We start from the raw sequence: 108,426 nt of genomic DNA on the forward strand, positions 1-108,426 counted from the left end.
GATGGAGCTGGTCGACGGCGTCTCTCTGCGGGCGCTGCTCGACTCCGAGGGCCCGACGGGTCCCGAGGCGGCGCTGGCCGTGCTCAAGGGCGCGTTGAAGGGCCTGGCCGCGGCACACGCGATCGGCGTCGTGCATCGAGACTTCAAGCCCGAGAACGTGATGGTGCAGGGCGACGGCAGCAGCAAGCTCGTCGACTTCGGCATCGCCGTACGGCAGGGCGAGGGCGCGAACTCGGCGGGCACGCCCGCCTACATGGCCCCCGAGCAGTGGTCGGGCGGCCCCGCCACGCCCGCGAGCGACGTCTACGCGGCGACGATCGTGTTCTTCGAGTGCCTGACCGGCATGCGGCCCTTCCGCGCGGCCACGGTGGCCGCGCTCGCCAGGCAGCACCACGCGACGCCTCCGCCGATCGACGAGGTGCCCGACCCCTTGCAGGCGCTCATCGAGCGCGGCCTGTCCAAGCACCCCATCGAGCGCCCGCCCTCGGCCGAGGCCTTCCTCGACGAGCTGGAGGTCGTGGCGGCCAGGGCCTACGGTCCCGACTGGGAGGAGCGGGGCAGGCGCCGCCTGGCCAGGCTCGCCGGGCTGCTGCTCGTGCTGTTCCCCGGCACGCGGGAGGAGGCGCTCGACGCCAGCACGACGCTCGCCGAGACGGAGTTCGCCGAGCCACAGGGGATCGTCGCCAAGCTGGGCGTGAAGATGCTGGTGGGGATCGGGCTCGTCGTGGTGATCGGCACGGTCGCCACCGTGATGCTCACCTCGGGCGAGGACGACCCCGCGCTGAGGGCACAGACCTCCCCCGCCACGCCCACGATGTCGCTGATCGAGGCCCCTTCGCCGTCGGAGTCCCCGTCGGCGGAGCCCTCCGCGGAGGCGCCGTCCTCCGCCGAGCCGTCCGCTGAGGAGACGGTGGCCCCCGTCTCGACCTCGACGCCGACGCCTTCGCCGACGGTCGCCGCGGCGAAGAAGACCGCGACGCCCACGCCGTCCAAGAAGCCGGTGCGCAGGTCGACCCCGCCGCCTCCGCCACCCACGAAGACCAGGTCGGCGACCCCCACACCGACGCCGGACATGACGTTGCGCGGCAAGTCGGACAACGATCCCGCGCCGCCCTCGCAGACGGCCACCACCTCCGCTCCGCCATCGCCGCCGTCGACCCCGAGGGAGACACCGCGGGAGACGCCCCGGGAGACACCGCGGGAGACGCCGAGCACCTCGGAGCCGCCACCCGGCGTCGAGCCGCCCAGGATCACCCAGACGCCCACGCAGAGTCCGGCGGAGACGGCGCCCGCCGCGTTGCTCGCGCTGGGACTGGTGACGTCCGGCGCGGTTCCCGTCACACTTGCGGTGAAGCGCCGTGTCGCAGGACGGCACAGGAGGCAGGGATAGCGCGGGCGAGTCACCGGGGGAACTGATGAGCATGATCGCCGGCTTCTCGCTCACCGACAGGGCCAGGGTCACCGAGCTCGGCACATGGGTGGAGGCGACAGGGCCCGACGGCCGTCGGGGCGGGGCCCTGCGGTTCGACTCCAGGGCCGTGGCCGTGCCCGGCGCCAGCGAGCGCCTGGTCCAGGCCGTCCTCGCCGACCGCAGGCTCACCGACGGCGGGGTGAGCGGGCTCGTTCCCATCGCCGACCTGGTGACGGCGGGGCCCGAGGTGTGGCTGCTGGTCGGCCACTCGATCTCGCCCGTCCTTTCCGACCTGCTCACCGCGCCCGCGATGGACCCGGCCAGCGCCGCGGCCGTCCTCGTCGAGACCGCGCAGACCCTGGTCGCGCTCCACGCGGCGGGGCTGGCCCACGGCTCGCTCCATCCCGGCACGGTGCTGATCGCCGACGACGGGGCGGCGCTCCTGGCCGAGCGCGGGCTCGCCGACGCCGTACGAGGCCTGCCGCCCGCGCCCGAAAGGGACGTGACGGCGTGGGCGGCACTGGCCAGAGGCCTCGCCGCGACCTGGGCCTCGACCTCGCCCAGTGCGGCCGATCTGCTGGAAAGGGTCGCGGCCACCGCCACCACCCACGGGCTCGCTCCGGCCAGAGACGCTCTGCTCGCCGGAAGGGACGCCCTGCCCGGCGGGCTGATCAGCCGCGACGTCCTGGCCGGGACCGCCCGGCGCTGGGCGACCCCTTCGACGCCCGGCATGTCCCCCGTGAGGGACGAGGGTGAGATCGTCACCATGCTGCGGGTGCCGGGGCCGACCCACGAGTCGGCCCGCTTCGGGCCCGGCGTCGCCGCCCCCGGCACGCACGGCTCCCCCGGCGCGCACGGCTTCCCCGGCGCGCAGGGTTCCTCCAGCACACACGCTTCCCCCGGCGCACACGGCTCCTCCAGCACGCACGGCTCCTACGGCACCCACGGGGAGACCACGGCGGAGAAGATCTGGCGCGAGGGCAACAAGCCGGCCGTCCTGTCCTCGCACGGCACGCGCGCGAAGAAGGCCGCCAGGGCGCGGCGCCGCAGGACCGTGGTGTCGTCGGCGGTGTTCGCGCTCATCGTCGCGGGCGCAGTCCTGGCGTGGTTCTCCGTGCGCTCCCCCGCCGACCTGGTCGTGCAGTCGGTCACGGTCAGCGCGCCCAAGACGCTGGGCTGCCGCAAGACCGCCACCATCACGGGGAACCTGGTCACCAACGGCTCGGGCGGCAGCGTCACGTTCCAGTGGCTGCGGAGCGACCAGAAGGAGCCGATCGAGCAGACGGAGACCATCCCGTCGGGCAAGACGACGCACAGCGTGCAGCTGCGGTGGACGGTCAAGGGCGAGGCGACGGCCAAGCTGACCGCGCGGCTGCGGATCCTGTCCCCTGTGCCGGAGGGGCAGAAGGTCGAGGACAAGGCGACATTCACCTACAAGTGCTGATCTACCCATGGTCAAGCGGTTGTCATTAGTCTGGCGGCCATGACCACGCAGACCCCCGCAGGCTGGTACCCCGACCCCTACGGCTCCCCGCAACTGCGGTGGTGGGACGGGAACCAGTGGACCGACGCGACACACCCGACCGAGTCCCAGGGGTACGGCAGTGGCCCCGCCCAGCCCTCCACGCAGGGTGGCGCGGGTCCTGTGGGTTCCGCCGGTCCTGTCGTGGGGAGCACGCCGTATCACGGGGAGCAGCCGCAGCAGGCGGCCGGGGGCGCACAGCCGGACACGGGGCCAGGACAGGCGTATCAAGCACCGGGCACAGGGCCTGGACAGGCGTACCAGGCGCCGGGCATGGATTCCGGCTCCCAGGCCCCGCCGCCGGGGTCGGGGCCCGCGCAGCCGTACCAGGGCTCATGGGAGTCGCCGAACTCGGGACCGTCGGGAGCGGCCCAGGGTTCGGGTCCGTGGGGGCCGCCTCAGGGGGCGGGCACGGGGCCCTCCGCCCAGCCGTTCCACGCGCCCGGGACGGGTCCGGGCGCTCAGCCGTACCAGACGCCGGGAGCCGGCCCCGGCGCTCAGCCGTACCACGCCCCTGAGCCGGGCGCCGGGCCTCAGTTCCAGGCGCCTGGCGGCGGTCCCGGGCCGCAGTATCAGGCGCCGGGTTCGGGCCCTGCGCCGCAGTACCAGGCGCCGACGCAGCAGTACGGGCAGCAGCCGTGGGGCGGCGGGACGATGCAGTTGCCCGCGCCCGACTTCGGGCCGCCGCCGAAGTCGGGCGGCGCGATGCCGTGGATCCTCGGCGGCGTCGGCGCGGTGCTGGTGCTCGCGCTGATCGCGGGCGCGGCCTTCATCTTCGTCAACAGGGGCGGCGAGACGACGACCACCATGCCGACCCCCGCTCCCACCACGGAGACCGACCCGCTGCCGACCCCGAGCGAGTCGCCGACCCCGTCCTCCAGCGACTCCCCCACCGACCCGCCCACGCAGGGGACCGGCGCCGAGTTGCCCGCGCCGGCCGACGGCCGCATCACCGATCCCAAGACGGGGCTGTCCTTCGCCGCGCCCGGCGACCCGTGGAGCGTGCCCAGGTCCGCCGAGATCAACAACCCCGACCCGAACGCCCAGCAGTGGTCGGCGGGGGTGAGCGCGGTGTCGCAGGAGAAGTACGACGGCGAGAGCGACTGGACGGGCAGCATCTACTCGGGCGAGCTCAACGAGAGCTATCCCTACGAGGGAGTCGACAACCTGCGCGCCGCCACGGGCACGGTCTTCATCGACTTCGCCCGCTTCTATCCGGTCAAGCACGAGCGGAAGATCCTCCAGGACAAGGCGATCACCGTCGACGGTCACAAGGGCTGGCTCCTGGAGTACGAGATGGACTTCACCGCCGAGTCCGAGAAGAAGAGCTACCAGTGGAAGAAGGAGCGGGCGGCCATCGCCGTCATCGACAGGGGCGAGGGGAAGCGTCCCGCGCTGCTCTACCTCTCGGTTCCCGACAATCTGGATACCGGTCTCGTCACTCAGACCCTGAACTCTCTCAAGCTCTCCTGACCTGGGCACTACGCTGGAGTCAATAGCAAGCGGGCGGGTAGCTCCGAGCCGCTGGGGCGAGGAGATTGATCGTATGAGTGAGTTGCTGGTGTGGATCGACTGTGAGATGACCGGGCTGGACCTGGGGCGCGACGCGCTCATCGAGGTCGCGTGCGTCGTCACCGACAGCGAGCTTCGGCAGTTGGACGAAGGCGTCGATGTGGTCATCAAGCCGCCGTCCGAGGCACTGGAGCAGATGTCGGAAGTGGTCCGCGAAATGCACACCGCTTCCGGCCTGCTGCCCGAGTTGGCCGAGGGCGTCACGCTCGCGGAGGCCGAGTCGCTCGTGCTCGACTACATCCGCGGCCACATCCCCGAGCCGAAGAAGGCGCCGCTGTGCGGCAACTCCATCGGCACTGACCGCACGTTCATCTCCCGTGACATGCCGGCTGTGGACGCTTTCCTGCACTACCGGATGATCGACGTGTCGTCGATCAAGGAGTTGGTCCGGCGCTGGTACCCCCGCGTCTACTTCGCCGCGCCCGAGAAGCAGGGCGGACACCGGGCGCTGGCGGACATCACGGAGAGCATCCGCGAACTGCGCTACTACCGGGCGGCCGTGTTCGTCGGCCAGCCGGGACCCGACTCCGCGACCGCCAGGACGCTCGCGGAAGGCGTGTCCCTGGGCTGAGTGGCGCAAAGGGTCCCGAAGACCGCTACACTTTTCCATGTGCTGCCACGGCGGCGCGACATGGTGGGTGTAGCTCAGTTGGCAGAGCGCCAGGTTGTGGTCCTGGATGTCGGGGGTTCAAGTCCCCTCACTCACCCCAAGTGAAATGTCAGGTCAGCAGGCCCGATCACTCCGGTGGTCGGGCCTTCTGCGTGATCGGGTGTCCGGATGGGAAAGAAGCCGCGACACGAGCTCCTGGTTCCGGTTCCGGATGGTGCCGGAGGTCCTCATCGCCCCTCCGAGGGCTCGCACCAGACGCGGGGTATCACGTGGAGCGCTCGCCCCGTACGTCGGTGACGAGGCGGTACGTGACGCCCGGGTGGTCGGCTCCACCCGGCGGTGACGAACCCGCCGGAGTGGGGTCCGTGGTGCCGGTGAGACGGCCATGCCCGACCCCGGGTCACCGCTCCACGGACCGGCATGCCGAACGACGACACCGGCTCCTCAGCCCGCCGCCCTCTTCACGAGCTCGCCGATCCGTGCCTCGTCCTCGGCGGTCAGCGTCGTCAGGGCGAAGGCGGTCGGCCACATGGTGCCGTCGTCGAGGAGCGCCAGGTCGTTGAAGCCGAGCGTCGAGTACCTCGTCTTGAACTTCTGCGCGGGCTGGAAGAAACAGACGATCTTGCCGTCCCTGGCATAGGCCGGCATTCCGTACCACAGCTTCGGCGACAGCGACGGCGCGTGGGTCCTGATGATGGCGTGGAGCCGCTCGCCGGTGGCGCGGTCCGACTCCGACATCTCGGCGAGCTTCGCGAGCACCTCGCTCTCCCCGTCCGGCTTGGCCGAGCGCGAGCCGCGGCGGGCGGTCGCCTTCAGCTCCTGGGAGCGCTCCTTCATCGCGGCCCGCTCCTCAGCGGTGAACCCGTCGTACTTCTTGTCGGCCTCGGCGGTGGTGTTGGCGGGCTGCTTGGCGTCGCTCATGGCGGGCTTCCTTCCGTGGGGGGTGATCCTCATGTTGCGGATCGTCCCTCGTTCGTCGGTGCGTTCTGACATGAGCCATAGGACCATCGACGCGTCAAGGCCCGCACCGTCCGTGGGACACCGTGGGACACCGGGAACACGGCCTAGCTGCGGAAACGAGAGTCCGTTCCATGGTCGCCGGCTGGGACGGCGCCGACGATGGCCTGGTACGCCTCACGCGCGCGCTCCTCGTCACGCGGCCGCCCGAGCCTGCGCGCCAGTTCGATGGTGCGCTCATGCAACGCCAGCGCCTCGTCGTGACGGCCCGCCGCGCGGCACGTCTCGGCGTACGTGGGCAGGAAGTCGATCTCCAGCTGTGCCTCGGCCAGCGGTTCCAGCAGCTCGAAGGCGCGTCGATGGTGCTCGAGTGCCTCGTCGAGTGAACCCATGACGCGCAGCGCGACACCGAGATAGTTGTGGCACCACGCCTTGTTGTGCTGCACCTCGGTGAGCCGCAACGCCTCATGCAGCGCTTGCAGCGACTCCGCCGGGTCGTCCGGCGCCAGTGCGACACCGAGCGTGACCAGCCCGGTCATCCGGGCGGGCCCTTCGGCCAGGGCGAGTGACGCGCGGGCGAGCTCGGCGGCTTCGCCGCGCCGTCCGAGGTGGAGGGTCACCCATCCGTCGAAGGCCAGCGCCTGGGACTGCCCGGAGCGATGCCCGGTCTTCTCGAACAGCGTGCGCGCCAGCCGGAACTGTGCCTGTGCCGCTTCGAGGTCGCCGAGATCCCGGCGGACGAAGCCGGTGCGCAACGCCAGCGCGCCTGCCAGCTCGTCATCGTCCGAACCGGACTGTCCGGCCAGTTCGTAGGCGGCGAGCGCCTCGGCGAGACGTCCGGCGGCGGCGCGGGCGAAACCGAGATCCACGAGCAGTGAGGCACGCTGCCGGCTACGCCCGAGACGTTCCGCGGCGGCCGCGGCCGCTTCGAGCAGGCGTACCTGATCGTCGGTTCCGCGATGCCGGAGGAACCAGACGCGCATGGCCTGCGGCAGCTCAGCCACCACCTCGTCCGCGCCGAGCCGAGCAGCGGTGTCGAAACAGGCGACCAGGTTGGCGTACTCGGTGTCGAACCAGGCCATGGCCTTCGCCGGATCGCCCGGCACGGTCTCCTTGCGTTGCGGCAGGGGCAGCGTCCGATCGTAGGCGGTCGCCTGCTCCAGATAGTGGCTCAGGACACGGCGCACGGCGGCATCCGCCTGCGGCTCCTCATCGGCGGCGATGTCGGCCGCGTACCGCCGGATCAGGTCGTGCAGCCGGTACCGCCCTGGCGAGGGCTCCTGGACCAGATGCGCGTCCACCAGCTCTTCCAGTACCGCGTTGACGCGGTCCGGCGTCATGTCGGCAAGCGCGCCCGCCACCGGGGCGTCGAAGTCGGCGCCGGGCAGCACGCCCAGCAACCGGAACATGCGGCGCTGGACCGCGTCGAGCTGCTGTAGCGACATGCCGAACACGGAGTCGAAGCGGCCGGCGTTGTCGCGCAGCCGCTCGGCCAGCACCGCCGCCGTCCAGCCTGGACGGTGCCGTAGCCTCGCGCCCGCCATCCGCAGCGCCAGCGGAAGGCCACCGCACTGCCGCAGCACCTGGGCGACCGCCTCCTCTTCGGTCAGGTCCACCCCTGCCGCCCGCCCGAACAGCGACGCCGCGTCCGCAGGGGGGAGCGCCTCCAGGGACACCGGCGGCACCCCGTCCAGGCTCACCAGCCGATTGCGGCTGGTGAGCAGCACGGCGGACTTACCCGCGCCGGGAAGCAGCGGACGCACGTGCTCGGCGTCGACCGCGTTGTCGAGCACGACGAGCGCCCGGCGCCGGGACAGTTCCGACCGCCAGAGCGCCGCGCGTTCGACCGTCTCGGCCGGAGGGTGCGCGACGCCCAGGGCGCCCAGTAGCCGGCCGAGTGCGGCCGACGGCTCCAACGGTTCCTGGCCCGGGGTGAAGCCGTGCAGGTCGAGATAGAGCCCACCGTCGGGAAAGGACGGCGCGAGCCGGTGCGCCACGTGCACGGCGAGGCTGGTCTTCCCGACGCCCGCCATGCCGTCGATCGCGACCGCGCCCGCGGTACGCAGCAGTTCCTCGACCAGCGCCGCGTCCGTCTCGCGCCCGGTGAAGTCGGCTAGGTCGGCCGGGAGGTCGTTCCGGCGTGGGCTGGGTGCCGCTCCGGCCTTGGACGCCTCAACCCACACCGCGCGCAGCGGACGGGGATCGCGGGCCACGACCCGGCACAGCGCCACGACGGCTTCCCATGGCGGCACCAGTTGTCCGGTCAGATACCGGGACAGTGAGGAGCTGCTGAGGCCCGCCTGGCGGGCGAGGGCGCGCACGCTGAGCCCGCTCAACTCCTTGATCCGGGTGAGCTGGGCGTTCAGGTGCTCAGGTCCGCTCGACACCCGATCACGGTACCCGTCCCAGCCCGCGGTCACGGAACAGACTTTCGTTTCCGCAGCTTGGCCGCGTCCCGGGTGTCCCACGCTGTCCCACGGACGGCGCGGGCCCCGACGCGCCGGTGGTCAGATGACTCCCGTCAGAGCACGACGACGAAGGAGAAAGCGATGCCGACCGAACGCATGCCGAACCCTGCGACCCTGATCCCCGAGGCGATGCAGGCGCTGATGGGCGTCAACAAGGCCATCCTGGGCGCCGGAGTGGACGCGAAGCTGCTGGCGCTGAGCCACCTGCGAGCCAGCCAGATCAACGGCTGCAGCCCCTGCGTGGCCGGGGGCGCCCAGCAACTCCGCCACCACGGCGCCACCGACGAGCAGGCCCACGCCGTCGTCGCATGGCGTGAGACGCCATGGTTCAGCGATGAGGAACGCGCCGTGCTGGCCCTGACCGAGGCCATCACCCGGCTCGCCGACCGGCCCGACCCGGTGCCCGACCAGGTATGGGACATGGCCGCCAAATACTTCGACCAGAAGGAGCTCGCCGTGCTGGTCCTCAACATCGCCATCACCAACGCCTTCAACCGCCTCAACGCGCCGACCCGCCAGCAGGCGGGCGGCACATGGTGAGCGCGTCGCGCGAGGGACGGGTAGTGCCCTGCGTTCCGTCAGCCGGACGCCCCTTGTGGCCATCAGCCACCGTGAGGCCATGACTCGCCGACCCGGGGTTCACGTCACCCCAGGCGAGAAGGCCGGTCCTCAGGGGCCGGCCTTCTGCTTTTCTCCCGTGACTTTGGCCCCAAATCAGGACAATGCGAGTTATGCTCGCTGTCAACCGCTTACGCCGGAAGCACGGGGGCCAATCGGCGATCTGACCGACTTCGCTGTCCCGGAGGCCGGATGAGAGTCGACGACGTCGCACGCTTAAGCAAGCGTGAGGCTGAGGTGATGGACCTGATCGCGACCGGTCAGTCCAACGGCGAGATCGCGCAACGACTGTTTCTCAGTGAGAAGACGGTCAAGAACCACGTCAACCGGATCTACGCCAAACTCGGCGCGGACAACCGGGTCACCGCCATCGGCCTGTGGCTCAATCGCGACACCTAGCAGCCTTCCCTGAGCGCGCGTGCCTCCGAGACAGGGCCCGCCGACCTGGGCGAGCGCCCGGTGGTTCGAGGTGGACATGGGTCACCGAGCCGGCCCGCACCGTGGGTACCTCCGCACGTCCTGACGCCTTCAGGTCACCCCGGCTTCCTGCGGGCTCCTTTCCGATCCCCGACGGGGACAAATACAGGTGCGCCGCGACCGGCGGCTCTGTGACACTGCGCCCCATGCATCGTGACCTGATCTCCAGACTGGCTCATGCCGACCACCCCATCGCGGCGCCGCTCGACGACGACTCGGTCCGGCGGCTGCTGGATCGCGCCCTTTCACGCGGTGACGAACGCGTGCTCGACCTCGGGTGCGGGGGCGGGGAATGGCTTCTGCGCGCTCTGACGGCGTGTCCGGACGTACGGGCGGAGGGGGTGGACACCTCGGAGGTCGCTCTCGCGCACGCCCGCAAGGCGGCCGGCGCCCTCGGCGTCCAGGATCGTCTCGTCCTGCATCACCGGGCGGCCGCGGACTTCGCCGCCTCGCACGCGTTCGACCTGGTACTCAGTGTCGGAGCCGCGCACGCCTTCGGCGGGTTGCTCCCCACGTTGGCGGCGGCGCGCGAGCACCTGGCTCCGGGCGGGCGGGTGCTGGTCGGCGACGGGCTCTGGCTGCGCGAGCCGTCTCGGGAGGCCGTCGAGATGCTCGGCGACTTCGCCGATCTGCCGACCACCGTGGATCGGGTCGTCGCCGACGGGTGGACTCCTGTCTACGGGCACGTCAGCTCCCGCGAGGAGCTGGACGGCTACGAATGGGCATGGACGGGGACGCTGGCCTCCTGGGCTCTGGACAACCAGGGGGATCCGGACAGCGCCGAGGCGCTCGCGGTGGCCACGGCGCACCGCTCCGAATGGCTGCGCGTCTATCGGGACACGTGGGGGTTCGTCACCTTGATCCTGCGCCCTACGGCCGGCTGAGCTGAGAGCCGGCGGTCGTGGCGGGCCCTGCGGGCCGATCCACCGGCGGGTTCAGCCGGGCCTGGTGACGGGGTCGATCGGGGGGAAAGCTGGTCACAGAGGTCGGGAGAGGGCGCGGGAGATGGCCGTGAGGCCGTGGTCGAGATCCTCGTCGGGGATGTTCAGCGCGGGCCTGAGCCGTACCGAACGCTCCCCGCAGGGCAGGACCACGACGCCCTCCTCCTCCCGCAGACGCGTGATGAGCGCGCTGCGGCGGGGGGCGTCGGGCAGGTCGAAGGCGCACATGAAACCCCGGCCCCGCACGTTCGACACCAGCGCGGGCTGCTCGGCCTGGAGCTTGCCGAGCCCCTCGACGAGGCGGACGCCGGCCTCGGCGGTGCGCGCGATGAGACCGTCGCGCTCGATGATCTCGAGCATGGCGCGGGAGCGGACCATGTCGACGAGCCCGCCGCCCCACGTGGAGTTGATGCGCCCGCTGACGTTGAACACGTTGTCCGGGACGAGGTCGACGCGCCTGCCCGCCATGATGCCTCCGACCTGCACCTTCTTGGCGAAGGCGACGATGTCGGGGGCGAGGCCGAGCTGCTGGTACGCCCAGGGGGTCCCGGTGGTCCCGCCCCCGGTCTGCACCTCGTCGAGGATGAACAGGGCGTCGTGCTCGTGGCACAGGGCCTGCATGGCCTGAAGGAACTCGGGGCGCATGTGGTTGTCGCCGCCCTCGCCCTGGATGGGTTCGGCGATGAAGCAGGCGATGTCGTGGGGGTGGCGCTCGAAGGCGGCGGCCGCCTGGGCCAGGGCCTTGACCTCGAGGGCTTCGACGTCCTCCATGTGGGTCGCGGGGACGTCGATGCGCGGCCAGTCGAAGACGGGGAAGCGGTCGGTCTTGAGCGGCTCGGTGTTGGTGAGGGAGAGGGTGTAGCCGGAACGGCCGTGGAAGGCCTTGGTGAGGTGCATGACCCGGGTGCCGAGCTCGCGGGGGCGCCCCTCGGCCTCGTTGCGGCGGCTCTTCCAGTCGAAGGCCGTCTTGAGCGCGTTCTCGACGGCGAGCGCGCCGCCCTCGACGAAGAACAGGCGGGGCAGGTCGGGGTCGCCGAGGACGCGGGTGAAGGTGTCGACGAAGTCGGCCAGGTGCTCGCTGTACATGTCGGGGTTGGCCGGCTTGTTGAGCGCGATCCTGCCGAGCAGTTCCCTGTCGAGCGGCGGGTTCACGCCGAGGGGGGCGGAGGCGAAGAAGGTGTAGAAGTCCAGGTACCGGCGGCCGGTGCGGGCGTCGACGAGCCAGGAGCCCTGGCTTCTGTCGAGATCCAGCACCAGCCGGTAGCCGTCGACGAGTAGGTGGCGGGCGAGCCGGTCATGGACGTCCATGTCCCCTCCTCTGTGAGCTGGATCACGACATACGTTCCCCATATTTGGGCGTCCATGTAAAGACTTTTCGCGAAAGAGGCTTGATCGCACAAGGTTCTACACACCTCGCCACCGAGAGGAGCCAGCGGCGCGGGCGGGCTCACGCGAGGTTCTTCACCTTGATCGACAGCATGATGATCGCGATTCCGTAGACGATCGCGAAGGTGCCGATCAGCCACGTCAGCGCGAGCGCTCCCGACGCGGGCCAGATCAGCAGCAGCACTCCGAAGATCACCGACAGCAGCCCACCGATGATCAGCATCCACTCGTTGTCGATGGCCTTCCGCAACCGGATGCCCGCGATGATCTCCGCGACCCCCGTGAAGATCGCCCAGAACGCGATGACGTAGAGCAGGGCGAGCGTCGTGATCCCCGGCCAGACGAAGGTCACGATGCCGGCCAGGATGCCGAGGATGCCGGAGATGATGAGCCAGGCCCTGGATTCGACGTTGTGCCGGAAGGCGGAGACCAGCGTGAAGATGCCGTTGACGAGCGCGTAGGCGCCAAAGAAGATCACCAGCACGAAGACCGTGATGGCCGGCCAGATGATCGCCAGGATGCCGAAGATCACGGCGCAGATACCCCGGATGAGGATGAGCCACCAGGTGCTTGCCAATTGCTCCATACCTGGTCTGATATCCCAAAGTTTGGCGAATACAGACCAGGTATGGGTCAAATATCAGCGATCCGGACACCGACCGTGCCAGTACGACCCCGGCGTAGCAGGCTGCCGAGCAGCACCAGCCTGCCCTGCAGGCCGTACTTGGCCTTCAGCAGCCGCCTGACGCGCTCGGTCTCCTCCGCGGAGAGGACCTCGGCGCGAGCCTTCACCTCTTCGCCGCGAATCCTGCCGCGCACGTCGCAGGGCGCGACGGTGACGGACGGGTTGGCGCGCATGCGCTTGACCTTGCCGGAGTCGGCCACGGTCCAGATCACGACGGCGTCGCCGTCCTGCGCCACCCAGACCGGTGTGGGCACGGGGGTGCCGTTCCTGCGATAGGTCGTCACGCAGACGTACTGCTCATGGCCGAGATTCACGCCTGAGAGTAGACCACGATCGACACCGCGATGTACTGCACGAGGTAGGCGGCGACGGTGAAGGCGTGGAAGACCTCGTGGAAGCCGAACCAGCGCGGCGAAGGGTCGGGTCTGCGCAGGCCGTACACGATGGCGCCGGCGCTGTAGAGGACGCCGCCGACGGCCACGAGGACGACCGCGGCCGCGCCCGCGCCCTGCAGGAGCTGCGGCATCACGAAGATCGCGGTCCAGCCGAGCGCCAGGTAGAGGACGGTGTAGAGCCAGCGGGGCGCCGACATCCACAGCACGCGGAACAGCACGCCCGCCAGCGCGCCGCCCCACGTGATGGCGAGCACGAGGACCCTGGGCAGCCCGTCGAGGGCGAGGAGGGCGAACGGGGTGTAGGTGCCCGCGATGATCAGATAGATGTTCGCGTGGTCGAACCTGCGCAGGACCTCGGCCAGACGGGGGCCGAGCGTGCTGCGGTGATAGGTGGCGGAGATGCCGAACAGGAGGCCGGAGGTGATCGCGTAGATGGCGGAGGCCAGCCTGGCCTGGACGGTGGGCCCCAGAGCGACCAGGACGAATCCGGCGACCAGGGCCACGGGGAGGGCTCCGGTGTGCAGCCAGCCGCGGAGCCGCGGCTTGGGGAACGTGGCGACACTCGTCATGAAACCTACGGTAGCGTAGGTTAGAGCGCGCCGAGGAAGCGGGCGGCTATGGGAATCGCCACTTTCGCGCCCGATCCGCCGTTCTTGACGAACACGCAGAAGGCAAGATCGCCCTGGTATCCGACGAACCAGGCGTGCGGCCTGCCCGCGGGCACCTCGGCCGTGCCCGTCTTGCCCGCCACGTCGGCCCCGAGGCCCGCGTCCTTGGCGGTGCCCTCGCTGACGACCTGGCGCATCATCGTCCGCAGGTCCTGGACGACCCGCTGGTCCAGCGTGACCTCGGCGGGCGGCGCGCCGTCGAGCTTCCTCGCCGCCTTCGCGGTGACGAGCCTCGGCGAGCGCCAGATGCCGCTGTCGACGGCGGCGGCGAGCGCCGCCATGCACAGCGGCGAGGCCTCGACCGTTCCCTGCCCGATGGAGTTCAGCGCCAGCGTGCTCCGGTCGGCCTCCGGCGTGAGCCTGCCGCACTGCCCGCCCACGCCGGTGGGCAGCTTTCTGCCGTCGAAGCCCCATTCCGTGGCGACCCGTTCCAGCCGCGCGGCGCCCAGACTGGTGAGCGCCTGCTGGACGAAAGTGGTGTTGCAGGAGACCGCGAACGCTCCCGCCAGCGTGGTGGCGGTCTGGTCGCCGGAGTTGGCGATGCCCGCGTAGCTCGGCGGGCAGGCGACCGCGCTGGAGGCCGTCATCCCCGCCTCCAGCAGACTCGCGGCGGTCACCACCTTGAACGTCGAGCCCGGCGGGAACAGCCGCTCGAAGGCGCCCGCCTCACCCAGCCGGTCGGCCACGGCCAGGACCTCTCCCGTGCTGGCCTTGACCGCGACGATCGCGGCGGCCTCGTCGACCCCGTCCAGCGCCCTGGCCGCGGCCGCCTGCACCGGGCGCGACAGCGTGACGTGCACCTGCCTGGCGGGCGGCGGCTGGAAGACGACCAGCGTCCTTCCCTCCGCGCCCGGAGCGGTCGCTCTGATCGCCCAGCCGGTGTTGGTCTCGCCGATCCGTTCCTTGAGCCGGTCGAGGTACGGCTCGGCGGCACTGTCGTGCGGGAAGGCCGCCCCCGACCTGGTGACCAGCTCCACGCCCGACACCTCGGTCTCCTCCAGCGACAGCGTGCCTCCGTTCCGCAGCGCCGGATGCAGGGTCTCGGGACCCCAGAGCACCTTCCACGCGCCGTCCTTCACGGCGAGCCGTAACGTCCCCGCGAACGCCCACGGCCCCATGCCGGTCAGCTGCCTGGTGCCGCTGAACGGCAGCTCCGCCGTCTCCTCCCCGGTGACCTTGAGGCTGCCCGGCTTGAGCGTGAGCGCCGAGACCCTGAACTGGTCGGCGAAGGCGAGGTGCCTGTCGGTGAAGTCGGCGGGCGGGTCGGCCACGAGCTGTTCCATGGAGGTGACGTCACTGCGCTGCCAGGCTGCCAGATAGGCGCCGGCCGTCGCCATGGCGCTGCCGTGCACACCCGAGGAGGCCACGAACGCGAAGGCGCCTGCGCCCGCCACCACGCCGAGCGCGACAAGCAGCCCAATCAGCCTTCGCCTACGCATACGGTTCTCCCAGGAACAAGTTCCACCTCGATATACCAGATAGGGAGCCGAACGTGACACGTGGACCGCGGGAGCCGATGCCCGGCCGCTATCCGGTGACCTTCGGCGAAGTCGAGCTGCTAAGGGATCTGGACCGGCCGAGCGGATGGATGCTGTCCAAGGATGGCGTACCGCAGTCGTATGTGGATCTAGAAGATCCGACATATCTGGATTTTGAGTATGTGCGGCTCATGGCGGACGTCATCGACGTCCTGCCCGAGGGCGAGCTGAACTGCGTCCACGTCGGCGGCGGGGCCTGCACAGTGCCCCGCTACGTCAGCGCCACCCGTTCCGGCTCCAGGCACATCGTCGTCGAGCCCGACGCGGCACTGGTCGAGCTCGTGCGCTCGCAGCTCGACCTCCGCTCAGTGCCCAGGCTGAAGGTGCGTGTCCAGGGCGGGCGCGAGGCGACGGCCGCCATCTGGGACGGCTCCACCGACCTGTTCGTCCTCGACGCCTTCTCGGGCGCGACGATGCCCGTCGAGCTGGCGACGGCCGAGTACATGGCCGACGTCGCCCGCGTCCTGCGCGCCTCGGGGACCCTGCTGATCAACATGGCCGACGGCAAGGGCCTGGCGTTCGCCAGGCGGGTGGTGGCGACCGTGCGCGGCTCCTTCAAGCACGTGGCACTGCTGGCCGAGCCCGGCATCATGCGCGGCCGCAGGTTCGGCAACCTGATCATCGCCGCCTCCCCCAGCGAGCTGCCGGTCGATCTGCTCACCAGGCGCGCGGCGGGCGGCCTCACCCAGGCCCGCTGCGTGTACGGCGAGGCGCTGACGAATTTCGTCGCCGGCGCCTCCCCCATCCACGACGGGGACGCCGTTCTCGCCCCAGCCCCTCCCCCTGCGGTCTTCGGCATGGAATAGTTGAATTCTAAACTTGGTTGGAGCATCCGAGACTCGCAGGAAGGAGCCCGACATGCCCGCCGTAACCGTAGAGAACCAGCTCACTCTGCCGCGCCTGCCACAGCCGGACGTCACCGTGCCCGAGCGCAAGGTCCTGACGGTCGCCACCGCGCCCAGCGGTTTCGAGGGTGAGGGATTCCCCGTCCGCAAGGCCCTGGCGACGATCAAGCCCGCCTACCTCGACCCGTTCGTGATGATGGACCAGATGGGCGAGGTCGAGTACGCCGCCGGCGAGCCCAAGGGCACGCCGTGGCACCCGCACCGCGGGTTCGAGACCGTCACCTACATGATCGACGGCGTCATGGACCACACCGACTCCCACGGCGGCGGTGGCACCATCACCGACGGCGACACCCAGTGGATGACGGCGGGCAGCGGCATCCTGCACAAGGAGGCCCCGCCCGAGTGGCTCGTCCAGAAGGGCGGCCTGTTCCACGGCATCCAGCTGTGGGTGAACCTGCCCGGCAAGGACAAGATGATGACCCCGAAGTACCAGGACATCGGGCGCACCAACGTCGTCCTGCTCAGCAGCCACGACGGCGGCGCGCTGGTCCGCGTCATCGCGGGCGACGTGGCCGGAAACCTGGGCCCCGGCAGCACGCACACGCCGATCACGCTGCTGCACGCGACCGTCAGCCCCGGCGCGCAGCTCACGCTGCCGTGGCGCAGGGACTTCAACGCCCTCGCGTACGTCCTGTCGGGACGCGGCACGGTCGGCGGCGACCGGCAGCCGATCACGAGCGGGCAGCTGGCGGTGTTCGACGGCTTCGGCGACAAGCCGGGCCTGACGACCGACGGGGAGTGGCTGCGGATCGCGGCGCGCCCGAAGGACACGCTGGAGGTCATCGTGCTGGGCGGCCGGCCGATCGGCGAGCCCGTGGCGCACTACGGCCCGTTCGTGATGAACACCCGCGCCGAGCTGGTGCAGGCTTTCGAGGACTACCAGTCCGGCAAGTTCGGCAGCATCCCAGCCGGCCACTGACCGTCCCGCCACCGACCGTCGGATCGCAGGCGGTCCCGCCACCGACCGCCACGCGGCCCCGCCTCCCAGGAGTCCCGCCACCGGCCGCCGCACGCGGCCCCACCTCCCGGGCTCCCGAGGGTCCCGCCACCGGCCGTCGCGCGGCCCCGCCTCCCAGGGGTCCCGCCACCGACCGTCGCGCGTGGCCCCACCTCCCGGGCTTCCGGGGTCCCGCCACCGGCCGTCGCGGGGCCCCGCTTCCCGGGGTCTCGTACGGCAAGCACGGCCCCGCGCCACCCGAGGCGCGGGGCCGGCGTCTGTCCAGGGACACGCCTCCCCGAGCGCACGTGGCCCGGCCCGGCAACGGACCGCGTGTGGGTGAGGTCGCACCGGCCCAAACTTCGGCGAGCCGGGCATGGCCGAGGCCCGACAAGGGACCGCGCGTGGCCGAGGCCCGGCAAGGGACCGCGCGTGGGTGAGGCCCGACAAGGGACCGCGCGTGGGTGAGGTCGCACCGGCCCGAGCCCTCGGCGGCCCTGCAGGGCCAGGGTGGGTGAAGGACCGCCATGACGTGACGGCGGGGACCGGAGTCCCGCTGGAGCAGCGTGATGGACGGGCCTCAACCGTCGTCCTGCGGTGGCCTCGACCCCGCCGTGCCGTACCGGAGGATCGGTTGAGCTCAGGCCGAGGACGCGCGCCGGGCCGAAGGGTCGTTCGAGCTCAGGCGGAGGAGGCGCGCCGGGCCGGAGGATCGTTCAAGCTCAGGCGGAGCACGCGCGCCGGACCGGAGGATCGTTTGAGCTCAGGCCGAGGACGCGCCCTACCGCAGGATCGTCTGTGCAGGCAGGAGACGCGCGCCGGGGTTACTTGAGCGTCAGGCAGGCGACGCGCGCCCCCGCTGTGCCGTCGGTGGCGGTGGCGGAGGCGTGGATGACCAGGGAGTGCGGCACCCGGTCGGGAGTCAGCGCCCAGGGGTTACGCGCGGCCGAGGTGGCCGCTCCCGAGCGGTCGGTCGTGATGTCGAGCCACACCTCGTTGGTCGCGCTCGGGCTGGCGTGGGCGTGCTGGAAGTGCGGGCCCGAATCGTCCGGCTTGAGGCCGCACGGCTTGGTGTGCAGGTGCACGCCGTACTTCCGGTCGGGCAGCAGCCCCTCGGCGACGAAGGACGTGCGGGTCTGGCCGTCGGCGGACTCGACGGTGACGCTGGCCTGCGCGCCGGACGGCGCCAGCTTGGCGTCGTAGACGATGGCCGAGGTGTCCTTGGTGCTGAACTCGCCGCCGCCGGAGATGCGCACCCCCTCGTGCGGTGTCGGCACGAGGGCGGTGGTGGGGGCGGCGCACGCCCCGAGGGGCAGCAGGGCGAGCATGAGTGTCGGCAGGCGCATGACGAACTCTCCAGACGAGCAGGCGGGTGCCCACTCTACTGAGTAGTCAGGCGTTCACGCCCCGTGTTCGCGGGCGATGTCGTCGATGATGGCGGCCAATGTATGGTCAAGCTCGGTGAGGCGGCCCGCGTCGTGCGTGGTCAGCGCGAGATGCAGGGTCCTCCAGCGGATGTCGATGTCGGGATGGTGGTTGAGCTCCTCGGCCTTGACCGCGATCGCGTCGACGATGCGGATGGCCGTGGGGAAGTCCGGCGCGCTGATGCTGCGCCGGAGCACCTCTCCCTCTTGCTTCCAGTCGGTCATACGGCCACGTTACTTCAGCGCGCCCGCTCCGAGCCCTGACTGGATCTGGCGCTGGAAGACGATGTAGATGACGAGCACCGGGATGATCGCCAGGTTCAGCGCCGCGAACAGGGCGGGCCAGTCCGCCTCGTATCCCGCGATGGTCGAGATGTCGGCGATGCCCTGGGTGATGACCCACTTCTCCTTGTCGCCGGGTACCAGCGCGAGCGGCAGCAGGTACTGGTTCCACTGGCCGAGCACGTTGAAGATCGTGATGCTGATGATGCCCGGCCTGGCCATCGGCAGCATGACCTGGAAGAACGTCCTGGTGTGCGAGGCTCCGTCGATCTTCGCCGCCTCTGCGACGGCCTCGGGGAGCGTGCGGAAGAAGGCCGCGAGGAAGAAGACGGTGAAGGGCAGCGAGTAGGCGATGTAGACGATGACCAGGCCGATGTGCGAGTCGAGCAGGCCGAACTGCTTGACGATGAAGAACAGCGGGCCGATGGCCAGGAAGACCGGGAAGGCCATGCCCGCCACGAACAGCAGGTAGATCAGGCGCTGCCCGGGGAACTTGTAGCGGGCGAGCACGTAGGCGGCCATGGAGCCGAACAGCATGGTGCCCGCCGTACCGAAGAACACCACGATCACAGTGTTGATCATGTAGGTGCCGACGTGGGCCTTGTCCCACGCGCGCGCCCAGTTGTCCCAGCGCAGCGCGCCCGGCAGCTGGAGCGCGTCACCGAAGATCTCGGTGTTGTTCTTGAAGGCCGCCAGGAACGTCCACAGCAGCGGCAGGATGATCAGTAGGGCCCAGATGACGAGCGCGAGATGCGAGAGACCGCTGAAGACGTTGGGCGTGCGCTTGTTCCGCATGTCAGAGCTCGATCTTCTCGCGCCTGGAGACGCGCAGGGTCAGCACCGCGAAGGTGATGGTCAGGAAGAACAGGGCGACCCCCATGGCGGAGGCGTATCCGACCTTGTTGTAGGAGAAGGCCGTCTTGTAGATCTCGACGGGGAGCACGGTGGTGGCGCCGTCGGGACCGCCCGCGTCCACTGACAGCACCTGGACGAGCGCGAAGCAGTCGAAGGCCGCGATGCCCAGGTAGACCCAGCCGACCTGGATGGTGTCGCGCAGCAGCGGCAGCGTGATGGAGAAGAACAGCCGGAAGCGTCCCGCGCCGTCGAGCGCGGCGGCCTCGAAGTAGTCCTTCGGGATGGCGGCCATACCGGCGGAGAACAGCACCACGTAGAAGCCGACCGCCTGCCAGATCATCACGGCCAGCAGTGACCAGAGAGCCAGGTTCGGCTCCGTCAGCCAGCCGACCGGGTCGAAGCCCATCTTGATGAGCGCGCCGTTGATGACGCCGCTCTCGTCCGGCCGGTAGATCGCCTTCCACAGCACGCCGACGACGGCGACGGCGAGCACCTGGGGGGCGAAGAAGACCACCTTGTAGAAGGTCGACCCCCAGACGCCCTTCATGCCCGCCCCGCGCGAACCGCCGCCCAGATTGAGCAGGAAGGCGAAGAACAGCGCGAAGGCGATGGTCACGAGCGGCAGCACGAGCAGGATCACCGCGTGGTTGCGGATCGCCTGCCAGAAGACCTCGGCCTCGAAGAGCCTGCCGAAGTTCTCCAGGCCGATGTAGGCCGGATTCCTCTGGTACCCGTTCCAGTTGGTCAGCGACAGCTGGAACGCCTGGATGTAGGGACTGATCACGAAAACCAGGTAGAGGGTCAGAGGGACGATGAGGAACCCGGCGATGAACCCGTACTTGCGCAGCCGCTCTGTATTCATCGTCGCTCACCCTCCTCATTCGCTCCGCGGGCCCGCTCGTCCCTCACGGACCCACTCCGCTCACTGCGTCGGGTTCGCTCTGTGCTCATCGCCGCTAGACGTTCCTCGTCTGCTTCGCGATCGAGGAGTCGGCCTTGATGTCGTCGGCCTTCTTCTGGACCCTGTTCAGGTACTCGTCGACGGTCAGACGGCCGGCCATCAGCGTGTTCTGCTGCTGCCAGGCGAAGTCGAACAGTTCCTTGTACCAGCCCTCGAAGCGCGCGTCGGTGATGATGTCCTGGCCCGCGGCGTCCTGCGCCTTGGCGGCGCTGACCAGGCCCGGGGTCAGGTCGAGGCCCTCGGCCGCGCCGTTGACCACGGTGAGGTTCTTGGTCTTCTCGGTGAAGCCCTTCGCGCCCTCCTTGGAGAGCATGATGCGGAAGTACTCCAGGCCGCCCTGCGGGTTCTTGCCCTTGGCCGCGACGACGAAGTTCTCGCCCACGCCGACCTGGATCGCCCCGTAGGGCATCTTGTCGGCGGCGGTCACGCTGGGGACAGGCGCGATGGCGTACTCGAAGTCCTTGGGCTTGTCCTTGACCATCTCGTTCTCGAGCCAGGAGCCGCAGGGGTAGAACAGCACCTTGTGCTGCAGGTGCTTGACCTGCGTCTGGGTGTGGTCGAGGCCGAGGTAGGCCTTGTCGCCGTAGGCGGTCTGGATCTCCAGCCACGCGGTGACGGACGCCTTGACCGCCTCGGACTTCCACGCGTTGTCGACGAGGTTGTCGATGTCGATGATGACCTGGTTGCCGCCGATCTTCGCGGCGGTGTAGAGCATGTTCCAGAGCTGGTAGTACGGGCCCTTCTGGCCCGGGTAGGCGAACAGGACGATGCCTTCCTTCTTCGCCGTCTCGCCGAGCGCCTTGAACTCCTCCCACGTCTCGGGGAGCGTCCACCCCTTGGCGGCGAAGAGCTTGGCGTCGTACCAGAGCGCGCGGTGCGACACCGTGTAGTTCAGGACCAGGTCCTGGCCGTTGAGCTTGGCGTTCTCGATGGCCGCGGGGGTGATGGTGTCGCGGACCTTCTTGCTGGGGTCGTCGACGGAGGGGGCGTCCCACAGCGGGGTCAGGTCGGCGAGGTGACCCTCGGCGGCGAGCGCGGCCAGGTCGAGCGCCTCGGGGCCTGAGTTGTTGACCACGTCGGGCACGTCGCCGCTGAGGAAGCGGGGGCGCAGTTGGGTGCCGATGTTCTGGGTGCCGACGTGCTTGATCTGGACGCCCGCGTGCGCCTTGGAGTACAGCGGCTCATGGACGTCCTTGGCGTAGGCGTCGCTGTATCCGCCGCTGAAGATGACCACTTCGAGAGGCTTCTTGGCGTCCACGCCGAGCGGGTTGGCTGCGGAGACCAGGTTGGAGGCGGCCGCGCTCGCGCCGGCCGACGCGGCGGGCTCGGCCCCGCCGCCGGTCGCGCACGCGGTGAGGAGGCCCGCGCCGGGGCCTGCGGCGATGGCGGTGAGGCCGATCCGGCGCAGCAGCTGGCGCCTGGTGATCTCTCCCGGGTGGGTCATGGGGTCTCCCGATTGGATCAATTAGGAAAGTTTCCTAAACTTTTGCCTGAAGGTACGGACGGCCGACGACCTGGGTCAAGACTTCGAGACGCAGCTGTGACCTTGAGAGGCCACACCGTGATTTCGGGGCGAAGGTCGGACCCATGTCGAGCGTACGCGGACCGCGCGTAGCGGCGACGAGGCTGACAGCATCGTCGACAACGGCATGGACGGCAAGGGTGTCACAGACGATCTTCAAAGGAGCGGGACGCCGCGCGCCGCCCGACGCCGTCAGGGCCGCCGTCAACGGGCGCGCCCGGTCCTGGGCCCCGCGTATCCCGGCAGGCGCCGCCGGAGCCCGCCGAACGGCGTGACCAGGCGAACGAGAACGCCCGCCGAACGGCATTGCCCGGACGAGAGAAACCACCCGGAGGCGGCTGAAACGCACCCTCGATTGGACGTGGACACCGGACACACCCTGGAGGCCTCCACCGCGATCACCGAACAACCCCGGAGATCTCCACTGCTAACCCCGAACGCCCGGGAGACCGGGAGACCGGGAGACCGGACACCCCGGGAGACCTCCACCGCGAACCCCGAACATCCAGGAGACCGGGAGACCGGACACCCCGGGGAACCTCCACCGCGAACCCCGAACATCCAGGAGACCGGGAGACCGGACACCCCGGGGAACCTCCACCGCGAACCCCGAACATCCAGGAGACCGGGAACACCGGACACTCCGGCAGATCTCCGCTGCAAACGCCGGACGCCCCCGGGTCTTCACCGGGGGCGTCCGGGACGGGGCGCCGGGGTCGCCGCGGGCGTCGACGCTGCGGGGGTCCTACGCCCCGAAGTGCGCGCGGGTTTCGGCGAAGGCCTGGTCGGTGCCCTCCAGGGCGCGGGCGACGTCGGCCTCGGAGTGGGCCGCCGACATGAACCAGTTGTGCCAGGGATGGATGTAGACGCCGTTGCGCAGGCAGGCGTCACTCCAGTGCAGGGCCACGGACAGGTCGGCGTCGCCCTCGAAGCTCAGCCAGGGGATGGTCACGGGCCCGGTCTGGTTGACGGTGAAGCCGTGGGCCTTGGCCTGGGCGTACAGGCCTTCGCGGAGCTGGGTTCCCGACCTGAACATGGTCGCGATGCCGTCGGTGTCGCGCAGCGTCTCGATGGTGGCCTTGGCCGCGGCCATCGCGACCGCCGAGAACCAGAACGAGCCGGTGGAGTAGAGCGACTGGGCGGGCCCGCGCAGCGCGTCCGTGCCGGTGACCGCCGCGATGGGGTAGCCGTTGGCCATGGCCTTCGACCAGGCGGTCAGGTCCGGGCGCACGCCGTACTCCTCCCACGACCCGCGCAGGTCGATGCGGAAGCCCGCGCGCACGTCGTCGATGACCAGGGCCGCGCCGAGCCGGTCGGCGAGGGCGCGGGCGCCACGTGCGAAGGCGGGCTCGACGAGCTCCTGGTCCTCGAAGGAGTCGTGCTTGAAGGGCGTGACGATGATCGCGGCCACGTCGCCCTCGACGGTGGCGGCCGCCGCCTCGAGCGACTCCAGCGAGTTGTAGGCGAACTCGACGAGATCGGCGCGCTCGTTGGGGGTCGTGCCCGCCGGCGAGGGCGTGCACCACGGGTCGGCGCCGTGGTAGGCGCCGTGCGCCATCAGCACCTTGGTACGGCCGGTCGCCGCCCGCGCCACCATGAGCGCCTGGGTGGTGGCGTCGGTGCCGTTCTTGGAGAACATCGCCCAGTCGGCGCTGGGGATGGTGTCGACGAGCAGCTCGGCCAGCTCGACCATGATCGGGCCCGGCCCGTTGAGGCAGTCGCCGAGGGCGAGCTGCCGCGCGGCGGCCTCCTCGACGACGGGGTGCCGGTGGCCGAGCACGACGGGGCCCCACGAGCACATGAAGTCGATGTACTCGCGGCCGTCCACGTCCCACTGCCTGCACCCCTCACCGCGGGCGAAGAACTGCGGGTAGCCGGGGGCGAAGATGGCCGCGTTGAGGTGACCGTACATGCCGCCGGGGATGACCTGCTGCGCGCGCTTCCTCAGCTCGGCGTCCTTCACGACAGTCCTTTCAGGGTCGATTCCAGGTCGATGAGTCCCGCGTCGGAGCCGAGACCGGTGGCGACGCGGGCGGCGGCGGCCGTGCCCCATCGGGCGGCGGTGACGGGGTCGTGCCCGTGCAGCAGGCCGGTGAGGAAGCCCGCGCAGTAGGCGTCGCCGCACCCCGTGGTGTCGCTGACCTCCACTTCCAGGGCCGGCACCCGGGTCGCGCCCTCGGCGGTGACGACCAGGCTGCCCTCGCCGCCGAGCGTCACGAGCACGCCCGTGGCTCCGTCCGATAGCAGCTCCGAGGCGGCCGCCTCCACGCTGTCCGCGCCCGTCATGGCGAGGGCCTGGGAGGCGTTGGGGAGGACGTGGTCCACGTGCGGGACGAAGGCCCGCGCCATGCCCAGCAGGTCGGGCATCTCCGACAGCAGGTCCATGGTGACGACCGTGCCCTGTGCCCGCAGCTCGTCGAGGAGCGCGAAGAAGGCGGGGTCGCCGAGGCCGAAGGTGACGTCCATGCCACCCAGGTGGACGGCCCTCGCGCGGCGCAGCACGTCGACGTCGAGGTCGGCGAGGGTGACGCTCAGGTTCGCCCCTGGCACGTGGAAGCTGGGCCTGCCGCCGTCAGGCCTGATCGGCAGGATGGAGGCGGCGGTCTGCTCCCCCGTACGGCGGGCGAGCCCCGACACGTCGACGCCGTGCCTCGACATGATCATGACGAGGAAGTCGCCCAGCTCGTCGTCGCCGATCGCGCCCATGGACGTGACCTGGTTGCCCAGCTTGACCAGGTCGACGGCGGTGCCCGCGGCGGCCCCCGCGGCCGTGAGACGGATCTGGTCGACCAGCACGGTGTCCTGGCCCGCAGGGATGGTCTCGACCGGCCGGGTGAGGACGTCCACGATGTGCACGCCTACGGTCACAACGCTCATGGCCGGTAGTAGACAGACGTCCGAATAAAAAGTCAATATGCTGGACGCATGCCGAAGATCGTTGACCACGAGGAGCGTCGCCGCGAGGTGCTGTCGGCCGCGAGCACCGTCATCGTGCGCGACGGCATCGACGCCGCGACCAGCCGCGCCATCGCCAAGGAGGCCGGCCTGTCCAACGGAGTGCTCGGCCACTACTTCACCGACAAGGACGAGATCCTGCTGTCGGCGCTGCGCCACTCGCACCAGCGCATCCGCGCCCGCATCACCCGGCGGGTCGAGGGCCTGACGGGCCTGGCGGCACTGCGCGAGGTGCTGCTCGACAACCTGCCGCTCGACGCCGAACGCGACCAGGAGACCCGGCTCGAGATCAGCTTCTGGAGCCGCAGCCTGGCGGTGGAGAGGCTGGCCGCGGTGCAGCGGGCCGAGGCGGCCGAGCTGCGCGCCGCCGTACGGCAGCTGCTGGAGCAGGCACGGACGGCGGGCGAGATCCGCACGGACGACGACCTCGGCGTGGTCGCCGAGCGGCTGCTCGCCCTGGTCGACGGCCTGAGCCTGAGATCGTTGCTCTACCCCGACCAGCTGGGCAGGGCCGAGCTGGAGCGCATCCTGATCACCACTCTGGAGGCACTGTGACCGCCGTCGACCTGCTCAGACAGCAGATCTGCGACTACGGCAGGCGCGCCGTCGAGCTGGGCCTGGTGCTCGGCACCTCGGGCAACCTGAGCGCCCGCCACGGCGATCTGGTGGTGGTCACCCCCGCCGGCGTCGCGCTCGACCGGCTGACCCCCGAGCTGTGCCCGATCGTGGACGTCGAGGGGTATCTGGTGGAGGGCGAGACGCAGCCGTCCTCCGAGACGCCCATGCATCTGGCGATCTACGCCTCGACCGCCGCGCATGCCGTCGTGCACACGCACTCGACGTTCGGCACGGTGGTCGCCACCACGATGACCGAGCTGCCGCCCGTCCACTACAACGCGCTGCTGCTGGGCGGCGTGGTGAAGGTCGCCGAGTACGCCACCTACGGCACGCCCGAGCTGGCCGCCAACATCAGGTCCGCGATGGAGGGCAAGCAGGCTGCGCTGATGGCCAACCACGGAGGGGTGACCATCGGCGCGACGATGGCCCAGGCGTTCGACGCGGCCAGGCTGCTGGAGTGGCTGTGCGAGGTCTACGTGCGCGGGCTGTCCGTGGGCAAGCCCGTGGTGCTGACCGATGAGCAGCTCGCCGCGGTGGTCGAGCGGTCGCTCAACCCGCCGGTCTTCCCGCGCAGGAACGCGTGAACCCGGTGGCGGTCACGGGCCCACCGCGACCGCCACCCCAGCCCCAGCCGCGGCGCCGCCAGCCGGGCGGTGCCGTCGGCTTCGTCGTCGCCGGCCGGCGCCGTCAGCCGAGCGCGGCCTTCTCGGCCAGGCCCAGCGGCAGGCTGCCCGAGCCCGCGACCCTGTCGTGGAACTCCTTCAGCGACCCGGTGAACGAGCCCCTGATCCTGTCGATCTCCAGCGCGCCCGTCAGGTAGGACGGCGCCTGGGTCGGCCATGCGCAGTAGCGGTTGACCTCGCCCTTGGCCGTCTCGGGCGAGAGCGAGGAGTTGGCCAGCATGTAAGCCTCGGCGTCCGCGATCGACATGTCCTCGCAGTGCAGCGCGGTGTCGACGACCATGCGGGCGGCGCGGAAGATGCGCGCGTCGAGGAAGCCGAGTTCGGTGGCGGGGGTGTCGAAGTACCCCTGCTCGTTGATCATCTTCTCGACGTAGAGGCCCCAGCCCTCGTTGAAGTACGGCGTGCTGAACACCTTGCGGATGGTCCTGGGGTTGCCCGCCTTGTGCGCCAGGTGCCAGTGGTGCCCAGGGTAGGCCTCGTGCACGGCGATCGCCGGCATCTGGAAGCGGCTGTTGGTGCGCAGGCGCTGCCGTACCTGCTCGTCGGTGAACCCGTCGGGGGTGTAGGGCACGAAGAAGTAGCCGCGCCGCGAGCTGGTCAGCGGCGGCGGCGCGATGTAGTGCGCGACGGACAGGATGGGCCTGTTGTACTCCGCCGACGGCAGCACCAGGCACTCCTCGCCCTCGGGGAAGGTGACGAGGTCGCGCTCGCGGACGAACTCCCTGGCACGCTGGGTCTGCGCCTCGTACTCCTCGCGCATGGCCTCCAGCGTCGGTGGGTGGTCCTCGGCCAGGGTCGCCAGCGCCGCACGCCAGTCGTCGGAGCCGTCGAACCTGCGCGCCAGCTCCCTCATCTGGCCGTCGAGCAGCGCGACCTGCTGCCTGCCCCGCTCGTGCAGCCCGGCGGCGCCGTACCCGAGCAGTTCCTTCTCCGTCAGCAGCGTGGAGTAGAGCTTCTCGCCCATGCGCCAGCTGCCGCCTGCCGTGAAGTTCTCCAGGAAGGTGACGAAGCCGTCGAAGGCGTCGGCGGCGGGCTCGGCCGCCGACGCGAACCTGGCGCGGGCCGACTCGTCGGCGATCATCGCGGGGATGGTGCGGGTGATCAGCCCCCTCGCGGTGCGGGCCTGGCCGAGCGCGCGCTGCACCTGCAGGTCGGCCGCCAGGTCGGGGTCGAGGTTGGTACGGCAGGCCGCCAGCACGCCCGGCACCTCGCCGAGCTGCGCGACCGCCGCCTCGACCAGCTCGTGCTCGGGCTTGAGCGCCCGCTGGAACGGCACGAACAGCGAGGAGAAGATCCCGCCGAGGTAGGCCGTGGGGTCTCTGCGCCACCACGGCCACGTGGCCAGCGCCAGCTCGCCGCGCAGGTGGGAGACGGCCAGGTCGCGGTCGATCTCGTCGTCGAGCGTGGGGGTCTCCCACGTCTCGAGTCGTTCCAGCCATGCGACCTGCTCGCGCTCGTAGGCGAGCAGGCCCTCCGCGGTGTAGTCGCCGAGCGTCCTGTCGTGGCCGTCGGCGCCGAGAAGGGTGGCGGAGATAGGGTTGCGTGAGAAGTACCAGGTCAGAAACTCATCCACGTCCGCACCATATCCTGGTCAAATGCCGCTACAGATCACCGGCGCCCTCGGCGACCCCGACCTCATCAGGCTCCCGTGGGAGCTCCCTCTCGAAGAGTGGCCGGCCCGTCACCTGGTGGACCTGCCACGCGGTATCTCGCGTCACGTCGTGCGCTTCGCCAGGCTCGGCGGGAAGGTGTACGCGATCAAGGAGATCAGCGAGCGGTACGCCAAGCGGGAGTACAAGCTGCTGTGGGATCTGGCCAGGCTCGACGCGCCTTCCGTGGAGCCCGTGGCGTACGTGACGGGAAGGGAGGAGGGGCTCGACTCGGCGCTCATCACCAGGCACCTGCAGTTCTCGCTCCCCTACCGCGCCGTCATGTCGGGGACGCTGCGCCCCGACACGCTCACCCGTCTGCTGGACGCGCTGGCCGTCCTTCTGGTGCGGCTGCACCTGAACGGCTTCTACTGGGGCGACTGCTCGCTGTCGAACACGCTGTTCCGCAGGGACGCCGGTGCCTTCGCCGCCTACCTGGTCGACGCGGAGACGGGCGAGATGCACCCGATGATCAGCGATGGTCAGCGGCTGCAGGACATCGAGGTCGCCTACACCAACCTGTTCGGCGAGATGCTCGACCTGGAGGCCGGAGGGCTGCTGCATCCCTCGATCGACCCGTACGACACCGCCGAGCAGATCACGGCGCGCTATCACCGGCTCTGGGAGGAGATCACCCAGGACGAGATCATCGAGGAGGTCGACTGGCACAAGGTGGAGAACCGCATCCGCCGCCTCAACCTGCTCGGCTTCGACGTGGCCGAGATGATGGTGCGCCGCAAGGTCGGCACCGGGCGGCTGATCGTGCGGCCCAAGGTCGTGGACGCGGGGCACCACCAGCGCAGGCTGCTGCGCCTGACCGGCCTCGACACCGAGGAGAACCAGGCGCGACGGCTGCTGAACGACCTCGACGGCTTCCGCGTGGCCAAAGGCCTGCGGCACGAGGACGAGGCGATCGTGGCGCACCGGTGGCTGGCCGAGGTCTTCCAGCCGACGATAGAGGCCATCCCGGACGCGCTGCGGCGCAAGCTGGAGCCCGCGCAGCTCTTCCACGAGGTGCTCGACCACCGCTGGTTCCTGTCGGAGAAGGCCGGGAGCGATGTGGGGCTCCCGGCCGCCGTCCGTTCCTATGTCGACACCGTCCTGGTGCACAAGCCCGACGAGAAGGCGCTGCTGCCCGACGATCCTCAGTAGCCGACGGTGAACCTGCGCCGCACGTGCTCGGCCTTCTCCACTTCGTCGGCGATGGCGACGGCGTAGTCCTCGGCGCTGATGGAGCTGTTGCCCTGCTCGTCGGTGAGCAGTTGGTCGCCGCCGACGCGGAAGGAGCCGGTCCGCTCGCCCGGCTCGATCACCGCGGCGGGGGCGACGTAGGTCCAGTCGAGGTCGGCGACCTCCCGGTAGAGCGCGAGAGCCGCCCGCTGGGAGAGCGACTCCTTCTTGTAGATCTCCGGGAAGTCGGGGGTGTCGACGAGGTCGAGGCCGGGCGCCACCTCGAGGCCGCCCGCGCCGCCGACGGTGATCAGCCGCCTGACGCCCGCCTCGCGGACGCCGTCGATCAGGGCCCTGGTGGCGGCGAGGAAGGGCGCCTCGGGCTCCGAGCCGTCGCGTGGCGGCGCGATCGCGGAGATCACCACGTCATACCCCTTGGCGAGTTCTCCGGTCTGTGTGACGTCGCCCTTGACCGGGCCCGACCTGCTCACGCCGGTGACCTCGTGACCGCGATCGCCCAGCTCAGCGGCGATGCGCTGACCGATCATGCCGGTCGCGCCGAAAAGTAGGATCTTCATGCCCTCAATAGTATCCATTTGATACTGGTTACTTCATCGTGCTATAGGTACCTCATGGATACTGGCGATGCCTTCGACGCGAACTGCCCGACCCGGCTGGTTCTCGACCGCATCGGCGACAAATGGTCGGTGCTCGTGCTGTTGAGCCTCGCCAAGGGCTCGATGCGTTTCACGGAGTTGCGCGACCGCATCGGCGGCGTGACCCCGAAGGTGCTGACCCAGACGCTGCGCGCCATGGAGTACGACGGACTGCTGACCAGGAAGGTCTACGCCGAGGTGCCGCCCAAGGTGGAGTACACGCTCACCGATCTGGGCCACTCGCTGCACCAGCCGGTCGCCGCGGTCGCCCGGTGGGCGGAGAGCAACATCGGCAGGATTCTCAGCAGCAGGGAGGCCGCCGACCACGCACGGTGATCTCTCCTACCCGGGGCAGCTTTTCTCCGCCCGGGATGAAGATATCCATCACCGGTCTCTTCCGGTCCGGCTCGAGCCTTCATAGCCTGGCTCGGTGCGTCCGCTGGAGAGCCTCCTCGCCGGGCTGGCGGGAGTGTGCTCGTCCGGCGCCCTGCGCGTGGGCAGGGCGGGCGTGGTCTACCTGCTCGAGGGCAAGGTGACCTACATGGAGAGCGCCGAGACGCCTGGCATCGAGGAGCTGCTCACCGGCGGCGGCCGGGTGACCCCCGCCGACCTGGACAGGGCCGTGGCGCGCCGCGAGGGCGGTGAGCCGCTGTTCGGCGAGGGCCTGCTGACGCGCGAGGAGCTGGCCGAGCATCTGCGCAGGGTCGTGCTCGACGCCGCGCTCGTGCTGTTCGGGATCGACAACACCAGGCCCAAGTTCCAGCCGAGCGAGCGCCACTGGCTGGGCCCGCACTGGCACTTCGAGGTCGACGAGCTCATCGCCGAGTGCGGGCGCAGGAGCACGGAGCTGGACGACGTCTGGCCCTCGGACGAGCTCGACGCCGCGCCCGTGGTGCCCGTCCCCCGCCTGCCGGGCGAGCGCGTCACGCTCACCGACCGCCAGTGGGAGGTCCTGGTCCACGCCGACGGCAGCGCGACGCCGCTCCAGCTCGCCAGGCGGCTGGACACGACGGCGTACACCGTGCTGCTCGCCGTACGGGAGCTGGCGGCGGCCGACCTGCTGGTGAAGCCCCGTCGCGAGCGAGGGCTGCCCAAGCGCGTCGCCAAGCCCCCCGGCACCGAGGTGCGGCACGAGCCGGCCGACCTCAGTCTGCTGCGGCGACTGAAGAGCGCTCTTGAAGATCTGTGACGGCGTCCATGATCTGCTCCCACAGCGGGCGGGGCAGATCGTGGCCCATGCCGGGGAAGGTCATCAGCCGCGCGCCGGGGATCGCGGCGGCCGTGGCCCTGCCGCCGGAGACCTGCACCAGCACGTCGGCCTCGCCGTGGACCACCAGGGCGGGCATCCGCAGGCGGCCCAACCCCTCGGTACGGTCGCCCGAGGCCAGGATGGCGGCCAGCTGCCTGGTGGTCCCCGCGGGATCGTAGTCGCGGTCGTAGGCCAGGCCCGCGAGCTTCGCGATCCGCTCGCGGTCGAGCTCGTAACCGGGTGAGCCGATCACGGTCCAGACCTCCAGGGCCCGCTCGATCGCGGCCTGCCGGTCGGGAGCGGGAGCGGAGAACAGCGCGGCCGTCGCCTCGGGGGTGGGCGGCCCCGCGTCGGGGCTGGGGGTCGACATGATGGAGGTGAGCGTGAGCACCCTGCCGGGATGCGCGATGGCGAGCGCCTGAGCGATCATGCCGCCCATCGAGACGCCCAGCACGTGGGCCGCGGGCCAGCCGAGGGCGTCCATCAGGCCGGCCGCGTCGTCGGCCATGTCGCTCAGCAGGTAGGGCGCCGCCGCGCCCGGGGTGAGGTCGGGCACGCCCTCCTCGGAGAAATGGGTGGAGAGCCCCACGTCGCGGTTGTCGTACCTGACGACGTGGTGGCCCCTCCCGGCGAGCAGTTCGCAGAACTCGTCGTCCCAGTGGACCAGCTGGGATCCGAGTCCCATGATCAGCAGGAGGGGCCTGTCACGGGGGGTGCCGAAGGTGTCGTAGGCGATCTCGATACCGTTGGCATGCGCCTTGAGCGTCATGCGAAACAGAATCCCATTCTGTTTCGCGTGGCGGCAAGGGCCTAGCGGGAGACGACCTTGCGCAGGTGGCCGCGGCCCAGGTAGCCGACGCCACCGACGATCGCCAGACCGCCGATGAGGGCGAGAGCGGTACCGGTGTGGCCGTTCTCGTCCGTGGTCTCGGTACGGGCGGCGGTGGTGGTGGCGGCGCCCGTGTCGAACGAGGCGGGCTGGACGGACGCGCCGCCCTGCGCCTCTTCCTCGGCCTTCACCGCGGCGATCCGCTTGGCCTCGGCCTTCTTGGCCTCCTCGGCCTTCTTCGCCTTGGCGAGGGCGAGGAGGTCGACCGGCGGCTTGGCCGGGTTCCTGTCCTTACGGCTCCACGCACCGGTGGAGAAGGCGACGGGGTGGTTCTTCTTGCCCACGCCGTTGCCCCACTTGGTGATGACGTACTGGATCTTGATGTGCCCCTCGCCGCCGATGCCGTCCACGCCCAGCGTGTCGGAGTTGAACCTGCCGCCGGTGAGCTCGGCGAAGGTCTTGGCGTCGAGGTCGAGCATGATGCCGTTGTTCGAGGGGTTGCCGGGACCGCGGTCGCCGACGAAGAAGGGGGCCTTCTTGCCCTTGTAGACGACGTAGCCCTCGGTCATGAGGGGCCAGCTCGGGCTGGCGATCAGACCCTTGCGCATCGGAATGCCACTGGCGGGCAGGCCGGTGTCACCGGCGCGGCCGGAGGCGTCGTCCCAGTAGTAGGAGGCGGTGGTGGACCCCTGGAGGAGGGTCCGCTGCTGGGTGACCTGGCTGATGTCGGGCCCGGAGGGCTCGGCGAGAGCGGCGGCGGCACCGGTGCCTACGGCGAGGGCGGTGGTGACGAGCAGGGCGGAAACGCGCATGCCAAAGCGGCGGGTCATGAAAGTCCTTTGTGCGAGGGAATGGGCAATCCGCGCTCGAATGAAGATCAGGCAAAGGCGTAGCCGGGCATGGGCCTAACAGTCGCTACGCAAAGGAGAGCGCGAAGAAGCGGGGGAAAGCGCCGCTCAGTTTGGGGGGTGGTAGTACACGAGTGTGGTCCTCTCCATCTCGCCTACCGGGTTAGCTGACGGGTTCGGGCGTGGAGATGCCCTACCGGCACTGGGCCGGATTCACCCCAAAGAGATGGGTCCCCGGTTCCCGCGTTCGCGGGATTCGGCGCCGACCAGCCTGCTCTTCCTTGTGAAGGGCACGTCACCGGTCGGTAACGCAATGGACTCTAGGCGCAAACCACCCCAAAGGCAAAAGCAAAGCCATGAATCGGAAAGAAGATCTACCTTTTATCGTCACGAATCGACAGGCCCAGAAGACACGAAAACCCCTGCGAAACAACGGGTTTCACGGGGTCCGGCATGGTAAATCGATCAGAAGTCAAAAATCATGGAAGAGTCATGGTCGAACGCCGGATTCGGCACGGCGCGAGGGGCGCGGCCCAGGCCGTACGGCACGCCCCGTGTCCGCCGCGCCGCGGACACGGGGCGCGGTCCGTCAGACCTCGAGCTTCTCCTCGATCGAGCGCAGCTGGTGCCGCGCCATCGCCAGGTTCGCCCTGCCGCGGTCCAGCGCGAGGTAAAGGAACAGTCCCTTGCCGCCCCTGCCGGTCATCGGCCTGATGATGTGGTACTGGCCGGTCAGCGTGATGAGAATGTCCTCGATGGTGTCCTTGAGGCCGAGGGAGTCCATCGTGCGCATCTTGGCCTTGACGACCTCGGTGTTGCCCGCGGCGGCCACCTGCAGGTCCAGGTCCTTGGAGCCGCCCAGGGCGCCCAGGGCCATGCCGCTGCCGTAGTCGACCACGACGGCGCCGAGAGCGCCGTCGATCGCCATCATCTCCTTGAGGGAGACGTCCATGCTCGCCATGCATTCCTCCGTGTGGATGTGAGTCACTTTCGCGATGCGATGGCGGCAACACTCGCCGCCGTCTTGCGACCCTCCAGCCGCAGCAGCCCCAGGTTGGTGCCAGGGTCGGCCAGGACTGTGAGGACGATCGTGGGGCCGGCCGCGTAGAAGGCGGCGAAGCCCGCGGTGCCCGAGATGAGGGTTTCCTCCAGGGCGCCCTTGCCTGCCAGGATGGCCATGCGCTTGCTGAGCGCGAGGAGGGCCGCCGAGAGCGCCGCCGTCTGCTCGACGTTGCCGCCCGTCAGGTCGCTGGCGATGGTCAGCCCGTCCACGCTGCAGGCGATGCTCCCGCTGACGTCGGGAGTGCGTTCACGCAGGAGCACCATCTCTCTCAGCACCTCGTCCCGCAGCTCCACCGGTGGCCTCCTTCTGAGTGAGGGGAACCTCACGACAGCTCCTCCAGCGCCTTCTTCAGCCGGATCAGCAGGTTGATGTCGGTCGGGTCCGCGGTCACCACGGGCCCGAGTGGCAGGGCAGGAGCGTCGGGGTCGGGCCGCGGCCGCGACTCCTCGTCCCGGCCGAGCCGCCTGGGCAGCGGCGGCGGCATGCCCTCCGAACGTGCGAGCAGCCCCGCCGCGGCAAGGCGGCGTACGGCCAGCAGCGTCGCGTAACCGGGTCTGCCGAGCTTCATCGCCAGTTCCAGTGGGGTGGCCGCGCGGTCGGCGTGGACGAGGATCTCCCACTGCAGGTCGTTCAGCACGACGCGATGGCCGGGCAGCCGCCTGACCGGCGCCACGGGCGCTGTGTCCACGTCGGCCGACGGCCAGATCCCCGTCAACTGAGCCCTCCTCCGCCCGCACTCGCGGACGATCTCCTCGACCTCGAAGTACCAGTGGGAGCCCAGCCAGTGCCGCTCCCCCGGCCGGAACTTGGGCCTGGTCCCGGTGACGGGCAACAGGAAGTAGGCCGCGTCGAGCACCGCGCCGAGCACGCAGTGCTGCAGCTCGCCCTTGGTGACCATGCCGTCCTCGACCAGGCGCGCGCCGCCGCCCTCTCGCTGGGCCCTGCGCAGCGCGGGAGCCGAGACCCTGCCGCTGGCGATCAGCACGTCCTCGGCCCTCGGTGTGTCCGCGCACTCCATGTAGGTGACCCGTCCGGCGTCCATGAAGATCGTGCCCGCCCGCCCCACCCGCAGGGCGCCCGTCGAGCGTTGCCTCGCCAGCCCGGCGAGCAGCGTGTCCAGTACCGGCATGTCACTTGGTCAACTGTCCTGAGATGGCCTGCAGTCGGTAGCGGGCAAGGGCGAGGTTGGCTCGCTCCTTGTCCAGCCGCACGTAGAGGACCAGCGGCCCCTCGAACGGCGACACCAGGTGGCGCACCAGGTGGTGGCCCTTGTCAGTGGTGACGAGCATCTCGTCGACGCGGATCGTTCCATCCGGGGAGCTCTGGGCGAGCCCGTCCGTCGTGTGGCGCAGCGCCTCGCTCAGCGCCGCCGCCGACCGTTCGACGTCGAGGCCCTCGCTTCCGCTCGCGGCCACCGCCATGCCGCTGATGTGGTCGACCACCATCGCGTCGAGGGCGCCGGGTATGGCCATGACCTCGGCCAGGCAGTCATCGAGTCCCAGCACGAACCCTCCCTCACCATCGCGCTGACCGGGACAGCGTAGGAGGAGCACGTGCCGCCCCGAAAAAGGGCGAGATCACGGTTATGGATATTTATAGCCAGAGGAGCGAAAAAGCCCATCCGAGTGGCAAGGCTATTCCGCCACGCGGCAATTGAGAATGTTTCTCATATTTATCGCCGAACCACATCACCGCAGCTCAACTCGATGGTGAATCGTTTCAGGCAACACAAAGAGAGGGAGGGTACGGCATGCGCCGTACCCTCCCTGGAACCTGAGGCGTCAGCCGCCGCTCTTACGACGGAAGGTCCGCTTGCTCGAGGCGGGACCGTGGGCGCCGTGAATCTTCGAGGGATCCTTTCCCTTGCCGCCCGCAACCGAGTCTGCGTGCGCGTTGTTCTTGCGCTCCAGCGCCTCGCGGAACTTCCGCTTCAGCTCATCCTCGGGAGCCTCGATGGGCTCGGGTTCCGCCGGTGTTTCAGCCATCAGGACCTCCTGGTCTTGGGGACACTGACAGCTTCGCACGAGCTCACGGGCCACGCGAAACCGGTCTAGGCTTTACCCATGACCCCCCTGCCCGACCGCGACCCGCGGGAGATGCGCGCCGCCGACCTCGACCGCGAGCGCACCGCCGAGATCCTCCGAGCCGCCGCGGGAGACGGACGGCTGGGCATGGAGGAGTTCCATGAGCGGCTCGACCAGGTCTACTCCGCCAAGACCTACGCGGAGCTCGACCTCCTCACGCACGACCTGCCCACCCCTGCCCACACCCCCCTGCCCGTGTCGTCACCCTCGACGACCTCGGGGGCGGACAGCGGCGTCGCGATCGCCGTCATGGGCGGGTTCAAGCGGACCGGCATCTGGCGGGCGCCGCGCGTGCTGACCACCGTCGCCTTCTGGGGCGGCGGCAAGATCGACCTGCGTGAGGCGACGCTGAACGGCGGGGAGATCACGATCAGGGCGTTCGCCGTGATGGGCGGGGTCGACATCATCGTGCCCGAGGACGCCGACGTCGACGTGACCGGCATCGGGGTCATGGGCGGCTTCGACCACGCCGCCGGCGGCGCTGGGGCGCCAGGTGCACCGCGGATCAGGATCACCGGGTTCTCGTTCTGGGGCGGCGTCGACGTGAAGCGCAAGCGCCGCAAGCGCGAGTAGCCGCCCGCTTGCCGTCGTCCTGGCGGCCGTCCCGCCGCCCGCTTGCCGTCGTCCCGCCGGTCGGCTCGTCGTCAGGTGCCGGGCCACGGTCGAGGCGGCCCTTGTGCCGGGCCGGGTCATTTCGCCTGGCATTTCCCCGGAAACAGCGAAAGCCCAGACCGGAGAACCGATCTGGGCTTTCGATTTGTGCGCCGCCAGGGACTCGAACCCCGGACCCGCTGATTAAGAGTCAGCTGCTCTAACCAACTGAGCTAGCGGCGCCCGCGGGAAGAAATATACCCGGCTTCGCGACGCAGGTCGAATCAGCGGGAATCAGGCCGTCTCACCCCCGTGGACGAGCTTGGCGAAGACCACCGTGTTGTCGACGTAGTGCCTGGTGGTGAGGTTGAACGCGCCCGCGCAGGTGATCAGCCGCAGGGCGGGATACCCGGGGTCGCCGTACACCTTGTCAGCGGGGAAGTCGTCCTTCGGATAGGTGGAGACCTTGGTGACGACGAACCGCAATCTCTCTCCGTCCTTGCGGGTAACGAAGATCCGCTGACCGGGGCGGAGCTCACTGATCTTGTAGAAGACGGCAGGGCCCGTGGTGCTGTCGTAATGACCGAGCAGGACGGCCGCGCCCTGCGCGCCCGGTCTGGGACCGCCCTCGAACCAGCCGACCTTCCCCGGCGCACTGAGGGGCGGGGCGGCGATCCTGTCCTCGTCCCTGCCTACCCGGACGACGCTCGCGCCGAGGTCCAGACTGGGGATCCGGATGGTGGCGGGCGGGACTCCGACGGACACGGCCTTGCCCTTTCCCTCGGTCTCCGCGCGAGTGGGCTTGACGCTCGCGAGGCCGGCAGGCTTGGCGGCCCTGTCCTGGTTGACGCCATCGATCGTGGACCACTCGTCCCGTCCGGCCTTCGGAGTGTCTGCGCGATCGACCCGCCAAAGTCCACCCCATCCGGTCTTGGGAGTGTCGGTGCGGTCGGTCCTGGGAAGCTCGTCCCGGCCGGCCTTGGGAGTGTCGAAGGAAACGGGCCGGGGAACCTCGGTGCGAGCAGGCCTGACGGGCTTGTCCGTCTTCGCGCGCACCGGCTCCGTCTTCGCGCGCACCGGCTTGGGCGCCTCGGCCCGTTCGATACCGGCGTGCGCGGATGGCGGCGCCAGGGCCAGGGTCGTGAAGGAGGCCGCCACGCACAGGGCGTGGCGGCCGATGATGTGTCCCCTCATCACTTGCGGACGGTCGCCTTGGCCATGGCGCCACCGCCGGTGTGCGGGCCGCGCCAGCCGCCCGCGCCCCAGGCCCAGTTACCCGGCCAGGCACCGCGCCAGCCGTTGCAGCCGCCGTGACCACCGCAGCCGCCGTGACCACCGTGGTGGCCGCTGAAGCGGCTCCAGGTGTTGCTGCAAAGAGGCCCGTGGCAGTCGCCGAAGTCATGGAAGCGGTCCTTGAAGTCGTCGCCCGTGAGGACGACGCGGGCGGTCGGGGTCTGCGCCGAAGCGGGGGTCGCCGTGGAGGCGAGGCCGAAGCCAGCGACCAGGATCAGGCCGGTGGCGGCAACTGCGATACGCATCGCTTTTTCCTCTCTGAGTGACTATGAAGTCATTGCGAGAAATCCCCGCTTCGCACGTCCGCCGAACCGGCACAATCCGCTTCTTGCCATGACCATTACTGCATTCAGGCAGAACCCCCGTTTATCATCATTTCTCCAAATGCCACAGAACAACGTAATTCGGACCTATTGCTCACTCTGCTAGAATAAAGTTCGGCCACGCCAGACAGGAGCATCGATGTTCAACTCGCCCGCCGACGTGAGCGAGCGGCTCGCCGCCGTTGACTACCTCTCCGACGACTCCATCGCCACCTCGGTGTTCCTGGCCGCCGCCCTCGGCAAGCCACTACTGGCCGAGGGACCGGCAGGAGTGGGCAAGACCCAGTTGGCCAAGGCCGTCGCGCAGGCGAGCGGGGCCGACCTGATCAGGCTGCAGTGCTACGAGGGACTCGACGAGGCCAGGGCGCTGTACGAGTGGAACTACAAGAAGCAGCTCCTGCGCATCCAGGCGACGAGTTCGGACGACGACATCTTCTCCGAGGAGTTCCTGCTGGAGCGTCCCCTGCTCAAGGCGATCAGGAGCGCGGGTCCCACCGTGCTGCTGATCGACGAGACCGACAAGGCCGACGTCGAGGTCGAGGGCCTGCTGCTGGAGCTGCTGTCGGACTTCCAGGTGACGATCCCCGAGCTGGGCACGATCGAGGCCACGCTGCGGCCCTTCGTCGTCCTCACCTCCAACGCCACGCGCGAGCTGTCGGAGGCGCTCAAGCGCCGCTGCCTCTACCTCCACATCGAGTACCCGACACCGGAACGCGAGCGCGACATCGTGCTGGCGCAGGTGCCGACCCTGCCCGTCGACCTGGCCGAGCAGCTCGCCAGGACGGTGGCCACGCTGCGGGAGCTCGAGCTGAAGAAGGCCCCCTCGGTCGCCGAGACCGTCGACTGGGCGCGCACGCTGCTGGCGCTCGGCCGCGAGGAGCTCGACGGGGAGACGGTCTCCGGCACGCTCGGCGTCGTGCTCAAGCACGCCTCCGACCAGGCGCGCGCCCGCAAGGAGCTGGGCTTGTGAGCCTGGTGGACCGGCATGTCGGCTTCGTGCACGCCCTGCGCGAGGCGGGCCTGCCGGTGTCCCTGGCCGAAGGCCTCGACGCGGCCAGAGCGCTACGGGTGATCGACCTGGCCGAGCGCGAGTCGCTGCGCGCCGCCTACGCCGCGACACTGGTCAAGAAGCCCGCCTACCGGCCCGGCTTCGACGTGCTGTTCGACCTGTGGTTCCCGTCCTCCACCACGGGCCTGGAGGCCGGACCGAGCGGGCCGCCGCGGGACGGCGGGCACGACGAGCACGCGGATCCCCGTGAGCGCCTGGCCGAGCTGCTGCGCGACTCGACGGACGCCGAGATGAGGGCGTTCGCCCGCGCGATGGTCGAGCGGTTCGGCCGCCAGCCCGCCGCTGAGGGCAGGCAGAACTGGTTCTCCTACAGCGTCATGCGGGCGCTGTCCCCCGACACGCTCATGGCGCGGCTGCTGCAGGGCGTGACGAGGGGCGGTCTGGAGGAGAAGACGGCCAGGCAGCGCGTCAACGCCAACATCAAACGCTTCGAGGACGCCGTCGCCACCGACGTCAGACGCAGGATCGCCGAGGACTCGGGCATCGAGCGCATCGCCCGCTCGGCCGTACGGCCTCCGGTGGATCAGCTGGACTTCCTGCGGATCACCAGGGCGGACCTCGTCAGGCTGCGCAGAGAGGTGTATCCGCTGGCGCGCAGGCTGGCCACGCGGCTCGCGATCAGGCACAAGCACGGCAGGAGGGGGCGGCTCGACTTCCGCAGGACGGTGCGGGCGTCGCTGTCCACGGGCGGCGTGCCGATGGAGCCGAGGTTCAGACCGCCGCGCCCGCACAAGCCCGAATTGGTCGTCCTGTGCGACACGAGCGATTCGGTCTCCTCGTTCGCCCATTTCACGTTGCTGCTCACCTATGCGCTCAGGGAGCAGTTCACCAAGGTGCGGGCTTTCGGGTTCGTCGACACGGTGGACGAGATCACCCGGTTCTTCGCGCCCGGTGGTGATGTGGGTGAGGCGCTGGCCAAACTTGCAACAGAAGCGAATATGTCGCGATTTGGGCGGACGAATTATGGGCGGGCTTTCGAGGAGTTCGCGGAGAAGGACGCCGTCGGGCCCAGGACGAGCCTGCTGATCCTCGGCGACGCCCGCTCCAATTACCAGCCGCCCGCGCTCGACACGCTGAAGCGGCTGGCGAAGGGCGCCCGGCACGCGTACTGGCTCAATCCCGAGCCGCGACAGCAGTGGGACAGTGGCGACTCCCTCGCCACCGCCTACGGCTCGATCGTGCCGATGCGCGAGTGCCGCAACATCTCCCAGCTGGCGGAGTTCATCGAGCGACTGGCCTAGCCAGCTCACGCGCCGCCGTACGGGCGAGGAGCTCGATCTGCTCCTCGCTCAGCACCACCCTGTCGGCCCTCTTGATGACCTTGGCGGCCAGGGAGGGTTTGAGCAGCGTCACGCCCTCGCCGCTCACGATGCCGCCTCGCGGCAGCCTGCCGCAGTGCACGGCCAGCACCGGCTGGATGGACAGCGCGATCCCGGTCTCCCTGCCGAGCAGCTCGGCGAAGGCGTCGGCGGTGGCGACCAGCGGCTTGGCGACGTGGGAGCCGAACTTCTCGCCGAAGAACAGCCGCCCGCCGTAGGCCGCGATGTCGGTGTCGGGCGACCACGACTCGTTGTCGACGATCCAGACGCCGCCGGGGCCGATGACCAGATGGTCGATGGAGGCCTGACCGCGGATGGCCCTGCCCTGCAGGATGCGGTAGCCGGAGCTGTTGAGACCGCGCCTGAGCTTGCGCTGGGTGATCACCTCGCCGCGGCGGCGGCCGCGCCAGACGGAGGTGGCGTTGAAGTTGTACCAGACGATGCCCCAGTCGAGGGCCGCCACGAGAGCGGCGCTCAGGAGTCCCACGACGGGTATCCACGGGAGGTCGAAGCGGAAGGCCAGCGCCAGCCCCGCGACGAGCCCCACGCCCGCTTTGACGGCCCTGGACCGCTGACGGTTCTTCGCGTCCTCGCGGAAGAACTTCTCGTACCACCACTGCGGGGACGAGCCTGTGAACTTCTCGTCCTGCTGCACGTAGATCGAGCCACCGGGCACGGCAAACTCCCCGAGTTCAGAAGGTTGACCATGGATCTGCCACGCCGAAGATCCCTCGCTGGTCATCAGATACCCAAGGCAAGCCTAACTTAGCCGTGAGGAGCCCCTTCCGGACGCTCGACCGACCAGTCGGTATGCTAATGACCATGGCACAGGATGAACCGGTCAGACAGCGACTGTTGTCCGAGGCGACGCGGCTGTTCGCCGATCGCGGCTTCGAGAGCACGTCGGTGCAGGAGATCGTGGTCGCTGCCGGGGTCACCAAGGGGGCGATGTACCACTACTTCGACTCCAAGGACGATCTGCTCCACGAGATCTATGGTCGCGTGCTCCGGATGCAGATGGAACGGCTGACGAAGATCGCCGACGGCCCCGGCACCGTGTCCGAGCGCCTGCACGCGGCGGCGGCCGACGTCGTGGAGACCACCACCGACAACCTCGACGACTCCAAGATCTTCTTCAGGTCGATGCATCTGCTCGCCCCCGAGACGCAGAAGACCGTCAGGGCCGAGCGCCGGCGCTACCACGAAAGGTTCCGCGACCTGGTGGACGAGGGCCAGCGGGAGGGCGTGTTCCGCTCGGACGTGCCCGCCGAGATCGTCGTCGACTACTTCTTCGGCTCGGTCCACCACCTCGGCTCCTGGTACCACGCCGAGGGCGCGCTGTCGGGCGCCCAGGTCGGCGCGCACTTCGCCGATCTGCTGCTCACGTCGCTGCGGCCGTAGGGGTGCGGGCGACGGCCCTGGTGACCATCCGGCCGATCAGGGCCAGCAGCTTGCGCGGCCTGCGCGGCATCAGGTGGGCCATCGCGAAGTTGCTCGCGCCCGGCACCACGTAGCCGCGGTCGCGGTCGAGGCCGCGCAGGGCCGCCGCGACCACCAACTCGGGCGTGACCATGCGGCCGCCGAGCGCCGCGTCCCTGGTTCCCAGCACGTCGAAGAACGCCGTCTCGACCGGCCCCGGTGTCACGGCCAGCACCTTGACCCCCGTGCCGCGCAACTCGCTCCACAGGGCGAGGCTGAAGTTGAGGACGAAGGCCTTCGACGCGCCATAGGTGGCGAAGTAGGGCGCGATGTTGAAGCCCGCCGTGGAGCCGACGTTGACGACCGCCCCTTCACCCCGCGCCAGCATGCCGGGCACCAGCGCGTGGGTGAGGCCGACCAGCGCGACCACGTTGACCATGAGCTCGTCGCGCTCGCGTTCGGGTGACTGGTCCTGGAAGCGGCCTGCCGTACCGAATCCCGCGTTGTTGACCAGCAGGTCGATCCTGCGGCCTCCGAGCCGCTCGGCGACCGCGGCGGCGGCGCCGGGGGCGGACAGGTCCTGGCCGATCACCTCGACGGCGACGCCGTGCGTGGCGCTCAGCTCGGCGGCCAGCGCCTGCATCCGATCCACGGAGCGGGCGACGAGAACGAGGTCGTGGCCACGGGCGGCGAGCTGACGAGCGAACTCGGCGCCGATCCCAGATGAGGCGCCGGTGACGAGAGAAGTCCTGTTCATGAGAGTAAATGTAGCAGTTCTATAGCTAACTGCAACGACCTGTCTCAGTTAAGTGCTGTACCGTCGACGCATGACGGTCAGGCGGTTGCGTGCGGACGCCGAGCGGAGCGTCCGCGCGATCATGGAGGCCGCCGAGCGGCTGCTCAGCGAGAACCCCTCGGCCACGATGGAGCAGATCGCCGAGGCGGCCGGCGTCGCACGGGCCACGGTCCACCGGCGCTTCGCCAGCCGCGAGGCGCTCGTCGAGGCGATGGAGCTGGCGGCGTGGCGGGAGCTCGACGCGATCGTCAACGCGGCGCGCCCGCTGACCGCTCCCCCGCTGGTCGCCCTCCACCAGGCGACGGCGGCGATCCTGCAGGTCAAGCCCGGATGGCGGTTCACCCTCGCCAGTCCTGTGCCGATGGGCGCCGAGGCCAGGCAGGTGCAGGAGAGCGTGATGGCCACATGCGAGGCGGTCTTCGCCAGGGCGAAGGAGGCGGGGCTGGTGCGGGCCGAGGTGGACGTCGCCTGGGTACGGCAGGCCTACCTGGCGCTGCTGTCCGAGACCGCGCACACCGCGCCCGCCGACGCCGACCCCGACGCGCTGGCGGCACGCCTCCTCGACACCCTCATGTACGGCGTCGCCGCCCGCTGAGCGCCCGCGTCAGCTTGCCGAGCGGGCCGGCGCTCCACTCCCGGTGGACGGCGTGCACCACGTCAGGCAGGGCCGGGCAGGTCGGCGAGCGGAGCCAGCGCGTCCCGGTGATCGCCGGGCGTGCCGAGGGCGAGTTCGGTGGCCTTGGCGCGCTTGAGGTACAGGTGAAGGGGATGCTCCCAGGTCATCCCGATCCCGCCGTGCAGCTGCACCGCCTCCTCGGCCGCGTGCACCGCCACGCCCGCGTTCCACGCCTGCGCGACCGCGGCCGACATCGGAGCGTCGTCGGTGGCCCCGCGGGCGGCGGCCCGTGCCCTGACGACGTCCAGCCACAGGTCGGCGAGCCTGTGCTTGATCGCCTGGAAGGAGCCGACGGGCCTGGCGAACTGGTAGCGCTCCTTGACGTAGGCGAGCGTCGTCTCCAGGCACCACTCGGCCACGCCGAGCTGCTCGGAGGCCAGCAGCCCCGCCCCGAACCGCAGCGTCTCGGCCAGGTCGAACGCGCCCAGCGGCTCGGCGGCCGCGCCGTCGAGGGTGACGTGCGCGATCGGCCTGGTCAGGTCGAGCGAGGGCACGACCTCGACGCGGGCGTCGGCCGCGCGGACGGCGTGCAGGACGCCGTCGACCGGCACCAGCAGCACGTCGGCCACATCGGCGCCCGCGACCCCACGGACCTGCCCGGTCAGCGTCCCGTCCGTGAGCGTGACCGCCACCCCCGCCTCCCTGTACGGCGAGGCCGTGAACGGCACGGCGACGACCGCGGTGATCTCTCCGGCCGCCATGCCGGTCAGCAGATCCGCGGCGCCCACCTGGAGGAGGGCGTGGGTGGCGAGCACCGAGCTGGTGAAGAACGGGACAGGCGTCACCCCTCTGCCCAGTTCCTCCAGCACGACCGCGGCCTCCCTCGCCGAGGCGCCCGCCCCGCCGTACTCCTCGGGGATCAGCAGCCCCGCCACGCCGATGTCGCGCGCCAGCGTCTTCCACAGGTCCAGGTCGTAGGGCGTGCCCTCGACCCTGGCCAGCACCGCGGAGGGCGGGCAGCGGTCGGCGAGCAGGTCGCGGACGGCGGCCCGCAGTTCCTCCTCGACGTCGGTGTAGAGCAGCGTCATCGCGGCAGGTCCTTCCACGGCACGTCCTTGTCGACGCGGGGTTCGGAGGGCAGGCCGAGCACGCGCTCGGCGATGATGTTGCGCAGGATCTCCGAGGTGCCGCCCTCGATGGAGTTGCCCTTGGCGCGCAGGTATCGGTAGCCGGGCCCGCGGCCGAGGAAGTCGACCGAATCGGAGCGGCGGAAGGCCCAGTCGTCGTAGCCGAGGTCGCGGTGGAACTCCACCTCGAACCCGGTCAGCGCCTGGTTGAGCTTGGCGAACGAGAGTTTCATGCCCGAGCCCTCGGGGCCCGGCTGCCCTGCGGCGAGCTGTTCGCGCAGCCGTACCCCTGAAAGGCGGGTGACCTCGGCCTCCACCCACAGCGCGAGCAGGCGCTGGTGCAGGTCGTGGGTGCGCAGCTCGGGGTGCTCGCGCCAGGCGTCGGCGACCAGGCCGACCATGCCGCCGCCCTTGCGGACGGGCGCGCCGCCGATGGCCACGCGCTCGTTCATGAGCGTGGTCTGGGCGACCCTCCAGCCGTCGCCGACCTCGCCGAGGCGCAGGTCGTCGGAGAGGCGGACGCCGGTGAGGAAGACCTCGTTGAACTCGGCCTCTCCGGTGATCTGCCGCAGCGGGCGCACGTCGACTCCGGGGGCGTCCATGTCGCAGATGAAGTACGTCAGGCCGCGGTGCTTGGGCAGGTCGGGGTCTGTCCTGGCGACGAGGATGGCCCAGCGGGCGTGATGGGCGCCGGACGTCCACACCTTCTGACCGTCGATGACCCATTCGTCGCCGTCCCTGACGGCACGGGTGGCCAGCGTGGCGAGGTCGGAGCCCGCGCCCGGCTCGCTGAAGAGCTGGCACCAGATCTCCTCGCCCGTCCAGAGGGGCCGCAGGAAGCGCTTCTTCTGCTCCTCCGTGCCGAACGCGAGGATCGTCGGGGCGGCCATGCCGAGGCCGATGCCCTGCACGCCGGTGTCGAGCTGCGGGGTGTGCGCGAGCGCGCGTTCTACCTCCTGCTGCAGCTCGCGGGGCGCGTCCAGCCCGCCCAGCCCCACGGGGAAGTGCACCCACGCCAGCCCGGCGTCGAACCGTGCCCGCAGGAACTCCAGGCGGTCGGAGGGGGCGTTCTCCAGGAACCTGTCGACTACATCCACTTCTTCAACTCCCTGTGGGCGAGCGAACGCTTGTGCACCTCGTCGGGCCCGTCGGCGAAGCGCAGCGACCGCACTCCCGCCCAGAGTCCCGCCAGCGGGAAGTCCTGGCTGACCCCGCCCGCGCCGTGGACCTGGATGGCCTTGTCGAGGATCCACTCGACCTCGCGGGGCGTGGCGATCTTGATCGCCTGGATCTCCGTGTGGGCGCCCTTGTTGCCGACGGTGTCCATCAGCCACGCGGTCTTGAGCACCAGCAGTCTGAGCTGCTCCACCCGGACCCGTGACTCGGCGATCCAGTCCTGGACGACGCCCTGCTCGGCGATCGTCTTGCCGAAGGCCGTCCGCTGGAGCGAGCGCCTGCACATCAGCTCGATCGCCCGCTCCGCCATGCCGATCATGCGCATGCAGTGGTGGATACGGCCGGGGCCGAGCCTGGCCTGCGCGATCGCGAAGCCGCCGCCCTCCTCGCCGATCAGGTTGTCGGCGGGCACCCGCACGTCCTCGAACACCACCTCCGCGTGGCCGCCGTGGTCGGCGTCGCTGTAACCGAAGACGTGCATGCCGCGCTTGATGTGCAGGCCCGGGGTGTCGCGAGGGACGAGCACCATGCTCTGCTGCCGGTGCTTGGGCGCGTCGGGGTTGGTCTTGCCCATGACGATGAGGATCTTGCAGTCCGGGTTCATCGCGCCTGAGATGAACCACTTGCGGCCGTTGATAACGTACTCCGCGCCGTCCTTGACGATCTGGGTGGAGATGTTGGTGGCGTCGGACGAGGCGACGTCGGGCTCGGTCATCGCGAACGCCGAGCGGATCTCGCCGTCGAGGAGCGGCTGCAGCCACTCCTTGCGCTGCCACTCGCTGCCGAACATCGACAGCACTTCCATGTTCCCCGTGTCGGGCGCGGCGCAGTTGGTCGCCGTCGGCGCGATCCTCGGGCTCCGGCCGGTGATCTCGGCCAGCGGCGCGTACTGCAGGTTCGTGAGGCCTGCGCCGTGCTCGCCCGGCAGGAAGAGGTTCCACAGCCCCCTCCTGCGCGCCTCCTCCTTCAGATCGGCCATCAGCGGCGGGCTGCTCCAGCCGCTCGCGGCGGCCTGCTCCTCGAAGGCCTCCTCGGCCGGGTAGACGCATTCGTCCATGAAGCGCAGCAGCCGCTCGCGCAGGTCCTCGGTGACGGTGTCGAAGGCGAAGTCCATGCTCTGACCATACCGACCGGCCGGTATGAGTGTCGACAAGTGGTCGCGAGGAAAACCGAGCGGGTGGCCATAAGCGCAGGTGAGCGCCTTCGGTACGGTGTGCCGCATGACCGCCAAGCTGCCCTCCGCCACCGTGCACGAGAACGCCGTCGTACGGCTCGAGCCGCTGACCCTCGACCACGTTCCCGACCTGTTCGAGGCGGGGGGTGGAGACGAGGACGTGTGGCGCTGGATGCCTGCCCCGATGCCGCGCACTCCCGAGGAACTCGCCACGGTCGCCGCGGAGATCATCGACAGCGACAAGTACGCGGCGCACGCGGTCGTCCTCAAGCAGAGCGGCAAGGCCGTCGGATGGACGACCTATCTCGACGTGCCCGGCTTCGACCAGAGCGTCGAGATCGGATGGACCTGGTACGGCAGGGCGGTGTGGCGCACCGCGGTGAACACCAGTTGCAAGGTCCTGCTGATCGACCACGCCTTCGACGTGATCGGCTACAACAGGGTGCAGCTGAAGACCGACCACCTGAACACCAGGTCGCAGGCGGCCATCAGGCGGATCGGCGGCGTGCACGAAGGGACGCTGCGACGCAACAGGCAGCGGCCCGACGGGACGTGGCGGGACGCGGTCGTGTTCGGCATCCTGCCCGAGGAGTGGCCGCCGCACCGCGCCCGCCTCGTGGACTCCTACGCCTGAACCCGACGGGGCGGCCGGTCAGGACAGCATGCCGGACAGGAACTCGCTCAGGCCCGCCCGAAGGTCCTCGATCGAGGGCATCACACCCGCGCCCGCGATCGCGTCGAACATGATGCCCTCGCCGTAGGCCACCAGCTGGCCCTACTCTCTCGACGCTCCGCTGCCTGCGATGCACCGCGGCAGGGTGGCGCTGGTCGGTGACGCCGCGCACCCCATGACGCCGAACCTCGGCCAGGGCGCGTGCCAGGCCGTCGAGGACGCGATCGTGCTGGCGATGGACCCCTGCGACCTGCCCGCCTACACCGCGGCCAGACTCGGCCGTACGTCGAAGGTGGTGGCCCGGTCGATGAGGATCTGCAGGATGACCAAGATCCGCAACCCACTCGCCGTACGGCTGCGCGACACCGGAATGGCGCTGGCGGGCAGGCTCAGCCCCGATCTGATGCTGCGGTCGATGGATGAGGTACTGGGATGGACACCTCGGGAAGCGGCCGCGACTGGTCGGGGGCCAGCCGCCCGAGTGTGATCGTCCCGCCGATCGTCAGCGCCGCGGCCAGCAGCGCCGGCACCGCCGTCGACGGCGAGGTGGGCAACGGCTCACCGAGCAGGATCGCCCCCGCGAGCACCGAGGTGATCGGGTCGATGACCTGCACGCCCGCGTAGGCGATACCGAAGTAGCCGACCGCGTAGGAGCGCTGCAGCAGGACGACCGCGAACACGAGCATCGTCGGGATGACCAGCGTGAACCAGTGGACAAGCCTGGACAGATCGCCATGCAGGCCGCCGCCGACCACCCGCACGAACGTGGACACGCTCGCGGTCACGACGCCCGCCCCGACCGACAGCAGCAGCGCCTTCGCCGCGCCCGTCGACTTTGCCGCCGCCAGGTTCGCGACGAGCACGATCAGCCCGATCACCGCCAGGAACCCCAGCGCGGCGGGGGTGGACAGCTCGGGCGTCACGTCGGTGTGCGGCACCAGCAGCGTCAGCCACAACAGTCCCACCGCGACGGCGATCGACCCGAGGACCTCCGCCTTGTACGGCTTGCGGCCGTACAGGTAGGCGGCCAGCGGCACGGCGAACACCAACGTCGCCACCGACACCGGCTGCACGACCACCAGGGGCGCGAAACTCAGCGCCACCGCGTGCAGGCTGGCGCCGGTGAAACCGATGACGCCGCCGACCCACCAGCGCGGGCGCTTCACCAGCTTGAGCGAGGCGCCTTCGGCGACCGCCTCGAACTGCTGCAGCGCCGCCCCGACGGCGTATCCCAGTGCCCCAGCGAGGGCGATGATCAGGCCGACCCAGGTCATGGGCGCCCACGCAGGGGCAAATTCACGAGCATTGCTCCAGCTTATGGTGCCGACCGCATCACTCGAATCAGACTTTAGGACGACCTCTCAGGACAAACGCAGAACACATGCCCCTCGGGGTCCTGCATGACCACCCAGCCGTCGCCCGGCTGGAAGTCCGGCTTGGTGGCGCCCGCGTTCTGGTACTCCTCGACCGCCTTCGCCACGTCCGGCACCCGGAAGTCGAGATGGAACTGTTTGTCGTCGCTGGGCCACGCGGGGGCCTTGTAACCGGGGAGGCGGGCGAAGTAGATGGTGTTCGTGCCGTCTCCGACGGCGGAGTATTCGGCCTCGGCGACCTGGATCTCGAACCCGGTGACCTGGTGCCAGAACTCGGCCATCCGAACGGGGTCCTCGCAGTCGACGGTGACGGCGATGAGGTTTGCCTTCGTTGTCATGCGGCCAGTCTTCCTGCCATACCTGTCAGATTGTGTCAGGTACAGAATCCCGCTCCGACCAGCCCGACCTGATACCCGAGCACGGGGAGCAGTTGTGGCGAGTGGCTCGACGGCATCCGCGTGCCATCCCGGGACATGCAACCGACCGCCGAGCAGGAACGCGAGAGGCGGGGCGCGGGGCGAACCGGTGAGAAGCCTCTGGGACGGCGGAACGCGGGGAACCGGTGGGGCAGGTCGGGGGCGGTCCGTGGCGTGTGGGTATTAGGCGTAGGGTGAGGCTCGTGCCGTTCTTCGTGATTTCTCCGCCCCCCGCGCACTAGCGGGCGGCACCTTTCCCGATTTCTCCGGATCCGGGCGATCCGGTGGTGGTCGCTGCCCGCGTACGGGCCGAACGTCGACAACCACTCCATTCGGAGAAATCAATGACGCAAGTTTCCGTACGGCGCGGCGTGCTGTACGTTTCCGTGGCCGCGGCCGCCTGGGGCACGGGTGGCGCGGCGGGTTCCCTGCTCTTCCAGTCCGCCGGGCTGGGACCGGTCGGGGTGTCGCTCTGGCGGTACCTGCTCGGCGCGGTCTTCCTCGTCACCCTCGTCCGGCGCAGGCCCAGCCTTCACAGCAGGATGCTGCTGGTAGGGGCAGGGATGGCGGTGTACCAGACCGCCTACTTCGGCGCGATCTCCTTCTCGGGGGTGGCCGTCGCGACGGTGGTCACGATGGGGGCCACACCGGTGTTCACCGCGCTCGGGGGGCGGTTGTTCCTCAGGGAGCGACTCGACCGGGTGGGCGCGGTCTGCGTGGCCGCCGCGCTGGTGGGGCTGGTGCTGCTGACCGCCGAGACCGTGTTCGGCGGCGCGGACGATCCGGCTCGCGGGACGGCGATCGGAGATGGGGGGACGCCGGCGGGGATCGGGTTCGGGCTGGTTTCGGCGGCGGGGTACGCCGCGGTCACTCTCCACTCCCGGCGGCACCACGACGACCCGTACGGCACCGCTGTCGGCGGGTTCGGAGTGGGCGCCCTCTGCCTTGCCCCCTTCGCGCTGTTCGACGGCTTCCTGCCGCAGGTCACCCTGCCTACCATCGGCCTGCTCGTCTATCTCGGCGCCGTGCCGACCGCCCTGGCGTACGGGCTGTATTTCAGGAGCCTGTCCGCGCTCAAGGCGACCACCGTCTCGGTGATCTCCCTCGGGGAGGCGGTCGGCGCGGCGGCGCTGGGCGTGCTGGTGTTCGGGGAACGGCTGACCCTGCTCACCGCGGCGGGGTGTCTCGTGTTGCTGGCCGCGGTGATCATACTCAGCGTTCACGAACGCGGATGAGCTAGTGTCCGGTACGGCGTGCGCCGCCGTACCGGACAGATCCGGGAACCGGTGCCGACTGAGCGCTCGTTGGAGGATTCGTGGCGTCGTTTTCACGGTTTTTCAGGAACATCCTGGACCGGCCGGGTGGCCTGAACCTGACCCCGTTCAGGAAGATCGTCGAGGCGGCCGACAAGCTGTCCTATCCCGGCGAGCTGCCCGAGCCGAAGATGGACAACCTGGCCGAATTCTGTGCCGTGGCCAGGGAGGCCGCCGACAGGACGCTGGGGCTCAGGCCGTACGACGTGCAGTTGATCGGCACGCTGGCCCTGCTCCACGGGCACGTGGCGGAGATGGCCACAGGCGAGGGCAAGACGCTGTCGGGCGCGATGGCGGCGGCGGGCTACGCGCTGCAGGGCAAGCGGGTCCACGTGATCTCGGTCAACGACTATCTGGCCCAGCGTGACGCGGAGTGGATGGGGCCGTTCTACGAGGCGCTCGGCGTCACGGTCGGCTGGATCGGCCAGAACTCCACGCCCGAGGAGCGGCGCGAGGCCTACGACAGGGACGTGTGCTACGGCCCGGTCAGCGAGATCGGGTTCGACGTGCTGCGGGACCGGATGCGCACGGGCGCCGGCGACATCATCATGCCCGCTCCCGAGGTGGCGCTGGTGGACGAGGCGGACTCGGTGCTGGTGGACGAGGCGCGGGTGCCGCTGGTGCTGGCGGGCGCGGCCGACGCGGGCGACGCCGTACCGGAGATGGCGGAGCTGGTGCGCACCCTGGTCAGGGGCTACCACTACGAGATCGACGAGCAGGCGAGGAACGTCTTCCTGACGCCCAAGGGCGCCGACAGCGTCGAGTCGATCCTCGGCGTCGAGCTGTACGACGAGAACGAGCCCGGCACGCTCATCGAGCTCAACCTGGCGCTGCACGCGCACGCGCTGCTGACGCGGGACGTCGACTACATCGTGCGTGACGGCAAGGTGCAGCTCATCAACCCCTCGCGGGGCCGCGTGGCGCTGCTGCAGCGCTGGCCCGACGGGTTGCAGGCCGCGGTGGAGGCCAAGGAGGCGCTCTCCCCCACAGAGAAGGGCGAGATCCTCGACCAGATCACCGTGCAGGGGCTGATCAAGCGCTATCCGCAGGTGTGCGGCATGACCGGCACGGCGGTCGCGGTCAGCGAGCAGCTCGGCGAGTTCTACGGCCTCAAGGTCGCGGTCATCCCGCCGAACACCCCCTGCGTCAGGGTGGACGAGCCCGACCGCCTCTACCCGACCGAGCCCGACAGGGACGCGGCGCTGGTGGAGGAGATCCAGGCGGTGCACGCGACGGGCCGGCCGATCCTCATCGGCACGCTCGACGTGGCCGCTTCGGAGAACCTCGCCAAGCTGCTGCAGCGCCGCGGCATGGAACCTGTCGTGCTCAACGCCAAGAACGACGCGGAAGAGGCCTCGATCATCGCCCGCGCGGGCGAGCGCGACGCCATCACCGTCTCCACGCAGATGGCCGGGCGCGGCACCGACATCCGGCTCGGCGAGGGCGTGGCCGAGCTGGGCGGCCTGTACGTGATCGGCTCGGGCCGGCACGTCAGCAGCCGGCTGGACGACCAGCTGCGCGGCCGCGCGGGCCGTCAGGGCGACCCCGGTGGTTCCGTCTTCTTCGCGAGCATGCGCGACGACCTGGTCACGCAGTACGTCCCCGACGAGCGCCCGCCCGCCGCCGACCCTGACGGCGTGGTACGGCACCGCCGCGGCGCGTATCTCATCGGCCACGCCCAGCGCGTCGCCGAGGGCGTGAACCTGGAGATCCACCGCAACACCTGGCGCTACACCCGCCTGCTGGAGCGCCAGCGCGAGCTCATCCTGGAATGGCGCGACAAGGTCCTGCACAGCGAGTCGGCCGCCGGCGCGCTCGCCGCCGCCGACCCCGAGCGCTGGGACGCCCTCGACGAGGAGACCCGCGACGAGACGGCCAGGCAGATCGTCCTGCACGCGATCGACACGTGCTGGACCGAGCATCTGGCCTTCCTGAGCGACCTGCGCGAGGGCATCCACCTGCGGGCGCTCGGCCGGATGAGCCCGGTCGACGAGTTCCAGCGCGAGGCCGTGGCGGAGTACAAGACGTTGCTGGCCGAGGTCGAGCGCCGTTCGCTGGAGTCCTTCGAGGCTCCGGCCCGCGACCTGAAGCGCCCCACGGCGACGTGGACGTACATGGTGCAGGAGAACCCGTTCGGCACCGAGCTCGATCGCCTGCTGAAGCGTGTGACGTCGGCGCTGCGCCACGGCTGAGTCAGGGTTTGCGCCCGACCCCGCCCAGCAGCAGCTCCTGCCACGGTTCGAGCGGGCCCTCCACCTGGGTCCGCCACCGGGGGACGTGAACGACGCCGGGATCCACCGGCTCCAGGCCGTCGAAGAAGCGGGTGACCGCCTCCTGCGAGCGGAAGTGGCCGGTGCCCATGGTGGCGTGCAGCGTCCGCTCCAGCGCCTGGGCTTCGGGGGTGGCCGCGGCGTGCATGTTGGAGGAGGCCAGGTGGCTGCCGCTCGGCAGCGCGTCCATGTACTGCCTGACCAGGCCCCACGGGTCCTCCTCGTCAGGGAAGAGGTGCAGGAGCCCGATCATCATGAGCCCGACAGGCCGGGAGAAGTCGATGAGGTTCACCACGGCGGGATGGCCGAGGACGGCGTCGACGTCGCGCGCGTCGACGGCGATGGCGGCGGTCCTGCCGTTCTCGCGCAGGATCTGCTCGGCGTGCGGCTGGACCATCGGGTCGATGTCGACGTAGACGACGCGGGCGGAGGGGTCGGCGGCCTGGGCGACCTCGTGGGTGTTCTCGATGGTGGGCAGGCCGGAGCCGAGGTCGATCAGCTGGGTCACGCCCGCTTCGCGGACCAGGTAGGTGACGACGCGGCCGACGAAGGCGCGGTTGCACCAGGTGAGTTCGCCGATGTCGGGTACGGCCTGGCGCAGACGCTCGGCCACGGCCCTGTCCACCGCGAAGTTCTCGGTCCCGCCGAGAAGGACGTCATGGACGCGGGCCACGCTGGGTCGGGTGGGATCGACGCCGGGGGGCGCCCATTCGGGGAAAATCTCGGTGGCCATGGCGGATCGTATCCGGACTTAACACCCTTTGTCCGCGATACGTTTGGAACGATCTTCAAGTAGGACGGAAAGCGTGAACGGCGGCGGAATGATTGCCGGGAGCAGTCGCCCGCAAATCCGTCATAACGGGTTTACCGTCGATTGCCCGGGTAGAGGAGGCCGGCCCGAGAAAGACGCACAGAAGAGAGGGAGAGAGCACCAATGGAGCTCTGGAACTATCGTCCTGACGTCTACGACCGGAACCAGAGCCTGGACCTCGTGGGATACCACGTTCAGGCGACGGACGGAAAGATCGGGTCAATCGACGAGGCCACCTACGAGGTCGGCGAGAGCTACGTGATCGTCGACACCGGGCCGTGGATCTTCGGTAAGAAGGTCATGCTTCCCGGTTCGGTGATCACGCGCATCGACCCGCAGGCGCGCAACGTCCACGTCTCCAGGACGAAGGAAGAGATCAAGAACGCGCCCGAGTTCGACGAGGGCGCCTTCAAGGAGCCGGCCTACCGGCAGCGGCTGGGCGAGTACTACGGCCGCTTCCCCAACACCTTCTGACCGGAGACTGAAGGGCCGCGCCCCCGGCGGGGGCGCGGCCCTTCTCTGTGCGGCCGTCATGTGCTGGGGGTCAGGGCCAGGAGGGGTCCAGGGCGCCCTCCACCGGCTTCTCGATCACCTCGAGCCGCTCCAGCAGGGTCAGGAACGTCGAGGCGTAGGGGGAATCCAATGTCACCGCGGCCACCCTGTTCCAGTCGACCTGCTCGCGCAACGCCCTGACCTGCGGGAGCAGACCGCCGTAGTCGCACGCGTGCTCCGACATGGGCAGCAACCACGAGATCACCAGGTCCGTCGCCTCCAGCACCGGCACGATCACCGCCGCCGCCATCAGCGGCTCGGCCCTGTCCAGCAGCGCCTCGGTGACCGGCCGGTAGGCGACCCTGAAGATCAGATCCACTAGGCGGCCCTCGTCGTACGCCTTGACCAGCCAGTCCTCAGGCGGGCGCACCGTGTCGAACCCGACGCGCGACAACGCCTCCAGCGCGGCGGGCGCGTCCTTCTCCAGCACCACGAAGTCGACGTCGTGCAGGGACGGCGCCGCCCCTCTCGCGTAGGCGGCGCAGCCCCCGGCAAGCGCGTACCGCACGCCGGCCTCCTTGAGGCCGGAGCTGGCGCGTTTCAGGGTTTCCAGGATCGCGTCGGTGACCTCATGACTATGGCTGCCCATGGCGGGGAGCTACCCGATCGCTCGGCGAGTAGACCTGTCGGCCCGGGGTAGCGAGCCTCCATGACCGAGCTCTCCGAGGAATACGGCCGCCCATTGGGCGGCTATGCGCTGATCATGGCGGCGTACGGCGGGGCCGTGGCCGCGGTGACGGCGCTGGCCGTACTGATGGGGAAACGGCCGCCTGAGCGCCTCGGCCCGCTCGATCTTCTCCTGATGGGCGTGAGCACCCACCGGCTGTCGCGCACGCTGGCCAAGGACCCCGTGACCAGCCCGTTGCGCGCGCCTTTCACCAGGTTCAAGGGGGTGAGCGGGCCGGCGGAGTTCGAGGAGGAGCCGCGCGACAAGATCGGCGAGTTGATGGCCTGCCCGTTCTGTCTGGCGCAGTGGGTGGCGACGGGCTACGCGGCGGGGCTCGTGCTCGCGCCGCGGCTGACCAGGCTGTTCGGGGCGACCATGACGGCGGTGGCCGTGTCCGACTGGTTGCAGCTCGGGTACGTGAAGCTCATGAAGGAGGCCGAGTGAACGAGGAACGGGGCGAGCCCGGTGAGACGCACAAGGAACGGGTGGACAGGGAGCTCGCCGAGCTGTTACAGGGTCTGCGCGTGGCGGTAACGGGCGTGCAGGTGCTCTTCGCGTTCCTGCTGACGCTGCCCTTCCAGGCCGGGTTCCCGAAGGTCGACACCGTGGGCCGCTGGCTGTTCTTCATCTCGCTGATGTCGTCGGCGTTAGCCTCGGTCTGTTTCATCACGCCCGCGGCGCAGCACCGGCTGATCTTCAGGACGGGGCTGAAGGAGCGGATGTTGCATCGCGCCAACCAGCTGGGCGTGGCGGGCGCCGCCTTCCTGCTGGTGGCGATCACGAGCGCGGTCGCGCTCGTGACGGAAACCGTGATCAACAACTGGCAGGCCGCGCTGTTCGCCGGGGCTGTGGCTCTGTCCGGCGGATGGTTCTGGCTGGCCCAGCCGATCGTGGACCTCTACCGCACCCGTGGGAGCACTCCGGAGGAGTAGAAGCCGTCATAAATCGGCGCCTTCCCAGCGGCTTTGACGTTAGGTGCCTTTTCTCCAGGGCAGCTCACATGCCATGGCTACATTGCTCTGGATCATCGCAGTTATCCTCGTCATCGCCGGGATCTACGTGATCCTGGCCCGTCGCGACATCCTCTGGGGGATCGTCCTCATCGTCCTCGGATTCCTGGTCGGCCCCGGAGGCGTCAGTATCTTCAACGTATGACCCTTGGGCGGGCTGGGCACAGGAGTCCCCGCCCGCCCGAGGGCGTTGCCCGACATAGGCTCTGACCAGGCCATCCTCTCCTCCTGAAGGCCAGGAGGGAGGGTGAGCCGGCCGTCCTGCGCGGGCGAGCGCGGCGTGAGGCGGCCGCCGGCGAGGCGGTCCCCAGGCTCTCGGCACGGACGCGTTCCGGCGAGGCCCGCGGCCACCTCCCGCGGCTGTCCAGGGACAGGCGCATCCTCATCGCCGCCACCGACGACCATGGCAGAGACGTCACACGGCCGCGGAGCAGATCAGCTCCGCGGCCGTCGCTTGTCGAGAGTCGAGATCGGCCCGGGCGTCATGAGACCCGTGACGCCGGACGAGGGCGGGCGCCTATCGCGCTGGGGGCGCTGTGGCCGCCTCCCACGTGCGGAGATAGGCCTCGGCACCGGCGGCGAGGTCGTCCACGATCGGCTGGCCGCCGAGCTGTCTCAGGTCCTCGATCCAGTCGGGCACCAGGCCGTAGTGGGCGACACCGTCCACGTTGTAGTCCCACACCCGCTGGCCCGTGCTGGGCCTGTCCAGCGTGGCGGCGCCGTCGACCGTGGTGAACGGGTAGGTCACGGCGCTGCCCGCCCGCGGTCCCGGCAGCGGGCCGAGGCCGTTGGCGTCGAGGCCGTAGCCGTATCCCGGCCGGCCGATCTCCTGCCGCAGCGGCTGGGTGCGCCGCCACTCCTCGGTGAACTCCGCGGCGCCGTGGCCGTACTGGGTGACCATGCCGCCGAGCCGGTAGATGCGCGGCAGGTACGCGGGGTCGGCCCAGCTGTGGGAGGAGATGACGCCCGGGTAGCGGGCGGCTTCGAGCAGGTCGAGCGTCTGGTCGGCGGCCTTGACGCTCATGTGGTCGATCTCGATCATCATGCCGCGCCGCATCATGCCTTCCACCATGTAGCGGCCGAGTGAGGTCAGCCCCTTGGGGTTGCAGTGCGGGGCGGGCGGGTAGACCGGCAGGCCGACGCCCGGCGGCAGCCATCTGGCCAGGTCGGGTGGCAGGACGGCCGGCGAGATCGGGTTGTCGTGCTCGGGCCCCGTGCACTTCTCCACCCGCCAGAAGCTTCCTGACGACAGCAGGTTGCCCAGGTTGACGATCGCGCCCTGGGTGCCCGAGTCGAAGCGCACGCCGCACAGCGCGTTGTCGTACTTGTGGCAGACGAACATGCTGCGCACACCGAGCGCGTGCATCTCGTCGAGCCCGCGGTCGATCTGCGCCTTGGTGCAGTGAGGGACGCCGAGCGTCGTGCGGCAGCCGAACGGCTCGGAGGTCTCGATGCCGAGCACGACGGCGAGCTTGCCCGCCGCGATGACCTCGCGCGCCTCGGCGGGGCTCTTCACCACCCTGAACCAGCCGCGGCCAGGCCCGCCCGACAGCGTGTCGATGTGGTTCTGGAGTTCGGTCGTGCGCTGGGCCTCGCGCCTGATGGCCCACATCTCGTCGCAGGGGTTGCTCTTCAGCGGATAGATCTCGCAGAGCTGACGGTTGGCCACCAGGTCGTTGACCATGACGCGCAGGCCGCCGCGCCAGGCGCGCTCGATCCACTCGTAGTAGGCCTGCTGGTGGGTGAGCGAGTCGTGGGCGGGCCAGTCCTTGAACGTGGGCCAGCCGACGGGGTCATGGGTGCCGGTCGGCGAGCCCGTCCTGGTGAAGTTCTCGAACCAGGCGGCTTCGCCGTGGGGGTAGTGGTCGAGGCAGTCGAGCAGCGCGCGGGCGACGCCCGCGGGGTCGAACGGCTTGCCGCACAGCAGCTTGCCGCCGAAAGCCTCGTAGGACATCAGGTGACTGTGCCCGTCGACGAACCCGCGAACGGGGGCGGAGGGCTGGGTCGGCGCGGCCATCGCGACCACGCACAGCAGGGCGAGTAAAGCCAGGACACGGCGTGCGACCATGCACCGACATCAGCACCAAGCTACCGCTCGGTCAATACCTAACATGAGTCGGACTCACTAAGGCAGTAGACGCCGTAGGCCCGGCCCAGCACGGGCAGCGCGACGTTGCGCACCCTGATGCCGCCCGGCGTCATGCCCTTCTCCTGGCCCTTGTGCGCGTGACCGTGGACGATGAGGTCGGCGCCCGCCGTGTCCACGGCCTCGGCCAGCATGTAGCTGCCGAGGAAGGGATAGATCTCCAGCGGCTCGCCCTCCAGCGTCTCCTTGACCGGCGAGTAGTGCGACAGCACCACCTTGCGGTCGGTGTCGAGCTCCTTCAGCGCGGCCTGCCAGCTCTCGGCGATGCTCCTGGTGTGCCGGACGAACTCCTTGGTCTCCCGCTCGCCGAACTCGCTGGCGCACTTGCCGGCGAACCCGCCGCCGAAGCCCTTGCCGCCGGCGACGCCGAGCCGTACGCCATGGAGAGTGAGCACGGCGGCGTCGTCGTCGAGGACGGTGATCCCGCGGTCGCGCATCTCTCCCGCGATCTCGTACTGCAGGTCGGAGTGGTAGTCATGGTTGCCGAGGACGGCGACGACGGGGATCGGGAGGTCGCGGAACTCCTGCGCAACCAGCCTGCCCTCCTCCAGCGTCCCGTGCCTGGTCAGGTCACCCGCCAGCAGCAGCACGTCGGCCCGCCGCTCGATGCCGTCCAGGCGTTCGCGGTACTTGCCGCGCACGTCCTCGCCCAGGTGCACGTCGCCGACGGCGGCGATACGCAGCTCAGTCAAGATGCTCATCCTCTCCTGGCTCGCGGACCTGCACGACCTGCAGCTCGTTGTGCACGTGGAGCCCTGGGGCGGCCTCCTTCGCCACCTGCTCCATCTGGCGCCTGTGCTCCTCGCCGGAGACCTGGCCGCGCAGGAACAGCTGGTCGCCTCGCACGTCCACGCGGATGCCCAGCTCGTGGGACCTGTCGTCCTCGGCCAGCGCCCGCTGGACACGCGCCGCGACGTACTGCGGAGCCTCCATCGCTTCCTCCTTCGTCAGGTGACCACGATGCCCCCGGCCAGTGCGGTCAAACGGACCGGATCAGCTCGACGACCGCGCGCTCCACGTCGCCGCCGGTGCCGACGGTCCTGCCCCGCTCGAAGGCCTCGATCACGCGCGGGTCGACGTAGGAGGCGCGGGCGACCGTGGGGGTGTTGCCGAGGTAGTCGGCGACCTGGCGCATGACCTCGGGAACGTCCGGCGTGGACGCCAGACCCACGGCGGCCAGGACGGTGCCGTGCCAGGTGCGGAAGTCCTTCGCGGTGGCCTCGCAGCCGAGGGTCTCGCGCACGTAGGTGTTGATCTCCTCGCTGCGCACGTCCGTCCATCCGCTCTCGTCCTTGTAGCGCAGCAGCTCGCCCTGGTGGCCGAGCGCCTTCAGGGACCTGACGACTCTGCACGCGTCACGGTCGGAGACCTCCACCTCGCGGGGGATGTCGCCCTTCGCCGGATAGCAGAAGACGACGGAGCCGTTCACACAGCTGACGTGCTCCATGCGGAGCGTGGCCAGGCCGTACGACTCGTACGCCTCGCCGCCCACCCTGAAGAACCCGACGTCGAGCAGGCGCGCGGCGGCGGCCAGCACCCGCTGCCTGGTCAGCCCCCTGGTCTTCAGCTGCTTCCGCACCTTCTTCCTGAAGGCTGGAAGCCGCTCGGCCATCTCGAGCACCCTGTCGAACTTGAGCCTGTCCTGCTGGGCCCGCCACTCGTCGTGGTAGCGGTACTGCCGCCGTCCCGCCGCGTCGGTGCCCGCGGCCTGCAGGTGCCCCTCAGGCGAGCAGCAGATCCACACGTCCTTCCACGCGGGCGGGACGGCGAGCGCCTTGATCCTCTTCAGCGTGGCGGGGTCGCGCACGCCGCTGCCGTCGGGATGGGTGTAGCTGAATCCCCGCCCCCTCCGCCTGCGCCTGATGCCCGGCTCGTTCTGGTCACTGGGGTGCACGCCACCCGGCTACCCGGCGCGTTACGCGGCAAACGGCAAGGGCAGGGGTGGGACATGAATGAAGATGACTACCGTCCCGAACAGCGGTCCGCCTCGGGCAAGCCCATGGTCCCCTCGACACCGCGCGACGTCGTCCACATCAGGATCGGCTCGTTCGTCCTCGTCTTCCTGGTGGCGATCGGCGCGATCAGCATCTTCGCGGGAGTCGGCTGGCTGGCCGTCGTCGCGGGCGTGGCGGCCGTCGCCACGATCGTCGACATCGTCCTGGCCGTACGGCGGCAGAAGCAGCGCGGCTCGGGAGAGGCAGGCTGATGCGTCCTTCCCAGGTGGTGGTGGTGACAGGTGCGAGCGGAGGCGTCGGCAGGGCCGTGGTCCGTGAGCTGGGCGCGCGCGGCGACTCCGTGGCGCTGATCGCGCGCGGCACGACGGGGCTCGCGGCCGCGGCGGTCGACGTCGGCTCCGCGGGCGGCTCCGGTGTCGTCTACCCCGCCGACGTCTCGAACTACGAGGAGGTACGGCAGGCCGCCAGGAGCATCGAGGAGGACCTCGGCCCCATCGACGTGTGGATCAACGTGGCCTTCTCCTCGGTGTTCGCCCCGTTCCCCGAGATCACGCCCGAGGAGTTCGAGCGGACCACGGCCGTGACCTACCTCGGCTACGTGTGGGGCACCAGGGCCGCGCTGGAGCTCATGCGCCCGCGCGGCAGGGGCGTCATCGTGCAGGCGGGCTCGGCGCTGGCCTACAGGGGGATTCCGCTGCAGTCGGCCTACTGCGGCGCCAAGCACGCGATCAAGGGCTTCACCGAGTCGGTGCGCTCCGAGCTGATGGCCGAGGGCAGCGGGGTGCGGGTGACGATGGTGCAGCTGCCCGCGCTGAACACCCCGCAGTTCGACTGGGTGCTGTCGCGGCTGCGCAGGCATCCGCAGCCGATGCCGCCCATCTACCAGCCCGAGGTTGCGGCACGCGCGCTCATCCACGCCGCAGACCACCCCGAGCGCAGGGAGTACTGGGTGGGCGCTTCCACCGCGCTGACCGTGCTCGGCCAGCGGATCGCGCCGGGCCTGCTCGACCGCTACCTGGCGAAGACCGGCAAGCAGTCGCAGGTCACCACGGAGAGGCCGCCGACCGGGGTGGCGAACCTGTGGGAACCCGCCGACGAGGAACGCGACTACGGGGCGCACGGGTCCTTCGACTCCCGCGCCCACAGCAGGAGCCCGCAGCTCTGGCTCTCCGAGCACCGCCGGTCCGTCCTGGTCATGCTCGGCGCCGTGGCGGCGGCGGGTGCCGTGGCCACCAGGGCCCTGCGCCGCACATAGCGACGGCCGGGCTGGGTAGGCGGCGGGAAAGCCTAGGAGGACCGATGCCCGAGCGGGATGTTCCGTACTTGTGTGAGCTGGCGGCGCAGTTGCGAGTGGACTCCGTACGGAGCTCCGCGGCGGCGGGCTCCGGCCATCCGACCTCGTCCCTGTCGGCGGCGGACCTGATGGCCGTGCTGTTCGCCCACCACCTCAGGTACGACTTCGACGATCCCGACAACCCTGCGAACGACCATCTGATCTTCTCAAAGGGGCATGCCTCTCCCCTGCTCTACGCGCTGTTCAAGGCGGCGGGGGCCATCACGGACGAGGAGATGCTCACCTTCAGGAAGCGCGGCAGCCGTCTGGAGGGGCATCCGACCCCGCGCCTGCCGTGGGTCGACGTGGCCACCGGCTCGCTGGGGCAGGGCCTGCCGGTCGGCGTCGGGGTGGCGCTGGCAGGGCGGCGCCTCGACCACCTGCCGTACCACGTGTGGGTGTTGTGCGGGGACAGCGAGCTGGCCGAGGGGTCGATCTGGGAGGCGGCCGAGCACGCCGCCTACGAGGGGCTGGCCAACATCACCGCGATCATCGACGTGAACAGGCTCGGCCAGCGCGGCCCCACCAGGCACGGCTGGGACACCGGTGCCTACGCGCGCAGGTTCGGCGCCTTCGGCTGGCACACCATCGAGGTGGACGGCCACGACCCCGGCGAGATCGACTACGCGCTGTCCGACGCGCGGAAGACGCGCAGGCGGCCCACCGTGATCCTGGCCCGCACCCGCAAGGGCGAGGGGGTCAACGCGGTGGAGAACCGTGAAGGCGCGCACGGCAAACCGCTGAAGGACCCCGAGCACGCGATCTACGAGCTGGGCGGCGACAGGGGTGTGACGGTCAAGGTCAGCCCGCCCGACAGCAGCCGTCCCCCGCACGTCTTCGACAGCGGCCCCACGGAGTGGCCGGTCTTCGAGGTGGGCACGAAGGCGGCCACCAGGACCGCGTACGGCGCCGCGCTGAAGGCGCTGGGCGCGGCCCGCGGCGACATCGTGGCGGTGGACGGCGAGGTGGCCGACTCCACCAAGTCCGAGGAGTTCGCGCACGCCTTCCCCGAGCGCTTCTTCGAGTGCTACATCGCCGAGCAGGAGATGGTCGCCACCGCCGTCGGCCTCCAGGTGCGCAGGTGGGTGCCGTACGTGTCGACGTTCGCCGCCTTCCTCACCAGGGCGCACGACTTCATCAGGATGGGCGGGGTCAGCGGCGCGAACGTGCGCATCGTGGGGTCGCACGCGGGCGTGTCGATCGGCGAGGACGGCCCCTCCCAGATGGGTCTCGAGGACCTGGCGATGCTGCGCGCCGTCCACGGCAGCACCGTGCTCTACCCGTGTGACGCCAACCAGACCGCGGCGTTGGTCACCACGATGGCGGACATTCCCGGCATTTCCTATCTGCGCACCACGCGCGGCGACACCCCCGTCATCTACGACCCCGGCGAGCGGTTCCCCGTCGGCGGGTCCAGGGTGCTGCGGCACTCGCCCGACGACAGGGCGACGGTCATCGCGGCGGGCGTCACCGTGCACGAGGCGCTGGCCGCGGCCGACGCGCTCAAGGCCGAGGGCGTCTCGGTCGGGGTGGTGGACATGTACTCGATCAAACCCGTCGACCAGGCCGTGCTCATCGAGGCCGCCACCACCACGGGCAACCTCATCACCGTCGAGGACCACCGTCCCGAGGGCGGGCTCGGCGACGCCGTGCTCGACGCGGTCTCGGAGCTGGGCCCGAGGGTGATCAAGCTGACCGTCCGCGGGCTGCCGGGCTCGGCGACGCCCGCCGAGCAGCTCGCCGACGCGGGGATCGACAAGGACGCCATCATGGCCGCGGTCCGGCGCCTGCTGTGAGACAGGCCCATGCGAAAGGGGATCCCCTGGGGATCCCCTTTCGCACGCGGTCAGCGCGCCTTGGCCGTCTCCCGCCGGTTGGCCTTCTTGATCGCGTCGACCAGCTCGGACTTGGTCATCCTGGAACGGCCCCTGACACCGAGCCTGGCCGCCACGCCGTACAGGTGCTCCTTGCTCGCGTGGGCGTCGACGCCCTCGGCGGTCCGTCCCGAGCGGTCGGTGGCACCCTTGTCCGAGGGACCCTTGCGGGACTTCGGCTCCCAGTGGTCCCCGACCTTCTCGAAGGAGTGCTTCAGCGCCGAGAACGCGGTGCGGTGGGCGCGCTCACCCTCGCCGTAGGTCTGCACAGCGGAGTCGTGCGCCTTGATCCACGTCTCCTGCGCCTTCTTGGGCGAGCGCGCGACGGTCGAAGGCAGTTCCTGTCTTCCTGGCATGGCGATCCCCCTCTGTACCTGTCTGTCAGATCTGCGGCGGGTCGGTGTAGCGCCGCTCCTCATAGACGGTCGTCCGCTCCCTGTCGGGCTCGACGGGGGACACGATCTCGCGAGTGACCCTGACCCTGTAGAGCCCGAACAGCAGGAGGGCGACGCCGCCCAGCATGAGGATGACGCCCACGATGTTGATGTCCAGGCCGGCGATGTCCCACTCGACGGCCCACGTGAGAACGGCGCCGAGCATGATGAGGAAAATGCTTCCGGCGATGGTCATGGAATACCTCCCTAGAGCCAAGGAAACCTCTATCCCCATGTCGAGAAACAAACCCGTCGTTGTCGTCGGGCTGATGGGTTCGGGAAAGACCACCGTGGCGCTGCTGCTGGCACAGGCGCTCGGTGTGCCGATGAGCGACAGCGACCCCTACCTCAGGCAGCGGTACGGCAAGAGCGCCGCGGAGATCGCCAGGACGGAGGGCGCCGACGTCCTGCACGAGCGGGAGGCCGAGCACGTCCTCGACGCGCTCGGCGAGGACCAGGTCGTCACCGCGGCGGCCAGCACCGTCGAACGCCCCGAGGTTCGGGAGGCGATGCGGAAGGCGTTCGTGATCTGGCTGGACGCCTCCTCCGAGGTGCTGGCCGAGAGGATGAAGTCGAGCGACCACCGGCCCGACTTCGACCCCGCCGTGATGAAGGCCAGGCGTGATCAGTACTTCGCGGAGGTCGCAGACCTGCGCGTCGACGTGACGTCCGCGCTTCCGCAGGAAGTGGCCGACAGAGCGCTTGACGCGATCCGATAGGAAGAACGCATGTTCGCCACCAAACCCACCCTCGTGGGAGAGCGGGTCACGCTGCGCCCTGTCGGCCCCGAGCATGTCGAAGGTCTGCTGGAGCTCGTCACCGACGCCGAGGTCAGGCGGCTGACCGGCTCGCGCGCGGGAGTCGGCCGCGAGCCTGTCACCATGTGGTACGCCACCCGCGGTGACCACGATGACCGGCTCGACCTGGCGATCTGCCACGGGGACGAGTACGTCGGCGAGGTCGTGATCAACGAGCTCGACGCCGACAACCTCTCGTGCAACCTGCGGATCGCGCTCATCGGCGCGCGGGTCTTCGGCAAGGGCTTCGGCACCGAGGCGCTCAGGCTGGTGCTCGGCCATGTCTTCGACACGACCCCGCTCAACCGGGTCAGCCTGGGCGTCTACGACTTCAACGAGCGCGCGCGGCACGTCTACCAGAAGGTGGGCTTCGTGGTGGAAGGCGTGCTGCGCGACGCCCTGCTGTGGGAGGGCGAGTGGCACGACGAGATCGTGATGTCGGTGCTGCGCAGGGAATGGGTCACAACCAAATCCGAGATTGGCGCATCTAAGCTGCAGTGACGACGCGTTTGCTTCCCGGGGATCCTGACCGGCTGGGTGGCTACTGGCTGGCGGGGCGGCTCGGCTCGTGTTTCGACGCCTACGACCGCGGCGGCAGGCGCTACGCGATCAAGATGGCGCGCGGCAGGGCGCCCGTGGTGGCGCCGCACTGCGTGGCGAGGGTGGTCGAGTCGGGACCCGGTTTCGTGGTCAGCGAGTTCGTCCAGGGGCCCAGCCTGCGGGAGGCGGTGTCGCACGCCGGCCCCTACGCGGGCGACCGGCTGCACAGGATCGCGGTGGCGCTGGCCACCGCGCTGGTCGCGATCCACGACGCGGGCGCCGTCCACCGCCACCTCGGGCCCGACTGCCTGCTGCTCGGCCCCGAAGGCCCCAGGGTCACCGGCGTCGGCACCGCCGACGCCCAGCGCCCCGCTCCCGAGGTGTTCACCGGGGGCGCCGCGGGGCCGCCGGCCGACGTCTTCTCGTGGGGTGCCACGGTCCTGTTCGCCGCGACGGGCCGCGACCCGTTCGAGGCCGAGAGCCTGGGCGAGCTCATGCACGCGGTGCTGACCGTCGACCCCGACGTGAGCGACCTGCCCGAACCCCTGCGGTCCATGGCCGCGAGGGCGCTGGCCAAGGAGCCCGGCGAGCGGCCGACCGCGCGAGAGCTGCTGATCGGTCTGACCGGCAGCGCGGAGCCCGCCGTCGGCGCGCACCTGGCCGGCGACGTCAGGCCGCCCGAGGGGCTGACAGGGCCGCCCCCGCTCGGCGACGTGGCGGAGGGCGTCTACCAGGGCCTGCCGCCCGAGCAGCAGTCCTCGCTGCCCGAGGTGCTGCTGCGGATGCGCGAGCCGGGCAGGCTCCCGCTGGCCGAGGTCGAGGACGACCCCGCCGTCGCCGCGCTGACCGAGGCGGGCCTGTTGGTACGGCGGAGCATCGCGGTGCCGCCCGTCGACCGGCCTGAGGGCCGCCTGGTCGCCGTCGCCGACGACTCGGTGGGCCCGGCCAGTCCGGCGCTGTTCCACGCGTGGCCGAGGCTGCGCTCGTGGGCGGAGGACGTCACCCCGTTCAGGCGGCACCGTCTCAGGCGCAGGGTCCTCGTGGCGGGGCTCGCGGCCGCGGTGGCGGTGGTGCTGGCCGCGACGGTGGTGACCGTGGCGAACGGGCTGTCCCGCCAGCGGCGGGTCGGCACGGCCGACCTGGCCGTCGCCGCGCACCAGGCGGCCCGCGAGGTGGCGGCGCGGGCGGAGAGCATGCGCAGCGCGGATCCCATGACCGCGATGAAGCTGAGCGTGGCCGCGTGGAGCCTCGCGCCGGTGCCGGAGGCCCGCAACGCGCTGCAGCGCTCGCTCGGCCAGAGCGACCTGGGCGCCTTCACCGATCCACAGCCGGCGGCGGGCACGGCCTACCGGCTGGCCGACGACGGCGCGAGCCTGCTCGGCCAGCGGAAGGACGAGGTGCGGCGCTGGGATCTCGGCACCGGGAAGCTGGTCGACGAGCACCCCCTTCCCTCCCCCTCCCACGCGTGGACGTCGCTGTCCAGCGACGGCAGGATCTACGCCGCCGGAGACTCCGCGTCGGTAGGGGTGTGGGACCTGGCCACGGGGGCGGCGGTCAAGGGAGCCTGGCCGGGCGGCAAGCCCGCCCTGCACGCACAGGGCAGGCTCCTCAGCGTCACCACCGGCTTCCGCACCAGGCTCTACTCGACCGGCGGCGGCCCCCCGCTGCTCGACGTCAGCCGCAGGACGATCGTCACCTCCGAGGACGGCAGGTGGGCCACGGTCGCCGCGGCCTCCGGCGAGGTCCAGGTGTGGGACCTGACCCGCCGGGAGCGGCTCTACACCCGCGCGAGCAGGCCGTACGTCAGCGACGCCCAGGTCGAGTTCCCTCCCGTCACGGCGTTCAGCCGCGACGGCCACCGCCTGGTGATCGGCGACACCGTGCTCGACACCATGACGGGCGACTCGAAGACACGGCTGAACGAGGACGAGGAGGGCGCCGGAGGATGGGGGCCGCTGTCTTTCTCGCCCGACGGCCGGTTCCTGCTGGAACCACTCGAACCCGACGAGTTGGAAGCCGAGCCTCCTCCTGAATGGACGGGACCGGTGTCCGACCTGCCCACCCAGGGTCCCGCCGCGTTCGCGCAGGCGGAACCGGAGCCTGAGCTCGGCCAGGTCGTGCGGCTGTGGCGGCTGTCCGACGGGCGCCTGCTCGGCACCTATCCCGCCAGGAAGGCCACGGGCCAGTTCGCCTTCTCCGCCGACGGCGGGTCGATCCGCTACACGGCGGACGGCGGCACCGTCCTTTCGATCGACGTCTCCGACGCGCTGACCGAGGCGCCCGGACAGCAGGCGGTCGCGCTCAGCCTCACCAGGCAGTCCTTCGACGGCGCGGCGCCGCGGCGCCTGCTCTCCGCCGACGGCAGGGTGGCCGCCGTCCAGGAGGGGCAGCGCACCAGCCTCTACGACACGACCGCGGGCAGGCCGATGGGCGAGATCCCCGTGGCGGGTGAGCTGTCCTTCGACGGCGAGGGCACGCTGCTGGCCGTGAGTGGAGAGCGCACCACGATCTGGGACGTGGCCACCCGCACGCAGGTCAGCGCGATCCCCACGGGCGAGGTCCGCGACGTGGCGCTGTCCGCCGACGGCCTGCGGCTGGCGGCGGTGGGACAGGACGGGCTGAAAGTCTGGAGCGTCCCCGAGGGTGAGCTGGTCAAGGGCCCGCTCGACACCATCCGGCAACCGCTGGCCTTCTCTCCCGACGGCGGACGGCTCCTGGCGGGGCACGACCTGGTGGACCTGTCCTCGGGCAAGGTCGTCGAGACCGGCGCGGGCGACGGCTTCGCCAACGCCTTCAGTCCCGACGGCACGATGGCCGCCTTCGTCACCGACGCCGACTACTTCACGGTGTGGAAGCTCGCCACGTGGCCCCCTCAACCGGTCAGACGGTCGGCGTACGGCGCCAGCATCAGGTTCTCCCCCGACGGGAAGCTGCTGGCGATGGGCGGGGACCACACCACGCTGTGGGACGCCACGACGCTGCGCGAGATCAGCAGGGTGCCGCTCGGGCAGGACGTCGCCGACGTCGCCTTCAGCGCCGACGGAACGAAGCTGATCGGCCTGCGGGAGGACGGCAGCGTACGGGAGAGCCCCGTCGATCCCGCCATGGCCGCCAAGGCCGTCTGCGCGAAGGCGGGAGGCGCGCTGGACGAGGCGGGATGGAAGCGGCTGTTCCCCCTCACCCCGTACCCGGGCGGCATGTGCTCCTGAGCGGGAGCTTTCGCGCCTTAGGGTGTCGCTCATGGATCCCGTGCTCAGCCGCCGTGCGCTCAACCGCGCCACCCTCGACCGGCAGTTCCTCATCCGCAGGACCATGATGCCGGTCATCGACGTGATCGAGCACCTGGCGGGGTTGCAGGCGCAGACGCCGCACTCCTGGTACACCGGGCTGTGGAACCGTATCGAGGGCTTCAAGGCGGAGCAGGCGGCCGACCTGCTCGAACGCAGGCAGATCGTCCGGATCGCGCTGCAGCGCTCGACCATCCACCTGGTCAGCGCGCGTGACTGCCTGGCGATGCGGCCGCTGGTCCAGATCGTCACCGAACGGATGACCCGCACCACCTTCGGCAGGAAGCTGACCGGTGTCGACCTCGACGAGTTGGAGACGCTCGCCAGGTCGCTGCTGGAGGACAGGGCGATGACCTTCGCCGAGCTCGGCAGGGCGCTGGGCGAGCGCTGGCCGGACAACGACCGGCACGCGCTGGGGCAGGCCGTGCGCTGGCTGGTGCCGCTGGTGCAGGTGCCGCCGCGCGGCCTGTGGGGCAGGAGCGGGCCGATCGCGCACACCGGCGCGGAGGGGTGGCTCGGGTTCGAGGCGCCGGCGATGACGGCCGGCGAGCTGGTGCTGCGGTACCTGAAGGCGTTCGGGCCCGCCGGCGTGAAGGACGTTCAGACCTGGTCGGGGCTGACCCGCCTCGGAGAGGTCGTCGCCTCGCTCGACCTGGTGACCTACCGTGACGAGGAAGGGCGGGTGCTCTACGACCTTCCCGGCATGGAGCTGCCGTCCGAGGACCTGCCGGTGCCGGTGCGGCTCATGTACGACTTCGACAACCTGTTCCTCTCCCACGAGGACAGGTCGCGGGTGGTGGAGCACGTGGACGTCCTCAAGAGGTTCGTCCCCCACAACGTGCAGCCGCGGATCATCCTGGTGGACGGGTTCCCCGCGGGGGACTGGACGACGGCGCGCGCCAAGGGCACGACCACGCTGACGATCCACCGGTGGGAGCCGTTCGACCCCGCGGAGGCGGGCCAGGAGGCGGCGCGGCTGCTGGCGTTCCTCGCCCCCGGCGACCGCCACGAGATCGTGGTCTCGGACGGCCCCTCGAAGACCTGACGCCGCCTGGATGTCCGGGCACCGTGGTCGCGGAGTTGCGCGACTGTCCCGGGGCCGGGTCAGCGGGTGAACGGGGTCACGTTGAGCCTGCCGCCGCCGCAGACGGTGGACACGAAGCGGACCTCCAGGTGCGACCGCTCGTCCGGCGGGTACACCAGCAGCTTGGCCGAGGCCGGGCACGAGGTCTCCGCTCCGGTCTCGACGACGGTCCAGCCGACCGTCGACGTGGCCGACCTGCCCGGTCTCAGGACCACCTTGTGCGGCGTCGCCGGCGAGGAGACGGCGGTGGACGCCGAGGCGGTCCGGGGGGCGAGGGCAGGGACGAGCACGGGGGCGAGCGCCGCACCGAGCAGCGCGGCGGCGACGGCGGTGGATGTGCCTTTCATACCTGGTGAGACTCCCGGGCGCGTGCTGCGGTTCGGTGATCAGGCTCATACGCTTGGTCACGTGTTGAGTAGTAACCGACTGCGTGTCCTGCTTGAGGTGTTCAGAACGGGCAGCATCGCCGGCGCGGCGAGAGTGCTGAAGCTGTCGCCTTCCGCGGTGTCCCATCAGCTGTCGCGCCTGGAGCAGGAGGCGGGCGTGGGCCTCGTCGAGCGCAACGCGCAGAGCCTGCGCCTGACCGAGGCGGGCCGCCGCCTCGCGATCCGCGCGCAGGAGGTCGTGGACATCATCGAGGCCGCGGAGAAGGATCTACTCGCCCAGGCCAGGGTGGACGCCGGCGAGCTGCGCATCGGCTTCTTCGCCTCCGCCGGCTACCGGCTGCTGCCGCTGGCCCTGTCACGGTTCGCCTCCAGGTACCCGAAGGTGGCGCTCGACCTGGTGGAGGGCCAGCCGTACGAGCTGCTGCCCGATCTGGAGCGCGGCGCGCTCGACGTGCTGGTGGTCTTCGAACACGCCCTCGACCCGTGGCAGTGTCCCGAGGGGGTGGAGGTGGTGCACCTGTTCGACGAGCCGCAACTGCTGGTCGTACCGGCCGGGCACGCCGCGGCCCAGCGGCCCAGGGTACGGCTGGCCGACCTGGCCGACGAGCCGTGGATCACCACGTTCGGCGCCGAGCACCCGGTCTCGATCCTCGAGCGGGCCAGCACGCTCGAGGGCTTCTCGCCGCAGATCCGCTGCCGCAGCGACCACTACGAGGTGACGATCGGCCTGGTGCGGGCCGGGCTCGGCGTCGCGCTGGTGCCGAGCCTCGGCCTGATGGGTGCCAGCGGGCTGCAGACGTGCCGCCTGGTCACCCCGAACCTGTTCCGCAGGATCGGCGTGGCCAGGCGGCCGACCAACCCGAACCCGGCCGCCCGGTCCTTCCTCGCCTACCTCCGCACGGCCTCCGCCCAGCTCAGGAACTCGCTGGAGCCCTCACTGCGCTGACGCCCGTTCGGCGATGGCCAGTCCCGCCTGCCGTACGGCGGCCGCCAGCTCATGCTCGGCGCCGGAGGGACCGTGGGCGAGCACGGCGTAGGCCACCCGCCTGTCCATGATCCCGACGTCGGATCGGATGCCGTCGTCGGTGCCGGTCTTGTTGGCCAGCCAGCCGCCCTCGGGATCGTGCCTGACCAGAGCGGGGACGAGGCTGTGGTCGGTGTTCTGCTGCATCCAGCCGCGCATGAGCACCTGCCAGCCGTCCGAGCCCGCGACGAGCGCGGCCAGCGAGGCCAGCTCGGCGGCGGTGCCGATCGCGAACGTCGGCGGGTCGCCAGGGCCGCGAGGCTCCCTGATCCGGTCGAGGAGCCTGGTCCTCGACAGGCCGAGGGCGGCGGAGGCGGCGTTGACCCTGTCGACGCCGACCCTGCGCAGCAGCGCGTTCGTGGCCGTGTTGTCGCTGATCGCGGCGGTGAGCAGGGCCAGGTCGCCGATCGTCCAGCTGCGCCCTGACAGCGACAGCAGCAGGCCCGAGCCTCCGCAGTAGTCGTCCTCGTGCAGCGTGACCGGCGTGTCGGGGTGGAGGATGCCGCCCTCGATGCTCATGGCCACCTCCGCCAGGAGGAGCAGCTTGCCGACGCTTGCCAGTGGCAGCTCGACGTCCTCGTTGACGCCGTGGAACTCTCCTGTCACCAGGTCGCGCGTCGCCACGGCGAGCGTGATGTCGTTCACAGCCCGATGATCCTTCCTGGCCTGTCCTCGGTGAGCGCGCCTCGCTCCACGGCGATCCGTCCGGCGACGACGACCGCCTCGACGCCGACGGGCGGCAGCAGCGGGTCGGCGTAGGTGGCGCCGTCCGCCACCGTCGCGGGGTCGAGCACCACCAGGTCGGCGTGCGCCCCGTCGCGCACCACTCCCCTGTCCTCCAGCCCGAACCTGTCCGCGGCCATCCCCGTCATCTTGTGGACGGCGATCTCCAGCGGGAAGAGGCCCTGGTCGCGGGAGTAGCGGCCGAGCACCCTCGGGAAGGTGCCCGCAAGGCGCGGGTGCGGATGCCCGGGTTTGGGCACGCCGTCCGAGCCGATCATGGCGAACTCGCTGGCCAGCACCCGCTGGACGTCGTCCTCGCGCATCGAGTGGCTGATGATCGTCACCTCGCCCTCCTCGGCGAGGAGCAGCTCGGCGGCCGTGTCCACGGGGTCGCCGCCCAGCTCGGCGATCGTGCGCCCCTCGACCTCGGGATGGTTGGCGGCGCAGGCGACCGAGATGCGGTCCCACCCGCCGTTGCCGACCGTGTTCTCCCAGCCCGGCACGCCGTCCTCGATCGCCCTGCGCATCCGGCCGCGTTCGCCGGAGTCGCGCAGCCGGTCGAGGAGTGCCTCCGTGCCGCCGTCGTTGGCCCACGGAGGGAACATCGCCGACAGTGACGTGCTGCCCTCGGTGTAGGGATAGACGTCGCAGGTGATGTCCATGCCCTGGGCGCGGAGCTCGGCGATGCGCGGCAGCGTCCGCCTGGTCCTGCCCCACGCGTGCTTGCCCGCCGTCTTGTGGTGGCTGACGTGGAGCGCGGCCCCGCTGTCGCGCGCGATCTCGACCGCCTCCTCCAGCGCCTGCTCGACGCGCGACATCTCGTCTCTGAGGTGCGTGACGTACGGCTTGCCGTACCGCGCCGCGACGCGGGCCAGCGCGACCACCTCGGCGGTGTCGCCGTACGTGCCGGGGGTGTAGATGAGGCCTGTGGACAGGCCCGCCGCACCGGCGGCCAGCGCGTCGTCCAGCAGCGCGCACATGGTGTCGAGTTCGGCGCGCGTGGCGGGGCGGTCCTCGTAGCCGAGCACGCCCGCCCTGAGCGTGCCGTGGCCGACGAGTGAGGTCAGGTGGTTCGACCGCGGGGCGTGCCCGTGCGCCTCCACGAACGCCCCATAGTCCTGAAATATCGAGATGTCGCCGCCGAAGCCGGCCCTGCTGGATCTGCGCAGGGCGGGGACACGCTCGGGCAGCGCCGGGAACAGGCTCGAACCGCAGTTGCCGCAGATCTCGACGGTGACGCCCATGCGCACGGGAGCCGCGGCCAGTTCCCTGCCCGCCTCGCCCAGAAGGGTGACCGCGTCGGAATGGGTGTGCACGTCGATGAAGCCGGGGGCGACGACCAGCCCGGTGGCGTCGATCACCCGCCCTCCCCCGCCGTCGGAGGGGCCGCCACCGGGCAGCAGGACGAGCCGGCCGCCCGAGACGCCGACGTCGGCCCTGCGCAACGGCGCGCCCGTCCCGTCGGCGACCAGACCGCCGCTGATCAGCACGTCAAGGCTCACGGAGTGGCCACCGTACCCTTCGGAAGGAGCGAGCCGTTCACAACACCTGCCCGAGGAAGGCGCGGGTGCGTTCGTGACGCGGGTTGGACAGCACCTCGCGAGGCGCGCCCTCCTCCACGATCAGCCCGTCGTCGATGAACACCAGGTGGTCGCCCGCCTCCCTGGCGAAGCCCATCTCGTGCGTCACCACGATCATCGTCATCCCGCTGGCCGCCAGGTCGCGCATGACCTGCAGCACCTCCTGCACCAGCTCGGGGTCGAGCGCGCTGGTCGGCTCGTCGAAGAGCATGACCTTGGGGTTCATGGCCAGGCTGCGCGCGATCGCGACCCGCTGCTGCTGACCGCCCGACAGCTGCCTCGGATAGTGGCCCGCCCTGTCGGCCAGGCCCACCCGGTCGAGCAGCGCGAGCGCGTGCGAGGTCGCCGCCGCCTTCGAGACGCGCTTCACCGTGCACGGCCCCTCCATGACGTTCTCCAGCGCGGTCATGTGCGGGAACAGGTGGAAGCGCTGGAAGACCATGCCGATCTCCTGCCGCTGCCTGCACAGCTCGTCGGGCCGCAGGAGTTGCAGCCTGCCCGCCTTCTCGGCGAAGCCCATGAGCTCGCCGTCCACCCACACCCGGCCCGCGTCGATCGTCTCCAGCCTGTTGACGCAGCGCAGCAGCGTCGACTTGCCCGAGCCCGAGGGGCCGACGACGCAGACCACCCCGCCAGGAGGCACGTCGAGGCTGACACCCCTGAGCACCTCCAGGTGCCCGAAGCTCTTCCTGACCGATTCGATCTTCACCATGCTAGTGGCCACGGCTGAACCTCCTCTCCAGGAAGTGCTGGCCGACGGTGGCCACGCTGGTGAGCAGCAGGTACCAGGCCGAGGCGACGACCAGCAGCGCGATGACCTCGAAGTTGTCGAGGTAGATGCGCTGCGAGACGGTCAGCAGCTCGGCGCCGGAGATGACGGAGACCATCGAGGTGGTCTTCAGCATCGAGATGAACTGGTTGCCGGTCGGCGGAATGATCACCCGCATCGCCTGAGGAAGCACGACCCTGCGCAGGATCTGCCGGTGCGTCATGCCCAGCGACTCGGCCGCCTCCCGCTGGCCCGGATCGACCGAGCGGATGCCCGCCCGGACGATCTCGGCCATGTAGGCGCCCTCGTTGATGGTCAGCCCGAGCAGCGCCGCGGTGAACGGCGTGATCAGCTCGTTGGCCGGCCACTGGAGGAACATCGGGCCGCCGAACGGGATCCCGATCCCGATCTCGGGGAAGACCAGGCCGATGTTGAACCAGAAGATGAGCTGCACCAGCAGCGGCGTGCCGCGGAAGAACCAGGTGTAGAGGCCTGACGCGCCGCGCAACACGGGGCTGTCCGAGAGCTGCATGACGGCGGCGACCACGCCGAGGCCCACGCCGATCGCCATCGACAGCGCGGTCAGCGCGATCGTGATCCACAGGCCGCCGAGGATGCGGCCGTCGAGCAGGAACTCGACGATCACGTCCCAGTGCAGGTTGGGATTGACGATGATCGTGTAGGCCAGCCACGCCATGACCAGCGCCGCCAGAGCCGCCGCGACGAGCCGCCCCGGCCGCGGCGGCTTCACCGCCTCGATCCGGAGGTCCAGGTCCATCATGCTCCGGTGTTGATCGTGACCTTGGAGACGGCGTTCGGCGTCGTGCCGTACTTCTCCAGGATCTTCCCGTACTCGCCGCTGTCGATCAGCTCCTGCAGCGCCTTCGCGACGGCGTCGCGCAGGCCCGTCTGCTTCTTGTCGACGGCGATGCCCCACGGCCCCGCGTCGTACTGCTCGGGCAGGACGTCGTACTTGCCGGTCTCCTTGGCGTACATGTAGGCCACGGGCGAGTCGACGATCGTGGCGACGGTACGACCCGAGTCGATGGTGAGCAGGCCGGTCGGGGCGTCCTCGCTCTGCATGATCTCCATCTTCTGTGCGCACCTGTCGTTCTGGCGCTTGCCGATCTCCAGGTTGGAGCTGCCCTTGGCCAGGACGACCTTCTTGCCGCACAGGTCGGCGAGGGTCTTGATGCCTTCGGGGTTGCCCTTCGCGACCATGATGGAGCCGCCGGCGTTGAAGTAGTCGACGAAGTCGACGGCCTTGCGGCGCTGCTCCAGATCGCTGAGCGCGGCCATGGCGATGTCCCACCTGCCGCCCTGCAGCCCGGGGATCAGGCCGTCGAAGGAGGCGTTGATGATGCGCGTCTTCAGCCCGAGCCGCGCGCCGATCGCGACGGCCAGGTCGGCGTCGACGCCGGTCATCTCCTGGGTGCCCGGCTTGTACATCTCCATTGGCGGATAGCCCTCCGAGGTGGCCATCCGCAGCTCGCCCGACTTCCTGACGGTGTCGGGGACGAGGTCCTTGGCGCTCTTGCCCGTCGAGGACGGTGGCGTGGGTGCCGCCGCCGTACCCGAGCCGGACCTCCCGCATCCCGCGCCCAGCGCGCAGACCGCCACCAGGGCGATGACCAGGTGTTTTCGCATGGCACCTCATGGTGGTCAGCCCGCCGGCCGCCACCAAGCCTCGTGAAGGCATGCGACCCTCACCAACGAATCCATCGAGGCTCAGACGGGCCAGGCATCGGATCTGCCTACGCTTCCTTCCCATGAGCTTGGACATTTGGCCCCAGACCGCCACCTGGGACGGCGGGGAGCTGCACCTGGGCGGCGTGGGAGCGGTGGAACTGGCCAGGGTGTACGGCACACCCGCCTACGTGCTCGACGAGGCCGACTTCGTCGCCCGCGCCCGCGCATGGCTGGACGCGCTGCCCGACGGCGACGTCCACTACGGCGGCAAGGCGTTCCTCTCCCCCGAGGTGGTCCGCTGGCTGGACGGGCTCGGCCTCTCGCTCGACGTGTGCACCGGCGGCGAGCTCGCCGTCGCGAAGGCCGGAGGGATGCCGCCCGAGCGGGTCGTCTTCCACGGCAACAACAAGTCGCCCGCCGAGCTGCGCCGCGCCGTCGAGTGGGGCATCGGCTGCGTGGTCGTCGACTCCTTCACCGAGATCTCCAGGCTCGCCGCGATCGCCGCCGACCTGGGCGTCAGGCAGCGGGTGATGATCAGGGTGACGCCCGGCGTCGACCCGCACACCCACGCCTTCATCGCCACCGGCGGTGAGGACTCCAAGTTCGGCTTCTCGCTGAGCGCGGGCGCGGCCGCGCTGGCCGTGGATCGGGTGGCCGCCGAACCCTCGCTGGAGCTGTACGGCCTGCACTCCCACATCGGCTCGCAGATCTTCGATCTGGACGCCTTCGGCACCGCCGCGAACAGGATGGCCGAGTTCGCCGCCGGCGTCGGCGTCACCAGGCTCGACCTGGGCGGCGGCCTCGGCATCGCCTACCTGCCGACCGACGCCACCCCTCCGACACCCGCCGAGCTCGTCGCCGTCCTGAAGAAGGAGACGGCGGGCCTGCGCCTGGCCGTCGAGCCCGGCAGGTCCATCGCGGGACCCTCCACGGTCGCGCTCTACGAGGTCGGCACGATCAAGGGCCGCTATGTCAGCGTCAACGGCGGCATGAGCGACAACCCCCGCCCCGGCATGTACGGCGCCGCCTACACCGCCTCGCCGGCCAACCGGGTCTCCGACGCTTCGCCCAGCCTGTTCACGGTGGTCGGCAAGCACTGCGAGAGCGGCGACGTGCTCGTCAGAGACCTCCCCCTGCCCGGCGACCTGCGGCCCGGCGACCTGCTCGCCGTTCCCGTGTCGGGCGCCTACCAGCGCTCCATGGCGAGCAACTACAACCACGTGCCACGGCCCCCCGTCGTGGCGGTACGTGATGGCGCGGCCAGAGCGATCGTCCGCCGCGAGACCGAGGATGACCTGCTGAGGCTCTACCTGTAGGTCCTGATCCTGTTGGTCGCCGCCGCGTACTGGCGGCGGCCGACGAGCATCCACACGATCCTGGCCACCAGGGGCAGCTTGGCGAGGAAGTCGGCGCGTTCCCTCGGCGTCGCCTCCTCCAGGATCGCGCCGAGGGAGACGAGCAGCTTGTCCTTCGGGATCGATTCGCGGCCCGCCTCGCCGAGGCTCTCCCACTCCTCGACCGTGACGTGGCGGGTGACCAGCGGAAGGATCTCCTCCTCTTCCTGCTTGAGATGGGCGTCGAGCTCGCCGGACAGCTCGGCCACCAGCGCCGCGATGCGCTCACCCCGCGCGGGGGCGGCCTCCGCCACCCAGCCGGGGAGCAGGTCCTCGATGGCCGGGATGAGCGCCGCGACCCGCTCGTGCTGCGCTTCCATGGTGAGGATCAGATCCTTCTCCGGCGATGCCCGCTCCAGCAGCAGCGGCCAGAGCATCCTGTCCTCGGTTTCGTGATGGTGGTGCAATCCGGTGAGGATGTCCTTCAGGTGCTCCGCCAGCACGGCGGCACGGTCGGTGTCGCCGGCCCTGACGGCCCTGATATAGGCGGGCAGCGCGCCGAACTCCCTGCGGAAGACGCGGTGGACGACCACCATCTCCCAAATTCCTGGTTTCTCGTCATTCACCCTCCGAGTGTGGGAGGCGCGGCTTGGAAACGAATTGCAGATTCATCCTTTGCGACGGTGGGGTGCGTCAGAGCGGAACTGGGGGGCATAGGCGGGCCATGGCCGAGTTCCTGACTGACATCAAGACCATCCGCGAGCGCGCCAGAGCCGAGATCGGCAAGGGCCCCATCACCGACGCCTACGGCGCCGACCTGGAACGCGTCATCCAGGTCTGCAACGAGGCGCTGGCGACGGAGATCGTCTGCGTGCTCCGCTACAAGCGGCACCACTACACCGCCACCGGCATCATGGCCGAGTCCGTCGCCGCCGAGTTCCTGGAGCACGCGACGGAGGAGCAGGAGCACGCCGACAGGCTGGCCGCCAGGATCGTGCAGCTCGGCGGACAGCCCGACTTCAACCCCGACACGCTGACAGCACGCTCGCACTCGCAGTACGACTCCAGCGCGGACCTCACCGAGATGATCAAGGAAGATCTGGTCGCCGAGCGCATCGCGGTCGCCGCCTACACCGAGATCGTCCAGTGGCTCGGCGACAAGGACGTCACCACCCGCCGTGTCTTCGAGGACCTGCTGGCCAAGGAGGAGGAGCACGCGGACGACTTGAAGAGCCTGCTTGAGCGCATGCCCCGCTAGACCCCGACCTCCCCCCTGCCCGACACCCCACCAGGCGGAGGCGGGTCCCTAGTTGCGGGCCGCCCACATTCCCAGGCCCAGCGCCACCGCGTGCTCGGGCGTGTCGACGCGTGTCACCGGAATGCCCAGGTCGCGCCGCAGCCTCCTGGGCAGCCCGGCCAGCCGGGCGCCGCCTCCCGTCAGCAGCAGCCCGCGACGCGCCACGTCGGCGGCGATCTCGGGTGAGCACGACTCGAGGATCTCCCGCACCGCCTCGACGATCGCCCTCACCGCGGGATCGATCGCCTCGTGGACGCAGTCGGCCGACACCGTGGCGTACATCGGCGCGCCGTGCCTCGGATGAGCCCCGCTGACCTCCATCCGGCGCCCCGCGGGCGGATCGCAGGCCGCGCCGATCTCCTCCTTCAGCGACTCTGCCGTCCTGTCGTCGATGACGATCCCGTAGGCGCGCCTGACCTCCAGCTTGATCGCCCTGTCCATCTCTTCGCCGCCGGTCCTCATCGACCTGACCGCCACCGATCGGCCCATCGACACCGCCGCCACGTCCGTCGTGCCGCCGCCCACGTCCACGATGATCGCCGCGATCGGATCGGCCAGCGCCAGTCCCGCGCCGAGCGCGGCCGCCAGCGGCTGCTCCATGAAGGTGATCTGGCGGGCCTGTGCCTCGTAGGCCGCCTCCAGCGCGACCTTCCGCTCGATCGCGGTGATCCCTCCGGGAACCGCGATCGTCATGCGCGGCCTGGCGAACGGGTGTCCGTGCACCTTGTGCACGAAGTGGCGCAGCATCTGGCGGGCCGCGTCCGGCTCGACGATCACCCCGTTCCTGACCGGCCGTACGGTGACCGCGCCGGACAACGGGTTCCTGGCGTCGGCGCCGAACGCGACGATCTGCCCTGTCTCCTGATCGACCGCGACGAGCGACGGCTCGTTGAGCAGGATGCCCCTGCCGCTCACGTGGATGCGCGTGCTGGCCGTACCGAGATCGACGGCCAGATCCCTGCTGAGGAACGGGAGCATCGATTCGAGCCGCCTCACACTCATGCCGTTCCTCATGGTTGTTGCGTTGCCTGCCCGGAGTCCACGCAACACCAATCGCTCACCCCAAATCGGCAAACGTGCCACGAAACGTGCTATATCGCCCATCGTTCGCCCACACCGACACCAACTGCGGATGATCACCGTCTCCCCGCGCCGTGGCCCGCGAGGTCGCGCACCGGCCCTCCAGCGGCCGACATCCCGTCGTGGGCGGCCACGCCGCCGCGTCGTCGGCGACCTCGGGCGGGCAGGTGACAGGGATCGACGCACGGCGTCACCTCGCGATCGTGTCGTTGACGTGAATGGACGCCGGGCGGTGCCGCCGGACCCTAGGTCGTGGCCAGGGCGACCGTCGGCGAGAGGCGGGCGGCGCGCATGGCCGGATAGATGCCCGCGACGGTGCCGATGACGAGCGCGGCCGCGATCGCCCCGCCGATCGCCCATGGTGGTACGACGGGCGGCCAGTCCCGCGCGAGCGCGTAGCCGGAGGCGGCCAGCGCGCCCACCGCCGAACCGGCCACGCCGCCCAACGCGGACAGCAGCAGCGATTCGGACAGGAACTGGACGCGTATCTGTCCCCTGGTGGCGCCCAGGGAGCGGCGCAGGCCGATCTCCCGACGGCGTTCGAGCACGGAGATGACCATCGTGTTGGCCACGCCGACGCCGCCGACCAGCAGCGCGACCGCGCCGAGGCCGAGCAGCAGGTTGGTGAAGGCGCCCGCGGCCGCGGCCTTGGCGGCCAGGGCGTCGGAGGGGCGGCTGACCTCGACCTCGGCGGGGTTCTCCGGGTTGACCGTGCGCGGCAGCACCGCTCGCACGGCCTCCACGGCTTCGTCGGCCGAACGCTCGTAGATGGTGGTGGGATGGCCGTTGAAGCCGAGGAGCCGCTCGGCGACGGGGACGCCGACGAGAGCCGACCGTTCGATCTCCGGGGCCAGCGGCATCGGCCCCAGCAGGCCGATGACCGTGAACCACCGGTCGCCCATCCACACCCGCACGCCCGTCCTGGTGATGCCGAGCCGCGAGGCGGCCTCGGAGCCGAGGACGACGGCGGGCTGCTGTTCGGTCGCGGCGTTCAGCCAGGTCCCCTTCGACACGCCGCCTTCCAGGGTGGTCAGCAGCTCGGTCGTCGCCGCCTGGACGGCGATGCCGCCGGTGACCGTGTCGGGGATGCGGTCGGTGCGCCGCACGCCGGTGTCGATGGAGCCGGTGGCCGAGGCCGTGCGGACCGAGCCGATGCGCTTGACCATGCGCAGCGCGGTGGTGGGCAGCTCGGCCTTCGTCCCGAACATCGTCTGGCCGGGCGAGACGGTGAGCAGGTTGGTGCCCAGCCGGTCGAGCCTGCGCATCAGCTCCGCGCCGGAGGATGACGAGATGCCGATCACGGCGATCATGGCGGCGATGCCGATGGCGATCCCGAGCGCCGACAGCACCACCCTGGCCGGCCGGGCCCGCAGCCCCGCCGCTCCGACCCTGAACACGTCGGATGGGCTCAGCCGGGAGGGACTCAACCGATCGCGCGTCACGTCCGCGCTCCCTTCGTGGTGGCGGCCGGCCGGACGGCGCCGTCGCCGCGGTCGTCGACGATCAGGCCGTCGCGGACGCGGACCTGACGCGAGCACCACGTGGCGATCTCCGCGTCGTGCGTGATGATCGCGATCGTCGTGCCGGCGGCGTGCAGATCACGCAGCACCCCGAGCACCTCTGAGCCCGCCGAGGAGTCCAGGTTGCCGGTGGGTTCGTCGGCCAGCAGCAGCGGCGGGTCACCGGCCACCGCACGAGCCACCGCGACGCGCTGCTGCTCACCGCCCGACAGCTGGTTCGGCCTGTGTGCCAGCCGGTGGCCGAGCCCGACCCTTTCCAGGGCGGCCGCGGCCCGCTCGCGCCTGGCCCGCAAGGGGACTCCGCTGTACAGGAGGCCGTCGGCCACGTTGTCCAGCGCGCTGACCCCGGGCGCCAGATGGAACTGCTGGAAGACGAATCCCAGAGTACGGCCCCGCAGTGCCGACAGCTCGCGGTCCGACAGCGCGGCGATGTCGTGCCCGGCGACGCGCACCGTGCCGGTGGTGGGCCGGTCCAGGGTGCCGACCATGTGGAGCAGGGTGGACTTGCCCGAACCTGAGGGACCGACGATGGCCAGCAGCTCGCCGAACCCGATCGTGAGGTCCACCCCGCGCAACGCCCGCACGTGGCCGTTGTAGACCTTGGTCACCTCGCGCAACTCCACGACGTACGACGGGCTCATGTCGCGGGCACCCCGACCTTCATGCCCTCCGACAGGCCCGCGCCGCTGATCTCCACCAGCCCGCCGCCGAACGCCCCTGTCCGCACCCTCACGACGCGGGCGGCGCCCCCCTCGACGACCTCCACGCCGAATCCGCCCTCGCGCAGCGCCAGCAGCGCCTCCACCGGTACGGCCAGCACGTTCCTGCGCGGCTCGCCGTCCAGCTCCACCTCGACGGGTGCCTGGTCCAGCTTCGTCTCGGGGGCCCTGCTCAGCGTGATGTCGAGGTCGATGGTGGTGCCGTCGTCCTGGCCCCGATCCGAGCTCTTTCTCCTGGCCACGGCGCCCACCGAGGTGATCTTCCCGCTGGCGCGCGCCCCGCCGGGAAGCTCCACGGTGACCTTGGCGCCCTTCCTGGCCAGCGCCTGGTCGCCGGTGTCGAGGTCGACGTGGACCAGCCTCAGGATGCCGCTGACCGTGAGCGCCTGCCTACCCGGTGCGGTCTTCGCGCCCACCGTGGCCATGGCCTCGGTGACGCGGGCCGCCGCCGGAAGGAACACCACCTGCGTGCCGTCCACCCGGCCTGTCTCCGGCAGCCCCTGGTCGTCCTGCCATCTCGTGACCGCGAGGTGGGTGGAGTAGCTGAAGTGGTCGTCGACGGTGAGGTGGTCGCCGTAGCCGAGCGCCCGCAGGTTGCGCTCCAGCTGCTCCACGTCCTGCCCGTCCTCGATGCCCTGCCGCAGCTGCCGGTAGAGCGGCAGCCTGCCGTACATGAGCACGACCGGCCTGCGGTCGACCTCGAGCAGAGGACGACCGCGGCGGATCACCGCGCCCTCGGCGGGCACCCAGGTCACGGTGCCCGAGGCGTCGGTGACCAGCCGGCGTTCGCCCGCGTAGGTGAGCGAGCCGTCGACGGTCTTGGTGTCCACCAGGTCCTGCCGGGTGATCGTCGCCGTGGCGGGGACGGGTGCTGTGGCGGGCGCCGCCGTGCCGGCGCCGCCGTCGCCGAGCACGGTCACCGCCGTCCAGGCGGCGGCGACCGCGAGCAGGCCGCCACCGGCGAGGGCGAGGCCTCTCCTCATGAGGGGAATCCCTCGGGGGCGAACTCCTTGCACGCCCGCTGGACCTCCTGGACCTTCCGCTCGGGCGTCCCCCTGGGGATGTCGATGTCGACCCGGCCGTCGGGCGAGGGGTCCTTCATGTCGATGCCGTGCTCGCGCATGCACCGGGCGAACGCGACGAGCTGGTCAAGCATCTCCGGGTCGGGCTTTCCCTTGCTGTCGCCGACGGCGGCCTCCATGAAGTGCTTGCACGCCTGCTGGGCCTTGCCGACCTTCTGCTCCTCTCCCTTGCGGGTCTGGACGCTGATCGCGCCGTTCGGCTCGGGGTCCTTCATGGTGACGCCGTGTTCGCGCATGCACTGGGCGAACTTGAGCTGCGCCTCCCGCCGGTCGGTGGGAGCGGCGGCCGATGCCGAGGCGGCGGGCTTGGCCGTGTCGCCGCCTGGGTCGCCGCCCGTGCCGCTGCTCGCGCCGGTGCCGCCTGCGGGGGCGCCGCACGCGGCAAGGGCCAGTACCAGGACCGGCGGCAGGGCCGCCAGCGCTCGGCGGGTTCGCATTCGCATGGTGTCGTCTCCTCGTGTCATGGCCGGAGCTGAAGGCGGCCGCTCGGCAGGCCATGCAACGCGAAGGGCTGTTTCCCCGGCGTTTCGAGGACGACGACCTCCGTCCCCGTGCCCGGTCGCCGCCGACGTCGGTCGCTAACGGAAAGGAAACGTGGCGTCGGCGAGCATGGCCTGCGCGGGCCACAGGCGTCGGATGCGGGCGGCCGCGTCGGGAAGGAGTGCGACGGATGCGGGTGCTGGTGGTGGAGGACGAGGCGATGCTCGCCGACGCGATCGCGGAGTGGCTCCGCGAGGAGACCCATGCCGTCGATGTCGCCTACGACGGCGCCGCCGCCCTGGAACGCGCGGCCGTCAACGACTACGACGTGGTCGTCCTGGATCGGGACCTGCCCGCCGTGCACGGCGACGAGGTCTGCCGCGAGCTGGTCGAGGCGGGGTCGGCGGCGCGGGTGCTGATGCTCACCGCCGCCGGCGAGGTCACCGACCGCGTCGCGGGCCTGCGTCTCGGCGCCGATGACTACCTGACCAAACCGTTCGCCTTCGCCGAGCTGGCCGCACGCGTCCTGGCGCTGGGGCGGCGCTCTCGACCGGCCGCTCCTCCGGTGCTGCGCCGCGCGGGCATCACCCTGGACCCGGCGCGGCGCGAGGTGTTCCGCGACGACCGCTACGTGCCGCTGGCGAAGAAGGAGTTCGCCGTCCTGGCCGAGCTGCTGCGCGCCGAAGGGGCCCCGGTCTCGGCCGAACACCTGCTGGAGAAGGTCTGGGACGAGCACGCCGACCCCTTCACGGGGGCCGTCAGGCTCACGGTCCTCCGGCTGCGGCGCAAGCTCGCCGACCCGCCCGTCGTCGAGACCGTCACGGGAGTGGGGTATCGCATCCCGTGAGCCTTCGCCGACCGCTGCCGCGCCGCATCACCCTGCGGACCCGCCTCACGCTGATCTACGGCTGCCTGTTCCTCGCCGCAGGGGTGGTGCTGCTCGGTGTCACCTACGCGCTGTTCGACCAGCAGCTCAGCGGCTCAGGACCGACGTTCGACAGCGCAGGCGCCGCGCCTGCCTCGCAGACCGGCCCGCCCCAGACGAAGGACCTCACCGTGGTCACCGAGCACGGCGACAGGCTCACCGGCGCATCCGCGGAGACGTGGCTCAGTGACCAGAAGAACACGCTGCGCGACGCCGCCGGCACCTCCCTCATCACCCAGGGCGGGCTGGCGCTTCTCGTCGTCGGCGGCGCAGCCGTCGGCTTCGGCTGGCTCGTCGCCGGCCGGGTGCTGGCTCCGCTGCATCGGGTGACCGAGACCGCCCGCCGGATCGCCGGCGCCTCCGCCGCCGACCGCGGCCTGCACGAGCGCATCGCGCTGCGCGGTCCTGACGACGAGGTCAAGGATCTGGCCGACACCTTCGACACCATGGTCGAGCGGCTCGACCGGTCCTTCGACGGGCAGCGCCTCTTCGTCGCCAACGCCTCGCACGAGCTGCGCACCCCGTTGACTCTTGGCCGTGCCCTGGTCGAGCTGGCCATGCACCGCGCGACGGCCTCCGAGGACGTCAAGTGGCTCGGCGAGAACCTGCTGGAGATCAACTCGCGCCACGAGCGGCTCATCTCGGGATTGTTGCTGCTGGCCCGCTCCGAGCGTGAGATCACCGACGGCTCCCCTGTGGACCTCGCGGACGTGGTGGGCCACGTGGTCGCTCAGAACGCGCCGCAGGCCCGGCAGGCGGGGGTCACGGTGCGGGAGGAGGCGGGCCCCGCGCCCACCGCGGGCGACGGGCTGCTGCTGGAACGCCTGGTGCACAACCTGGTGGAGAACGGGATCAGGCACAACACCGGCGCAGGCGGCGCCTGGGTACGGGTGTCCAGCCGTACGCTGCCCGAAGGGCGCGTGGCGGTGGAGGTGAGCAACACCGGCCCTGTCGTGCCGCCGTACGAGATCCAGTCCCTGTTCGAGCCGTTCCGCCGCCTTGGCGGCGACCGGCTGGTCACCGCCAAGGGCGCGGGCCTCGGCCTGTCCATCGTCCGCTCCATCGCCCGCGCCCACGGAGGCGACATCGTCGCCCGCTCCTGTGAGGGCGGCGGGATGACGGTGACCGTCACCCTGCCGCTGAGCCCCGAAGGCGGAGCGGCGGAGACGAGCGTGACGTGAACGGTGTGCCGGCAGACCTTGCGGTCAGGTGGTGTGGACCTCCATCTCCCAGAGCGAGTAGCCGAAGCCGGTCGCCCGACGGACCCCTTGCATCCGGACGAACCTCGCGCTGTTGGGCGTGTCGATCCACACCTCGTCCACTCCGCCGTCACTGGCGGTCACCTCCGCGGCGGGCTGCCACGTGGTGCCGTCGGCGGAGATCTCGATGCGGTAGGCGGCGGCGTGGGCGGCCTCCCAGCGGAGCACGACCTTGCCGACGTCGGCCGCCCTTGCCAGCTCGACCTGGAGCCACTCACCGTCGGCGGCCCTGGACGACCAGCGGGTGGCGGCATCGCCGTCCACCGCCTTGGCGGCCTCGAACGTGGTGCCGTTCTCGACGCTGGAGGCGGTGGCGGGCCTGCCGAGCGCCTGGTTGACCGCCGTCACGGGCCGGTGGACTGCCACCTTCAGCTCGGCCTTGACCTCGCCGAAGCTCACCGTCACCGTCTCGGTACGGCCGGCCGCCCCGGCCGGCGGGGTGATCTCCAGCGGGACGACGACCTGCCCGCCGCGCGGCACGGTGACCCGCTTCCCCGCGGGGGCGACGGTCCAGCCCTGGGGGGCGCCCACCGCGAGCGTTCCCTCGACCGACCTGGCCAGCCGCGTCGTCAGCACCGCCGTCGCCGTGGACTTCCTGCCCGCCATGGCCTCGAGCATGCCGGGAGTGAGCAGGAGGTCGGCGGGGGGCACGTCGGCGTAGCGTGGGACGATCTCGGCGATCCGCGGCGCGGCGCCGCCCGCCGTCCATGCCAGCCGTACGGCGTCGCCTGTCACGTCGGGCGCGTCGAGCTCGGTGTACGGCCCGGCGAGCGGGCCGATCGCCTGCCACTGGCCACCCACCCTGACCTGCACCTCGGCGGCCCCCGTGCCGATGACCACCACCTTGTCGATCACGCGCGGCCGGGAGAGCGTCACCTGCAGGGCCTGCCCGCTCGACGGCGAGCCGGAGGCCGCGTAGGCGGTGTCGAGGTTGCCGTCGACGGTGGCCGCCAGGTTGCCCGCGGGCGTGCCGCTCGCGGTGAGCCTGGTCGTGTCCCCGTCGAGCGTGCCGACCGTGAACTCGCGCACGACCAGCCAGTTGTCCTGCCCGCCCGTCGAGCGGTAGCGGACGTAGCGGGCCAGTGTGCCCTCGGGCGCCTTGGCCCTGACCTCGGCGCTCGTGCCCGTGGTCAGCGCCGTCCAGGTCGTGCCGTCGACGGAGTGTTCCAGGACGCCCGCGTGGATGTAGTCGGCAGGGCTCGAGCTCTTGCCCATCAGCACGGCGATGTCGCCGATGGTCCTGGCCGAGCCGAGGTCGACGGTCACCGCGTCGCCCGCACCGGGCGCGCCGTTGCTCCAGTAGAAGGTGTCGGGGTTGCCGTCGGTCATCAGCTCGGGGGCGTATCCGGAGTAGACGCCGAGCGTGCTGGAGGCGGTCGGCCGATCCGGGTCGACGCCGATCCAGGCGTCGAAGGCCTTGAGGGCGTCGGCGATGAACAGGTCGACGACGCCGTCGCCGACCTTGGGGAAGGTGGTGGCGTGCGGCTGCCGTACGTCCCTGATGGCCTTGGCGTCGGCGACCAGCTCGGCGATCTCCTCGCGCAGCGCCAGCGCGCGCTTCCCGTCGTCGGCGTGGACGGCGTCGGCCAGGTCGAGGGCCTTCACCATGGCCGTGGTCCACAGCCTGGCCGCGTCGAGCCACGACTTCGCCTCGTCGAGGAAGGCGCGGTCGGCCACGCCGCGGGTGATGAGGTCGGACGCCTTGGCGTACCGTTCGGCGATCGCGCGCAGCCCCTCGCCCTTGGCGATGGCGGCGGCGAGGACGGGCGACTGCTTGGTGTGCAGCGTGCCGTCGAGGGTGTTGAGGTCGGCGAAGTCGCGCAGCGCCTGGATGGTGGCCTGGTCGCCGCCCGCCACCTCGGCCAGCGCGCGCAGCCACGACCGCTCGGCGTCGTAGGCCTTGTCGTTCCATCCGAAGTCGCCGAAGGAGTAGAGCGCGATCTTGCTGACGGCGGCCTGGTTCATCGGGTTGGAGATGATGCCGGCCAGGCTCTCCGACAGGCCGTTCTCCCGCCCGGTGTAGGCGGCGATCGACAGGCGGCCGGGATTGTAGTCGTTGACCGGGTAGTTGTCCCAGACCAGGATCTTGTGGCCGAACACCGCCCGCGCCTCGGCGACCTCCCGCCTGAGGATCACCTTCGGGACCACGCCCCATCCCGTCCAGTGGACGATCACCTCGGGGTCGAGGTTGTCCCTGAACGCCTTCTTGTAGGGGGTGTCGGTGGCGTTGTAGTACTCGGTCGGCACGGTCTGCAGCGGCGCCACGTCGCCCTTGCTCCGCACCCAGGCCTGCACGGTGTTGAGCAGGTCGGTCTGCGCGTGGCCAGGACCGGTCGTGCCGTACTTCGCGCGGTCGCCGTCGCAGTTCCATCTGTTGGGGTCGATGTCGTCCAGCGCGACGTTGAACGACCTGCCGCCGAGCGCGTAGATCGCCTCGAACTTGGCCAGCAGCCTGTTCACGTCGTCGGGCGAGGTGTAGCAGATCGAAAGGCCCGGCGAGATCGCGAACGTGAAGTCCACCCTGTTCGCGCGGGCGCGACTGATCAGCTCGCCCAGCTGCGCCAGCTTGTCCTGAGGGTACGGCTCCCGCCACTTGTCACGGTGGTAGGGGTCGTCCTTGGGCGCGTACTCGTAGGTGTTCATCCGGTGCGCGCCGAGGTAGTCGAGATGGTCCAGCCTGTCCTGGTGCGACCAGGGCGTGCCGTAGAAGCCCTCGATCGAGCCCCGGTAGGCCATGGAGGGCCAGTCGCGCACGACCACGCCGGGCACCAGGTCGGTGCCCGCGCGCTTCTGGATGAGCTGGGCGAAGGTGAGCGCGGCGTAGTAGGTGCCGTCCGCGTCGACGCCGTCGAGCGCGATGTGCTTGCCGCCGCGCCTGCCCTTGCCCGCCGCGAGCACGTAACCCTCGGCGGGGAGCCCCTCGGGACCCTTCACGCCCAACCTGTCGGCGCCGCCGCCCAGCCAGAGGGTGACGGGCGTCTTCGGATCCTCGCCGTCGGTGGTCTCGATCCGCTGGACGCCCGCGGCTTCCAGCGCCTTCCTGACGACGGCCTCGGCCTGAGGGTCGCTCCGAGTGGTACGGACCAGTCCGACGACAGGGGTGAGGGGGAAGCCACCTTCTGTGGGGGTGACCTCCTGCGGAGTGGGGTAGAGCTGGTCGGTGGGCCGGTTGGGACGGGCGTGGGCAGGTGTCGCGGCGAGCAGGGAAGAGGCGGCGAGAGCGGTCACGAGGATGATCAAACCGGGACGTTTGGGGGGCACGCGTCCTCCTTTGCGCAATACACCCCTCAAGGGTGCACGATTGCTCACATAAGATCACCCACTCCGCATGCGGTCAATACCGGTACGGACCACTATTCATCCACCAGGCCTGGACGGCGACTACACGCGCGTGTAGCGTCCTATCTGAGCGAGTAGCCCGTTACACGAATAAATAGGGATGGATGACAGTGACGACGACCGGACCCGACCCCGAGGACCTCACCGCCCGCGCCCGCATCAGGGACGCCGCGATGCAGCACTTCGGCGAGCACGGGTTCGAACGGGCGACGATCAGAGGCATCGCCGAGACCGCCGGTGTGTCGTCAGGGCTGGTACGCCACCACTTCGGTTCCAAGCAGGCGCTGCGCGAGGCGTGCGACGCGTACCTGGCCAGAATGATCCGCAGGCTCAACGACGAGGTCAGGTCGGGCGACGCCCTCCTCAAGGGCAACCCGGTCGCCACCGCCAAGGCCGCGATGGGCCCCTACCAGCAGTACCTGGCGCGCGCGCTCGCCGAGGGATCGGCGGAGACCGTCTTCGACGAGATGGTCGAGCTGAGCGAGCAATGGCTCGCCGACCTCGACAAGACCCGCTCCGACCTCCCCGACGTCGACAGGAAGACCAGGGCCACGGTGGGCACCGCGATGGCGCTGGCCATCGCGGTGCTCCACAAGCACGTGTCCAGGGGCATGGGTGTCGACCTGTTCAGCCCCGAGGGAGACCTGCTGCTCGCCAGGACCCTCATCGACATCTACTCGCACCCCATGCTCAGCCTCGACGACGCCGCCGACGTCAGAGCCGTCCTCGACCGGATCCAGGCCGAGCAGACCAAGACAGATCGCGGAGCCACGCTCCGCCGACCCGAGGAGCATCCCCATGACTGACGCCATCGCAGCGGGGAGCCGGCCCTGCTGCCGCTCGCCGTCCTGACCGCCGCGGCGGCGGCGCTCATCCTCCTCGGCCTGTACGGCCTGCGCCGCCGGGACATGGCGGCCGGCTGAGCCGTACCACCGGACTCCCCTGCTCGAACGCACAGGAAGGAACGAGATGTCCGAGCCCACGACCGCCGCGGCCATGCCGACCGCACGCGTGGCAGGCTGCCCCTTCGACCCGCCAGAGGATCTCGCCCGGCTGCGTGAGGACCAGCCGATCGCCCCCATGGCCTACCCCGACGGCCACCTCGGCTGGCTCGCCACCAGTCACGCCCTGGTGCGCGCCGTCCTCGCCGACCCTCGGTTCAGCCACAGGGCCGACCTCACCCACGCGCCCCTGGGGGGAACACGCATGGGCGAACCCCGGCCGGCACCCCCCGGAATCTTCACCGCGATGGACCCGCCCGAGCACACCCGCTACCGGCACCTGCTCACCGGCCAGTTCACCGTCCGCAGGATGCGCCGGCTCACCGGCAGGATCCAGGAGATCACCGCCGAGCACCTCGACGCGATGGAACGGCACGGCCCGCCCGTCGACCTCGTGGAGGCGTTCGCGCTGCCCATTCCCGGCCTGGTCATCTGCGAACTGCTCGGCGTGCCCACCGGTGAACGCGCCAGGTTCCAGGACGACATGTCCAAGCTGCTGAGCCTGGAGGTCTCCCCCGAGGAGAAGATCGCCGCCTTCACCACCCTCACGGAGTTCATGCACGCCCTGGTACTGGCCAAGCGTGCCGACCCCGCCGACGACCTGCTCAGCGACCTCGTCAACGGCACCGACCTGACCGACGAGGAGCTGACGAACATCAGCGGCATCCTCATGGGCGCCGGATTCGAGACCACCGCGAACATGCTCGCCCTCGGCGCCTTCGCCCTCATGAGCCACCCCGGCCAGCTGGCCGCCCTCCAGGCCGACCGCGGCCTCACCGACAGGGCCGTCGAGGAGCTCCTGCGCTACCTGAGCATCGTCCCCGGCACCGTCAGGGCCGCGCTCGAAGACGTCGAGCTCGGCGGGCGGCTCGTCAGGGCCGGCCAGTCGGTCACGGTCTCCATTCCCGCCGCCAACCGCGACCCCGAGCACTTCGCCGATCCCGACACGCTGGACCTCCACCGCTCCGCGGCCGGGCATGTGGCCTTCGGCCACGGCATCCACCAGTGCCTCGGCCAGCAGCTCGCACGCGTCGAGATGCAGGTCGGCATCCCCGCGCTGTTCGCCAGGTTCCCGACGCTGCGCCTGGCCGTACCGCCGGAGGAGGTGCCACTGCGCACCGACATGATGATCTACGGCGTGCACCGGCTCCCCGTCACGTGGGACGTCGCACAGGACGAGGAGTAGGCGATGCGGATCACCGTGGACAGGGAACGCTGCGGCCGGGGCGCGTGATACTCCCCCATCCGTCACTGGTGTTTACTCGATGCCATGCGGCCGAAAGCTGAACTCCACCTGCACATCGAAGGCACCCTCGAGCCCGAGCTCGTCGTCGAGCTGGCCCGGCGCAACGGGGTCGAACTGCCCACCTTCGACGTGGAGGCGATCAGGGCCCGCTACGACTTCGTGAACCTGCAGTCGTTCCTCGACATCTACTACGAGAACATGGCCGTCCTGCGGACCGAGCAGGACTTCTACGACCTGGCCGCCGCCTACCTGGAGCGGTCCGGCGTCCAGCACGCCGAGATCTTCTTCGACCCGCAGGCGCACCTGGTCAGGGGTGTGCCGCTCGAGGTGGTGTTCGGCGGGCTGAGCGCCGCGCTCAAGGACAGCGACGTGCCCGCCGCGCTGATCATGTGCTTCCTGCGTGACAGGGGGGCGGAGGAGGCCGAGGCGGTGCTCAGGGCGGCGCTGCCGTACAGGGAGCACTTCATCGGGGTCGGCCTCGACTCGGCGGAGGTGGGCTATCCGCCCTCGCTGTTCAGGAGGGTGTTCGACATCGCGGCGGGCGAGGGGCTGCACAGGGTCGCGCACGCGGGCGAGGAGGGCGGCCCCGACTACGTGTGGGAGGCGCTCGACATCCTGCGCGTGGAGCGCGTCGACCACGGCATCAGAGCGATGGAGGATCCCGCGCTGGTGGCCAGGATGCGCGAGGAGCGCATCCCGCTGACCGTCTGCCCGCTGTCGAACGTGCGGCTGCGCGCGGTGCCGACGCTGCGCGACCACATCCTGCCCGCGATGCTGGACGAGGGCCTGCTCGTGACCGTGAACTCCGACGACCCCGCCTACTTCGGCGGGTACGTCGAGGACAACTACCGGATGCTGCGCGACGAGCTGGGCATGACCGAGGACCAGCTCGACCTGCTGGCCCGCAACTCCTTCGAGGCCCGCTTCGACTTCTAGGTCCTCGACAGGATCCGGTCGCTGACGAAGCAGAGCATGCCGTACTCGTTGGCCCGCCGGTAGGCGTACTCGGTCAGCTCGGCGGTGTCGGCGTAGTCCAGCGCGTACAGGTCGAGGTCGTACTCGAGGAGCCGTTCGGCCACGGTGGCGTGCACTTCCAGCACGTCGTCCGGCCAGGGGGCGTAGGTGTGCTCGTCGACCCAGCGGGCGGAGAACGACTCGAACAGGACGCCGTCGACCAGCTCGGCCATCCTGGGCAACAGTCCGAAACCCCTGTTGGCCAGCAGGTAGTCGGGCCTGGCCTCCTCCCTGATCGCGGCGATGAGCGCGAGCAGGTGCGGCAGGTCCTCGGGGTAGGTCTGTTCGAGGTTGAGCGTGTCGAGGAACAGCCCGGTGAAGCCGGTCGCGATCGCCGCCTTCGCCTGGTCGACCACGTGGCCGACCCAGCCGGGGTCGCCGACGTGGACGAAGGCGCCGCCCCAGTCGGGGTTGCGCTCGGGCCGCTGCCAGGGCGCCGGCGGCCCCACGTCCTCCGACAGCGACAGGTAGCCGAGCGTGTGCACGCCGTGGCTCTTGAGCACGGCGAGCTGCTCCGCGCCGTAGAAGTCGGCCTGCAGGACGACCTTGTCGTAGGCGGCGAGCCGGTCGAGCCGCCCGTCGCCGTAGTAGAAGCAGATCGGTTTCACGCGCGCCCCTTCAGCGGTAGTGCCAGACGTCCCTGAGGCCGTGCGACATCAGGGCCAGCAGAACGGACAGGAACAGCAGCGCGGCCGCCAGGAACAGCAGCACGTCACCCAGCACGCTCTCCGGCAGCAGCAGGCCGGCGCCGGGGTGCAGCAGCAGCGCCGCGCCCTGCGCGAGGCAGAGCTCGACCAGCCTGCCCTGGTTGGCCAGCAGGAACGCCATGAAGTAGGCACCGCCGAGCACGACGTGCGCCGCGGCCATCACCACGACCGGCAGGCTCACCTGCGTGAACGCGACCGGCACGGCGGTGAGCACGGCCAGCGCCGCGATGGATCCGCCGAGCCCGCGCACGAGCAGCCGGTGGCCCTGCGCGGTGAACTCGGCCGGATAGCAGACCTGCCTGATCACGCCGCGCACCGCCGAGTCGAACCGGTGCGCCTGCCACTCCAGCACGCCCATCCCGAGCACGAGCCCGGCCCCGGTGAGCGCCAGGTCGGGCCTGTCCACCACGTAGGCGGCCTCGGCCTGGAGCAGGAAGGCCGCGGTCAGCCCGCTGTAGAGGGCGGCGACACCCAGGTCCCCGTCGAGCCGTGGCCGCCCGTCGTGCCGCGAAGGCCTGGTCAGCAGGATGGCGGCGCAGGCGACCGCGCCGATCGACGCCACGCCCAGCGTCACCGCCGCCAGCGCCGCCAGCGGGTGTCCGACCACCACGTAGAGCAGGCCCGCGCCTGTGCCAGGCAGCATGAGGAGCGCGAGCAGGCCCTCGCGCCGGTAGAACAGCAGGATCCCCGAGCAGATCTGGAACGTCAGCTGGGTCACGGCCAGCAGGACCAGCGACATCGGCCCGTCCCACAGGGTGGCCGCGCCGCCGGCCAGGACCACGCCCGCAACGAGCCCCCACCGCAGCGTCCTGGCCGCCGAGCCAGGCGAGCCGCGCCCTGTCAGGCCGTAGGCGATCCGTGACAGCACCGAGCCGAGCACCCAGCCGATTCCGGTCGTGACGACCAGCCCTGGCATGAGCCACCGCACGCCGATCAGCGCGGTGACGGCGGGCAGCAACGCGGCCGGCATCGCGTAGAGCGGCCCGTGCACGAGCGAACGCCACGCCGCCACGGGGAGCTCGATGGGCGCAGGCTCGGGCTCGTCCCTGATGAGCCTGGCGTAGACGGCCTCGGCCAGCGAGAAGACGTCCGGGTGCCCGTAGCGCTCGCGCGCCAGCTTGTCGTTGAGCCCTTCCGACTCCAGCGCGGCGGCGACCTGCAGCGGCTCGACCGCCTGGGAGAGCCGGGGGCGCAGCTGCTCCATCAGCTCGTCGAGCGGCTCGATGATGATCTTCATGCCACGACTTCCTCATAGACGCCCCGGTAGTCGGCCAGCGACTGCCTCAACGTGAAGCGCTCCATGACGCGGAGCCTGGCCAGCGTGCCGAGCCTGCGCCTGAGCGGCCCGTCGGTCAGCAGCTTCAGCGCCGCCTCTGCGACCGCCCGGTGGTCGCGCGGCGCGACGACGTAGCCCGCGCCCGCCACCGCCTCGGAGACGCCGCCCACGTTCGTGCACACCACGGGCCTGCCGCAGGCCATCGCCTCGACCACGGTGTAGGGGAAGCCCTCGGAGATGCTCGTCAGCGCCACGACGTGGCCCGCGTGGTAGGCCTCCAGGGGCATCGCGACCCTGCCCTCGAAGACCACCGACGCGTCGAGGTCCAGCTCGGCGGTGAGCGCCACGCAGCTCGCGTGGTAGGACTCGTTGCCCTCCGGCACGCCGCCGAAGATGCGTAACCGCGCGTCGGGCAGCTTGTCGCGGATGACGGCGAAGGCGCGGATCAACGTGTGGATGTCCTTGAGCGGGTCGATCCTGCCCATGAACACCAGCGTGGGCCGGTCCGGCTCGCTCGTCGCGACGGGGAAGTCGGCGGGGTCGACGCCGTTGTACATCACCCTGATCCGTTCGTCGTCGGCGCCGCCCTTGAGCTGCCAGCGCTTGTTGTAGGAGGAGTGCGGGGCGATCCGGTCGGCGATCGCGTACGACGCGCCGGCCAGCCGCCTGAAGAAGCTCAGCAACAGCACCCGCACGGCATGCGAGGCGGGCTCCGTGAGGTACTGCAGGTACCGCTCACGCAGGTAGACGCCGTGCTCCGACAGCACGATCGGCGTGCCGTACCGCCATTTGGCCGCCATCGCGACCAGCATCGACAGGCCGTTCATCGCCACGTGCGTCAGGTCGGTGCGGACGGGAGGCTCGGTCAGGGGACGCAGCATGTGCCCGAGCAGGTGCGCGGCGGTGATCGCGTCGGCCAGGTTGATGCCGTCCATGCGGTGGCCGTACCAGCGGTCCATCAGCAGGGTGAGAGCCCGCTCGCCGGTCAGCGCGCCGAGCAGGTCCGCGCACTGGGACAGCTCCCGCAGCGCCGTGAGGAACCCGCGGCTCCCCTCCCCCATCACCGCGGGGGTGAGGATGAGCCGCAGGAACTCCTCGTAAGCCAGCGGGACGGGCGCGGGCCTCCTGGCCTGCTGCCGCCACAGCGGTACCGCGGTCACCCTGTCGAGGTTGCCCGGCCTGTCCCACACCGAGCGTTCTGCCCCGTCCACGGTGAGCGTCACGACGTCCCAGCGGTAGTCCGGCATGCCGCGGATGAGCTGGTCCATCCAGACGCTCACACCCCCCATGGCGAACGGGTAGGTGCCCTCGGAGACGAGCGTCACTCTCACGGGCGCACGCTCGCGGGGACCGTCACCGGCGTGCCGGGCGTGAGCGCGATCCTGGCGACCTTGTCCGTCCCGTACGGCACGGCGTTCGCGTCGGCGTTGGTGGCGAACACGCCGCCCGCCGTGTCCGAGGTGAAGGTGATCGTGGCCGCCTGCTTGTCGAAGACGGCGTCGACGTGCTGGAGCGCGGCGAAGTGGGCGTTGCGCGCCTCGACGTAGGCGGCCAGCTCGGTCCAGGTCGGGGTGAGCACGGGCACCTTGTAGTAGCCCTTGTACTTGGTCATCACGGCGTTGAGCCAGTCGAAGACCAGGTTGGGCGTCCCGCGCAGGTTGCCCTGGTGGAAGGTGTGCGTGTAGACCGAGCCCGACATGACGTGCTGGAGGGCGACGTCGCTCTCGTGCCCCACGATCTGGGTGTAGGTCTGGTTCGTCGGCCAGTAGGGGAACTTGCCGTTCGGCCCGTAGTAGGAGTTGTAGAAGTAGGTCTGCTCGGCGGGCGTCGTCACGTGGTAGGCCACGTTGGTCGGCCAGTCGGGCACGACCAGCAGCGACGGCTCGAGCGGGTGGTGGGTCCCGCAGTTGAAGCACGCCGGCCGGTGGCTGGCGAACGACATGTTGCCGTGCAGGTACTTCACACCCGCCGCCTTGGCCGCCTGGAGCAGGTTGGGGTTGGACGCGGCGAGGCCGTGGTCGGTGGGCGGGTCGATGTCGTTGGCGGGATCGGGATGGTAGACGCCGAGGCCCGAGTACTCGCCCGTCTTCAGCACGGTCCTGTCGACGCTCAGCCCGAGCTGCTGGGCCCTGGTGAGGTTGTCGACGATCTCGTTGTAGCTGGTCTGGTAGTCGGTGGTGTTCATCTTCGGGTGGGTGAAGGTGTGGTTGATCCACGTGAACGCGGTCGCCCTGCACCTGGAGTAGCTGGTCAGCGGGTCGGGGCTGAGCAGGGTGAGCAGGCAGGTCTTGGGCGCGCCGGGGTTGGCGCCCTCGCCGTTGTAGGCCACGTTGAGCTTGAAGTTCGCGGCGAGCGGGTTGGCGGCGCGGAAGTTCTGCTGCTGGTTGTAGGTGCCGTCGGCGTCGTTGCGGCTGATCCTGAAGCCGGGGTTGTCGTCGACCGTGCCGTTGGTCCTGAGGTGCGAGGTGTACGAGAACCAGTCGTCGACGTCCACGTTGAGGTAGTGGCGGCGCTCTCCCAGCATCACACCCCTGGTCGCCCATCGCAGCAGGCCGTAGGTGAGCAGGTCGGCCTGCGGGAGGTACTGGTTCGAGGTGAACGTCAGCGCCATCCGCTCGCGGCCGTCGGCCGAGGTGCTCCTGACGCCCAGCACGTCGTTGCCCATGGTCAGGATCGGGTCGGCCTGGCAGCCCTGCTGGACGACGCTGCGGTAGACGTAGGACAGGCTGATCGGGACCGTGCCCTTGAGGTGGTCGAAGACGGCCGCGCCGGCCGGCGTGAGCGTGGCGTTGGCGGGTGTCGCGCCGATCCCGCCCTCGCTTCCCTGACGCAGGCAGTAGTCCTCGGGGAAGGTCCCGTAGGCGGTGTACAGCGAGACCTGCCTGACCTGGAAGTCACGCTCGTAGGCCCACAGCGCGTTCCACTCTTCGGCGTCGAGCCCGCTCACGAACCCGTTGCCGCCGTCGTGGAGGAGCGAGTTGTTGGTCAGCAGGACCGCGTTGTACCTGCCGATGCCGTCCTGCCTCACCAGGGAGGGAAGCGGCTGCGACCTGCTCTCCACCACGTCGTACGGCATGCCGACCCTGTCGAGGGCGGCCTTCCAGGTGGCCAGGCCAAAGTCGTCCGCGTCGACGGCGACGACCAGTGCCCTGAGCGCGACCTTCCCGCCCGTCGCGGCGAGCGCCTGAGCACCCGGATCGGCCGCCGCCGGGCTTTCCGCTGCCGTCCTGCCGCCCTGCTCGACCGCCTTGAGACCCTCGTCGACGGTGATCGCGCCCTGGGGGGCCTTCGGGAGTGGCCGCGCCTTCCCCGGCTTGGGCCGGTCGACGTCGGCCCGCAGCGGGGCGCCGTGCGCGTGGGGTTCCTCGGCTCCCTGAGCGGGCTGCGACGCGGGTGGACGCGGCGGCGTGGTGGGGTCGGCCGGCTTCCGCGCGGCGGTCGAGGTGGCTGGGAAGGCGGCGATGAGGCCGACCGCAACCGGCACAAACCAGGCCTTTTTCATGACATTCCCTCTCTTGGTGGGTTTTAAGCCCGCGAGGCCGGTGACTTCTCGCTTGAGTGTGGGTTCGGAGGATTTCTCTTCGGTTTCTCCTCCATTTCTCGATCCGCGCTTCTATCCTCCCTTCGTGGAAAAGCTCTTGAGCGCCATGGAATTTCGAATTCTGGGCGCGCTCGATGTCATAAAGGACGATCGCCCCTTACCGGTCAGGTCCGGCAAGCAGCAGGCGCTGCTGGCCCTGCTGCTCTGCCAGGCGGGCAGGGTCGTCCACAGCGACGTGCTCGTCGACTCGCTGTGGGGCCAGGAGGCCGGCGACCAGGGCGTCAAACGCCTCAGGCTCCATCTGCACCGGCTGCGGCGCACGCTCGGCGCGGCCGACGCCATCGTTCACCGCGTCCAGGGGTACACGCTCGACATCCCGCCGGTCGCCCTCGACGCCCGGCGCTTCGAGACCCTGGCCCATCAGGGCAGACAGGCGCTGACCTCGGGCAGGGTCGCCCAGGCGAGCGAGCTCCTGCACGCCGCGCTCTCGCTGTGGCGCGGGCCCGCCCTGGAGGGGCTGGAGGATCTTCCGCTGCTCCATCACGAGGCGACCAGGCTCAACGAGGAACGCCTGTCGGCGCTCGGCGACTGCATGGACGCCGACCTGCGGCTACGCCGGCACACCGACCTCATCGGCAGGCTCTCGGTCCTGGTGGACGAACATCCGTTGCAGGAGCGCTTCCGCGGCCAACTCATGCTCGCCCTCTACCGCGCGGGACGCCAGGCCGAGGCACTGGAGGTCTACCGGACGGGCAGGCACATCCTCGCCCGCGATCTCGGGCTGGAGCCGGGCGCGGAGCTTCGCCGCCTGGAGCTCGCCATCCTGACCAGCGACGCCTCGCTGTCGGTCTGCGCGCCGCGGACGGTCCACGCCAGGCGCCGCCGTACGCGCTGTCCGCGGTGCTGATCGCCGCGCGGTCCCGGTAGCGGGTGCGGGAATCGAACCCGCCTGCCGCGGCTTATGAAACCGCCGGGCACAACCAGCGCCCCCACCCGCTGTGAAACGAAAAAACCGCCCCGGAATGGACATTCCACGACGGCTCGCGCTTTGACTCCCTAACGTCGTGCGCGAGCCTTCTGGCGCATTCGGCCGTCGTTCACGGAGAAAGCATCCCGGCATTCACCTTTCACCCGCAACCGCTTTTTCTTCCCTCCCGAGCGGTCGCGAGGGGCGGAGCCTGCCCCGCTCGGCGACGCACCGGTCCGTCCGGAAAGGCTGGGCGCCTACCGCGGCTACACCTGGTACGCCGCCGAGGCCGAGTCCGCCGACTCCTACCTGATCCACAGCGGTTCCGACGTGCTCTCCCTGCGCGTGGGCGGACAATTCCTGGGCACCGTCGTCCCCGGCGGCGGCTTCGCCCGGCTCCCCGGTGCAGAGGGAGGCGCCCTGGAGGTCCGGACCGAGATCTGGGGACATTCGAACTTCGACGACGCCCGCCTGCCCGCGCTCAGACTCGGCGCGCAACGCGGCTTCGACGCGGTCACCGCCGTCCGCTCTGCCAGACCGCTCGGACCGTGGCGGCTGCACCCCGTCGACGGCGGACCGCGGATCGGCGCCGCCCCCGCTCCCGTGGTCGCGTGGGGCTCCTGGATCACCGCGCACCGCCCCGACACCACCCGCTACGTCACCGACCTGCTCCCCGACCCCGGTTGCGACACCTGGGTGCTGCACCTGGACGGCGTGACCGCGCACGTCGAGGTCCGCCTCGACGGCGCCGACCTCGGCGTGCTCAACCCGCACGACCCATACGCCGACCTCACACCGTGGCTGCGGCCAGGCGTGCCCGCCCGCCTCGAACTCACCCTGCGCCGCGGGCCCGCCGACAGCGCGGGCGAGCCCGTCCTGCTGGAAGGCCGCCGCGCCACCGGCTGGTCCGCGGTCTCCGGCGAGGAGGCCACGCTGTGGCAGGCCGCCACCCGAACCCTTCCAGGCGAGCAGACCCACCTCCCCGTACGGCTGGCCCCCGGCGAACTCGGCTGGCTGCACGCCGACGTCACCGCGTTCGCCGGACGCACCTGGACCGCCAGGATCACCGGGACGCGGACGAAGGTGACCGCCTGGTTCAACGGCCACGTCGTCGGCAGGCTCTGGCTACCGGGCGAGCCGCGACCCGCCATGAGCGGCGGCGATCCCGAGCTGCTCACCCTGCCCGCCGCCTGGTTCGACCCCGCGGGCGGCGACCGGCTGTCGCTGCTCGTCGAGGCCGTCCACCGCGACCTGCCGGGCGAGCTCACCGGCGTCGCGTTCGGCCCGTGACGGTCGCGCCGGCCGTACGGTCGGGGCCGGCCAGGCCGTACGGTGAACCTGCTCTGCGCCGATATCGGCTGGTGATCCGCCGGCCGGCTGTGGCACGGTGTGAGCGTGTCCCTCCACAGCCTTGACGAGCTCATCGCCGCCGAACAGGCCGGGCAGGCCCTCCGCTACCTGTACTTCTGGGGCCACCAGCCCGCCCGCGACGGCGGCATCGGCCCCGGCTGCCTCAGCCAGTGGTGGCCCATCACCTTCACCGAGGACGGCCACGCCTTCGCCTCCGCCGAGCACTACATGATGGCGCACAAGGCGTGGCTGTTCGGCGACGACGACGCCGCTTCGGCCATCCTGTCCGCCGGGCACCCCGGCGAGGCCAAGAAGCTCGGCCGTACCGTCAGGGGCTTCGACGAGCAGACGTGGAACGCGCACAGGTTCGACATCGTGGTGCGCGGGTCCGTCGCCAAGTTCGGACAGCACGACGCGCTGAAGCGGTTCCTCCTGGGCACCGCCGGACGCGTCCTCGTCGAGGCCAGCCCGCACGACAGGATCTGGGGCATCGGGCTGGTCGCCTCCGACGCCAGGGCCGCCTCACCCGCGACCTGGCAGGGGCAGAACCTGCTCGGCTTCGCGCTCATGGCCGCGCGGGAAGCGCTCGCATGACGACCGGCCACCCGGATCACGCGGCCTCGGATCACGCGGGCTTGGTCCACACGGTCCCGGATCAAACGGCCTCGGATCACGCGAGCTCGGGACCCGAGGACTCCGGCCGCACGGCCTTGAGACGCGCGGACTTCGGAGATCTCCATCCCGGAGGTGGTGTCGGTGTCGGTGCGTCCGATCGCGTGGAAGGCGCCGGCGTGACGCTCAGGGAGGCGTCGGCGGGCGACGCCGAGCCGATCGCCGACGCGTTCCTCGCCGCTCGCGCCGAGATGACCTACCTGCCGCGGCTGCACACCGACGAGGAGACCAGGTGGTGGATCGCCAACCTGGTGCTCCCGTCACACGAGGTGTGGGTGGCCTGCGCAGGCACTCGCGTCGTCGGGTTCGCCGCGGTGCGGGAAGGGTGGCTGGAGCATCTCTACCTCGCCCCCGCGGCACAGGGCGCGGGTGTCGGGACCGCGCTGCTGGAGCGGGCCAGGCAGGGCATGTCCACCCTCGACCTTCACGTCTTCCAGGCGAACGGCGGCGCGATCCGCTTCTACGAGCGCCACGGGTTCACCCTGGTCGCGACGGGCAACGAGAACGAGGAAGGCCTTCCCGACGCCCACTACAGGTGGACGGCCTGACCCCGGCCCGCGATGCCGAGCCGGGGCCGCATGGAGCACCGTCAGCAGCTGAGGTTGCCGCCGGTCGGCACGCCGAGGATCTGGGTGAAGCGCTGGTAGGCGTTGATCCGGCTCTGGACCTGCGCGGGGTTGCCGCCGTTGCACTCCAGGCTGCCGTTGATGCTGCGGATCGTCTGGCCGAACCCGTGGCCGTTGACCATGGCGTTGTGGGCGGTCATCGTGCCGGGGCCGTTCTGGGTCATCCAGTACCAGAGCCCGGTCTTCCACGCCACGGCCGACTCCCGCTCGACCCGCCACGGGTCCTGCAGCAGGTTGAGGCCGAGCGCGTCGCCCGCGGCCTTGTAGTTGAAGTTCCAGCTCAGCTGGATCGGGCCGCGACCGTAGTAGGCGGCCTGCCCGGCGGGGCAGCCGTAGGGCTGGGAGGAGTCGCAGTAGTGCGGGTAGTTGGCGGTGTTCTGCTCCACGATGTGGACGAGCCCGCCGGTCTCGTGGTTGACGTTGGCGAGGAAGGCGGCGGCCTCCTGCTTCCTCACGGTGTCGCTGCCGGTCTTGGCGAAGGCGGGGAAGGCGCTCATGGCACTGGTCAGCCCGCTGTAGCTGTAGAAGGAGTTCCGGCTGGGGAACATCTGGCCGAACTGCGCCTCGGTGACGACGAACCCTCCCGGTGACGGCGGCGGATCCGTGGGGGTGGTGCCCCCGCAGGTGTACGGGTCCCAGTACCACGTGCTGATCGTCGGGTCGTAACCCGGATTGTCGTGTTCGGCGATGTAGTACTTGCCGTCGGTGTAGCGCACGATGCTGCCGGTGGCGTACCACTGCCCGGCGAGCCAGTTCGGGTGACTGCACGTGGAGGGAGGCGGCGTCGTCCCACCGCCGCCGCAGGCACCCTGGTCGGCCCAGACGTCCGTGGTACCGGGCACCTCGTTCTGCGTCCACCACTTGGCCGACCAGTTGCGCCCGTTGTGGGAGACCTTCGCACCGCCGTTGTAGACGGCCGACGAGCTCCACGCGGCGGCGCAGTCGGCGGCGGAGGCGGAGGTCGCCGGAAGGACGGCGGTGAGCACCCCCACCATCAGCGCGATGACCGCGAAGGGCGCCATGATCCGTTGCCTGAGCACCTCAGCTCACTCCTTCTTATAGGAAAGTTTCCTAAGGATTGGCCGATCGTAGAGGTATGACGACGCCCTTACAAGACCCAATTCACACCAGTCAGAACCCGGCGTAGACCTCAGAAGACCGCCTACCGGAGAAACCTGCGCGAGCCGCCGAACCCCTGACCGGCCGCCACCTGCCCTGACATCCTGAACCGCGTCATGGCCGATCACGACGCAGCCCAGGCGGCGTTCGGACGAGTGGCGGCACTCGCAGCCGAGCACCACGCCGACCTCGACCCGGCGGCGCGGCTCTCGCGCACGCACGCATGGGTCGGCGGCGGCGCTCCCGCCTTCGCCGCCGAGCTCGCTCACCGGCGCTCCGCCCTGCAGTCGGCGCTGGCCGCCGCCGTGCACGCCCTCGCGGATCTCGTCGTACGGCAGGGCGGACCGCACCCGCCCGTCCCCACTCTCACCTCGTCGATCACGACCGTGAGCGCCGCTCCAGGAGGCTTCCACGGCATCGACCCGCAGGCCATGACCGCCCTGACGACCTGCCTGGACCACGGCGCGCACGCTCTGACCGCCGCCGCCTCCCGCATCGCCGCCGAACTGTCCGCGCACGGGCTGCCCACCCACCCGGGCCACACGATCGGCCGGATCGCCGCATGGGCCGGCACGCAGACCAGCGACCTCCGGCGGAGACTGGCCCAGATCCGCCGAACCGTCCCCGGCGCCATGCTCCCCTCAGGGATCGCCGCCTACGGCCTGTTCGGCACACACGCCACCGACCCGGCGGGCGCCGGAGCGCTCCTGTCCCGCATCGCCGCCGGCGAGAACTCCGCGATCGCCCGGCTGCTCGCCGTACAGGAACAGGCGCAGGACCCCGGCCTTGCCGCACGCGTGAACGCCTGGTGGCAGGCCCTCGCCGCCGAGACACGAGAGCACTTCATCGACGCGGCCGGCGCCGGACTCCTCAACGGCCTTCCCGCGACCTTCCGCGATCAGGCGAACCGGCGCATGCTCGCAGCGGAGAAGACCCGGCTGACGCGCGAACGCGACACCGCCACCGCCGAACTCCTCCGGGCCCGCGACCCTCTGCTGCTCGGCACCTGGGAACGCGTCGCCCATCGGCTCCGCCGTATCGAGCTCATCGAAAGGGAACTCCAGCCCGTCCCTGGAAACCCGCCACCCCTCCTATTGGCCTTCGACCTGCTGGGACAGGGCCGGCTGATCGTCTCATGGGGCGACCCGGACATGGCCGGCACGACGGTCACCTCCGTGTCCGGCCTCACCTCAGGACTGGACGCCGCCCATGGCGACCTGCACCGCTCCCGCGCCCTGTGGCAACAGGCCGCCTCCTCCAGCGGCGGCAGGACCGTCGCCTCGATCACCTGGCTCGGCTACGACGCACCCCAGATAGACCCAGGCGTGTTCGAGCCAGGCACGTCGGTCGCCTTCCAGCACGCCGCGACCAAAGGCGGCGCCGCGCTGGCGGCCTTCACCGACGGCCTGCGCGCCTCCCACCAGCCCTCCAGTACGGCTCGCAGCGTCATCGTCGGCCACAGCTACGGCTCCCTCACCACCGGCCACGCGGCCCTCCTCCGGCCAGGACGGCTGGCCGACGACCTCATCTTCGTGGGCAGCCCCGGCGTCGGCGTCGACCACGCCGGCCGCCTCGGCATCGACCCCGCCCACGTCTGGGTCGGCGAAGCGGGCAACGACCCCGTCGCCGCGCTGGGCCGATTCGGTGCCGACCCCGGACACGCCGCCTTCGGCGCCCGACGCTTCCCCGTCGAACGCGACCTCTACACCGCCGCCCACAGCAGCTACTGGAACCCGATGTCCGTCTCCTTGACGAACATGGCTCGCATCATCAACGGCCAGTACGACAAGATCGCCACTCCTGAGCCACTCAACGATCGGCCAGAGCTCCTGATGCCCGAACTGGCCCCCGACCTGTCATCGCGCTTCCAGAGGTGATCCACCGTTGCCCCGAGCCCTCCTCCTCGCCCTCTCCCTCCTCCTGACGGGATGCACCGTGAACCAGCCCACGATGACCCAGGCCCAGGCTCTCGACCGAGTTGAGCAGCTGATCCGCGAGACCGCCGCAGCGTTGACACCCCAACCCCGTCTGGAACTGCTTCCTTCGTCAGTCGCTCCGCACACCTGCCTCGACCAGGGAAAATCGGAGAATCAGCTAGTGATCTATCGCGCCTACTGGCTACGCGACCTACCCCGAGCGGACAACATGAACATCGCCCGGCAGGTCCAGGCCTACTGGGAGAAGCGGGGTCATGTGATCACCGCTACGGGCGGCTTCCACGATGGCGCCCCCACCGTCCATGGCGAGTCACGCCCCGATGGCTTCCTGCTCGCCCTGGTCTGGGCCGAGGGTGACGACCTGTATCTCGCGTCGACCTCAACCTGCGTGTGGCCCAACGGAAGTCCGCCTGCGGACTCCCCCTGATCGGCGGCCGGCCGTCGGGCCCGCGAGGCGAAGTTGGGTTCGCCGTAGACTGGCTCCTCGTGGATTGGATCGAGCGGATCGCCGGACGCCCCGAACTCGGATGGCTCCCCGCGACCGAGACCGCGGGCCGTCCGCATCCCGAACCCGGATGGCTCCCCGCGACCGAGACCGCGGGCCGTCCGCTTCTCGAACTCGCCCCCGCCCGGGCCGAAGATCCCGCTCTGGCCGCCCGCGTCGCCTCCGGCAGCCAGGGCTTCCGCCTCCCCGTTCGGGGAACGCGCTGATGGGGATCATCGGCGTCGGCGTCGTGCTCGTCGATTCGGACGGCCGGATTCTCCTGGGTGAGCGGATCAAGTCAGGTGAGGAGCCGTCGTGGTGCCTGCCCGGCGGCGCCGTCGAGCCTGGAGAGTCCTTCGAGGCGGCGGCCGTACGGGAACTCGCCGAGGAGACCGGCATCCATGACGCGGTACGGCCGCTGGTCACCGCCGTGATCGTGGACAGCCATGAAGGTACGGCACGCGTGACGGCGGCCGTGGCGATGACCGCCGGCCGTACCGCCGCGCGGGTCACCGAGCCGGAGGTGTTCGCCTCGTGGCAGTGGTTCGCCCCCGAGCAACTGCCTGAGCCGCTGTTCCCCGCGACCGCCCAGGTGCTCACCTCCGCGTCGGGAGGCTGGCGCTATCCCATCGGCGACCGCTGAGCGCGTAGGGACAGTCGGCGTCGGCCGCGTGCGCTGGGCGACGTCGCCGCCTTGGAGATCCTGGTCGGCGTCCGCGATGACGACTCTCGCCGGGCGACGCCGCCGCCTTGGAGACCCAAGTCGGGCGTCCGCGGTGACGACTCTCGCCGGGCGACGCCACCACCTTGAAGACCCAGGTCGGGCGTCCGCGATGACGACTCTCGTTGACACGCCGGCGGGTTCCGCCACACGCGTTCTTGTCGGTGGTCCGGCGTAGCGTCGGTCCTGTGCTTTCCTACGTGACCGGGGACGCGACCTCACCCCTCGGCGAAGGCCCGAAGATCATCTGCCACGTGTGCAACGACCTCGGTCGCTGGGGCCGGGGCTTCGTCCTCGCGCTCTCCGCGCGTTGGCCGGAGCCGGAGGACGGTTACCGTGCCTGGCACCGCTCCGGTGAGGGCTTCGCGCTGGGCGCGGTGCGACTGGTCGAGGTGGAGGCGGAGCTGTGGGTGGCGAACATGATCGGCCAGCACGGTGTCCGGGCGACCGAGGAAGGCCCGCCGATCAGATACGACGCTCTCGATCGCTGTTTGGAGGCGCTCGCGTCGCATGCCGTGGAGCTGGGCGCGAGCGTGCACATGCCGCGCATCGGCGCCGGGCTGGCGGGAGGCAGCTGGGACCTGATCGAGCCGATCATCACCCGGCGCCTGGTCGAGCGCGGCATCCCGGTCACCGTGTACGACCTCCCCGCGCCGGACTGATCGCGAACAGCCGGACCGGTCGCGAACAGCCGGATCGGCCGCGAACAGCCGGACCGGTCACGGGAAGCCGGACCGGCCGCGAACAGCCAGACTGATCGCGGACAGCCGGGAGGCCACGTGCTCCGCCGTACCGGTGGGAGCCCGCACGCCGAGGCACGTGGACCCGGTGATGGCGACCATGCGACCAGGACGGCCCGCCCGGCCCGAGCCCCGACCCAGGTCGGGGCTCGGCTGACGGCTACCGCGACTGGGCGTTCACACGCGTCCGAGGGTCGGATGTCGGAGTGGACGGATCTGATCCGAGTTCGGTGAGCAGGCCGATGACGAGCTCGCGGGGCAGGCCGTGGGTGTGGTGGAGGTAGTCGTAGTTCTCCTCGCTCAACGGCCCGACGAAGCCCAGCCGGGACAGCACCTGCCGGCCTCGCGTCAGCAGCTTGGAGAAGCGTCGCTCTTCATCGAGCAGCACCTCGCGTACGTGGTCAACTCCGCATGATTGCCGGAAATGCCCCAGCGTGTGGTCAACAAGCTCCCGAGGAAGGTCGGACACGGTGCGGGAGGGATCATCGCGCCACAGGGTGGTGAGGACGCGGCGCGTGAGCCGGCGCAGCACGTAGCCGCGCCCGGTGGTGGAGGGCATGGTCCCGTCGCCGATGACCACGATGCCGGAACGCAGGTGATCGATGATGACGCGCAGGGATGACTCGTCGGTGTCCCACAGGCGTGGGATGGTCCTCATCCACGGGTCGAACACGTCACAGTCGAAGACCGATCGTCGGCCCTGCAGGATGGTGACCAGCCGTTCCAGCCCCATGCCCGTATCGATGCCAGGCTGGGGCAGGGGATCAAGGCTGCCGTCCTCATGGCGGTGATAGCGCATCTGCACGTGGTTCCACACCTCGACCCAGCGCTGGTCACTGCTCGGGGTGCCCTGTGGCGGTTCCTCTCCGGTCCATACGAAGATCTCCGAGTCGGGGCCGCACGGTCCGGTGGGCCCGTTGGACCACCAGTTGTCCTCGCCGGTCAGTTCCACCGGCACGCCCATCTCGCTCCACGTCCGGACCGACTCGGTGTCGTGGCCGACCTGCTCGTCGCCGCCGAAGACCGTGACGTGCAGCCGGTCGGGGCGGATACCGAAGCCGTCACGCAGCAGCTCGTATCCCCATCGAAGGCTCTGCGAGCCGCCGTAGTCCCCCAGCGACCATGAGCCGAGCATCTCGAACACCGTCAGGTGGGTGTTGTCACCGACCTCGTCCAGGTCGGTGGTGCGCAGGCAGCGTTGAAGGTTGACCAGGCGCCGCCCGAGCGGGTGCGGGCGGCCTTCCAGGTAGGGGGTGAGCGGGTGCATGCCGGAGGTGGTGAACAGCACCGGATCTCCGGGAGGCGGGATGAGCGAGCCTCCGGTGATGCGTCGGTGACCACGCTCACGGAAGAACTCGATGAAAGTGCTGACGGTCTGATCGACGTTCATGACAGCAGGGCCTTTCGGGTCATGGGGACCGGAAAGAACCGCAGGCAGACTGCAGACTGCGAACAGGAGTCAGACGACACACCGGCGGCCGTTTCCGGTGGCCGGTGATGAGGAGGAGGTCAGGCAGCGGCGACCGGCGAGCTCGTAGCTCGGGCGGCTGCGGCGAGATTGCGCGAGGAGACCTCCATGTGCTCGACGCTACCAAACGGCCGGGAGAACCTCACTGGCATTTTCCGTGCCGGCCACACCTGCCTTTCGAACACATCGTGCGCCAGGCCCTCGATGATCACGTTCACAGAGCCGCCGGCCCGCCGGAGGGGCAACGCAGCCGCCCCGGGAACCGGGCCGACAGGACCGATCGGCTCGACCGCGGCCTCCGGCATCTCAGAGCTGGGGATTGTCACCCTCCCGCGAGTATTCGGCGAAAGCCGGTTAAGAAGGGTTGAGTCGCTGATCCGCGGGAGCACCCCCACAGGCAGGCAGGCGCATCAAGCGAAAACGAAGAAACCCCAGCTCGGCGAACCGAGCTGGGGTTTTCCGTCTGTGCGCCGCCAGGGACTCGAACCCCGGACCCGCTGATTAAGAGTCAGCTGCTCTAACCAACTGAGCTAGCGGCGCTTGCGACAGGTGTAACTGTAGCAGCAGCCAACCACCACTCGCACATCACGCGATCCTGGCCGCCAGCCTCTCGTACGACTCCAGCATCAGCTTCCAGAAGCGGTCCACGTCGAGGTCGACCGCCACGGCCGCGTTCGGTACGCGCCCGTCCACCTTGAAGTCCGTGACCGTCATTCCGGCCGTGTACGTCCCGGCGGTCTCGACGTTCACGACGGCGGGGACGAGGGTCAGCAGGGTGGGGTCGATGACGTGCGCGACGGCGACCGCGTCGTGGATGGCGGGGCCTCCGTCGGCTTTCACCACACCGTAGAACTGGGAGATCGGCACCACCAGGTCGGCCAGCCGTCCCAGTGACCGCATCTGGTCCAGGATCGACTCGGTGACGACGGCGGTCAGGGTGACGTCGAGGCCGACCATGGTCACCTCCCAGCC

At 70.3% G+C, this 108,426-nt stretch carries 111 protein-coding genes, 4 tRNA genes and 1 riboswitch (2 of these 116 cut by a window edge); of the genes, 52 read left to right on the forward strand and 63 right to left on the reverse strand.

All coding sequences use genetic code 11. The features are described 5' to 3' along the window. The 5 genes from ACFSKW_RS30290 to ACFSKW_RS30310 all read left to right on the forward strand — a co-directional run. On the forward strand, window positions 1-1,390 hold the 3' portion of the coding sequence (locus ACFSKW_RS30290) for a serine/threonine-protein kinase (RefSeq protein ID WP_379575888.1). The gene continues 254 nt to the left of window position 1, outside the view; the window shows 1,390 of its 1,644 coding nt (coding positions 255-1,644); the start codon falls outside the window, past its left edge; its stop codon occupies window positions 1,388-1,390. A 25-nt stretch (window positions 1,391-1,415) separates the two neighbouring features. Beyond that, window positions 1,416-2,855, forward strand: coding sequence for a hypothetical protein (locus tag ACFSKW_RS30295; RefSeq protein WP_379575889.1), 1,440 nt, complete (start codon window positions 1,416-1,418; stop codon window positions 2,853-2,855). Between the two features lie 39 nt (window positions 2,856-2,894). Further along, window positions 2,895-4,406 carry a DUF2510 domain-containing protein gene (locus ACFSKW_RS30300; protein WP_379575890.1) on the forward strand — a complete coding sequence of 504 codons (1,512 nt, stop codon included), beginning with the start codon at window positions 2,895-2,897 and terminating at the stop codon, window positions 4,404-4,406. Between the two features lie 73 nt (window positions 4,407-4,479). Then, the gene (gene orn / locus ACFSKW_RS30305) at window positions 4,480-5,076 is read left to right on the forward strand and encodes an oligoribonuclease (protein ID WP_379575891.1); all 597 of its coding nucleotides are present in this window, start codon (window positions 4,480-4,482) and stop codon (window positions 5,074-5,076) included. A gap of 63 nt (window positions 5,077-5,139) precedes the next feature. Continuing rightward, window positions 5,140-5,215 (forward strand) — tRNA-His (locus tag ACFSKW_RS30310). 344 nt (window positions 5,216-5,559) lie between these two features. Here the strand turns inward: ACFSKW_RS30310 and ACFSKW_RS30315 are convergent. Beyond that, window positions 5,560-6,036, reverse strand: a complete 477-nt coding sequence (locus ACFSKW_RS30315) for an iron chaperone (protein WP_379576322.1) — start codon at window positions 6,034-6,036, stop codon at window positions 5,560-5,562. A gap of 143 nt (window positions 6,037-6,179) precedes the next feature. Further along, on the reverse strand, window positions 6,180-8,459 hold the full coding sequence (locus tag ACFSKW_RS30320) for an ATP-binding protein (protein WP_379575892.1): 2,280 nt from the start codon (window positions 8,457-8,459) through the stop codon (window positions 6,180-6,182). A gap of 162 nt (window positions 8,460-8,621) precedes the next feature. Between ACFSKW_RS30320 and ACFSKW_RS30325 the strand changes: the two genes are divergently transcribed. The 3 genes from ACFSKW_RS30325 (at window position 8,622) to ACFSKW_RS30335 (ending at window position 10,519) form a co-directional block, all read left to right on the forward strand. After that, the gene (locus tag ACFSKW_RS30325) at window positions 8,622-9,080 is read left to right on the forward strand and encodes a carboxymuconolactone decarboxylase family protein (protein WP_379575893.1); all 459 of its coding nucleotides are present in this window, start codon (window positions 8,622-8,624) and stop codon (window positions 9,078-9,080) included. Between the two features lie 270 nt (window positions 9,081-9,350). Next, complete coding sequence (locus ACFSKW_RS30330) at window positions 9,351-9,557, forward strand: helix-turn-helix domain-containing protein (RefSeq protein WP_379575894.1); 207 nt, start codon at window positions 9,351-9,353, stop codon at window positions 9,555-9,557. Between the two features lie 224 nt (window positions 9,558-9,781). After that, the gene (locus ACFSKW_RS30335) at window positions 9,782-10,519 is read left to right on the forward strand and encodes an SAM-dependent methyltransferase (protein WP_379575895.1); all 738 of its coding nucleotides are present in this window, start codon (window positions 9,782-9,784) and stop codon (window positions 10,517-10,519) included. 93 nt (window positions 10,520-10,612) lie between these two features. On the opposite strand, the gene lat is transcribed toward ACFSKW_RS30335, so the two are convergent. The 5 genes from lat to ACFSKW_RS30360 form a co-directional block, all read right to left on the reverse strand. After that, the gene (gene lat, locus ACFSKW_RS30340; RefSeq protein WP_379575896.1) at window positions 10,613-11,884 is read right to left on the reverse strand and encodes an L-lysine 6-transaminase; all 1,272 of its coding nucleotides are present in this window, start codon (window positions 11,882-11,884) and stop codon (window positions 10,613-10,615) included. 139 nt (window positions 11,885-12,023) lie between these two features. After that, window positions 12,024-12,548: an HdeD family acid-resistance protein gene (locus ACFSKW_RS30345; protein WP_379575897.1), complete on the reverse strand. Its 525-nt coding sequence runs from the start codon at window positions 12,546-12,548 to the stop codon at window positions 12,024-12,026. Between the two features lie 47 nt (window positions 12,549-12,595). Continuing rightward, entirely contained in the window at window positions 12,596-12,961 is a 366-nt protein-coding gene (locus ACFSKW_RS30350) for a PPOX class F420-dependent oxidoreductase (RefSeq protein WP_379575898.1), read from the reverse strand. Continuing rightward, window positions 12,958-13,611: a PAQR family membrane homeostasis protein TrhA gene (gene trhA / locus ACFSKW_RS30355; RefSeq protein WP_379575899.1), complete on the reverse strand. Its 654-nt coding sequence runs from the start codon at window positions 13,609-13,611 to the stop codon at window positions 12,958-12,960. Before trhA ends, ACFSKW_RS30350 begins: the two co-directional genes overlap by 4 nt. Window positions 13,612-13,631: 20 nt before the next feature. Beyond that, the gene (locus tag ACFSKW_RS30360) at window positions 13,632-15,149 is read right to left on the reverse strand and encodes a penicillin-binding transpeptidase domain-containing protein (protein ID WP_379575900.1); all 1,518 of its coding nucleotides are present in this window, start codon (window positions 15,147-15,149) and stop codon (window positions 13,632-13,634) included. Window positions 15,150-15,298: 149 nt separating this feature from the next. Between ACFSKW_RS30360 and ACFSKW_RS30365 the strand changes: the two genes are divergently transcribed. Beyond that, entirely contained in the window at window positions 15,299-16,054 is a 756-nt protein-coding gene (locus ACFSKW_RS30365; RefSeq protein ID WP_379576323.1) for a spermidine synthase, read from the forward strand. Between the two features lie 52 nt (window positions 16,055-16,106). Beyond that, window positions 16,107-17,075: a pirin family protein gene (locus ACFSKW_RS30370; protein ID WP_379575901.1), complete on the forward strand. Its 969-nt coding sequence runs from the start codon at window positions 16,107-16,109 to the stop codon at window positions 17,073-17,075. A gap of 842 nt (window positions 17,076-17,917) precedes the next feature. Here ACFSKW_RS30370 and ACFSKW_RS30375 read toward each other — a convergent pair. From ACFSKW_RS30375 to ACFSKW_RS30405, 7 genes are all read right to left on the reverse strand, one after another. Continuing rightward, a complete protein-coding gene (locus ACFSKW_RS30375; RefSeq protein WP_379575902.1) occupies window positions 17,918-18,439 on the reverse strand; it encodes a superoxide dismutase family protein in 522 nt (173 codons plus the stop codon). 54 nt (window positions 18,440-18,493) lie between these two features. Further along, on the reverse strand, window positions 18,494-18,742 hold the full coding sequence (locus ACFSKW_RS30380) for a 4a-hydroxytetrahydrobiopterin dehydratase (protein WP_379575903.1): 249 nt from the start codon (window positions 18,740-18,742) through the stop codon (window positions 18,494-18,496). A 9-nt stretch (window positions 18,743-18,751) separates the two neighbouring features. Beyond that, on the reverse strand, window positions 18,752-19,594 hold the full coding sequence (locus tag ACFSKW_RS30385; protein ID WP_379575904.1) for a carbohydrate ABC transporter permease: 843 nt from the start codon (window positions 19,592-19,594) through the stop codon (window positions 18,752-18,754). 1 nt (window position 19,595) lies between these two features. Further along, a complete protein-coding gene (locus ACFSKW_RS30390) occupies window positions 19,596-20,516 on the reverse strand; it encodes a carbohydrate ABC transporter permease (RefSeq protein ID WP_379575905.1) in 921 nt (306 codons plus the stop codon). Window positions 20,517-20,610: 94 nt separating this feature from the next. After that, on the reverse strand, window positions 20,611-22,059 hold the full coding sequence (gene ngcE, locus ACFSKW_RS30395) for an N-acetylglucosamine/diacetylchitobiose ABC transporter substrate-binding protein (RefSeq protein ID WP_379575906.1): 1,449 nt from the start codon (window positions 22,057-22,059) through the stop codon (window positions 20,611-20,613). 823 nt (window positions 22,060-22,882) lie between these two features. Continuing rightward, on the reverse strand, window positions 22,883-24,100 hold the full coding sequence (locus ACFSKW_RS30400) for an aminotransferase class III-fold pyridoxal phosphate-dependent enzyme (protein WP_379575907.1): 1,218 nt from the start codon (window positions 24,098-24,100) through the stop codon (window positions 22,883-22,885). Further along, complete coding sequence (locus tag ACFSKW_RS30405; RefSeq protein WP_379575908.1) at window positions 24,097-25,014, reverse strand: carbohydrate kinase family protein; 918 nt, start codon at window positions 25,012-25,014, stop codon at window positions 24,097-24,099. Before ACFSKW_RS30405 ends, ACFSKW_RS30400 begins: the two co-directional genes overlap by 4 nt. A 48-nt stretch (window positions 25,015-25,062) precedes the next feature. Between ACFSKW_RS30405 and ACFSKW_RS30410 the strand changes: the two genes are divergently transcribed. Both ACFSKW_RS30410 and ACFSKW_RS30415 read left to right on the forward strand, forming a co-directional pair. After that, window positions 25,063-25,647 (forward strand): TetR/AcrR family transcriptional regulator, encoded by a 585-nt coding sequence (locus ACFSKW_RS30410; RefSeq protein ID WP_379575909.1) that lies wholly within the window; start codon window positions 25,063-25,065, stop codon window positions 25,645-25,647. Continuing rightward, on the forward strand, window positions 25,644-26,294 hold the full coding sequence (locus tag ACFSKW_RS30415; RefSeq protein WP_379575910.1) for a class II aldolase/adducin family protein: 651 nt from the start codon (window positions 25,644-25,646) through the stop codon (window positions 26,292-26,294). Before ACFSKW_RS30410 ends, ACFSKW_RS30415 begins: the two co-directional genes overlap by 4 nt. A 103-nt stretch (window positions 26,295-26,397) precedes the next feature. Here ACFSKW_RS30415 and ACFSKW_RS30420 read toward each other — a convergent pair whose 3' ends face one another. Beyond that, window positions 26,398-27,966: a DUF885 domain-containing protein gene (locus ACFSKW_RS30420; RefSeq protein WP_379575911.1), complete on the reverse strand. Its 1,569-nt coding sequence runs from the start codon at window positions 27,964-27,966 to the stop codon at window positions 26,398-26,400. 22 nt (window positions 27,967-27,988) lie between these two features. On the opposite strand from ACFSKW_RS30420, the gene ACFSKW_RS30425 reads away from it, so the two are divergent. Beyond that, on the forward strand, window positions 27,989-29,194 hold the full coding sequence (locus tag ACFSKW_RS30425; protein WP_379575912.1) for a DUF4032 domain-containing protein: 1,206 nt from the start codon (window positions 27,989-27,991) through the stop codon (window positions 29,192-29,194). Here ACFSKW_RS30425 and ACFSKW_RS30430 read toward each other — a convergent pair. Continuing rightward, window positions 29,188-29,790, reverse strand: a complete 603-nt coding sequence (locus ACFSKW_RS30430; RefSeq protein WP_379575913.1) for an NAD(P)-dependent oxidoreductase — start codon at window positions 29,788-29,790, stop codon at window positions 29,188-29,190. The genes ACFSKW_RS30425 and ACFSKW_RS30430 overlap by 7 nt on opposite strands. Before the next feature lie 54 nt (window positions 29,791-29,844). Here ACFSKW_RS30430 and ACFSKW_RS30435 point away from each other — a divergent pair, with 54 nt between their 5' ends. Further along, complete coding sequence (locus tag ACFSKW_RS30435) at window positions 29,845-30,204, forward strand: winged helix-turn-helix transcriptional regulator (RefSeq protein ID WP_379575914.1); 360 nt, start codon at window positions 29,845-29,847, stop codon at window positions 30,202-30,204. Between the two features lie 94 nt (window positions 30,205-30,298). After that, a complete protein-coding gene (locus ACFSKW_RS30440; protein ID WP_379575915.1) occupies window positions 30,299-31,057 on the forward strand; it encodes a hypothetical protein in 759 nt (252 codons plus the stop codon). Here ACFSKW_RS30440 and ACFSKW_RS30445 read toward each other — a convergent pair. The 7 genes from ACFSKW_RS30445 to ACFSKW_RS30475 all read right to left on the reverse strand — a co-directional run bounded on the left by ACFSKW_RS30445 (window position 31,014) and on the right by ACFSKW_RS30475 (window position 35,842). Continuing rightward, window positions 31,014-31,886 carry an alpha/beta fold hydrolase gene (locus ACFSKW_RS30445; RefSeq protein ID WP_379575916.1) on the reverse strand — a complete coding sequence of 291 codons (873 nt, stop codon included), beginning with the start codon at window positions 31,884-31,886 and terminating at the stop codon, window positions 31,014-31,016. The two genes, ACFSKW_RS30440 and ACFSKW_RS30445, sit on opposite strands and share 44 nt — an antisense overlap. Window positions 31,887-31,927: 41 nt before the next feature. After that, the gene (locus tag ACFSKW_RS30450; RefSeq protein ID WP_379575917.1) at window positions 31,928-32,776 is read right to left on the reverse strand and encodes a hypothetical protein; all 849 of its coding nucleotides are present in this window, start codon (window positions 32,774-32,776) and stop codon (window positions 31,928-31,930) included. A gap of 155 nt (window positions 32,777-32,931) precedes the next feature. Further along, window positions 32,932-33,066, reverse strand: a riboswitch (cyclic di-AMP (ydaO/yuaA leader). 317 nt (window positions 33,067-33,383) lie between these two features. Then, window positions 33,384-33,755 (reverse strand): hypothetical protein, encoded by a 372-nt coding sequence (locus ACFSKW_RS30455; protein ID WP_379575918.1) that lies wholly within the window; start codon window positions 33,753-33,755, stop codon window positions 33,384-33,386. Window positions 33,756-33,778: 23 nt separating this feature from the next. Beyond that, complete coding sequence (locus ACFSKW_RS30460) at window positions 33,779-34,150, reverse strand: roadblock/LC7 domain-containing protein (RefSeq protein WP_379575919.1); 372 nt, start codon at window positions 34,148-34,150, stop codon at window positions 33,779-33,781. A 29-nt stretch (window positions 34,151-34,179) separates the two neighbouring features. Next, window positions 34,180-34,986 carry a hypothetical protein gene (locus tag ACFSKW_RS30465; RefSeq protein WP_379575920.1) on the reverse strand — a complete coding sequence of 269 codons (807 nt, stop codon included), beginning with the start codon at window positions 34,984-34,986 and terminating at the stop codon, window positions 34,180-34,182. Window position 34,987: 1 nt separating this feature from the next. Further along, window positions 34,988-35,362, reverse strand: coding sequence for a roadblock/LC7 domain-containing protein (locus tag ACFSKW_RS30470; protein WP_379575921.1), 375 nt, complete (start codon window positions 35,360-35,362; stop codon window positions 34,988-34,990). Between the two features lie 276 nt (window positions 35,363-35,638). Further along, window positions 35,639-35,842: a DUF5302 domain-containing protein gene (locus ACFSKW_RS30475; protein WP_379575922.1), complete on the reverse strand. Its 204-nt coding sequence runs from the start codon at window positions 35,840-35,842 to the stop codon at window positions 35,639-35,641. 78 nt (window positions 35,843-35,920) lie between these two features. Here ACFSKW_RS30475 and ACFSKW_RS30480 point away from each other — a divergent pair, with 78 nt between their 5' ends. Continuing rightward, window positions 35,921-36,514, forward strand: coding sequence for a DUF1707 domain-containing protein (locus ACFSKW_RS30480; protein ID WP_379575923.1), 594 nt, complete (start codon window positions 35,921-35,923; stop codon window positions 36,512-36,514). 187 nt (window positions 36,515-36,701) lie between these two features. Here ACFSKW_RS30480 and ACFSKW_RS30485 read toward each other — a convergent pair. The 3 genes from ACFSKW_RS30485 to ACFSKW_RS30495 all read right to left on the reverse strand — a co-directional run bounded on the left by ACFSKW_RS30485 (window position 36,702) and on the right by ACFSKW_RS30495 (window position 38,070). Next, window positions 36,702-36,775 (reverse strand) — tRNA-Lys (locus ACFSKW_RS30485). A gap of 51 nt (window positions 36,776-36,826) precedes the next feature. Continuing rightward, on the reverse strand, window positions 36,827-37,726 hold the full coding sequence (locus ACFSKW_RS30490; protein WP_379575924.1) for a class F sortase: 900 nt from the start codon (window positions 37,724-37,726) through the stop codon (window positions 36,827-36,829). Next, window positions 37,726-38,070 (reverse strand): hypothetical protein, encoded by a 345-nt coding sequence (locus ACFSKW_RS30495; RefSeq protein WP_379575925.1) that lies wholly within the window; start codon window positions 38,068-38,070, stop codon window positions 37,726-37,728. Before ACFSKW_RS30495 ends, ACFSKW_RS30490 begins: the two co-directional genes overlap by 1 nt. 217 nt (window positions 38,071-38,287) lie before the next feature. On the opposite strand from ACFSKW_RS30495, the gene ACFSKW_RS30500 reads away from it, so the two are divergent. Both ACFSKW_RS30500 and ACFSKW_RS30505 read left to right on the forward strand, forming a co-directional pair. Then, entirely contained in the window at window positions 38,288-39,118 is an 831-nt protein-coding gene (locus ACFSKW_RS30500) for an AAA family ATPase (RefSeq protein ID WP_379575926.1), read from the forward strand. Beyond that, window positions 39,115-40,458 (forward strand): vWA domain-containing protein, encoded by a 1,344-nt coding sequence (locus tag ACFSKW_RS30505; RefSeq protein WP_379575927.1) that lies wholly within the window; start codon window positions 39,115-39,117, stop codon window positions 40,456-40,458. Before ACFSKW_RS30500 ends, ACFSKW_RS30505 begins: the two co-directional genes overlap by 4 nt. Here the strand turns inward: ACFSKW_RS30505 and ACFSKW_RS30510 are convergent. Beyond that, window positions 40,439-41,212 (reverse strand): nuclease-related domain-containing protein, encoded by a 774-nt coding sequence (locus ACFSKW_RS30510; protein WP_379575928.1) that lies wholly within the window; start codon window positions 41,210-41,212, stop codon window positions 40,439-40,441. The two genes, ACFSKW_RS30505 and ACFSKW_RS30510, sit on opposite strands and share 20 nt — an antisense overlap. 146 nt (window positions 41,213-41,358) lie before the next feature. Here ACFSKW_RS30510 and ACFSKW_RS30515 point away from each other — a divergent pair, with 146 nt between their 5' ends. Further along, entirely contained in the window at window positions 41,359-41,937 is a 579-nt protein-coding gene (locus tag ACFSKW_RS30515) for a TetR/AcrR family transcriptional regulator (protein ID WP_379575929.1), read from the forward strand. Here the strand turns inward: ACFSKW_RS30515 and ACFSKW_RS30520 are convergent. Beyond that, window positions 41,918-42,712: an SDR family NAD(P)-dependent oxidoreductase gene (locus tag ACFSKW_RS30520; RefSeq protein ID WP_379575930.1), complete on the reverse strand. Its 795-nt coding sequence runs from the start codon at window positions 42,710-42,712 to the stop codon at window positions 41,918-41,920. The genes ACFSKW_RS30515 and ACFSKW_RS30520 overlap by 20 nt on opposite strands. A gap of 70 nt (window positions 42,713-42,782) precedes the next feature. Between ACFSKW_RS30520 and ACFSKW_RS30525 the strand changes: the two genes are divergently transcribed. Then, a complete protein-coding gene (locus tag ACFSKW_RS30525; RefSeq protein ID WP_379575931.1) occupies window positions 42,783-43,346 on the forward strand; it encodes a TetR/AcrR family transcriptional regulator in 564 nt (187 codons plus the stop codon). Window positions 43,347-43,408: 62 nt separating this feature from the next. Here ACFSKW_RS30525 and ACFSKW_RS30530 read toward each other — a convergent pair whose 3' ends face one another. Genes ACFSKW_RS30530 through ACFSKW_RS30540 form a run of 3 tightly spaced genes read right to left on the reverse strand, consistent with a single transcriptional unit; the run spans window position 43,409 to window position 46,784 of the window. Next, complete coding sequence (locus ACFSKW_RS30530; protein ID WP_379576324.1) at window positions 43,409-44,455, reverse strand: acyl-CoA dehydrogenase family protein; 1,047 nt, start codon at window positions 44,453-44,455, stop codon at window positions 43,409-43,411. Next, the gene (locus ACFSKW_RS30535; protein WP_379575932.1) at window positions 44,452-45,591 is read right to left on the reverse strand and encodes an acyl-CoA dehydrogenase family protein; all 1,140 of its coding nucleotides are present in this window, start codon (window positions 45,589-45,591) and stop codon (window positions 44,452-44,454) included. Before ACFSKW_RS30535 ends, ACFSKW_RS30530 begins: the two co-directional genes overlap by 4 nt. Next, entirely contained in the window at window positions 45,582-46,784 is a 1,203-nt protein-coding gene (locus ACFSKW_RS30540; RefSeq protein ID WP_379575933.1) for an acyl-CoA dehydrogenase family protein, read from the reverse strand. The genes ACFSKW_RS30535 and ACFSKW_RS30540 overlap by 10 nt, the downstream gene beginning before the upstream one ends. Window positions 46,785-46,890: 106 nt before the next feature. Between ACFSKW_RS30540 and ACFSKW_RS30545 the strand changes: the two genes are divergently transcribed. After that, window positions 46,891-47,478: a GNAT family N-acetyltransferase gene (locus ACFSKW_RS30545; protein ID WP_379575934.1), complete on the forward strand. Its 588-nt coding sequence runs from the start codon at window positions 46,891-46,893 to the stop codon at window positions 47,476-47,478. Between the two features lie 169 nt (window positions 47,479-47,647). Beyond that, window positions 47,648-48,004 carry an FAD-dependent monooxygenase gene (locus ACFSKW_RS30550; protein WP_379575935.1) on the forward strand — a complete coding sequence of 119 codons (357 nt, stop codon included), beginning with the start codon at window positions 47,648-47,650 and terminating at the stop codon, window positions 48,002-48,004. Here the strand turns inward: ACFSKW_RS30550 and ACFSKW_RS30555 are convergent. Next, complete coding sequence (locus ACFSKW_RS30555) at window positions 47,907-48,791, reverse strand: DMT family protein (RefSeq protein ID WP_379575936.1); 885 nt, start codon at window positions 48,789-48,791, stop codon at window positions 47,907-47,909. The two genes, ACFSKW_RS30550 and ACFSKW_RS30555, sit on opposite strands and share 98 nt — an antisense overlap. Window positions 48,792-48,865: 74 nt before the next feature. Then, window positions 48,866-49,228 (reverse strand): VOC family protein, encoded by a 363-nt coding sequence (locus ACFSKW_RS30560; protein ID WP_379575937.1) that lies wholly within the window; start codon window positions 49,226-49,228, stop codon window positions 48,866-48,868. A 422-nt stretch (window positions 49,229-49,650) separates the two neighbouring features. Between ACFSKW_RS30560 and ACFSKW_RS30565 the strand changes: the two genes are divergently transcribed. Further along, window positions 49,651-50,541 carry a DMT family transporter gene (locus ACFSKW_RS30565; protein ID WP_379575938.1) on the forward strand — a complete coding sequence of 297 codons (891 nt, stop codon included), beginning with the start codon at window positions 49,651-49,653 and terminating at the stop codon, window positions 50,539-50,541. Between the two features lie 80 nt (window positions 50,542-50,621). After that, a complete protein-coding gene (secA2, locus tag ACFSKW_RS30570; RefSeq protein ID WP_379575939.1) occupies window positions 50,622-52,811 on the forward strand; it encodes an accessory Sec system translocase SecA2 in 2,190 nt (729 codons plus the stop codon). Window position 52,812: 1 nt separating this feature from the next. Here secA2 and ACFSKW_RS30575 read toward each other — a convergent pair whose 3' ends face one another. After that, the gene (locus tag ACFSKW_RS30575; RefSeq protein WP_379575940.1) at window positions 52,813-53,622 is read right to left on the reverse strand and encodes an SAM-dependent methyltransferase; all 810 of its coding nucleotides are present in this window, start codon (window positions 53,620-53,622) and stop codon (window positions 52,813-52,815) included. Window positions 53,623-53,823: 201 nt separating this feature from the next. On the opposite strand from ACFSKW_RS30575, the gene ACFSKW_RS30580 reads away from it, so the two are divergent. Beyond that, entirely contained in the window at window positions 53,824-54,174 is a 351-nt protein-coding gene (locus tag ACFSKW_RS30580) for a PRC-barrel domain containing protein (protein WP_379575941.1), read from the forward strand. A 70-nt stretch (window positions 54,175-54,244) separates the two neighbouring features. Here ACFSKW_RS30580 and ACFSKW_RS30585 read toward each other — a convergent pair whose 3' ends face one another. Further along, complete coding sequence (locus tag ACFSKW_RS30585) at window positions 54,245-54,760, reverse strand: hypothetical protein (RefSeq protein WP_379575942.1); 516 nt, start codon at window positions 54,758-54,760, stop codon at window positions 54,245-54,247. Between the two features lie 141 nt (window positions 54,761-54,901). Here ACFSKW_RS30585 and ACFSKW_RS30590 point away from each other — a divergent pair, with 141 nt between their 5' ends. The 3 genes from ACFSKW_RS30590 to ACFSKW_RS30600 all read left to right on the forward strand — a co-directional run bounded on the left by ACFSKW_RS30590 (window position 54,902) and on the right by ACFSKW_RS30600 (window position 56,074). Beyond that, window positions 54,902-55,363 (forward strand): DUF1360 domain-containing protein, encoded by a 462-nt coding sequence (locus tag ACFSKW_RS30590; protein WP_379575943.1) that lies wholly within the window; start codon window positions 54,902-54,904, stop codon window positions 55,361-55,363. Beyond that, on the forward strand, window positions 55,360-55,851 hold the full coding sequence (locus tag ACFSKW_RS30595; RefSeq protein WP_379575944.1) for a DUF6328 family protein: 492 nt from the start codon (window positions 55,360-55,362) through the stop codon (window positions 55,849-55,851). Before ACFSKW_RS30590 ends, ACFSKW_RS30595 begins: the two co-directional genes overlap by 4 nt. Before the next feature lie 73 nt (window positions 55,852-55,924). Beyond that, complete coding sequence (locus tag ACFSKW_RS30600; protein WP_164903902.1) at window positions 55,925-56,074, forward strand: GPGG-motif small membrane protein; 150 nt, start codon at window positions 55,925-55,927, stop codon at window positions 56,072-56,074. A gap of 372 nt (window positions 56,075-56,446) precedes the next feature. On the opposite strand, the gene ACFSKW_RS30605 is transcribed toward ACFSKW_RS30600, so the two are convergent. From ACFSKW_RS30605 to ACFSKW_RS30620, 4 genes are read right to left on the reverse strand one after another with little or no spacing between them, the layout of a single operon-like run. Continuing rightward, window positions 56,447-57,997: a membrane dipeptidase gene (locus tag ACFSKW_RS30605; RefSeq protein WP_379575945.1), complete on the reverse strand. Its 1,551-nt coding sequence runs from the start codon at window positions 57,995-57,997 to the stop codon at window positions 56,447-56,449. A gap of 38 nt (window positions 57,998-58,035) precedes the next feature. Continuing rightward, window positions 58,036-58,776, reverse strand: a complete 741-nt coding sequence (locus ACFSKW_RS30610; protein WP_379575946.1) for a metallophosphoesterase family protein — start codon at window positions 58,774-58,776, stop codon at window positions 58,036-58,038. Continuing rightward, window positions 58,760-59,008, reverse strand: coding sequence for a BON domain-containing protein (locus ACFSKW_RS30615; protein WP_379575947.1), 249 nt, complete (start codon window positions 59,006-59,008; stop codon window positions 58,760-58,762). The genes ACFSKW_RS30610 and ACFSKW_RS30615 overlap by 17 nt, the downstream gene beginning before the upstream one ends. 46 nt (window positions 59,009-59,054) lie before the next feature. Next, a complete protein-coding gene (locus tag ACFSKW_RS30620; protein ID WP_379575948.1) occupies window positions 59,055-59,969 on the reverse strand; it encodes a DNA topoisomerase IB in 915 nt (304 codons plus the stop codon). Window positions 59,970-60,023: 54 nt separating this feature from the next. On the opposite strand from ACFSKW_RS30620, the gene ACFSKW_RS30625 reads away from it, so the two are divergent. The 3 genes from ACFSKW_RS30625 to ACFSKW_RS30635 are packed head-to-tail and all read left to right on the forward strand — an operon-like array spanning window position 60,024 to window position 63,159. Further along, window positions 60,024-60,281, forward strand: coding sequence for a hypothetical protein (locus ACFSKW_RS30625; protein ID WP_379575949.1), 258 nt, complete (start codon window positions 60,024-60,026; stop codon window positions 60,279-60,281). Next, window positions 60,281-61,285, forward strand: a complete 1,005-nt coding sequence (locus tag ACFSKW_RS30630; RefSeq protein WP_379575950.1) for an SDR family oxidoreductase — start codon at window positions 60,281-60,283, stop codon at window positions 61,283-61,285. Before ACFSKW_RS30625 ends, ACFSKW_RS30630 begins: the two co-directional genes overlap by 1 nt. Before the next feature lie 44 nt (window positions 61,286-61,329). Further along, window positions 61,330-63,159, forward strand: a complete 1,830-nt coding sequence (locus ACFSKW_RS30635) for a transketolase (protein WP_379575951.1) — start codon at window positions 61,330-61,332, stop codon at window positions 63,157-63,159. 50 nt (window positions 63,160-63,209) lie between these two features. Here ACFSKW_RS30635 and ACFSKW_RS30640 read toward each other — a convergent pair whose 3' ends face one another. After that, window positions 63,210-63,593, reverse strand: a complete 384-nt coding sequence (locus ACFSKW_RS30640; protein ID WP_379575952.1) for a ChaB family protein — start codon at window positions 63,591-63,593, stop codon at window positions 63,210-63,212. 25 nt (window positions 63,594-63,618) lie between these two features. Further along, on the reverse strand, window positions 63,619-63,867 hold the full coding sequence (locus tag ACFSKW_RS30645; protein ID WP_354913772.1) for a DUF6458 family protein: 249 nt from the start codon (window positions 63,865-63,867) through the stop codon (window positions 63,619-63,621). 37 nt (window positions 63,868-63,904) lie between these two features. Here ACFSKW_RS30645 and ACFSKW_RS30650 point away from each other — a divergent pair, with 37 nt between their 5' ends. From ACFSKW_RS30650 to ACFSKW_RS30665, 4 genes are read left to right on the forward strand one after another with little or no spacing between them, the layout of a single operon-like run. Continuing rightward, window positions 63,905-64,390, forward strand: coding sequence for a shikimate kinase (locus tag ACFSKW_RS30650; RefSeq protein WP_379575953.1), 486 nt, complete (start codon window positions 63,905-63,907; stop codon window positions 64,388-64,390). Between the two features lie 9 nt (window positions 64,391-64,399). Continuing rightward, complete coding sequence (locus ACFSKW_RS30655) at window positions 64,400-64,969, forward strand: GNAT family N-acetyltransferase (protein WP_379575954.1); 570 nt, start codon at window positions 64,400-64,402, stop codon at window positions 64,967-64,969. Beyond that, window positions 64,966-68,217, forward strand: a complete 3,252-nt coding sequence (locus ACFSKW_RS30660; protein WP_379575955.1) for a protein kinase domain-containing protein — start codon at window positions 64,966-64,968, stop codon at window positions 68,215-68,217. Before ACFSKW_RS30655 ends, ACFSKW_RS30660 begins: the two co-directional genes overlap by 4 nt. A gap of 31 nt (window positions 68,218-68,248) precedes the next feature. Beyond that, the gene (locus ACFSKW_RS30665) at window positions 68,249-69,340 is read left to right on the forward strand and encodes a winged helix DNA-binding domain-containing protein (protein WP_379575956.1); all 1,092 of its coding nucleotides are present in this window, start codon (window positions 68,249-68,251) and stop codon (window positions 69,338-69,340) included. A 59-nt stretch (window positions 69,341-69,399) separates the two neighbouring features. Here the strand turns inward: ACFSKW_RS30665 and ACFSKW_RS30670 are convergent, their stop codons facing one another. Continuing rightward, window positions 69,400-69,726: a DUF4232 domain-containing protein gene (locus ACFSKW_RS30670; RefSeq protein ID WP_379575957.1), complete on the reverse strand. Its 327-nt coding sequence runs from the start codon at window positions 69,724-69,726 to the stop codon at window positions 69,400-69,402. Between the two features lie 61 nt (window positions 69,727-69,787). Here ACFSKW_RS30670 and ACFSKW_RS30675 point away from each other — a divergent pair, with 61 nt between their 5' ends. After that, complete coding sequence (locus ACFSKW_RS30675; protein WP_379575958.1) at window positions 69,788-70,711, forward strand: LysR family transcriptional regulator; 924 nt, start codon at window positions 69,788-69,790, stop codon at window positions 70,709-70,711. Here ACFSKW_RS30675 and ACFSKW_RS30680 read toward each other — a convergent pair. From ACFSKW_RS30680 to ACFSKW_RS30700, 5 genes are read right to left on the reverse strand one after another with little or no spacing between them, the layout of a single operon-like run. Next, window positions 70,700-71,434 (reverse strand): serine hydrolase, encoded by a 735-nt coding sequence (locus tag ACFSKW_RS30680; protein ID WP_379575959.1) that lies wholly within the window; start codon window positions 71,432-71,434, stop codon window positions 70,700-70,702. The two genes, ACFSKW_RS30675 and ACFSKW_RS30680, sit on opposite strands and share 12 nt — an antisense overlap. Continuing rightward, window positions 71,431-73,014, reverse strand: a complete 1,584-nt coding sequence (locus ACFSKW_RS30685; protein WP_379575960.1) for an N-acyl-D-amino-acid deacylase family protein — start codon at window positions 73,012-73,014, stop codon at window positions 71,431-71,433. Before ACFSKW_RS30685 ends, ACFSKW_RS30680 begins: the two co-directional genes overlap by 4 nt. A 37-nt stretch (window positions 73,015-73,051) precedes the next feature. Then, entirely contained in the window at window positions 73,052-73,804 is a 753-nt protein-coding gene (locus ACFSKW_RS30690) for an amino acid ABC transporter ATP-binding protein (protein WP_379576325.1), read from the reverse strand. A gap of 1 nt (window position 73,805) precedes the next feature. Continuing rightward, window positions 73,806-74,642: an amino acid ABC transporter permease gene (locus ACFSKW_RS30695; protein ID WP_379575961.1), complete on the reverse strand. Its 837-nt coding sequence runs from the start codon at window positions 74,640-74,642 to the stop codon at window positions 73,806-73,808. Further along, a complete protein-coding gene (locus tag ACFSKW_RS30700; protein ID WP_379575962.1) occupies window positions 74,639-75,508 on the reverse strand; it encodes an ABC transporter substrate-binding protein in 870 nt (289 codons plus the stop codon). The genes ACFSKW_RS30695 and ACFSKW_RS30700 overlap by 4 nt, the downstream gene beginning before the upstream one ends. A 122-nt stretch (window positions 75,509-75,630) precedes the next feature. Here ACFSKW_RS30700 and lysA point away from each other — a divergent pair, with 122 nt between their 5' ends. Next, window positions 75,631-76,866, forward strand: a complete 1,236-nt coding sequence (gene lysA / locus ACFSKW_RS30705) for a diaminopimelate decarboxylase (RefSeq protein ID WP_379575963.1) — start codon at window positions 75,631-75,633, stop codon at window positions 76,864-76,866. On the opposite strand, the gene ACFSKW_RS30710 is transcribed toward lysA, so the two are convergent. Then, the gene (locus tag ACFSKW_RS30710) at window positions 76,857-77,510 is read right to left on the reverse strand and encodes a hemerythrin domain-containing protein (RefSeq protein WP_379575964.1); all 654 of its coding nucleotides are present in this window, start codon (window positions 77,508-77,510) and stop codon (window positions 76,857-76,859) included. The two genes, lysA and ACFSKW_RS30710, sit on opposite strands and share 10 nt — an antisense overlap. 98 nt (window positions 77,511-77,608) lie before the next feature. On the opposite strand from ACFSKW_RS30710, the gene ACFSKW_RS30715 reads away from it, so the two are divergent. Beyond that, on the forward strand, window positions 77,609-78,142 hold the full coding sequence (locus ACFSKW_RS30715; protein WP_379575965.1) for a ferritin-like domain-containing protein: 534 nt from the start codon (window positions 77,609-77,611) through the stop codon (window positions 78,140-78,142). Between the two features lie 48 nt (window positions 78,143-78,190). Here ACFSKW_RS30715 and mreB read toward each other — a convergent pair whose 3' ends face one another. From mreB to ACFSKW_RS30740, 5 genes are all read right to left on the reverse strand, one after another. Then, window positions 78,191-79,183 carry a rod shape-determining protein gene (gene mreB / locus ACFSKW_RS30720; RefSeq protein WP_379575966.1) on the reverse strand — a complete coding sequence of 331 codons (993 nt, stop codon included), beginning with the start codon at window positions 79,181-79,183 and terminating at the stop codon, window positions 78,191-78,193. A gap of 323 nt (window positions 79,184-79,506) precedes the next feature. Further along, on the reverse strand, window positions 79,507-80,703 hold the full coding sequence (locus ACFSKW_RS30725) for an ABC transporter permease (RefSeq protein WP_379575967.1): 1,197 nt from the start codon (window positions 80,701-80,703) through the stop codon (window positions 79,507-79,509). Next, window positions 80,700-81,422, reverse strand: a complete 723-nt coding sequence (locus tag ACFSKW_RS30730; RefSeq protein WP_379575968.1) for an ABC transporter ATP-binding protein — start codon at window positions 81,420-81,422, stop codon at window positions 80,700-80,702. The genes ACFSKW_RS30725 and ACFSKW_RS30730 overlap by 4 nt, the downstream gene beginning before the upstream one ends. Then, window positions 81,419-82,483 (reverse strand): efflux RND transporter periplasmic adaptor subunit, encoded by a 1,065-nt coding sequence (locus ACFSKW_RS30735; protein WP_379575969.1) that lies wholly within the window; start codon window positions 82,481-82,483, stop codon window positions 81,419-81,421. Before ACFSKW_RS30735 ends, ACFSKW_RS30730 begins: the two co-directional genes overlap by 4 nt. Further along, the gene (locus ACFSKW_RS30740) at window positions 82,480-83,025 is read right to left on the reverse strand and encodes a hypothetical protein (protein WP_379575970.1); all 546 of its coding nucleotides are present in this window, start codon (window positions 83,023-83,025) and stop codon (window positions 82,480-82,482) included. Before ACFSKW_RS30740 ends, ACFSKW_RS30735 begins: the two co-directional genes overlap by 4 nt. Window positions 83,026-83,252: 227 nt before the next feature. Here ACFSKW_RS30740 and ACFSKW_RS30745 point away from each other — a divergent pair, with 227 nt between their 5' ends. Then, complete coding sequence (locus ACFSKW_RS30745) at window positions 83,253-83,909, forward strand: response regulator transcription factor (protein WP_379575971.1); 657 nt, start codon at window positions 83,253-83,255, stop codon at window positions 83,907-83,909. Beyond that, window positions 83,906-85,168: a sensor histidine kinase gene (locus ACFSKW_RS30750; RefSeq protein WP_379575972.1), complete on the forward strand. Its 1,263-nt coding sequence runs from the start codon at window positions 83,906-83,908 to the stop codon at window positions 85,166-85,168. Before ACFSKW_RS30745 ends, ACFSKW_RS30750 begins: the two co-directional genes overlap by 4 nt. Before the next feature lie 24 nt (window positions 85,169-85,192). On the opposite strand, the gene ACFSKW_RS30755 is transcribed toward ACFSKW_RS30750, so the two are convergent. Then, complete coding sequence (locus tag ACFSKW_RS30755) at window positions 85,193-88,507, reverse strand: beta-N-acetylglucosaminidase domain-containing protein (RefSeq protein ID WP_379575973.1); 3,315 nt, start codon at window positions 88,505-88,507, stop codon at window positions 85,193-85,195. A 182-nt stretch (window positions 88,508-88,689) separates the two neighbouring features. Between ACFSKW_RS30755 and ACFSKW_RS30760 the strand changes: the two genes are divergently transcribed. The 3 genes from ACFSKW_RS30760 to ACFSKW_RS30770 all read left to right on the forward strand — a co-directional run bounded on the left by ACFSKW_RS30760 (window position 88,690) and on the right by ACFSKW_RS30770 (window position 91,768). Next, complete coding sequence (locus ACFSKW_RS30760) at window positions 88,690-89,391, forward strand: TetR/AcrR family transcriptional regulator (protein WP_379575974.1); 702 nt, start codon at window positions 88,690-88,692, stop codon at window positions 89,389-89,391. Window positions 89,392-89,554: 163 nt separating this feature from the next. Next, on the forward strand, window positions 89,555-90,772 hold the full coding sequence (locus ACFSKW_RS30765) for a cytochrome P450 (protein WP_379575975.1): 1,218 nt from the start codon (window positions 89,555-89,557) through the stop codon (window positions 90,770-90,772). Window positions 90,773-90,856: 84 nt separating this feature from the next. After that, window positions 90,857-91,768, forward strand: a complete 912-nt coding sequence (locus ACFSKW_RS30770; protein WP_379575976.1) for an adenosine deaminase — start codon at window positions 90,857-90,859, stop codon at window positions 91,766-91,768. Here the strand turns inward: ACFSKW_RS30770 and ACFSKW_RS30775 are convergent. The 4 genes from ACFSKW_RS30775 to ACFSKW_RS30790 are packed head-to-tail and all read right to left on the reverse strand — an operon-like array spanning window position 91,765 to window position 97,331. Then, complete coding sequence (locus tag ACFSKW_RS30775) at window positions 91,765-92,454, reverse strand: hypothetical protein (protein WP_379575977.1); 690 nt, start codon at window positions 92,452-92,454, stop codon at window positions 91,765-91,767. The two genes, ACFSKW_RS30770 and ACFSKW_RS30775, sit on opposite strands and share 4 nt — an antisense overlap. A gap of 10 nt (window positions 92,455-92,464) precedes the next feature. Beyond that, a complete protein-coding gene (locus ACFSKW_RS30780) occupies window positions 92,465-93,790 on the reverse strand; it encodes a hypothetical protein (protein WP_379575978.1) in 1,326 nt (441 codons plus the stop codon). Further along, the gene (gene pelF, locus ACFSKW_RS30785) at window positions 93,787-95,160 is read right to left on the reverse strand and encodes a GT4 family glycosyltransferase PelF (protein WP_379575979.1); all 1,374 of its coding nucleotides are present in this window, start codon (window positions 95,158-95,160) and stop codon (window positions 93,787-93,789) included. The genes ACFSKW_RS30780 and pelF overlap by 4 nt, the downstream gene beginning before the upstream one ends. Then, a complete protein-coding gene (locus ACFSKW_RS30790; protein WP_379575980.1) occupies window positions 95,157-97,331 on the reverse strand; it encodes an Agd3-related carbohydrate deacetylase in 2,175 nt (724 codons plus the stop codon). The genes pelF and ACFSKW_RS30790 overlap by 4 nt, the downstream gene beginning before the upstream one ends. Window positions 97,332-97,455: 124 nt before the next feature. Between ACFSKW_RS30790 and ACFSKW_RS30795 the strand changes: the two genes are divergently transcribed. Beyond that, complete coding sequence (locus tag ACFSKW_RS30795; RefSeq protein ID WP_379575981.1) at window positions 97,456-98,277, forward strand: AfsR/SARP family transcriptional regulator; 822 nt, start codon at window positions 97,456-97,458, stop codon at window positions 98,275-98,277. Window positions 98,278-98,294: 17 nt separating this feature from the next. Here the strand turns inward: ACFSKW_RS30795 and ACFSKW_RS30800 are convergent. After that, window positions 98,295-98,368 (reverse strand) — tRNA-Met (locus tag ACFSKW_RS30800). 314 nt (window positions 98,369-98,682) lie between these two features. Between ACFSKW_RS30800 and ACFSKW_RS30805 the strand changes: the two genes are divergently transcribed. The 3 genes from ACFSKW_RS30805 to ACFSKW_RS30815 all read left to right on the forward strand — a co-directional run bounded on the left by ACFSKW_RS30805 (window position 98,683) and on the right by ACFSKW_RS30815 (window position 100,907). Further along, entirely contained in the window at window positions 98,683-99,627 is a 945-nt protein-coding gene (locus ACFSKW_RS30805; protein WP_379575982.1) for a hypothetical protein, read from the forward strand. A gap of 105 nt (window positions 99,628-99,732) precedes the next feature. After that, window positions 99,733-100,281, forward strand: coding sequence for an NADAR family protein (locus ACFSKW_RS30810; protein WP_379575983.1), 549 nt, complete (start codon window positions 99,733-99,735; stop codon window positions 100,279-100,281). A gap of 197 nt (window positions 100,282-100,478) precedes the next feature. After that, the gene (locus ACFSKW_RS30815; RefSeq protein ID WP_379575984.1) at window positions 100,479-100,907 is read left to right on the forward strand and encodes a GNAT family N-acetyltransferase; all 429 of its coding nucleotides are present in this window, start codon (window positions 100,479-100,481) and stop codon (window positions 100,905-100,907) included. Window positions 100,908-100,948: 41 nt separating this feature from the next. On the opposite strand, the gene ACFSKW_RS30820 is transcribed toward ACFSKW_RS30815, so the two are convergent. Then, window positions 100,949-102,007: a glycoside hydrolase family 19 protein gene (locus tag ACFSKW_RS30820; RefSeq protein ID WP_379576326.1), complete on the reverse strand. Its 1,059-nt coding sequence runs from the start codon at window positions 102,005-102,007 to the stop codon at window positions 100,949-100,951. A gap of 213 nt (window positions 102,008-102,220) precedes the next feature. On the opposite strand from ACFSKW_RS30820, the gene ACFSKW_RS30825 reads away from it, so the two are divergent. The 5 genes from ACFSKW_RS30825 to ACFSKW_RS30845 all read left to right on the forward strand — a co-directional run bounded on the left by ACFSKW_RS30825 (window position 102,221) and on the right by ACFSKW_RS30845 (window position 105,908). Next, window positions 102,221-103,981, forward strand: a complete 1,761-nt coding sequence (locus ACFSKW_RS30825) for an alpha/beta hydrolase (protein ID WP_379575985.1) — start codon at window positions 102,221-102,223, stop codon at window positions 103,979-103,981. 58 nt (window positions 103,982-104,039) lie between these two features. Next, the gene (locus ACFSKW_RS30830; RefSeq protein WP_379575986.1) at window positions 104,040-104,468 is read left to right on the forward strand and encodes a hypothetical protein; all 429 of its coding nucleotides are present in this window, start codon (window positions 104,040-104,042) and stop codon (window positions 104,466-104,468) included. Window positions 104,469-104,527: 59 nt separating this feature from the next. Beyond that, entirely contained in the window at window positions 104,528-104,752 is a 225-nt protein-coding gene (locus ACFSKW_RS30835; RefSeq protein ID WP_379575987.1) for a hypothetical protein, read from the forward strand. Next, window positions 104,752-105,168, forward strand: a complete 417-nt coding sequence (locus tag ACFSKW_RS30840; RefSeq protein WP_379575988.1) for a nucleotide triphosphate diphosphatase NUDT15 — start codon at window positions 104,752-104,754, stop codon at window positions 105,166-105,168. The genes ACFSKW_RS30835 and ACFSKW_RS30840 overlap by 1 nt, the downstream gene beginning before the upstream one ends. A gap of 266 nt (window positions 105,169-105,434) precedes the next feature. Beyond that, on the forward strand, window positions 105,435-105,908 hold the full coding sequence (locus tag ACFSKW_RS30845) for a macro domain-containing protein (RefSeq protein ID WP_379575989.1): 474 nt from the start codon (window positions 105,435-105,437) through the stop codon (window positions 105,906-105,908). A 238-nt stretch (window positions 105,909-106,146) separates the two neighbouring features. On the opposite strand, the gene ACFSKW_RS30850 is transcribed toward ACFSKW_RS30845, so the two are convergent. From ACFSKW_RS30850 to ACFSKW_RS30860, 3 genes are all read right to left on the reverse strand, one after another. Then, window positions 106,147-107,376, reverse strand: coding sequence for an alanine--tRNA ligase-related protein (locus ACFSKW_RS30850; protein WP_379575990.1), 1,230 nt, complete (start codon window positions 107,374-107,376; stop codon window positions 106,147-106,149). A gap of 544 nt (window positions 107,377-107,920) precedes the next feature. After that, window positions 107,921-107,994 (reverse strand) — tRNA-Lys (locus tag ACFSKW_RS30855). 45 nt (window positions 107,995-108,039) lie between these two features. Next, on the reverse strand, window positions 108,040-108,426 hold the final stretch of the coding sequence (locus ACFSKW_RS30860; RefSeq protein ID WP_379575991.1) for a nucleoside hydrolase. Its footprint extends 537 nt past the window's final position; the window shows 387 of its 924 coding nt (coding positions 538-924); the start codon falls outside the window, past its right edge — the gene reads right to left on this strand; its stop codon occupies window positions 108,040-108,042.

The organism is Nonomuraea mangrovi (genome assembly GCF_042681425.1).
Classification (GTDB): domain Bacteria; phylum Actinomycetota; class Actinomycetes; order Streptosporangiales; family Streptosporangiaceae; genus Nonomuraea; species Nonomuraea mangrovi.

Bases quoted from the DNA above. Each gene is read 5' to 3' on its own strand.
- ACFSKW_RS30295 (WP_379575889.1), top strand. From the start codon at position 1,416: ATGAGCATGATCGCCGGCTTCTCGCTCACCGACAGGGCCAGGGTCACC.
- ACFSKW_RS30300 (WP_379575890.1), top strand. From the start codon at position 2,895: ATGACCACGCAGACCCCCGCAGGCTGGTACCCCGACCCCTACGGCTCC.
- orn (WP_379575891.1), top strand. From the start codon at position 4,480: ATGAGTGAGTTGCTGGTGTGGATCGACTGTGAGATGACCGGGCTGGAC.
- ACFSKW_RS30315 (WP_379576322.1), bottom strand. From the start codon at position 6,036: ATGAGCGACGCCAAGCAGCCCGCCAACACCACCGCCGAGGCCGACAAG.
- ACFSKW_RS30325 (WP_379575893.1), top strand. From the start codon at position 8,622: ATGCCGACCGAACGCATGCCGAACCCTGCGACCCTGATCCCCGAGGCG.
- ACFSKW_RS30330 (WP_379575894.1), top strand. From the start codon at position 9,351: ATGAGAGTCGACGACGTCGCACGCTTAAGCAAGCGTGAGGCTGAGGTG.
- ACFSKW_RS30335 (WP_379575895.1), top strand. From the start codon at position 9,782: ATGCATCGTGACCTGATCTCCAGACTGGCTCATGCCGACCACCCCATC.
- lat (WP_379575896.1), bottom strand. From the start codon at position 11,884: ATGGACGTCCATGACCGGCTCGCCCGCCACCTACTCGTCGACGGCTAC.
- ACFSKW_RS30345 (WP_379575897.1), bottom strand. From the start codon at position 12,548: ATGGAGCAATTGGCAAGCACCTGGTGGCTCATCCTCATCCGGGGTATC.
- trhA (WP_379575899.1), bottom strand. From the start codon at position 13,611: ATGACGAGTGTCGCCACGTTCCCCAAGCCGCGGCTCCGCGGCTGGCTG.
- ACFSKW_RS30360 (WP_379575900.1), bottom strand. From the start codon at position 15,149: ATGCGTAGGCGAAGGCTGATTGGGCTGCTTGTCGCGCTCGGCGTGGTG.
- ACFSKW_RS30365 (WP_379576323.1), top strand. From the start codon at position 15,299: ATGCTGTCCAAGGATGGCGTACCGCAGTCGTATGTGGATCTAGAAGAT.
- ACFSKW_RS30370 (WP_379575901.1), top strand. From the start codon at position 16,107: ATGCCCGCCGTAACCGTAGAGAACCAGCTCACTCTGCCGCGCCTGCCA.
- ACFSKW_RS30375 (WP_379575902.1), bottom strand. From the start codon at position 18,439: ATGCGCCTGCCGACACTCATGCTCGCCCTGCTGCCCCTCGGGGCGTGC.
- ACFSKW_RS30380 (WP_379575903.1), bottom strand. From the start codon at position 18,742: ATGACCGACTGGAAGCAAGAGGGAGAGGTGCTCCGGCGCAGCATCAGC.
- ACFSKW_RS30385 (WP_379575904.1), bottom strand. From the start codon at position 19,594: ATGCGGAACAAGCGCACGCCCAACGTCTTCAGCGGTCTCTCGCATCTC.
- ACFSKW_RS30390 (WP_379575905.1), bottom strand. From the start codon at position 20,516: ATGAATACAGAGCGGCTGCGCAAGTACGGGTTCATCGCCGGGTTCCTC.
- ngcE (WP_379575906.1), bottom strand. From the start codon at position 22,059: ATGACCCACCCGGGAGAGATCACCAGGCGCCAGCTGCTGCGCCGGATC.
- ACFSKW_RS30405 (WP_379575908.1), bottom strand. From the start codon at position 25,014: ATGAGCGTTGTGACCGTAGGCGTGCACATCGTGGACGTCCTCACCCGG.
- ACFSKW_RS30410 (WP_379575909.1), top strand. From the start codon at position 25,063: ATGCCGAAGATCGTTGACCACGAGGAGCGTCGCCGCGAGGTGCTGTCG.
- ACFSKW_RS30425 (WP_379575912.1), top strand. From the start codon at position 27,989: ATGCCGCTACAGATCACCGGCGCCCTCGGCGACCCCGACCTCATCAGG.
- ACFSKW_RS30430 (WP_379575913.1), bottom strand. From the start codon at position 29,790: ATGAAGATCCTACTTTTCGGCGCGACCGGCATGATCGGTCAGCGCATC.
- ACFSKW_RS30435 (WP_379575914.1), top strand. From the start codon at position 29,845: ATGGATACTGGCGATGCCTTCGACGCGAACTGCCCGACCCGGCTGGTT.
- ACFSKW_RS30445 (WP_379575916.1), bottom strand. From the start codon at position 31,886: ATGACGCTCAAGGCGCATGCCAACGGTATCGAGATCGCCTACGACACC.
- ACFSKW_RS30450 (WP_379575917.1), bottom strand. From the start codon at position 32,776: ATGACCCGCCGCTTTGGCATGCGCGTTTCCGCCCTGCTCGTCACCACC.
- ACFSKW_RS30455 (WP_379575918.1), bottom strand. From the start codon at position 33,755: ATGGCGAGCATGGACGTCTCCCTCAAGGAGATGATGGCGATCGACGGC.
- ACFSKW_RS30465 (WP_379575920.1), bottom strand. From the start codon at position 34,986: ATGCCGGTACTGGACACGCTGCTCGCCGGGCTGGCGAGGCAACGCTCG.
- ACFSKW_RS30475 (WP_379575922.1), bottom strand. From the start codon at position 35,842: ATGGCTGAAACACCGGCGGAACCCGAGCCCATCGAGGCTCCCGAGGAT.
- ACFSKW_RS30480 (WP_379575923.1), top strand. From the start codon at position 35,921: ATGACCCCCCTGCCCGACCGCGACCCGCGGGAGATGCGCGCCGCCGAC.
- ACFSKW_RS30490 (WP_379575924.1), bottom strand. From the start codon at position 37,726: ATGAGGGGACACATCATCGGCCGCCACGCCCTGTGCGTGGCGGCCTCC.
- ACFSKW_RS30495 (WP_379575925.1), bottom strand. From the start codon at position 38,070: ATGCGTATCGCAGTTGCCGCCACCGGCCTGATCCTGGTCGCTGGCTTC.
- ACFSKW_RS30500 (WP_379575926.1), top strand. From the start codon at position 38,288: ATGTTCAACTCGCCCGCCGACGTGAGCGAGCGGCTCGCCGCCGTTGAC.
- ACFSKW_RS30515 (WP_379575929.1), top strand. From the start codon at position 41,359: ATGGCACAGGATGAACCGGTCAGACAGCGACTGTTGTCCGAGGCGACG.
- ACFSKW_RS30520 (WP_379575930.1), bottom strand. From the start codon at position 42,712: ATGAACAGGACTTCTCTCGTCACCGGCGCCTCATCTGGGATCGGCGCC.
- ACFSKW_RS30525 (WP_379575931.1), top strand. From the start codon at position 42,783: ATGACGGTCAGGCGGTTGCGTGCGGACGCCGAGCGGAGCGTCCGCGCG.
- ACFSKW_RS30530 (WP_379576324.1), bottom strand. From the start codon at position 44,455: ATGACGCTGCTCTACACCGACGTCGAGGAGGAACTGCGGGCCGCCGTC.
- ACFSKW_RS30540 (WP_379575933.1), bottom strand. From the start codon at position 46,784: ATGGACTTCGCCTTCGACACCGTCACCGAGGACCTGCGCGAGCGGCTG.
- ACFSKW_RS30545 (WP_379575934.1), top strand. From the start codon at position 46,891: ATGACCGCCAAGCTGCCCTCCGCCACCGTGCACGAGAACGCCGTCGTA.
- ACFSKW_RS30550 (WP_379575935.1), top strand. From the start codon at position 47,648: ATGCACCGCGGCAGGGTGGCGCTGGTCGGTGACGCCGCGCACCCCATG.
- ACFSKW_RS30555 (WP_379575936.1), bottom strand. From the start codon at position 48,791: ATGACCTGGGTCGGCCTGATCATCGCCCTCGCTGGGGCACTGGGATAC.
- ACFSKW_RS30560 (WP_379575937.1), bottom strand. From the start codon at position 49,228: ATGACAACGAAGGCAAACCTCATCGCCGTCACCGTCGACTGCGAGGAC.
- ACFSKW_RS30565 (WP_379575938.1), top strand. From the start codon at position 49,651: ATGACGCAAGTTTCCGTACGGCGCGGCGTGCTGTACGTTTCCGTGGCC.
- ACFSKW_RS30575 (WP_379575940.1), bottom strand. From the start codon at position 53,622: ATGGCCACCGAGATTTTCCCCGAATGGGCGCCCCCCGGCGTCGATCCC.
- ACFSKW_RS30580 (WP_379575941.1), top strand. From the start codon at position 53,824: ATGGAGCTCTGGAACTATCGTCCTGACGTCTACGACCGGAACCAGAGC.
- ACFSKW_RS30590 (WP_379575943.1), top strand. From the start codon at position 54,902: ATGACCGAGCTCTCCGAGGAATACGGCCGCCCATTGGGCGGCTATGCG.
- ACFSKW_RS30600 (WP_164903902.1), top strand. From the start codon at position 55,925: ATGGCTACATTGCTCTGGATCATCGCAGTTATCCTCGTCATCGCCGGG.
- ACFSKW_RS30605 (WP_379575945.1), bottom strand. From the start codon at position 57,997: ATGGTCGCACGCCGTGTCCTGGCTTTACTCGCCCTGCTGTGCGTGGTC.
- ACFSKW_RS30610 (WP_379575946.1), bottom strand. From the start codon at position 58,776: ATGAGCATCTTGACTGAGCTGCGTATCGCCGCCGTCGGCGACGTGCAC.
- ACFSKW_RS30615 (WP_379575947.1), bottom strand. From the start codon at position 59,008: ATGGAGGCTCCGCAGTACGTCGCGGCGCGTGTCCAGCGGGCGCTGGCC.
- ACFSKW_RS30625 (WP_379575949.1), top strand. From the start codon at position 60,024: ATGAATGAAGATGACTACCGTCCCGAACAGCGGTCCGCCTCGGGCAAG.
- ACFSKW_RS30630 (WP_379575950.1), top strand. From the start codon at position 60,281: ATGCGTCCTTCCCAGGTGGTGGTGGTGACAGGTGCGAGCGGAGGCGTC.
- ACFSKW_RS30635 (WP_379575951.1), top strand. From the start codon at position 61,330: ATGCCCGAGCGGGATGTTCCGTACTTGTGTGAGCTGGCGGCGCAGTTG.
- ACFSKW_RS30640 (WP_379575952.1), bottom strand. From the start codon at position 63,593: ATGCCAGGAAGACAGGAACTGCCTTCGACCGTCGCGCGCTCGCCCAAG.
- ACFSKW_RS30645 (WP_354913772.1), bottom strand. From the start codon at position 63,867: ATGACCATCGCCGGAAGCATTTTCCTCATCATGCTCGGCGCCGTTCTC.
- ACFSKW_RS30650 (WP_379575953.1), top strand. From the start codon at position 63,905: ATGTCGAGAAACAAACCCGTCGTTGTCGTCGGGCTGATGGGTTCGGGA.
- ACFSKW_RS30655 (WP_379575954.1), top strand. From the start codon at position 64,400: ATGTTCGCCACCAAACCCACCCTCGTGGGAGAGCGGGTCACGCTGCGC.
- ACFSKW_RS30665 (WP_379575956.1), top strand. From the start codon at position 68,249: ATGGATCCCGTGCTCAGCCGCCGTGCGCTCAACCGCGCCACCCTCGAC.
- ACFSKW_RS30670 (WP_379575957.1), bottom strand. From the start codon at position 69,726: ATGAAAGGCACATCCACCGCCGTCGCCGCCGCGCTGCTCGGTGCGGCG.
- ACFSKW_RS30690 (WP_379576325.1), bottom strand. From the start codon at position 73,804: ATGGTGAAGATCGAATCGGTCAGGAAGAGCTTCGGGCACCTGGAGGTG.
- ACFSKW_RS30695 (WP_379575961.1), bottom strand. From the start codon at position 74,642: ATGATGGACCTGGACCTCCGGATCGAGGCGGTGAAGCCGCCGCGGCCG.
- ACFSKW_RS30700 (WP_379575962.1), bottom strand. From the start codon at position 75,508: ATGCGAAAACACCTGGTCATCGCCCTGGTGGCGGTCTGCGCGCTGGGC.
- lysA (WP_379575963.1), top strand. From the start codon at position 75,631: ATGAGCTTGGACATTTGGCCCCAGACCGCCACCTGGGACGGCGGGGAG.
- ACFSKW_RS30715 (WP_379575965.1), top strand. From the start codon at position 77,609: ATGGCCGAGTTCCTGACTGACATCAAGACCATCCGCGAGCGCGCCAGA.
- mreB (WP_379575966.1), bottom strand. From the start codon at position 79,183: ATGAGTGTGAGGCGGCTCGAATCGATGCTCCCGTTCCTCAGCAGGGAT.
- ACFSKW_RS30730 (WP_379575968.1), bottom strand. From the start codon at position 81,422: ATGAGCCCGTCGTACGTCGTGGAGTTGCGCGAGGTGACCAAGGTCTAC.
- ACFSKW_RS30735 (WP_379575969.1), bottom strand. From the start codon at position 82,483: ATGAGGAGAGGCCTCGCCCTCGCCGGTGGCGGCCTGCTCGCGGTCGCC.
- ACFSKW_RS30740 (WP_379575970.1), bottom strand. From the start codon at position 83,025: ATGCGAATGCGAACCCGCCGAGCGCTGGCGGCCCTGCCGCCGGTCCTG.
- ACFSKW_RS30745 (WP_379575971.1), top strand. From the start codon at position 83,253: ATGCGGGTGCTGGTGGTGGAGGACGAGGCGATGCTCGCCGACGCGATC.
- ACFSKW_RS30760 (WP_379575974.1), top strand. From the start codon at position 88,690: ATGACAGTGACGACGACCGGACCCGACCCCGAGGACCTCACCGCCCGC.
- ACFSKW_RS30765 (WP_379575975.1), top strand. From the start codon at position 89,555: ATGTCCGAGCCCACGACCGCCGCGGCCATGCCGACCGCACGCGTGGCA.
- ACFSKW_RS30770 (WP_379575976.1), top strand. From the start codon at position 90,857: ATGCGGCCGAAAGCTGAACTCCACCTGCACATCGAAGGCACCCTCGAG.
- ACFSKW_RS30780 (WP_379575978.1), bottom strand. From the start codon at position 93,790: ATGAAGATCATCATCGAGCCGCTCGACGAGCTGATGGAGCAGCTGCGC.
- ACFSKW_RS30790 (WP_379575980.1), bottom strand. From the start codon at position 97,331: ATGAAAAAGGCCTGGTTTGTGCCGGTTGCGGTCGGCCTCATCGCCGCC.
- ACFSKW_RS30820 (WP_379576326.1), bottom strand. From the start codon at position 102,007: ATGGCGCCCTTCGCGGTCATCGCGCTGATGGTGGGGGTGCTCACCGCC.
- ACFSKW_RS30825 (WP_379575985.1), top strand. From the start codon at position 102,221: ATGGCCGATCACGACGCAGCCCAGGCGGCGTTCGGACGAGTGGCGGCA.
- ACFSKW_RS30840 (WP_379575988.1), top strand. From the start codon at position 104,752: ATGGGGATCATCGGCGTCGGCGTCGTGCTCGTCGATTCGGACGGCCGG.
- ACFSKW_RS30850 (WP_379575990.1), bottom strand. From the start codon at position 107,376: ATGAACGTCGATCAGACCGTCAGCACTTTCATCGAGTTCTTCCGTGAG.